The sequence below is a fragment of the Rhodanobacter thiooxydans genome (assembly GCF_021545845.1).
Lineage (GTDB): Bacteria > Pseudomonadota > Gammaproteobacteria > Xanthomonadales > Rhodanobacteraceae > Rhodanobacter.
This window is the reverse complement of record NZ_CP088923.1, coordinates 342069-453681: the sequence shown is the minus strand read 5'-3', so window position 1 is coordinate 453681 and position 111613 is coordinate 342069. Positions and strand designations below refer to the sequence as shown.

Below are 111613 nucleotides of genomic sequence, written 5' to 3'. Positions count from 1 at the left end.
GGCTCGGCAGCCTGCTGGTGGCGGGCCTGGTCGTTGGTGCGCTCGTGGGGCGGGCGACCGCGCCGGTCGCCGTGGACCATCGTCAGCAAAACGCCCTGCTGGCGCAGATCGACGCTCTGAAGCAGCAGGTGGCGAACCTGCAGCGCGCGGCCCAGGTCAACGATGTCGCCACCCGCTCGCTGCGCGGCACCCTGGCACAACGCGAGGAGGAGCTGAACGGGCTGCGCGCCGACCTCGGATTCTATTCACGCCTGGTGGGCGGTGACGCCCAGCGGCAGGGTCTGAAGCTGCAGGAAGTGAAGTTGCAGCCGATCGTGGGCTCGCGCGGCTGGAACGTCAGCCTCAGCCTGACCCAGAACGCGAAGCGCGGCGAGGAGATTTCCGGCAACGTGCTGCTCAGCGTGGAAGGCCTGCGCGGCAACCAGGTCACCCGGCTGGAGTGGCCGGTGCTGGGCGATGCCGCACAGAAGGATGGCCTGCCATTCCGCTTCGCCTATTTCCAGCAGTTGCACGGCACCATCGTGCTGCCGGCGGATTTCCACCCGACGCGACTGCGCATCAGCCTTCAACCTGCCGGAGGCGAGCCGGTCAACCGTGCCGTCGCCTGGGGCGCCGCCCTGAGCGGAAACATCACCAACACCGAAGGGGACCGCGATGCTCAACCGTAGACGCAGCGATCGCAACGATCGCAAACAGAGCAACGAAACCAGCCTGATCGCCCGCGGCACGGTGATCCGCGGCGACCTGCGCTTCAGTGGCGCCTTGCACCTGGACGGTCGCATCGAGGGCAGCGTGCTGGGCGAAGGCGACGATGCCGTATTCACGCTCAGCGAGCACGGCCAGGTGCACGGCGAGATCCACGTGCCGCAAGCGGTGATCAACGGCCACGTCACCGGCGACGTCAACGTAAGCGTGCGGCTGGAGCTGGCGCCGCAGGCGCACATCGACGGCGACCTGCGCTATCACACGCTGGAAATGGCCGCCGGCGCGCAGGTCAACGGGCGCATCTCGCGTCAGGCCGGGGAGGCTCCACGCGAATTGCCAGCGCCGGACGCCACCCTGGATGAGGCTGTGTCGGCCTGACGCGGTATGCTTGACTACAGCTCCGTTCGCCCCCACCCAGATGCCCATGGAAACTTTCACCGCTATTCCCGATTACCGCAGCAGCGGTGCCCCGCTGGTGTTCACCGCCGCCGCCGCGCACAAGGTGCATGAGCTGATTGCCGAGGAAGGCAACCCGGCGCTGAAGCTGCGCGTGTACATCTCCGGCGGCGGCTGCTCGGGCTTCCAGTATGGCTTCACCTTCGACGAGGCCCAGGCCGAGGACGACCTGGCGATCGAGCGCGACGGCGTGACCTTGCTGTGCGACCCGCTCTCGCTGCAGTACCTCGGCGGCGCGCAGATCGACTACGCCGAGAACCTCAGCGGCGCGCAGTTCGTGATCAGCAACCCGAACGCCAAGACCACCTGCGGCTGCGGCTCCTCGTTCTCGGCCTGAGGGCGGTGCCGATGGACCGGGCCGCCCAGCCTCCACTGAACACTTTCTCCGGGCTCAGCCTGGTGCTCGACCGCGTCGCCGAGTTGCGCGACGAATCGGCATGGATCGTCGAACAGGCGCGCTCGCCGCAGGCACGCTACCTGCTGCTGGACGGTGCCGGCGAGGCCTTTCTGCACCGCGACCGCGACGCGCTGCGCTGGCTCGATGCGAACGAACGCGAGCAATGGCTCGGCGACCTGCGCGCCAGCCTGCTCGGTATGGCGTACGAACGCCCGCACTTCCTGCTGGTGGCGGACGACCCTGCCCGCATGGGCGAGCTGGAGCACGCGCTCGACGCCCGCCGCATGAGCCTGCGCGGCGCCGGCCTGCAGCTGGCGGCCGACGAGGCCAGCCTGTTCGCCTATGCCAAGGGCCTGTCGCACTGGCAACGCGAGACGCGCTTCTGCACCCACTGCGGCGCGCCGCTGCTGCTGGTCGCCGCCGGCCACCGCGCGCAATGCACCAATGCGGAGTGCGCGCGGCTGCACTTTCCGCGCACCGACGCCGCCGTGATCATGCTGGTCGAGCACGACGGTGCCTGCCTGCTCGGCCGCCAGGCCGGCTGGCCGCCGGGGCGCTACTCCACGCTGGCCGGCTTCGTCGAACCGGGCGAGGCACTGGAGGACGCGGTGCGCCGCGAGGTGGCCGAGGAGGCCGGAGTGATCGTCGACCAGGTGCGCTACCACTCCTCGCAGCCGTGGCCGATGCCCGCCTCGCTGATGGTCGGCTTCATCGCCACCGCCGTGTCACGGCAGATCCGCATGCGCGACCATGAACTGGAAGACGCGCGCTGGTTCACCCCGGCGCAGATCGTCGACGGCATCGCCGACGGCAGCTTCCTGCCGTCGACGCGCTTGTCGGTGTCCTACCAGCTGCTCGCGCACTGGCTGCGGCAGCGGGCCGGACTGGAGCTGGACGCGCTGACCGCCGCCACGCCAGGCTGATCCAGCGGCGCGAACTTCACGTCGATCCACCGGTCTTTGCCGTATCCGCCGCCAGGGATCGGCCATGCCGCACGGAAGCACACTGCCCCATACCGGTGACCCATCGCGTGCGCGCCGCTGGCGGGCCGCATGGCGCCACGGAGCGATTCTCGGCGGCGTCGCCGAGCTGCATCTGTTCACCCTGGCGCTGCTGCTGCGCCCGGCGCCGCCGTATTGGCCGACCACTACCCTCCTGCGCGGCGATGCAACTCCACTTGCTCGCGCGGCCCGGCAAGCGGCGAGCCGCGAGCCCGCGTTCGCCATCACCCAGGCATTCCCGGTCGGCACAGGCGGCAAACCCCGCACGCACGTTGCCTGCAGACGTCGCACCACGCCCGCACGCGGCAATGCTCGCCGTTGCGCCAGCCGTTGCGCCAGCCATCGCGCCGAACCGTCCCGGCGACTACCCCACCACCCTCGCCGGCGCGGGCGCGATGCGGTGGGTGCCACGTGTGCGCCTGCCGGGTTCGGACGCGCCATCACGTACCGGCATCCCGCTGCGCACCGCACCGAGCCTGCGGCAGCTGGTGCAAGCGATGACCACCGCCAGCCGCTGCAAGTACGAACGCATGAAGATGGAGCGCAGCGCCAACCAGTTCGTCACGCGCCAGCTGGTGGAACGTGCGCTCGACGCTGACGGTTGCGGCCCGCGGGGGGAGCATGATGCCATCGACCCCACCATCGACGCGATCTCCCGCCGCGCGACCCGCGACGATTGACGTCGCTGCGCGACACCGGGCCGGCACTTGGCGATCGCGGGCGGGCTCTTACAATGGCAGCCACTGTCCGCGAGCCCTTTCATCATGGCCATCCGTCTGCTGGTTGCCCTCGTCGCCCTCGGCCTGTTGCACGTGATGCCGCAACTGGCACGCTGGCGCGGCGATGGCCTGTTTCGCCGCTGGGTGGCGCAACTGGCGGATACCAGCGGCGGTGGCCGCGTGGCGCTGGCCCTGCTGTTGCCGCTGGTGCTGTGCGCGTTGCTGGAGTGGCTGCTTGGGCATTCGCCGCTGGGCGCACTGCTGCCGTTGCTGTTTGCGCTGGTGGTGCTGCTGTACTGCCTCGGTCCGCGCGAGTTCGAGGCCGACCTGGAGGCGATCCTGGATGCCCCGGACGGCGCCAGCCGCGAAACCGCGGCGCAGGCGCTGGCTGATGGCGGTCAGCCGATTGCCTGGAACGCACCGGCGCTGGGCGAAGCGATCGCCTATGCCGCGCTGCGCCGACGCTTTGCCGTGCTGTTGTGGTTCTTCCTGCTCGGCCCGACCGGCGCGCTGGCGTACCGACTGGCGCAGACGCTGGGCCGCGACGACACGCTGCGGCTTGACGCGGACAGCCGCCGCGCTGCCGGCTACGTGGCCAACGCGCTGGACTGGCTGCCCGCGCAGCTGCTGACTTTCACCCTGGCCGTGGTCGGCCACTGGGAGGCGGTGATCGGCGCCTGGCGACGCTGGCATAACCAGGCCGCCTCGACCGGCTGGTACGCGACCGGCCCGGGCTTCCTGGGCGCCGCGGCGCAGGCCGACGTGCTGATCGACATCGAGGCCGGCGACGGTTACGCCGAAGAGCACAGCGATCCGCTGGCCGAATTGCGACGCCTGCGCAGCGCCCTGCTGCGCGCGCTGCTGGCGTGGCTCAGCGTGGTGGCGCTGGTGGTGGTCGGCGGCTGGATCGGCTGAGTCGGCCGGTCAGGCCCGTTCTCCGCGCAACTCGCGCACCCGCGCCTCCAGCGTCGCCGCCGAGACCTGCGCCGGCGCTTGCGGTGCGTCCACCACCAGTTCCACCCGCGCCCGGAACCGGCGCGGCAGGCGCGCGCGATGAAGCATCGAATCGCGCCGACTCCACACGCTGCCCCACAGGCCGCGCAGCGCCATCGGCACCACCGGTACCGGCCGCCGCGCCAGGATCTTTTCCACGCCGGGCCGGAACGGCGCGATCTCGCCATCGGTGGTCAGGCCGCCTTCCGGGAAGATGCACACCACCTCGCCGGCGGCCAGCGCGGCGTCGATCGCGTCGTAGGCTTGCTGCAGCACCGCCGGATCTTCCTTGTGCCCGGCGATCGGGATCGCCCTGGCGGTGCGGAACACGAAGCTGAGCAGCGGGATGTTGAAGATCTTGTAGTACATCACGAAGCGCACTGGCCGGCGCAGCTTCGCCATCAGCAGCAGCGGGTCCATGTAGCTGACGTGGTTGCAGACCAGCAGTGCCGACCCTTCCTCGGGAATCTGTTCGGCACCGTCGGCGCGCACCCGGTACAGCGTGTTCACCAGCACCCAGGTGATGAAACGCATCACGAACTCGGGCACCAGGGTGAAGATGTACCAGGCCACCAGCACATTGAGCAGAGCGGCAGCCAGGAAGATCTGCGGCGCATCCAGCCCCAGCGCGCCCAGCCCCAGGCCGAAGCCGGCGGCCAGCACGATCAGCAGCGCGTTCAGGATGTTGGTGCCGGCGATGATCCGCGACAGCTTCTCGCGCGGCGCTCGCGCCTGCACGTAGGCGAACAGCGGCACCACGTAGAGGCCGGCGAACACACCGATCAGGGTGAGGTCGAGCATGACGCGCCAGCTGCCCGCCGCCTGCAGCAAGGCCAGCCAATCCAGCCCGCGCACCGGCGCAACGCCGTGCCGCGCGAGGTACAGGTCCATCCCGAACGCGGTCAGCCCGAACGCGCCCAGTGGCACCAGGCCGATCTCCACCCGCCGACCCGACAGTTTCTCGCACAGCAGCGCACCGACGCCGGTGCCGATCGAAAACAGGGTGAGCACCAAGGTATTGACCGAACCATCGCCACCCAGCGTCTCGCGCGTGTAGATCGGCAGCTGCGCGATCAGCACCGTGCCGAAGAACCAGAACCACGAGATGCCCAGCACCGCGTTGAACACCGGGCGATCGGCGCGGGTGATCGCCAGCACCCGCGCGGTCTCGCTGAACGGGTTCCAGTTGAACTTCAGTTCCGGCGCAGTGGCCGGCGCCAGCGGGATGCGGCGAGAGGCCAGATAGCCAGCCACCGCCACCGCGATGGTCGCGCCGGCCGCCAGCAGCGGCCCCACGCCAGCCACCAGCATCAACGAATTGCCGGCGATCATGCCGACCAGCATCGCCATCTGCGTACCCATCTCCACCAGCCCGTTGCCGCCGACCAGTTCGGCCGGCTTCAGCGCCTGCGGCAGGATCGCGTACTTGATCGGTCCGAACATGGCCGAGTGCATGCCCATCATGAACAACACGATCAGCAGCAGCATGGCGTGGTGGGTATAGAAGCCGTACGCAGCCAGCGCCATCGCGCCGATCTCGAACAACTTCACGTAACGGATGATCCGGCTCTTCTCGTACTTCTCGGCCAATTGCCCGGCGGTGGCGGAGAACAGGAAGAACGGGATGATGAACAGCGCCGGCGCCAGGTTGGTGTACAGCGATACCGTGCGATCACCCAACCCCATCTGGAACGCCACCAGCATCACCAGCGCATTGCGGAACGCATTGTCGTTGAACGCCCCCAGCGCCTGGGTCCAGAAAAACGGCGCGAAGCGGCGCTTGCCCAGCAATGCGAATTGGCTCATGCGATGGCCTGGGTTGGTATCGTCACGCCCACCGTGGAGCGTGCGAGGGGATCCGGCAAGTATTGCCGCGTATGACTTGCGGACACAACCAGACACAAAAAAACGCCACCCATCAAGGGTGGCGTTTCTTCAAGGCAAGTTCAGAGCATCAGAGCAGCATGCTCATCCCTTTGTACGTATTGCTTAGTAGTCATACGTCATGGAGAGACGCACGTAACGCGGCTCCTGGAAGTAGGTGCCGATACCATAGGTGTTCGAGACCGTGCCCACATTGGTCTGCGACCGCGGGACCGTATTGGTTACCCGACGCTGATTGAGCACGTTGAAGGCGTTGAGCGAGAAGCCCAGCTTGTGGTCGGCGAACGCCGGACGATAAGTCACCGCCAGATCGACCTTCTCCGTCCACGGCGTATTACCCGCAGCTCCCGGACCGCTGGCCTTGCCGAAGCAGAAGTGGTAATCACCACCGTAGCCGATCGGATCGGTCTGGTTCGGACCGAAATAACCCAGGCAGTTCTTCGGCGTACCCGACTGGATCCGCGCTGCAGCGGAGACCAGCCATTCCGGCGTGATCTGGTAGCTGCCGCGGATCTTCAACTGGTGCCGACGGTTGTTCGCCATCAGGCCACCGCTGGCAATCATCAGCTCAGCTGCATCCCAGTCTTCCGTCTTGGACACGTCATCCTGGCCCAGATCGGAACGCACCTGACCCTCGGTGTTGCCCCAGCTGCGCGAGAACGTGTAGTCCACACGCGCCTGCCACTTGCCGTTGAACGGATGTTCCAGGTACATGTCGAGCGCGTAGTACTTGCGCTTGGCACCCTGGTTGAAGCCCCAGTCAGCCTGCGACATCTGGACGCTCTTGTAGCCGCCGTTCGAGTCGTTGAGCAGGAAGTTGTTGGTGCGGCCCGGGTTGAAGATGTAGCAGCTGTGGATGTCGAGCGTGGAGGTGTTGACGCCCTGCGCGATCAGCTTGCTTTCGATCTTGCCACCGTCGCAGATGTCATCGATCGCGGACTGCAGCTCGCGGTAGGTTGCCTTCGCGCCATAGGCCCAATCCGAGCCCAGCGTCTTGTCGAAACCGAGAATGGCTTCATCCTGGTACTGCGACTTCAGATCGGTCGGGGCGAAGGTCTTGTTGTCCGGTGCGATACCGTATTCGCCATTGGCAGACACCGGGCCCGGACCCAGTGCGGTCAGGCCGGTCGGGGCGCCAGTCACCGGGTCGATACCGGTGTAGGTGGAATACTCACGCGTGTAAGTGGAGGCAGAGGCGCCACGAATGGCCACACTGTTGGGCAACGCGAGGAAGTAGCGACCAAGATTGCCGTAAACCTTGAACGAGGAGTCCCCGAACACGTCCCAGCTGGCGCCCAGACGCGGTGCCCACTGGTTCTTCTGATCGACGTACGGCTTGGCTGCGCTGTTGTAGTTGGTGAAGTGGTCGTTGCGCACGCCCAGGCTGAGCATCACGTTGTCGCTGATCTGCCAGCGATCTTCCAGATAGAACGCCTTCTGCTTGACCGACATGCTGGTGGTGGTCTTGAAGATGTACTTCTGGACGTAGTAGCCATTGCCGCCCGGAGCACCGACGCCGAGGGTTGGGTTGATCGCCCTGGTGGGCTTGCCGGTCTTGCTGTAGATCCAGATATAACCCGGACCACCCATGTCCCGGCCCTGGTTGTGGGCGAAGTAAGACTGGTTGTCGATACCAAGGGCAAGGTGGTGATCACCCAACTGGTATTCCAAGTCGGCGCGCAGGCCGCGCGTCTTGCTGCCCGCATCCGGGGTGGTGGTCGCGTAACTCGTAACACCGTTGCGGATCGGGGTACCGCCGGTGATGGCCGGATTCTGGTTGGTCACGCCCGAGAGGAACGGCAGTGTGGCGCTGAGCCCCGGGATGACGGTGTAGTTCTCGGTCTTGCTCTTGCCGTAAGTCACCGACAGCGTCAGGTCATCGGTGATGTAACCGGTGTACTTGGCGATATCGTACCTGTTGGCATCCTTGGTCGAGGTCGGATGGCCCGTGATCCCGGCGCTGTGCATGCCCGTGGCATAGCTGTAGCTATACAGGTCGCCGCTGTAGGACGTGTTGCTCTTGATGTGGGTGTATTCCAGGATGTTGCTGTCGTTGATGTTCCAGTCGAACTTGGTGTACAGCTTGGGCAGGCTGTATTTGTACTTGTTGACCGCTGGCGCGCCAGCGTCGGAGGTCGAGGTGCTCGTACCCTGCTGCTTTTCGGACTCGGCCGACACGAACATGTACAGGCGATCGCGGATCAGCGGACCACCGGCATAGACCGAATAGGTGGTATCCCAGCTGGTATTGTTCTTGCGGTTGCGGTAGATCGTGCCCGGCAGGTTCGGGTTGTTATAGACATAGCCCGACGGCAGCTGGTTGTTCGGGTAGTAGATGCTTTCCGGATCATTGGCCAGCGACTTGGGCGACCAAGTCACCTGCGCACCGAAATGCCACTCGTTGGTACCGCGCTTGCCGACCTGGCTGATCACGCCGCCGTCCGAACGACCATACATGGCGCTGTAGCCACCGGTGTAGGTTTCCTGCTGGTCGATCGAGCCATACGGCAGGCCAACGCCACCCAGAGCCTTCAACGGATCGGTCGTGTTGAAGCCGTTGATGTAGTACGCATTTTCGGTGACGCCGGCACCGCCGAACGAAACCGTCCGACCAAAGGCACCGTTACCGGCGACCGCGCCCGGAGCCAGCAGGGCGATCGACTCGGCGGTGCGGCCGAGCGGCAGCTTGGCCAGTTCCTGGGCGGTGATGACCGTGCGCGAATCAACCGAGGAGACATCGATCACGGGAAGCGCATTGGCCTGAACCGTCACCGCGCCCAGGTTCTGAGCGTTTTCCGCACTTGCAAAGGACACCGCCGTACCAGCGCCAACCACAAGGTTGACATTGTCACGCGAGTCGACCGCCACGCCGTCCTTCTTGAGGGTGACCGTGTAGGTGCCGAGCGGAAGATTCGTGATGCGGTAGCGTCCGCTGCTGTCAACAGCAACCTCGCGGGTAATACCGGTGGAGCCACTTACCGTGACGGTCTCACCGGATGCAGCTGGCGCCTGGCCGAAGATGCTGCCGGTGGTCGCCTGACCGAAGGCCAGACCGCTGAAGCCCAAGCCCAGCGCCAGAGCGAGTGCAGTGCGCTGCAGTTGCCCCGTCTTGGAATTTCTACGCAAATTCATCAGTAGTGACTCCCCATGGTTTGGCCCGAGTCATCCGGGCACAAGAAACTTTTTGTGTGTTCGTGGCATCCAAAGGCGGCATCCAGGAAACTATGCAAGCCCGTGCCGACACACATGATTTAGACTAGGTTTCCTACGCAGACGGCTCACGTAAGTTGTTGCGACGTTAGTTCAAGAAAACGCGTGGGTCAACACTTCCCTAACATTCTGTTTCGGTGTTCTTCGCTTGACTTGCGGCATAAACTTACGCTAGCCCTCACCCACGGCGGTACTTCCTATGGACATGCAAACCCCCATGGCTCCGCAAACCGCAGAAACCTTCGCCGAACGCATCAAGTTGCTGATCCAGCGTGTGGGAAGCGCCACCGAGATCGCCCGAATGTGCGGCTTCTCGGAAGGCGTGGTACGCAGCTGGCGCGATGGCAACACCGATCCGTCGCGCGCACGATGCGTGACACTGGCCAAGACGCTGGGCATCTCGCTGGTCTGGCTGGTGGCCGGGGAGGGCACGCTGCAGGTGGACCCCACGCCCACCGGCATGGATGAGCAGTACAGCTCGGAAGAAGCTACACCGCACCGCCACCACGCCCATCCGGCCCCGGTGCACCGCCACCTGGCTGCCGCCACCACGGTGGATGCACAGCGGCTGGATACTGCCGTACGCATGCTGCAGTCGGAACTGAGCCTGGCCGACAGCCGCCTTTCGTTGTCCGACAACACCGACCTGCTCAGCCAGCTCTACGAAATGCTCGGCCCCGGCGGCTCCCACGTGGACCCGCTGGCCATGGTGACTTTCAACCAGCGTCTCGCCGAGCGGATCCGCCAGCAACGCAATACGGCCTGACCGGTCCAACGCCCGGTGGCGACAATGAAAGCGTGGCAGCCCGTGCGGGGTTGCCACGTTTTCTTGTGCCGGTAGTCAAAGCAGGGCGATGTCGGCGACGGCTCCGAACTGGGCTTTCAACTGGCCCAGCAGGGCCAGCCGGTTGGCCCGCACGGCCGGATCGGCGGCGTTCACCAGCACGCTGTCGAAGAAGGCATCCACCACGGCCTGCAGTTGTGACAGCCGCGCCAGCACCGCGGTGTAATCGCCGGCGACCAGCGCGGCGGCATTGTCCTGCCGAGCCGAGACCAGTGCGTCGGCCAGGTCGCGCTCCGCATCCGCCTCGAAATGCGTCGGGTCGACGGTTCGCCCGACCGGAGGCGCGTCGGCCTCCTCGGCCTGCTTGCGCAGGATGTTGGCGACCCGCTTGTTGGCCGCCGCCAGGCTGGTGGCTTCCGGACGGCGGCCGAATTCGGCCACTGCGCGCAGACGGCGGTCGAAATCGGCCAGGCTGACCGGCTGCACCGCCAGCACCGCCTCGAACTGGGCGTTGTCGAAACCCTGCTCGGCGTAGTATCCGCGTAGGCGGTCGAACACGAAGTCATACAGCTCGTCGGTCAGGATCGCGCGGCGCTGGCCTGCGTTCAAGGCCGGCGGCTTGCCGTCCTTGCCCGGCTTCAGTCCCGCGGCCAGTGCCGTATCCGGCAGCAGCTCGAGCGCTTCGATGAAGCTGGCGCGCAAGTCCAGTTCCAGACCGCCCTCGATCAGGGTCCGCGCCAGGCCCAGCGCGGCACGGCGCAGGGCGAACGGGTCCTTGTTGCCGCCGGGCTTCATGCCGACGGCGAAGATGCCGGCCAGGGTGTCGAGCCGTTCGGCCACGGCCAGTACCTGGCCGAGCCGGTCGGCGGCGATCGCGTCGCCGCCGAAGCGCGGCTGGTAGTAGCTGTCCAACGCCTCGGCCACTGCCGCCATCTCGCCGTCGTGGCTGGCGTAGTAGCGGCCCATCACGCCCTGCAATTCGGGAAACTCGCCCACCATGCGGGTCAGCAGGTCGCACTTGCTCAGGCTCGCCGCGCGGGTGGCGGCAGCGGCATCGACGCGGACCCGGTTCGCGGCCACCCGCGCCAGTTCGGCGACGCGCACGCTCTTGTCCCACAGACTGCCTAGCGCCTGCTGGTAAGTGACGCCCTTGAGCTGCTCCTGATAACTCGCCAGCGGCGTCTTCAGGTCTTCATCCCAGAAGAACTTGGCGTCGGCGAAGCGCGGCCGGATCACCCGCTCGTAACCCTTGCGGATCTCGGCCGGGTTCCGGCTCTCGATATTGGCGATGCCGATGAAATGCTCGGTCAGCTTGCCCTCGGCGTCGAACACCGGCACGAACTTCTGGTTCGCCACCATGGTGGTCACCAGCGCTTCCGGCGGCACGCCGAGGAACTCGCGCTCGAACGTGCAGGCGATCGCCACCGGCCACTCGGTGAGGTTGGCCAGCTCGTCGAGCAGCGCCTCGTCGAACCGCGGCACGCCGCCGGTGACCGCCGCGGCCAGGCCGATCTGCTCGCGGATGCGCTGGCGTCGCTCGCGCGGATCGGCCAGCACGTTGCAGGCGCGCATCGCATCCAGCCAGCCGTCGGCGTCGGCCAGGTGCACCGGTTGCGGGTGCATGAAGCGGTGGCCGCGCGACTTGCGGCCGCTGGTCAGGCCCAGCACGCTGCCGTCGATGATGTCGGCGCCGTGCAGGATCACCAGCCAGTGCGCCGGGCGCACGAAGCTGTAGTCGTGGTCGGCCCAGCGCATCGGCCGCGGGATCGGCAGCGTCTTCAGCGCCTCGTCGACGATTTCCGGTAGCAGCGCCGCCACCGGCTGGCCCGGCTTGACCGCGCGCCAGACATACCAGCCGCCCTTGTCGGTCTCCAGCTTCTCCAGCTGTTCGACGCTGACGCCGCAGGACTGCGCGAAGCCGAGCAGCGCCTTCGACGGTCGGCCCTCGGCATCGAGCGCGGCGTTCAGCGCCGGCCCTCGCCGCTCCAGCGACTGCGGCGGCTGCGCAGCGGCCACGGCCGGGATGTAGGCGGCCAGACGACGCGGCGAGGCGTAAGCCTGGGCCAGGTCGAGTCCGGCCTCGATACCGCGTTTGGCCAGGCCGTCGCAGATGCCGCGCAGGAAGGCCGCGGACAGCTCGTCCAGTGCCTTCGGCGGTAGTTCCTCGGTGCCCAGTTCGACTAGCAGTGACTTGGCGGCGCTCATGCGGCCCGCTCCCTGAAAACGTTCCTCAACCCCGGGAAACCGAGCTTCTCGCGCTGCGCCACATAGGTCTCGGCCACGCTGCGCGACAGCGTACGCACGCGCAGGATGTAGCGCTGACGCTCGGTGACGCTGATCGCGCGGCGCGCGTCGAGCAGGTTGAAGGTATGGCTGGCCTTCATCACCTGCTCGTACGCCGGCAGCGGCAGATTCGCCGCGACCAACTGGTTGGCCGTGGCCTCGCACACGTCGAACCAGTGCAGCAGCTCGGGCACGTTGGCATGCTCGAAGTTGTAGGTGCTCTGCTCCACCTCGTTCTGGTGGTACACGTCGCCGTAGGTGACGGTGCCGTACGGGCCTTCGGTCCAGACCAGGTCGTAGACGTTGTCCACGTTCTGCAGGTACATCGCCAGGCGCTCCAGGCCATAGGTGATCTCGCCGGTCACCGGGCGGCACTCGAGGCCGCCGGCCTGCTGGAAGTAGGTGAACTGGGTGACTTCCATGCCGTTCAACCAGACCTCCCAGCCGAGACCCCAAGCGCCGAGCGTGGGCGACTCCCAGTTGTCCTCGACGAAACGCAGGTCGTGCACCAGCGGATCGAGGCCCAATTCCTTCAGCGAATCGATGTAGAGATCGAGGATGTTCTCGGGATTGGGCTTCATCACCACCTGGTACTGGTAGTAATGCTGCAGGCGGTTCGGGTTCTCGCCGTAGCGACCGTCGGTGGGCCGGCGCGAGGGCTGCACGTAGGCGGCGGCCCAGGGCTCGGGGCCGAGCGCGCGCAGGAAGGTGGCGGGGTGGAAGGTGCCGGCGCCGACCTCGGTGTCGAGCGGCTGCAGCAGCACACAGCCCTGCGCCGCCCAGTAGCGGTTGAGGGTCTGGATCACATCCTGGAAGGTGCGTGCGGACATGGTTTTCCGTGACCTTGGGTAAAGCGCGTTAGTATAGCTGCAGCGTGCTTTTCCGCCGGATTCCGGCTGGAATGCGCATTGAAGGGACACACCCGGATGGCCGCTTCACCGCAAATCGCATCCCTGCTCGGCCGCCGCGGCCGGCTCGGGCTGGATGAACTGCTGGCCACGCTGGTGGTCGATGGTTATCTGCTGGCCGACGACGCCAAGCAGGTGCGCATGGGCGTCCCAGCCGGCCGCAGTACGGTCGAACTGCACCCGCTAGTGCTGATCGCGAACGCGAGGCTGGCGAACCAGCACGATCCGGGCCGGCCACTGAGCCTGGAAGGCCTGACCGAGTGGCTGGCCGGCCACGCCGGGTTGCCGTATCTGAAGATCGATCCGATGAAGATCAACGTGGCCGCCGCAACCCAGGTGGTGAGCCATGCTTACGCGAAGCGCCACCGCATCCTGCCAATCGCGGCTGCCCCGGGCGAGGTGACGTTCGCCACCTGCGAGCCGTTCGAGGCCGGCTGGGCGCCCGACCTGGCGCAGATGCTGCGGCGGGACGTCAAGCGCGTGGTGGCCAGCCCGATCGACATCAACCGCTACCTGCAGGAGTTCTACGGCGTCCAGCGCTCGATCCAGCTGGCGCAGGACGCCAAGAGCGGCGGCGACACGTCTTCTGCCATCCTCAACTTCGAGCAGCTGGTCGAACTGGGCAAGAGCGGCGAGGTAGGCGCCGACGATCGCCACGTGGTGCACATCGTCGACTGGCTGCTGCAGTACGCATTCGAGCAGCGCGCCTCGGACATCCACCTGGAGCCACGCCGCGAGACCGGGCACATCCGCTTCCGCATCGACGGCGCCATGCAGAAGGTGTTCGAACTGCCCTCGCCGGTGATGACGGCGGTGACCGCGCGCATCAAGATCCTCGCCCGCATGGACGTGGCCGAGAAACGTCGCCCGCAGGACGGCCGCATCAAGACCCGCTCCTCCGGCGGGCGCGAGGTGGAACTGCGCATCTCCAACATGCCCACCGCGTTCGGCGAGAAGGTGGTGATGCGTATCTTCGACCCCGACCTGGTGGTGAAGGATTTCGCCCAGCTCGGCTTCTCCGCCAACGAAGCCGCCCACTGGCGCGGCATGGTCGAGCGCCCGCACGGCATCGTGCTGGTTACCGGGCCCACCGGCTCAGGCAAGACCACCACGCTGTACTCCACGCTGAAGCACCTGGCCACGCCGGAGCTCAACGTGTGCACGGTGGAAGACCCGATCGAGATGGTCTCACCGGAGTTCAACCAGATGCAGGTGCACGCAGCGATCGAGCTGGATTTCGCCGCCGGCGTGCGCACGTTGCTGCGGCAGGACCCGGACATCATCATGATCGGCGAGATCCGCGACCTGGAAACCGCGCAGGTGGCGGTGCAAGCCTCGCTCACCGGCCACCTGGTGCTGTCGACGCTGCATACCAACGATGCCCCGAGTGCGGTCACCCGCCTGCTCGACCTTGGCGTGCCGCACTACCTGATCCAGTCCACCCTGACCGGCGTGGTGGCGCAGCGGCTGGTGCGCACGCTGTGCCCGCACTGCAAGCAGGTGGCCAGGCAGGATCCGCAGGCCTGGACCGTGCTCACCCATGGCTGGGACGTGCCGGTGCCACCGCAGGTATTCCAGCCGGTCGGCTGTCTGGAGTGCCGCCATACCGGCTTTCTCGGACGCACCGGCATCTACGAGATGCTGAAGCTCTCGCCACGCCTGCGCGGCATGGTTTCGGCCCAGCTCGACCTCGGCCGGTTCGGGCAGGCAGCGCTGTCCGAAGGCATGCGCCCGCTGCGCATCTCGGCTGCCGACCAGGTCGCCGCCGGACTGACCACCGCACAGGAAGTCCTCACCGTGCTTCCACCGATCGACGCGCTCGACGATGCACAGCCGTAAAGACGTCCCGATGCCGCCATTGACCCTCCGCATGAAACCCGTCCTGATCATCCGCACCGGCCGTGCGCCGGAACCCATCCGCGCCCGCCATGGCGATTTCCCGCACTGGTTCCGCCTCGGTGCCGGGCTGCATCCGCAGCAGCTGCGGATCGTCGACGTCGCGGTCGGTGAAGCGCTGCCGCCGCCCCACGAAGTGGCCGGCGCCATCATCACCGGTTCGGCCGCCATGGTCACCGCGCGCGAGTCGTGGAGCGAGCACACGGCCGGGTGGATCCGCGATGCGATGGATGCGGAGCTGCCGCTTTTCGGCGTCTGCTACGGCCACCAGCTGATGGCTCATGCGCTGGGCGGGCGCGTCGACTACCTGCCGGGCGGGCGCGAGATCGGCACCCAGACGATTGCGCTGACGGCCCTCGCCGCACACGACCCGCTAGCGCCCGCACTGTCAGCCAGTTTTCGCGCGCACACCACCCACGAGCAAAGCGTGATCGAACCGCCGGCGGAGGCCACGGTACTGGCCCGCTCGGCGCGGGATCCGCACCAGCTGCTGCGCTACGGGCCGCATGCAGTCAGCGCACAGTTCCACCCGGAGTTCAACGCCGAGGTGATGCGCGCCTACATCCGGCGCAAGCATGCCGACCTGCAGCGCGAAGGCGCGAACCCGCAGGAGATCTTCGGCGCGGTTGCCGCCACGCCCACCGCCCGCCGGCTGCTGCGCCACTTCTCGCGCGACCACCGCTGGACCACTATCGCGGGCTGAGCTTCAACCGCTCAGGCGCCGGGCAATCGCATCGCGAGAAAACAGCGCGAACACCACGCCGAACAGAAAGCCGCTGATGTGTGCCCACCACACATAGGCGCCGTAGCTCGGCCCTGCATAACTGAACAGCAACTGCAGCAGTACCCACAGCCCGATCAGCAGGAAGGCCGGCACCCGCACGAATTCCAGGTAAAGCCCCAGCGGCAGCACCAGGCCGAGCCGTGCACGCGGAAACAACGCCACGTACGTACCGACCACCGCCGATACCGCGCCGCTGCAGCCGATGATGGGCAGGCGCACGCCCGTCAGGGACAACGCGCCGATCAGGTTCGCCACGACCCCGCCGACCACAAACAGCAGCAGGAACCGCAACGACCCCAGCGCGCGCTCGCCCGGCAGGCCAAAAATCACCAGGAACAGCAGGTTGCTCAGCAGATGCAGCCAGGTCACGTGGATGAACAGCGCCGTGAACAGACGCAGCAGGGCCGGATCAGTCAGCTGCGGCAACAGCGCCTCATGCGGATCGAAAATATTCGCCGGCACCGTGCCCCATTCCAGCAACAGGGAAACCCGCTGCGTGACCGGTATCAGCGCCAGGCCCACGAAGCAGGCCACGCAGACCGTCACCACCAACAGGGTTGCCCAGTGCCATCGGGGTCGGCGACGCGTTTCGACGTGGACAAACAAGGGCCGCTCCCCAGGCATGCGCCGGATCGCGGCGTTCCGACATCATAGGCGATAAGGGAATGCGCCCATGGTCGGCAATCAAGACACGGTGAAGCTGAGGCGTCGAAGGTTCACCGCCCGCCCAAAAAGCGAAGGCCACCCCGGAGGGGGAGGCCTTCCAGGAAAAAGCCCCAGGCAGCGAGCTGTTGCAGGTGGCGAGCGGCGGTGTCACTGCACCAAAGAAAAACCCCCACCGTTGCCGGTGAGGGTGTTTCAGGATAAAGCCCCTGGCGGTGACCTACTCTTGCATGGCCAAGCCACACTACCATCGGCGCATGCGCGTTTCACTTCTGAGTTCGGGATGGGATCAGGTGGGACCACGCCGCTATGGCCGCCAGGGAAGGGGTGGGAGCAGCGCTGACGCGCCGGCTCCGCATTCTTGAAGAGTCCGCCATGGATGGCGGGGTGTTGACTCTTCTTTCGTGAGAGGGATCTCACGTGAGATAAATCGTAAACGAGTGACAAGCGTCGAGGTGAATGCGAATCAGGCTTTGCCAAGACCCACGAAGCTACTTGGGGTTATATGGTCAAGCCGCACGGCTCATTAGTATCAGTTAGCTGAACGCATTGCTGCGCTTCCACATCTGACCTATCAACCACCTGGTCTTGATGGTGCCTTGAGGAGAGTCAAGCTCTCGGGAGATCTCATCTTGGGGCGTGCTTCCCGCTTAGATGCTTTCAGCGGTTATCACTTCCGTTCATAGCTACCGGGCAATGCCTCTGGCGAGACAACCCGAACACCAGCGGAACGTCCACTCCGGTCCTCTCGTACTAGGAGCAGCCCCCCTCAAATCTCCAACGCCCACGACAGATAGGGACCGAACTGTCTCACGACGTTCTGAACCCAGCTCGCGTACCACTTTAAATGGCGAACAGCCATACCCTTGGGACCGGCTACAGCCCCAGGATGTGATGAGCCGACATCGAGGTGCCAAACACCGCCGTCGATATGAACTCTTGGGCGGTATCAGCCTGTTATCCCCGGAGTACCTTTTATCCGTTGAGCGATGGCCCTTCCATACAGAACCACCGGATCACTAAGACCTACTTTCGTACCTGCTTGATCCGTCGATCTCGCAGTCAAGCACGCTTATGCCTTTGCACACAGTACGCGATGTCCGACCGCGCTGAGCGTACCTTCGTGCTCCTCCGTTACTCTTTGGGAGGAGACCGCCCCAGTCAAACTACCCACCATACACGGTCCCTGACCCGGATTACGGGCCGAGGTTAGAACGTCAAGCACTTCAGGGTGGTATTTCAAGGATGGCTCCATGCAAACTGGCGTCTGCACTTCAAAGCCTCCCACCTATCCTACACAGAAGAACTCAACGTTCAGTGTAAAGCTATAGTAAAGGTTCACGGGGTCTTTCCGTCTTGCCGCGGGAACGCTGCATCTTCACAGCGAATTCAATTTCACTGAGTCTCGGGTGGAGACAGCGCCGCTGTCGTTACGCCATTCGTGCAGGTCGGAACTTACCCGACAAGGAATTTCGCTACCTTAGGACCGTTATAGTTACGGCCGCCGTTTACTGGGGCTTCGATCAAGAGCTTCGCCTTGCGGCTGACCCCATCAATTAACCTTCCAGCACCGGGCAGGCGTCACACCCTATACGTCCACTTTCGTGTTTGCAGAGTGCTGTGTTTTTGATAAACAGTCGCAGCGGCCAGGTTACTGCGACCCTTCAACGCTCAGTCACGCACGTGACCACGTCGAAGGGCGCACCTTCTCCCGAAGTTACGGTGCCATTTTGCCTAGTTCCTTCACCCGAGTTCTCTCAAGCGCCTTGGGATTCTCACCCTGCCTACCAGTGTCGGTTTACGGTACGGTTTTTCTACAGCTGAAGCTTAGTGGCTTTTCCTGGAAGCGTAGTATCGGTCACTTCGTCCAATAGGACTCGTCTCGGTGCTCGGCATAAAGGATCCCGGATTTGCCAAAGATCCATGCCTACCGCCTTTCCCCGGGACAACCAACGCCCGGTAGACCTAACTTTCTCCGTCCCCACATCGCACTGTAGAAAAGTGCTGGAATATTAACCAGCTTCCCATCGACTACGCATTTCTGCCTCGCCTTAGGGGCCGACTCACCCTGCGCCGATGAACGTTGCGCGAGGAAACCTTGGGCTTTCGGCGTGGGGGCTTTTCACCCCCATTATCGTTACTCATGTCAGCATTCGCACTTCCGATACCTCCAGCAGACTTTACAATCCACCTTCACAGGCTTACGGAACGCTCCTCTACCGCGTGCACTTGCGTGCACACCCCGAGCTTCGGTGCATAGCTTAGCCCCGTTAAATCTTCCGCGCAGACCGACTCGACCAGTGAGCTATTACGCTTTCTTTAAAGGATGGCTGCTTCTAAGCCAACTTCCTGGCTGTCTATGCCTTTCCACATCGTTTTCCACTTAGCTATGACTTTGGGACCTTAGCTGCGGGTCTGGGTTGTTTCCCTTTTCACGACGGACGTTAGCACCCGCCGTGTGTCTCCCGGATAGTCTGTCCTGGTATTCGGAGTTTGCCATGGTTTGGTAAGTCGCGATGACCCCCTAGCCATAACAGTGCTCTACCCCCAGGAAGATTCGTCCGAGGCGCTACCTAAATAGCTTTCGAGGAGAACCAGCTATCTCCGAGTTTGTTTAGCCTTTCACTCCTATCCTCAGCTCATCCCCATCTATTGCAACAGATGTGGGTTCGGTCCTCCAGTGCGTGTTACCGCACCTTCAACCTGGCCAAGGATAGATCACTCGGTTTCGGGTCTACTGCCAGAGACTATGCGCCCTATTCAGACTCGATTTCTCTTCGCCTCCCCTATACGGTTAAGCTTGCCACTGACAGTAAGTCGCTGACCCATTATACAAAAGGTACGCAGTTACCCTTGCGGGCTTCCACTGCTTGTACGTATACGGTTTCAGGGTCTATTTCACTCCCCTCTCCGGGGTTCTTTTCGCCTTTCCCTCACGGTACTAGTTCGCTATCGGTCAGTCAGGAGTATTTAGCCTTGGAGGATGGTCCCCCCATGTTCAGACAAGGTTTCACGTGCCCCGCCTTACTCAATTTCACGCACGGTGCCCTTTCGCTTACCGGGCTATCACCGTCTATGGCCAGCCTTTCCAGGCTGTTCAACTAAAACACCGTGCGCTTTTGGGCTAGTCCCCGTTCGCTCGTCGCTACTGAGGGAATCTCGGTTGATTTCTTTTCCTCCGGGTACTTAGATATTTCAGTTCCCCGGGTTCGCCCCGTACACCTATGAATTCAGTGCACGGTACCGCTTGCGCGGTGGGTTTCCCCATTCGGACATTGCCGGATCAAAGCTTGTTGCCAGCTCCCCGACACTTTTCGCAGGCTGCCACGTCCTTCATCGCCTCTGACTGCCAAGGCATCCACCGTATACGCTTAGTCGCTTGACCATATAACCCCAAGTCGCCTCGGGGCATGCACCCTCCTCAGGTGCAGCCAAGTTACTTCGTTTTCGTGCCTTAACACTTGCCTCGGTTCGGTTCGAACCAAGACGCTTGTCACTCGTTTACTTGTTTTCAAAGAACATCACGCCGGCCTCGATGCCGGATGATTTCAAAATCTTTGGTGTGCTGATACTTCACGCAGCGCTTGATGGTGGAGCCAGTCGGGATCGAACCGACGACCCCCTGCTTGCAAAGCAGGTGCTCTCCCAGCTGAGCTATGGCCCCTTGAGGAGTCCGCCCACGGAAGGGCGGCCTTGATCTGCCCTTCGCGGATGACTCCGCGTGAGGTAATGGTGGGTCTGGGTGGACTCGAACCACCGGCCTCACCCTTATCAGGGGTGCGCTCTAACCACCTGAGCTACAGACCCAGAGATTGAGCCCCAGAGCCTGCACCAGCCTGTTTCGAACTTGGGTTCGGAGCGGCTTTGTTGAAGAGTCCGGCCATGCATGGCCGGTCTTGATGTTCGCTCTTCGCAAAAGGGACTTTGCGTAAAGTACAGGTGTCTTGTGTGGACGTCTTGCGTGAAGAATCACGCCGTCGTTTCTTGAAAGGAGGTGATCCAGCCGCACCTTCCGATACGGCTACCTTGTTACGACTTCACCCCAGTCATGGACCACTCCGTGGGCGTCGTCCCCCTTGCGGTTAGACTAACGCCTTCTGGAGCAACCCACTCCCATGGTGTGACGGGCGGTGTGTACAAGGCCCGGGAACGTATTCACCGCGGCATAGCTGATCCGCGATTACTAGCGATTCCGACTTCATGGAGTCGAGTTGCAGACTCCAATCCGGACTGGGATCGGCTTTCTGGGATTGGCTCCACCTCGCGGTATCGCAACCCTCTGTACCGACCATTGTAGTACGTGTGTAGCCCTGGCCGTAAGGGCCATGAGGACTTGACGTCATCCCCACCTTCCTCCGGTTTGTCACCGGCAGTCTCCTTAGAGTTCCCACCTTTACGTGCTGGCAACTAAGGACAAGGGTTGCGCTCGTTGCGGGACTTAACCCAACATCTCACGACACGAGCTGACGACAGCCATGCAGCACCTGTGTTCCGATTCCCGAAGGCACTCCCGCATCTCTGCAGGATTCCGGACATGTCAAGGCCAGGTAAGGTTCTTCGCGTTGCATCGAATTAAACCACATACTCCACCGCTTGTGCGGGCCCCCGTCAATTCCTTTGAGTTTCAGTCTTGCGACCGTACTCCCCAGGCGGCGAACTTAACGCGTTAGCTTCGACACTGATCTCCGAGTTGAGACCAACATCCAGTTCGCATCGTTTAGGGCGTGGACTACCAGGGTATCTAATCCTGTTTGCTCCCCACGCTTTCGTGCTTCAGCGTCAGTGTTGTCCCAGATGGCCGCCTTCGCCACTGATGTTCCTCCCGATCTCTACGCATTTCACCGCTACACCGGGAATTCCACCATCCTCTGACACACTCTAGCTGCCCAGTATCCATCGCCATTCCCAGGTTGAGCCCGGGGATTTCACGACAGACTTAAACAACCGCCTACGCACCCTTTACGCCCAGTAATTCCGATTAACGCTTGCACCCTTCGTATTACCGCGGCTGCTGGCACGAAGTTAGCCGGTGCTTATTCCTCAGGTACCGTCAGCCCCATAGGGTATTAACCCGTGGTATTTCGCTCCTGATAAAAGTGCTTTACAACCCGAAGGCCTTCTTCACACACGCGGCATTGCTGGATCAGGCTTGCGCCCATTGTCCAATATTCCCCACTGCTGCCTCCCGTAGGAGTCTGGGCCGTGTCTCAGTCCCAGTGTGGCTGATCATCCTCTCAGACCAGCTAGCGATCGTCGCCTTGGTGGGCCGTTACCCCGCCAACTAGCTAATCGCACATCGGTTCGTCCTGCCGCGCGAGGCCCGAAGGTCCCCCGCTTTCTCCCGTAGGACGTATGCGGTATTAGTCCCGGTTTCCCGAGGTTATCCCCCACGTCAGGGTAGATCCCGATGCTTTACTCACCCGTCCGCCACTCGCCACCCGGTATTGCTACCTGTGCTGCCGTTCGACTTGCATGTGTTAGGCATGCCGCCAGCGTTCAATCTGAGCCAGGATCAAACTCTTCACTTAAGTTATCGATGGCTTAATGCCATCTATCTTTCTGAAGCGTTCTTCCCAACCGAAAAAACTCATTACTGACTTTCTTTGGTGGGACGCTTGCATTGCTTGGACAGGTCGCAACCCATCAGCACAAGACGTCCACACAATTCACCTGCGCACACTGTCAAAGATCTTCTCGCCAACCACCACTTCGGTGATCGCCCCGGAACCTTTCGTTCCGGGTGAGCCGCCCATTCTACATCGCTTTTTGCGACCGTCAACACCCGCAGCAAGGAAATTTTTAGCGTGGGGTGTCGCGGAGACCTTCGCGAAAGGGCGCCTCGTCGAAGGGGCGTGAATCATAGCGCCGAGCTGGGCGTCTGGGAAGGGGGCGCATGCACTTTTCTCCGGAAAGCAACGCTCGCGCGCAGCGCTACACTGCCCGTCGCGCCTTCCCGCCCGCGACGAGCAGCTGCAATGAAACGATGGGTTGCCCCGATGTTTTTCCTGCTGGCCGGTTGCTCCGGCCCTGCTCCCACGCCATCCAAGGCATCGGCGCTCGAGCTGCATGGGCAGCATTTTCCGGTGGAGCTCGCCACCGACGACGCCAGCCGCCAGCATGGCCTGATGATGCGCACCGCGCTGGCGCCCGACCACGGCATGCTGTTCGTGTTTCCCCACACCGGGCCGCAGGCGTTCTGGATGAAGAACACCCTGATCCCGCTGGACATCCTGTACTTCGATGCGGAGCGTCGGCTGGTCTCGATGCAAGTGGACGTGCCGCCATGCAAGGCCGACCCTTGCCCGACCTACCCCAGCGACGCGCCGGCAATCTACGTGCTGGAGCTGTCTGCCGGCACGGCGCGACGTATCGGTGCGCAGCCGGGGGATGTGTTGAAGATCGAGGGCGATATCGGGCCGATACGCTGAACAACCGCACCAGGTACGTCGAGCATGCCGGTGCGATAGGGGATCAGGTCCTCGGGACGCAGGTTTTCCAGTACACCCCAGTCGTCTTCGAACGGAATGAACTGTCGCATGGGATGTTCCTGAGTACGGCGCGCCGCTTGACCGGCGCAGGAACATCAAAGCAGCCGGCCCGGCCAATGCACTGACGGAATCGGGCCGTTTGCGGGCAGGGATCGGCGTTCAGTCGATCACGATCATCTCGAAATCGTCCTTGGTCGTACCGCAATCCGGGCAGGTCCAGGTGTAGGGCACATCCTCCCAGCGCGTACCGGCGGGAATGCCTTCATCGGGCACGCCCATGGCTTCGTCGTAGATGTAGCCGCAGACAACGCACATCCATTTGCGCAAGGCGGTTTCGGTGGAGCTCTGGCTCATGATCGGGTTTCTTCGGATCGCTAGGGAATGGAGCATTCTCGCAACTCGCCCGACAATACGAAAGCGCGACAATGATGCCGCTACCTTCCCCACCCACCTACGAGGCGACGATTTGAAGAAGACGCCAATACTCTCCGCCGACCGCGGCCTGTACGCCATCACCGACGGGCCGCGCGACGACCTGCTCGCCGTCGTCGCCCAGGCGTTGGCCGGCGGCGCAAGGCTGCTGCAGTACCGCGACCTGAGCGACGACGCGGCGCGGCGCCACGCCGAAGCGACGGCACTCATGCAGCTGTGCCGCACTCATCACGTACCGCTGATCATCGACCACGACATCGCACTGGCCCAAGCCGTCGGCGCCGACGGCGTGCACCTGGGCAAGGACGACGACGATCCCGCTGCCGTGCGTGCCGTGCTGGGCGAGCATGCGATCGTCGGCGTGTCGTGCTACGGCTCGTTGCCGCGCGCACAGGCTGCCGCACGCGCCGGCGCCAGCTACGTGTCGTTCGGCGCGTTCTTTCCCTCACCGACCAAGCCGCTGGCAGCGCGCGTCCCGATCGACCTGCTGAGGCAAAGCGCCGCGTTGGGCGTGCCGCGGGTGGCGATCGGCGGGATCACGCCGGACAATGGCGCCTCACTGGTCGAAGCCGGCGCCGATTACCTGGCGGCCATCACCGCCGTGTTCGCCGCTCCCGACGTGCGCGCCGCCGCGCAGCACTTCGCCGACCTGTACCCCTCCGATCGAGAACCCTCACGATGAACAACCACGAACTCTTCCAGCGCGCCCAGAAGCTGATGCCCGGCGGCGTGAACTCGCCGGTGCGCGCGTTCAAGTCGGTCGGTGGCGAACCGTTCTTCACCGCGCGGGCAGACGGCGCGTATCTGTGGGATGTGGAAGGCACCCGCTATATCGACTACGTCGGCTCATGGGGGCCGATGATCGTCGGCCACAACCATCCGGCGGTGCGCGAGGCGGTAGAGCGCGCGGTGCGAAACGGCCTCTCGTTCGGTACGCCCTGCCCGGCTGAAGTGACCATGGCCGAGACCATCACCCGATTGATTCCCTCGGTCGAGATGCTGCGCATGGTGAACTCCGGCACCGAGGCCACCATGTCGGCGATCCGCCTTGCCCGCGGCGCTACCGGCCGCAGCAAGATCGTGAAGTTCGAGGGCTGCTACCACGGCCACGGCGACAGCTTCCTGGTCAAGGCCGGCTCCGGCGCGCTCACCTTCGGTGTGCCGACTTCGCCCGGTGTGCCCAAGGCGAACGCCGACCTCACGCTCACCCTGCCCTACAACGACCTCGATGCCGCCAAGGTGCTGTTCGCCGCGCAAGGCGAGGAGATCGCCGCGCTCATCATCGAGCCAGTGGCCGGCAACATGAACTGCATCCCGCCGATGGACGGCTATTTGCAAGGCCTGCGCGAACTGTGCACGCGGCACGGCGCGCTGCTGATCTTCGACGAGGTGATGACCGGCTTCCGCGTGGCGCTCGGCGGCGCGCAGGCGCATTACGGGGTGACGCCGGACATCACCACGTTCGGCAAGATCATCGGCGGTGGCATGCCGGTGGGTGCCTACGGCGGTCGCCGCGATTTGATGGAACAGATCGCCCCGAGCGGCCCGATCTACCAGGCCGGCACGCTTTCCGGCAACCCAGTGGCGATGGCGGCGGGCCTGGCGATGCTGGAGCTGATCCAGGCGCCCGGCTTCCACGACCAACTGGCCGCCCGCACCCGCCTGCTCTGCGACGGCCTGCAGTCGGTGATGGATGCCGCCGGGGTGGCGTTCTCCACCAACCGCGTGGGGGGCATGTTCGGGCTGTTCTTCACGGCACAGAAGGTCAGCAGCTATGCGCAGGCCACGGCGGCGGACACCGCGCTGTTCAACCGCTTCTTCCACGGCATGTTGGCGCGCGGCGTGTACCTCGCCCCCAGTGCCTTCGAGGCGGGCTTCCTCTCCAGCGCCCATTCCGACCAGGACATCGCCGACACCTTGCAGGCGGCGCGCGAGGCCGCGAGCGCAGCCAAGGCGGGCTGACCCGGAAAAAAATCACGCAATGACAAGCTTTACACATGAACATGTTTACTATTTGTCGCCGTCGTTCAGGATGACGGGGTCGCCATCCGACGACCTATCACCGGAACAAACATCATGAAATCCCTTGCCATTGCCTGTGCCCTTGCCATGGGTCTGAGCCTCCCCCTCACTACGCTCGCGCAGCCGGCCATGCCCGGCATGCAGGCCGCCCCGCAAGCCGCCGCCGCACCCGCCGCACCGAAGCTGCACGCCGCGCTGCGCGGCCTGTGGCACGGCCATCTGGTCGCCACGCGCGACTACGCGACGGCCGTGAAAGCCGGCAACAAGGCGGCTGAAGCCAAGACCGCCGACGCCGTGGTGGCGAACGCCAAGCAGATTTCCGACGCGGTGGCCGGCTTCTACGGCGCCGACGCCGGCAAGGGCTTGCTCACCTTGCTCGCCGGTCACTGGGGCGGCGTGAAGGCACTCACCGACGCGACCCACGCCGGCGACAAGGCCGCTGCCGACAAGGCCATGCAGGCTCTCGCCACGAACGCCGGCGAGATCGCCAAATTCCTGCACGGCGCCAATCCGAACCACTGGCCCGAAGCCACCGTCGACGGCCTGCTGCTGCAACATGCCGCCGACCACCAGTCGCTGGTGGGCGCGATCATGGCCGGCGACCAAGCCACCAGCGCGAAGGACTGGACGATGATGGAAGAACACATGAACACCATCGCCGATGCGCTGTCCGGCGGCATCGCCGCGCAGTTCCCGCAAAAGGCCCAGTAAGTCCGTGGGCGCCCTGCGCCAGCTCGGCCAGACCCAGCAGAAGCTGCTGCGGACACTGCTGGCCGCGCCGCAGGGCGCCAGTGTGGAGGCGCTGTGCCTGGCGCTGCACGTGACCCACAACGCCGTGCGGCAGCACCTCTCCGCGCTGATCGTCACGGGTCACGTCGAACGCGGCACGGCGCGCCCCACCGGCGGCCGGCCGCAGGCACGCTACCTGCTGACGCAGGCGGGCCGCGAACTCTTTCCGCGCCATTACGGCCTGATCGCCGGCAGCATCCTCGAACACCTGTACGCCAGCGCCGGCAAGGCCGGCGTGCAGGCCTTGCTGGCGAGCATGGGCGAGGAACTCGGCCACGCGGCGGCCAGCCGCATCAAGGGCGAAAGCGACGCCGCGATCGCCGCGCGCCTGGCCGAACAGTTGGACACGCTGGGCTATGAAGCCGCCACCGTGAAGCGCGACGGCGAAACCCAGGTGGAGGCCTACAACTGCGTGTTCCACGACCTCGCCAAGACCCACCCCGACGTCTGCCGCTTCGACCTCGCCTTCATGGAAGCCGCCACCGGACGGCATATCCAGCACATGGAATGCCTGGTACGCGGCGGGCAGGCCTGCCGCTTTCGCCTCGGCAAGCCGCGCCCCGGCTGATTACCACGCGCCGGTGTTCGGCATCGAGGCCCACGGCTCGGTCGGCGGCAGGTGACCGTCCTGCAGCAGCTCCACCGAAATCAGGTCGGGCGAGCGCACGAAGGCCATGTGGCCGTCGCGCGGCGGGCGGTGGATGGTGTAGCCCATGTCCATCAGGCGCTGGCAGGTGGCGTAGATGTCCTCCACGCGGAACGCCAGGTGGCCGAAGTTGCGCGCGCTGCCGTAGTCCTCGGTGGAGCCCCAGTTCCAGGTGAGCTCGACCTCGGCCTCGGAGCTGTCCGGCGCGGCGAGGAACACCAGGGTGAACTTGCCCTGGGCATTTTCCATGCGGCGCACCTCGCGCAGGCCCAGGCCCTCGCAGTAGAAACGCAGCGAGGCGTCGATGTCGCGCACGCGCACCATGGTGTGCAGGTATTTCATCGGAACTCTCCTGACCGGCCAGCCTCAGCCTGCCGCAAAATCGCTCAACGCCGCGTGCAGGCGCCCGAGGCCGTCGGCGAGTTCCTCGTCGGTGATGGTCAGCGGCGGCACGAAGCGCAGCACGTCCGGCCCCGCCTGCAGCAGCAGCAGGCCGTGCGCGGCGGCGTGGTCGAGGATCGCGCCGGCCTTGCCCCGATGTGCCTCGGCCAGCGCCGCCCCGATCATCAGGCCGCGGCCGCGCACCTCGTCGAACAACTGCAGCTCGTGGTTGATACGCGCCAGCCCCGCGCGCAGGTCGTTCGCCTGGCGCTCCACGTTCATCAGCACCGCCGACGAGGACAGCTTGGCCAGCGCGACGCGCGCCACCGCGGCGGCCATCGGGTTGCCGCCGAAGGTGGTGCCGTGGGCGCCGTACTGCATCACCTCGGCCACCTTGGGTCCGGCCAGCATCGCGCCGATCGGGAAACCGCCGCCGAGCGCCTTGGCCAGGGTCACGATGTCCGGTGCGACATTGTCGTGCGCATGCGCGAACAGCGTGCCGGTGCGGCCCATGCCGCACTGGATCTCGTCCAGCACCAGCAAGGCGCCGTGTGCGTCGCACAGCTCGCGCACGCGCTTGAGGAAACCCGGCGCGGCCGGCACCACGCCGCCCTCGCCCTGCACCGGCTCCAGCATCACCGCGGCGATGTCGCCGGCGGCGAACGCCGCCTCCAGCGCCGCGGCATCGTTGAAGTCGAGGTAGCGGAAACCCGCCGGCAGCGGCTCGTAGCCCTGCTGGTACTTCGGCTGCGCGGTGGCGGTGACGGTGGCCAGCGTGCGGCCGTGGAACGAGCCATTGAAGGTGACGATGACGCGCCGCTCCGGCGCGCGCCCCTGCGCGGCCGCCCACTTACGCACCAGCTTGATCGCCGCCTCGTTCGCCTCGGCGCCGGAATTGCACAGGAACACACGTTCAGCGAAACCGCTCGCCTGCACCAGCTCCTCGGCCAGGCGCAGCGGCGGCTCGGTGTAGAACACGTTGCTGCTGTGCCACAGCTTGTGCGCCTGCGCGGTCAGCGCGGCGAGCAGGTCCGGATCCTGGTGGCCGAGCGCGTTCACCGCGATCCCGGCACCGAAATCCACGTAGTCGCGCCCCTCGGTGTCCCACACCCGCGCGCCCTTGCCGTGGTCGAGCACCAGCTCGCGCGGCTTGTACACCGGCAGCCAGTAGCGTTTGCCAAGCGAGATCAGGGCTTCGGTGGTGGCATCGGGGCGGGTCATGGGTGTTCCGGCGTGCGAGAAGGGGAAGGGTTGCGCATGCTAGCGCCCGGCTCGGGCCTTGGCACGGCCGACTTCAGTCGAGGAAGAGATCCGGCAGCAGGGCGGCGCCCGGCTGCACGGCATAGCCGTCGAAATCGCTCACGCCGGCCTCGCGCAGGATCTCTTCGTCGATCGCGAAATGGCCGGTGTAGCTGCGCGCCGGGCGGGTCAGGATGGCGTGGGCGGCGTCGGCCACGATCTCCGGCTTACGGCAATGCTCGGCCTTCACCCCGTCGATCATGCCGATCGCCGCGGTGGCGATCACCGTGCGCGGCCACAGCGCGTTCACCGCGATGCCCAGCGGGGCGAACTCCGGACTCATGCCCAGCACGCACAGGCTCATGCCCATCTTGGCGATGGTGTAGGCGGTGTGCGGCGCGAACCATTTCGGGTCGAGGCTGGGCGGCGGCGACAGCATCAGCACATGCGGATTGGCCGCTTTCTTCAGGTACGGCAGGCAGGCCTGGGTGACCAGGAAGGTGCCGCGCGTATTGACCTGCTGCATCAGGTCGAAGCGCTTCATCGGCGTGCCTTCGGTGCCGGCCAGCCAGATCGCGCTGGCATTGTTGACCACGATGTCGATGCCGCCGAAACGCTCGGCCGCCTGCGCGGCGGCGGCCACCACCTGGGCCTCCTCGCGGATGTCCACCTGCAGCGCCAGCGCCTTGCCGCCGGCCGCCTCGACCTCCGCCGCCGCGGTGTGGATGGTGCCGGGCAGCTTCGGGTTCGGCACGCCGCTCTTGGCCGCGATCACGATGTTGGCGCCGTCGCGCGCGGCGCGCAGCGCGATCGCCAGGCCGATGCCACGCGAGGCACCGCTGATGAACAGGGTCTTGCCGGCAAGGTCGGTCATGCGCGTTGCTCCGTCGAATAAAGTGTTCAGTGTAGAACCCGCCGGACTCACGGCTTCTGAAAGCGCGGCAGGATGTCGCGCAGTTCGGCCAGCCGTTGCACCGGATCAGGCAGTTCGAGCATGCGCTGCTGTTCGCCGGCGTCCAGCGGCAGCAGCTCGGCCAGCCGGAAGCCCAGCCAGCTGGCGTCGTCGTAGGCGCTGCGCGGCGCATCGCGCCACTGCGGCGCCATCGTCTCGATCAACCGCTCCAGGATGGTCTGCAGCAGGGCGAACTCGACCGGCACCGGCTGCTCCGGCTCGTCCGGCCAGACCTCCACGTCGCCGCGCAGCAGGCCGTCGACGCGTGCCCGGCTGCGTACCGCACGAAAACGCGGACCGCCCTCGGCGACGATGCCGAGCAGGCCATCGTCGCCACGGTGGAAATCGCTGATCCGCGCGATGGTGCCGATCGCCGCCGGCAGCGCCGGCTCGCCCACTTCCTTGCCCTCGAGGATCAGGCAGACGCCGAAACCAGTGCCATGCCGCGTGCATTCGCGCACCAGATCTAGATAGCGCGGCTCGAAGATGCGCAGCTGCAGCTGGCTGCCGGGAAACAGCACCGAGGCCAGCGGAAACAGCGGCATCTCGACGAGCAGCGACTGGGATTGGGCGACCATCCAGCGAGTGTACCCAGAGCCGGCGCTCCGGTCTGCGGCAGCCGGCTCAGGCCTGCCGCAGGCTTTCCACGAAACGGCGCGGCGCCGCCTCGAAACCGCCGTTGGACATGAAGATCACCTGGTCGCCCGCCCGTGCCTGCGCGCGCAGCGCGGCAATCAGTGCATCGACCGTCGGCGCCGTGGCGCCGCGCCCGCCCAACGCCGCGGTGACCCGGCCGGCGTCCCACGACAGCTCGGGGCGATGCAGGAACACCACCGCATCGGCGTCGGCCAGCGACGGCGCCAGCGCCTCGGCGTGCGCGCCCTGGCGCATCGAGTTGGAACGTGGCTCCAGCGCCACCAGGATGCGCGCGCTGCCCACCTTGGCGCGCAGCCCGGCCAGCGTAGTGGCGATCGCGGTGGGGTGATGGGCGAAGTCGTCGTACACGCGCACGCCGTTCACCTCGCCGACCAGTTCCATCCGCCGCTTCACGCTCTCAAAGCTGGCGAAGGCCGGCAGCAGCACTTGCGGATCGGCGCCTGCGACGGCGGCGGCCGCCAGTGCGGCCAGCGCATTCATCACGCTGTGCTGGCCGAGCAGCGACCAACGCACCTCACCCACACCTTCGCCGTGGTGCGTCACCCTGAACGCGCTGCCGTCGGCCTCGATCAGTTCCGCCTGCCAGTCACCGGTGCCGATGCCGAAGCTTTCCACCGGCGTCCAGCAGCCCATCGCCAGCACCTCGGCCAGGCGCTCGTCGTGCGCGTTGACGATCAGCCGGCCGTTGCCCGGTACGGTGCGCACCAGGTGGTGGAACTGGCGCTGGATCGCCGCCACGTCGGGGAAGATGTCCGCGTGGTCGTATTCGAGGTTGTTGAGGATCGCGATGCGCGGGCGGTAGTGCACGAATTTCGAACGCTTGTCGAAGAACGCGGTGTCGTATTCGTCCGCTTCAATGACAAAAGGCGCCGCCATCGGCGGCACGACACTCCCTTCCCCCTCCGGGGGAAGGTGGCGCGCAGCGCCGGATGAGGGTCCGGGGCCTGCGTATGCCTGCCTGCCCCCCAACCGCGCAGAAACGCCGAAATTCCCCGGCACGCCACCGACCAGAAAGCCCGGCGCCATCCCCGCGCTCTCCAGCAAATGCGCCAGCAGGCTGGTGGTGGTGGTCTTGCCGTGGGTGCCGGCCACGGCCAGCACGTCGCGGTCGGCCAGCACCGTCTCGCCCAGCCACTGCGGGCCGGAGATGTAGCGCAGACGCGCATCGAGCATGTACTCGACGGCCGGGTTGCCGCGGCTCATCGCGTTGCCGACCACGACGAGATCAGGGGCCGGCTGCAGGTGCCTGGCGGTGTAGCCGCTCATCAGGCCGATGCCGAGCGCCTCCAGCTGGGTGCTCATCGGCGGATAGACGTTGGCGTCGGAACCTTCGACCGCGTGGCCCAGCTCGCGCGCGAGTGCGGCGACCCCGCCCATGAAGGTGCCGCAGATGCCGAGGATGTGCAGACGCATGACGAGCGATTCCCTTGCAGGGAGCAGGAAGCGGGCTCAGCCGTTCGCAGCGGCGGCTTCGTTCTGCAGCGCGTGCTCGATCCGCGCGGTGACCTCGTCCAGTTCGCCGACGCCGTCCACCACCTGCAGCTTGCCGCGGCTGGCGTAGAAATCCGCCACCGGCGCGGTCTGCTCGGCGTAGATGGCGAGGCGTTTGCGCACGGTATCCGGGTTGTCGTCGGCGCGGCCTTCGGCCTTGAAGCGGATTTCGCAGCGCCCGATGATCACCTCGTTCGGCACCTCCAGCTTCACCACCGCATCCAGCGGCTGACCAAGCTTGGCCAGCAGGTGGTCGAGCGCGTCGGCCTGGGCCAGGTTGCGCGGATAGCCATCGAGGATGAAGCCGGTTTTCGCGTCAGCCTGGGCCAGGCGCTCTTCCAGCATGCCGAGCAGGATGTCGTCGGAAACCAGCTGGCCGGCGTCCATCACCGCCTTGGCCTTGAGTCCCATCGCGGTGCCGGCGGCGACCGCGGCGCGCAGCATGTCGCCGGTCGAGATATGCGGAACGCCCAGCGCCGTCTTCAGTCGGGTCGCCTGCGTACCTTTGCCCGAGCCGGGCGCACCAAGTAGGACGAGTCGCATAATGCTCCACAAGTTCGGCAGGCCGCCGCATGTTGCAGCCGCCTGCCCGATGCACGGAATTGCCCGTCAAATTAGCCGCTGCACCGAGTGCCGTCAAACAGCGACCTTCGTCGTATTCGGCCAAGTACCTGTTGCAGAAAAGATTTGCCGGCGACCGTGGCCAACCACCCCGCTGCCTGACCGAGGATCCCATGAGCCCGAACCGCCGTTCACCCGCCATCGCCGGCAACCTGCTGTACGCCCAGTCCGGCGGTGTCACCGCCGTGATCAACGCCACCGCCGCCGGTGTGATCGAAGCCGCCCGCGGCAAGGGCGTGAAGGTCTACGCCGCGCGCAACGGCATCCTCGGCGCGCTGCGCGAGGAGCTGATCGACACCTCGAAGGAATCGGCCGCCGCGATCGCCGCGCTACGCCACACGCCCGGCGGCGCGTTCGGCTCGTGCCGCTACAAGCTGAAGTCGCTGGACGAGAACCGCGCCGAGTACGAGCGGCTGATCGAGGTGTTCCGTGCGCACGACATCCGCTGGTTCCTCTACAACGGCGGCAACGATTCGGCCGATACCGCGCTGAAACTGTCGCAGATCGGCAAGGCACTGGGCTACGACATCCGCTGCATCGGCGTGCCGAAGACGGTGGACAATGACCTCGCCGTCACCGACTGCTGCCCCGGTTTCGGCTCGGTGGCGAAGTACACCGCGATTTCCACGCTGGAGGCCAGCCTGGACGTGGCCTCGATGGCCGAGACCTCGACCAAGGTGTTCATCCTGGAAGTGATGGGCCGCCACGCCGGCTGGATCGCCGCCGCCGCCGGCCTCGCTGGCGAAGGTGCGGACGCGCCGCCACACATCATCCTGTTCCCCGAGAATGCGTTCGACGAGGCCGCATTCCTGGCGAAAGTGAAAACCACCGTCGAGCGCGTCGGCTGGTGCACCGTGGTCGCTTCCGAAGGCGTGCGCAACACAGCCGGCCAGTTCCTCGCCGAGGCCGGCACCCGTGACGCGTTCGGCCACGCCCAGCTCGGCGGCGTGGCGCCAGTGCTGGCGGCACTGGTGAAGGAAAAGCTCGGCTACAAGTACCACTGGGCGTTGCCCGACTACCTGCAGCGCTCCGCGCGGCACGCCGCCTCAAAGGTCGACGCGGAGCAGGCCTATGCGGTGGGCCGTGCCGCGGTCGGCTACGCACTGGCCGGGATGAACGCGGTGATGCCGGTGATCGTGCGCACGTCCGACGCGCCGTACCGCTGGAAGATCGAACCGGCACCGCTGGCGAAGATCGCCAACCGCGAAAAGAAGATGCCGAAGAACTTCATCAGCCGCGACGGTTTCGACATCACCGCCGCCGCCCGCCGTTACCTCGCCCCGCTGATCTGCGGCGAAGCGCCGCTGCCGTACGGCAAGGACGGGCTGCCGCGCTACGTGCGGCTGAAGAACGTGGCGGTGGCGAACAGGCTGGCGGCATTCCGGCGCTGAGGCCGCCTTGCTGGTGAGGGCCACCTGGAACCGGGCCGCGGGATCGGGTTTCGTTCAGCCGCAATTTCCTACGATCCACCCTGCCCGGGTCGATCGCCGCGCTGTTGCGGCCACGACCTGCCACGGGAGGAGACCCGAGATGAAACTCGTCCACCGCCTGCTCATCGCCCTCGCCTTGCTCACCACCGGCAGCCTCGCGCTGGCCGCCCCGGGGCCCGGCCCGGATGATCATGGCCGGCATGGCCATGACCGTGGCTACGACCGTCATCACGACGGCCGCCGCTGGCATGACGACCGTCGCCACGGCGACTGGCGCCGCGACCATCGCCGCCATGACGACCGTCGCTACGGTTACGACCATCGCGACTACCACTACGCCGGCCCGCGCTATTACCCGGCGCACCCCCATCGCTGGGAACGCGGCCACCGCTACTATGGCCCGAGCTACGTGGTGCGCGACTACCGCCATTACCGCCTGCACCCGCCGCCGCGCGGCTACCACTGGGTGCGCGCGAACAACGACTACCTGCTGGTCGCGATCGCCACCGGCATCATCCTGGACTACGCGCTGCGGTAAATCCGCGCCGAGGCAAGCGTTCCGGGGGCTGAGCATCCGCGCATGGCCCTTTTCTTTGGCGGACGGCCCTGCGCCGCACAACGGCCTGCGCCGCCGCGTCTGCCTTATACTCCCTGCGACCGCCCGTTCCGGACGGCCACTTACAACCCATGGGGAGGCTCCGATGCTGCAGCAGTATGGCTGGTGGATCGTCGTTGCGTGTGCGGTGGTGGCGGTTCTGTATGGCGCGCTGTCCGCGCGCTGGATCCTGGCGAAATCGCCGGGCAACGAACGGATGCAGGAGATCGCCGCGGCCATCCAGGAAGGCGCGCGCGCCTACCTCAACCGCCAGTACACCACCATCGGCCTGGTCGGCGTGGTGTTGCTGCTGCTGATCGGTTTCTTCCTCACCTGGCCGACCGCGATCGGCTTCCTGCTCGGCGCGGTGCTGTCCGGCGCGGCCGGCTACATCGGCATGAACGTCTCGGTGCGCGCCAACGTGCGCACCGCCGAGGCGGCGCGCAGCGGCCTCGGCGCGGCGATGGACGTGGCGTTCCGCGGCGGCGCGATCACCGGCATGCTGGTGGTCGGCCTGGCCCTGCTCGGCGTGGCCGGCTACTGGCTGGTGCTCGGCCACTTCGGCGTCACCGGCGAAGCCGCCCTGCACGCGCTGGTCGGCTTGGCCTTCGGCAGCTCGCTGATCTCGATCTTCGCGCGCCTGGGCGGCGGCATCTTCACCAAGGGCGCCGACGTCGGCGCCGACCTGGTCGGCAAGGTCGAGGCCGGTATTCCCGAGGACGACCCGCGCAACCCGGCGGTGATCGCCGACAACGTGGGTGACAACGTCGGCGACTGCGCGGGCATGGCCGCCGACCTGTTCGAGACCTACGCGGTGACGGTGATCGCCACCATGCTGCTGGCCGGGCTGAGCTTCGCCGACAACCTGGCGGCGGTGATGTATCCGCTGGTGCTTGGCGGCGTGTCGATCATCGCCTCGATCATCGCCACCTTCTTCGTCAGGGTGAAGGCCGGCGGCTCGATCATGGGCGCGCTGTACAAGGGCGTGATCGTGTCGGCGGTGCTCTCCGCGGTCGCGTTCTGGTTCGTCACCGGCAACCTGCTGCCGCAGGGCCTGACCGCCGCCGACGGCAGCGTGGTTTCCAGCCATGCGCTGTTCTACTGCGCGCTGATCGGGCTGGTGCTGACCGGCCTGATCGTGTGGATCACCGAGTACTACACCGGCACCCAGTACGGCCCGGTGCAGCACATCGCGGCGGCCTCCACCACTGGCCACGGCACCAACATCATCGCCGGCCTCGGCGTGTCGATGAAGTCGACCGCGATGCCAGTGATCGTGATCTGCGCGGCGATCTGGGGCGCCTACAGTCTGGGTGGCCTGTACGGCATCGCGATCGCCGCCACCGCCATGCTGTCGATGGCTGGCATGATCGTGGCGCTGGACGCCTATGGCCCGATCACCGACAACGCCGGCGGCATCGCCGAGATGGCCGACCTGCCGCCGGAAGTGCGCGGCGTCACCGACCCGCTCGACGCGGTCGGCAATACCACCAAGGCGGTAACCAAGGGCTACGCGATCGGTTCGGCCGCGCTGGCTGCACTGGTGCTGTTCGCCGACTACACGCACAACCTCGACGTCGCCGCGCAGGCCAAGGCGGCGGCCGCGGGCAGCACGTACACCCCGCTGACTTTCGACCTGTCCGACCACATGGTGATCATCGGCCTGCTGATCGGCGGCCTGATCCCCTACCTGTTCGGCGCAATGGCGATGGAGGCGGTGGGCCGCGCCGCCGGCGCGGTGGTGGAGGAAGTGCGCCGCCAGTTCCGCGACATCGCCGGCATCATGCAGGGCACCGGCAAGCCGGAATACTCGCGCGCGGTGGACATGCTGACCCGTTCGGCGATCCGCGAGATGATCGTGCCGTCGCTGCTGCCGGTCGCCGTGCCGATCGTGGTCGGCCTGCTGCTCGGACCGAAGGCGCTCGGCGGCGTGCTGATCGGCACCATCGTCACCGGCCTGTTCGTGGCGATCTCGATGACCACCGGCGGCGGCGCCTGGGACAATGCGAAGAAGTACATCGAGGACGGCCACCACGGCGGCAAGGGCTCCGAGGCGCACAAGGCTGCGGTCACCGGCGACACCGTGGGCGACCCGTACAAGGACACTGCCGGCCCTGCGGTAAACCCGCTGATCAAGATCATCAACATCGTGGCGCTGCTGATGATTCCGCTGCTGTAAGCCGCGCCACCGTCTCTCGCAGAAATCCCGCCGCGTGGCGGGATTTCTGTTTCCGGCTCGCGCGCCTGACTTTAGTCACGGGCGGCGGCCGGCCAAGCCCGGCTACGCTCGGCGGGGCAGGCCGCGCCCACCGCGACCACCTCCAACCGCACACCTGGGGATACACGATGAAAGCAGTCTGGCTGACGCTGGCGCTCGGCGTCACACTGGCGGGCATGAACGATAGCCACGCCCGCGACACCACCCCCGCTCCCGCCGCCAACGCGGCCAGCGACGACCCGTTCCTGTGGCTGGAGGACATCCACGGCGAGCGCGCACTGGACTGGGTGAAGCAGCAGAACGCGACCACCGCGAAGCAGTTCGTCGACAACGCCGAGTTCGCCCATACCCGCGACGGCATTCTCGAGGTGCTCGACTCGGAAGCGCGCATCCCCTACGTCAACCGCATGGGCGACCACCTGTACAACTTCTGGCGCGACAAGGCGCATCCGCGCGGCATCTGGCGGCGCACCACGCTGGCCGAGTACCGCAAGGCCGTGCCGGTGTGGGAAGTGCTGCTGGACGTCGACGCGTTGAACCAGGCCGAAGGCAAGCGCTGGGTGTTCAAGGGCGTGCGATGCCTGAAGCCGGCGTACGAGCGCTGCCTGGTCTCGCTGTCGCCGGACGGCGGCGACGCCGTGGCCGTGCGCGAGTTCAGCATCCCGCACAAGGCGTTCGTGAAGGACGGCTTCGTCTTGCCGGTGGCGAAGAGCGAGGTCGACTGGATCGACGAAGACACCCTCTACATTGGCACCGACTTCGGCCCCGGCTCGATGACCGAGTCGAGCTATCCGCGCATCGCCAAGGAGTGGAAGCGCGGCACGCCGCTGGCCGCGGCCACCACCGTGTACGAGGGCAAGCCGAGCGACCTGGCGGTCAGCGCCCACCACGACCGCACGCCGGGCTACGAGCGCGACTTCGTTTCCGTCGCCCGGGATTTCTACCACAGCGACCTGTACCAGCGCCTCGGCGACAAGCTGGCCCGCGTCGAAGTGCCGGCCGACGCGGAAGCCGACGCCCATCGCGACTGGCTGCTGGTGCGCACCCGCTCGCCGTGGACGGTGGACGGCAGCAGCTACCCTGCCGGCGCGCTGCTGGCGGCGCCATTCGACGGCTTCATGGCCGGCAAGCGCCACTTCACCGTGCTGTTCAAACCCGACGTGCACACCTCGCTGGACTCGTATGCCTGGACCAGGAACCACCTGATCCTCAACCTGATGGACGACGTCAAGAGCCGGCTGGAGGTGCTGACTCCGCCGCGGATGGCCACTCCCGACGGCGACTGGAAGCGCATGGCGATGGCGGGCGCGCCGGCGCTGAGCACGATCAGCGTGATCGACACCGACCCCGACCACAGCGACGAGTACTGGCTCGACGTCACTGGCTTCCTGGCCCCTTCGTCGCTGCAGCGCGGCGTGCTGGACGACGCGGCGGTCGAGACGATCAAGCAGGCGCCGGCGTTCTTCGACGCCACGAAGTTCGCGGTCAGCCAGCACTTCGTGACATCGAAGGACGGCACCCGCGTGCCGTACTTCGAGATCGCCCCGAAAGGTATCGAGCTCGACGGCAGCAACCGTACCCTGCTGTATGGCTACGGCGGCTTCGAGGTCTCGCTGCAGCCGTACTACAGCGGCAGCGTCGGCCGCGCCTGGCTGGAACGCGGCGGCGTCTACGTGATCGCGAACATCCGCGGCGGCGGCGAGTACGGCCCGCAGTGGCACCAGGCTGCGCTGAAGGCGAACCGCCCACGCGCGTACGAGGATTTCGCCGCGGTAGCCGAAGACTTGGTGAAGCGCGGCGTGACCTCGGCGCAGCACCTCGGCGCCGAAGGCGGCAGCAACGGCGGCCTGCTGATGGGCAACATGCTGACCATGTACCCGCAGCTGTTCGGCGCGATCGCCTGCGAGGTGCCGCTGCTGGACATGAAGCGCTACATCCACCTGTCCGCCGGCGCTTCGTGGATGGCCGAATACGGCAACCCGGACACGTCCGACTGGAGTTTCATCAAGACCTTCTCGCCGTACCAGAACGTGCAGAAGGACGGCCACTACCCGCCGGTGCTGTTCTACACCGCCACCAGCGACGACCGCGTCGGCCCGGTGCAGGCGCGCAAGATGGCCGCGCGGATGCAGGCGCAAGGCCACCGGAACGTGTGGTTCTACGAGAACCTCGAAGGCGGCCACGGCGCCGGTGCGGACAACCGGCAATCCGCCCACATGCACGCGATGGCCTACGACTTCCTGTGGGACCAGCTGAAGTAATCCCGACCCCATGCACCCACGCACCACCATCAGCCACGAACTGCGCGAATGGATCCTCGCCACCACACGCGCCGGCCACGGCACGGCGGCGGTGCTGCAGTTGATGAAGGAGCACGGCTACGATCCGCGGCAGAGCCGCGGCATCGTCGCCGAAGTGCTGAAGCTGCCGCTGGCGACGCTGCTCGCCGGCACGACCAGGGGATCGCTGCAGGGGCTGCGCGCAAAACACCCCGAGGCGCCCGAGGTCCGCGCCGGCGATCGCACGATCGGCGTCTCGCTCAGCGTCGACGCGCCGGTGCTGCGCGTGCTGGAGAACCTCCTCGACGAGAACGAATGCGACGAGCTGATCGCGCTGGCGCAGCCGCGCCTGCAGCGCGCGCTCACCGTCGACAGCGCCGGCCGCCAGCAGGTGGACCGGCGGCGCACCAGCGAGGGCATGTTCTTCACCCTGGACGAAGTGCCGCCGGTCGGCCGCATCGAGCAGCGCCTGGCCGCCCTCACCGGCGTGCCGGCGAGCCACGGCGAGGGACTGCAGATCCTGCACTACCTGCCCGGTCAGGAGTACGAGCCGCACTTCGACTGGTTCGACCCGGAGCAACCCGGCTACGAGGCGATCACCGCCGCAGGCGGGCAGCGCATCGCCAGCGTGGTGATGTACCTGAACACGCCCTTGCGGGGCGGCGGCACGGCGTTCCCCGAGCTCGGCCTCACCGTCACCGCACGACGCGGCGCCGCGGTGTATTTCGCCTACGAGGGCGGCGACCGCAGCTCGCTGCACGCCGGCCTGCCGGTGCTCGAGGGCGAGAAGTGGATCGCCACCAAATGGCTGCGCGAGCGGCCGTACCGGAAGCCGACGAAGGCCTGAACGCCGGCGCAGCGAAGCCCGCCACTGCTGCATCGCAGCAGCGTTTGGCGTATTCTTGCGGACCCTCTTTTCCCCTTCCTCGCCAAGGACAGTCCATGGGTCTGCACCTCGTCTCCGCCGGCCGCAACGTGCCGGAAGAAATCAACGTCATCATCGAGATCCCCAAGGACGCCGAGCCGGTCAAGTACGAGGTGGAGAAGGAGTCGGGTGCGATCTTCGTGGACCGCATCCTGTCCACCCCGATGCGCTACCCGTGCAACTACGGCTACGTGCCGCGCACCCTGGGCGGCGACGGCGATCCGCTGGACGCGGTGGTGATCCTGCCGCTGCCGCTGGCGGTCGGCTCGGTGATCCGCTGCCGCCCGGTCGGCATGCTGAAGATGAGCGACGAGGCCGGCAGCGACGAGAAGCTGGTGGTGATCCCCTCGCCGAAGGTGTTCCCGGGCTACGCGCACATCAACGACATGAAGGGCGTCTCGCCGCACTGGCTGGAACGCATCGGCCACTTCTTCGAGCACTACAAGGATCTGGAGAAGGGCAAGTGGGTAAAGGTGGACGGCTGGGTCGGCGCCAACGAGGCGAAGGCCGAGATCCTCGCCGGCTTCCAGCGCTACCAGGACGCCATCAGCGGCTGAGCCTGCCGCCAACCAGAAGTATCCATGCACAAACCCCGCCCCGGCGGGGTTTGTCGCTCATGCACTCAGCCGCGCCTGAGCAGTTCGCGCAGGTCGATCAGCGCCGCGTTCGCGCGTGACACGTAGTTCGCCATCACCAGCGAGTGGTTGGCGAAGAAGCCGAACGGCGAACCGTTCAGCACCATCGGGCTGTGCAGCGGGCGCTGCGCCTCCTCCAGCTCGCGGATCACCTGCTCCAGGCTGACGTCGGCGTGCTTGGAGCGCAGGATCGGGCCGAAGTCCTGGCGGAACGCCTTGAGCTGTTCCAGCAGCGTCCAGGTGTAGCCGCGCGCCTCGTAGAAGTTGTCGTCGATCTTCGTCCATGGCGTCTTCACCAGCCGGCCGCCGCCGGGCGCGGCCACCGTGCCGGCGGCCGCAGGCTGGTCGGCGCCGGCCACCTCGCCGATGCGGATCTGGCCCACGCTGGCTGATAGCCGCTGCGACAGCGAACCGAGCCGCGCCGAGGCCAGCTGCAGGTAGTCGGCCAAATTGTCGGCGCGGGCATAGAAATGCGCGCCGCTGGTTTCGCTGTCGCCGAGCCGGGCCAGATAGCCTTCCAGATGCTTGATCGCCTTGCGGTACTGGCTCTCCGAACTGGGCAGCAGCCAGCGGTCGTTCGGGCTGTTGAGCAGCGGGTCGGCCTCGGCCAGGTCCTTGTCCTCGGTCGACTGCGTCTGCGAGCGGCTGAAGTCGTTGCGCAGCGCGCGCACCAGGTCGCGCGAGGCGGTCAGCGAACCGAATTCCCAGTTGGGGATGTTGTCCAGCAGCACGCCCGGCGGCAGCTTGTCGTTGCTGAGGTAGCCGCCGCGCTTGTCCAGCAGCGTACGCACCGAGGCGATCAGGGTGGCGGTGGTGGTCGCGCCGGTGCTGACCGGCCGCTTCAGCTCCTGCAGCTGCGCCTGGGTCGCCGCCGCCGGATCGAACAGCGCCGGCTCGGTGTCCCACCACCACATCAGCGCCGCCACGCCCAGCACCAGCAGCGCGAGCAATGCCAGGATGGCGCGGCGGATGCCGTGACGCGAGGAGTTCGAAATATCCGGGGTCTGCATCGCGCGGCTCCTGCGGGGAATGGGCCAAGCTTACAGGCTCGGCTCGGCGCCGCGTGACCAGCGCCGAGCCGGTACCGTCCCGTCACGCCGCCGGGGCGTACGATCGGGGATCAGGCCGCCTGCCCGCCTCCCTGCGGAAGGAAGCAAAGGGCGGCCTTCGAGTCATCCATGGAGTTGTCCCATGAAAGCCGTCGCACTCACCCGCTACCTGCCAATCGACGACCCGCAATCGTTGTTCGACGTCGAGCTGCCGCCGCCGACGCCCGGCGAGCATGACCTGCTGGTGCACGTGGAGGCGATCTCGGTGAATCCGGTCGACACCAAGATCCGTTCACCCAAGCCGCAGATCGAGACGCAGCCGAAGGTGCTCGGCTACGACGCCGCCGGGGTGGTAGAGGCGACCGGCGACGCGGTCGACGGTTTCCGGCCGGGCGACCGCGTGTACTACGCCGGCGACGTCACCCGCCCGGGCAGCAACGCGCAGTTCCAGCTGGTCGACGCGCGGCTGGTCGGGCATGCGCCGCGCTCGCTGGACCTGGCCGAGGCGGCGGCGCTGCCGCTGACCGCGCTGACCGCGTGGGAGCTATTGTTTCAGCGCATGCCGTTCGACAGCGAGGATGGCGGCGAAGGCAAGTCACTGCTGATCATCGGCGGCGCCGGCGGCGTGGGCTCGATCGCCATCCAGCTGGCGCGGCGCGCGGGCTTCACGGTGATCGCCACCGCCTCGCGCAGCGAAACCACCGACTGGTGCCGCACGATGGGTGCGCACCACGTGGCCAATCATCGCCATCCGCTGGCACTGCAGTTGGAGGCCCTGGGTTTCAACCAGGTCGACGCCGTGCTCAACCTCGCCGACACCGACCACTACTGGGACGCGGTCGGCCAGCTGCTGGCGCCGCAAGGCCACGTCGGCCTGATCGTGGAGCCGGCCGGCGCGCTGAGGGTCGGCGATCCGTACAAGGCCAAGTGCATCGGCATCCACTGGGAGTTCATGTTCGCGCGGGCGCGCTTTGGCACCGCCGACATGGCCGAACAGGGCCGCATCCTCGAACGGATCGCCGCGCTGGTCGACTCCGGCGAACTGCGCAGCACGCGCAGCGCGCTGCTGGCACCGATCAACGCGGCGAACCTGCGCGAGGCGCACCGCCAGCTGGAGTCCGGCCGCACGCTCGGCAAGCTGGTGCTGGCCGGCTGGTGAGACGGTGCCGGCGAGCGGTCAGCCGCGTTTGCCCGCCGCCTTCCTGGCCGGCGAGGGCTTGGCCGGCTCGCCCTTCTTGCCGAGCTGCTCCAGCAGCGTGTTCATGTCCTCGGCGTGCTCTTCCTCCATCGCCAGGATGCCTTCCAGCACGCGGCGGGTGGTCGGGTCGTCGGTGCCGATGTAGGCGATCACCTCGCGGTAGCTGTCGATCGCGATGCGCTCGGCGATCAGGTCCTCCTTGATCATGTCGACGATATCCTCGCCCTCCACGTAGTCGGCATGGCTGCGGCTGAGCAGGCCGTCCGGCGACAGGTTCGGCTTGCCGTCGAGCTGGGTGATGCGCTCGGCGATCAGGTCGGCGTGGCCCTGCTCCTCGTTCGCGTGCTGCAGGAACTCGGCCTTGATCGCCTGCGAGTGGATGCCCGAAGCCATGTAGTAGTGGTACTTGTAGCGCAGCACGCAGACGATCTCGGTGGCCAGCGCATGGTTGAGCAACTTGACCACCGTTCCGCGATCGGCGCGGTAACCCGCCGTTATCGCGCCCTTGTCGATATCCTGGCGCGCACGCTTGCGGATGTTCTCGATGTCGCTGACGAACGGCTTGGTCTTGGCCATGGCTTGCTCCTGCGGGCACGGATGGGCAGCGGCGAGCGTGCCGATGCCGTCGGAAGTCCGACCAGCCTAGGAACGCGCATGAAAAAGCCAGGTGAAGAGGACTTCACCTGGCTCGTTTCGCCAACGCTGCTTCAACGCGGCTGGTAGGCGCGCAGGAACATCGCGACGCCGGCCCGCGCGGTGCTCTCGATTTCCTCGGCGTAGCTCTCGGCACAGTCGGTGCAGCCGAACATCTGGCGCATCATAAGGTTGCCCTTGATCAGGCTGAGGAACTGCCCGCTGGCGCGCACCACGTCGTCAATGTCGAGCTGGCCGGCGTCGATCGCCTGCTGCAGCAGCCGTTCCATCAGGCCATGCGTACGCGCCGCGCCCTCTTCCCAGATCAGCTTGCCGTAGCGCGGGTTGCCTTGGCGGCAATCGCTGAGGATGGCGCGGAAGGTGCCGACGGTCTCGGCGTTGCAGTCGAGATGGGCGTGAGTCAGCGCCACCCGCAGCAGGGTGTCGTGGATGTCGGCAGCTGGATCGAAGAAGTAGGTCTCTTCCGGCAGCAAGTCCTGGATGCGCGAGCGGATCACCTCGCGGAACAGGTTGTCCTTGTCACCGAAATGGCTGTACACGGTGAGCTTGGACACGCCCGCGTCCGCGGCGATCGCGTCCATACTGGTGCCGGCAAACGCGTTGCGGATGAACAGGGCCTTCGCCGCCGACAGGATCGCCGCACGCTTCTCCATGTCCTTCGGGCGGCCGGGGCCCTGGGATTTGACCTGCGCGCTGTTCATGCCACTACCTTCACACCTTCACAAAGAAATAGCCAAGCTTTATTATACGCAACGGTTCAATTATTTCCAGAACGACGCCAACGCCGTCAGTGTCCACCGCCTGTGCGCCGGACACCATGACGAACGTCAACGCGCGGCGGTGACTTCCGGCACTTCGTGGCCCCGCAGGCAACCGTCAGGCTTGCCAGCACCCCGGAGTGTCGGAGTGTCGTTGTCGAGGCAGGCGCCAGCGCTTATCCTTCTTGGTCTTTTTCGCTCCCCACGGGACATGGCAGATGGTAATGAATATCGAACAGGCGCGGGTGAACATGGTGGAAAACCAGGTACGCCCGTGGGAAGTACTGGACGGCCGCGTGCTGGAGGTGCTCGGCCGCGTGCGCCGCGAGGACTTCGTTGCCGCCCAGCATCGCCAGCTGGCGTTCGCCGATCTGTGCCTGCCGCTGGGCCACGGCGAGGTGATGATGAAGCCGGTGGTGGAAGGCCGCGTGCTGCAGGCGCTGGAGCTGGCACCCACCGACCGCGTGCTGGAGATCGGCACCGGCTCGGGCTTCCTCACCGCCTGCCTGGCCGGCCTTGGCGGGCAGGTGACCAGTGTCGACATCCACGCCGATTTCACCGCCGCCGCCACGCAGCGCCTGCAGGCCGCCGGCGTCACTAATGCGATACTGGCCACCGGCGAGGCGGTGCGCGAGTGGCAGCCCGACGGCCTGTTCGACGCGCTGGTGGTGACCGGCGCGGTACACGCGGTGCCGTCGCGCTGGCTGGACTGGCTCAAGCCCGGTGCGCGCGCGCTGGTGATTCGCGGCCTGTCGCCGGTGCAGCAGGCCGCCTTGCTCACCCACGAAGGCGCCGGTCGCTACCGCGAAGAAACCCTGTTCGAAACCGACCTGCCCTACCTGACCCACGCCGAACCACCACCGCGGTTCGTGTTCTGATTCCGCCCCCGCACCGATCCTCACGAGGCACCCCATGCGTTTGAAGCTGCTTACCCTTGCCCTGGCCCTGGCTGCCGTCTCGCTGCCCGGTCACAGCGAGGATCTGCTCGATGCTTATCGCGATGCGCGCGCCAACGATCCGGTGTTGTCGCAGGCCGACGCCACCCGCCTGGCCACCGCCGAGGGGGTGGACCAGGCGCGCGCGCTGCTGCTGCCGCAGATCGGCGCCAGCATGAGCCTCAATCAGATCAACGGCGGCAACCAGATCGGCCACAGCCGCACGCGCTCGATCAACGGCACGCTCAGCCAGACCGTGCTCGACTTCAGCAAGTACGCCAACCTCAAGGCCGCGCACTCGGCCTCCGATGCGCAGGACGAGCTGTACCAGGCCGCGGCGCAGGAGCTCTACGGGCGCGTGGCCGCGGCTTACTTCGGCGTGCTCACCAGCGAGGACGAGCTGACCTTCGCCAAGGCCAACGAGGATGCCTTCCGCCAGCAGTACGAGCAGTCCGACCAGCGCTTCAAGGTTGGCCTCTCGGCGATCACCGACGTGTACCAGGCCAAGGCCTACTACGAGGCGGCCAAGTCGCAGACCATTGCCACGCAGAATACACTCAACGACGCCCGCGAGGCGCTCACCCAGGTCACCGGCAAGCCGACCGGTGAACTGAAGAAGCTGCGCGACGACCTGCCGATGCAGCCGCCGACACCGGCTGACCAGGACAGCTGGGTCAAGCAGGCGCTGGAGACCAACCCCAACCTGCTCACCCAGAAGTACAACGTGCAGACGGCGCAGCACAACATCAGTGCCGCGCGCGCCGGCCACCTGCCGACGATCACCGCCGGTGTCAGCTACGGCAAGGGTGCCGGCTGGTCGGACAGCAACGCCGGCGCACGCTACCGCGACCCCTCCTCGACCACCATCGGCCTGACCTTGAACGTGCCGATCTTCTCCGGCGGCTTCACCCAGTCGCGCGTACGCCAGTCGATCTACCAGCGCGACGCCGCCACCGACGCGCTGGAAGCGCAGCGCCGCCAGGTAGTGCGCGACACGCTCAATTACTACCGCTCGGTGATCGCCGGCATCGCCCAGGTGGAATCGGCCAAGGCCTCGGTGGAGTCGGGCCGCAAGGCGCTGGAGGCGACCCGTGCCGGCTTCGAGGTGGGCACCCAGACGATGACCAACGTGCTGTTGGCGATCCAGGTCCTGACCTCCTCGGAGAGCAGCTACTCGCAGGCCCGCCACCAGTTCATCCTGAACAAGCTGCTGCTCAGGCAGACCGCCGGCACCGCCGAGCTGAAGGATATCGAGGAGATCAACGCGCTGTTGCAGTAAACCACCGCGCGTTGCACGCAAGCGCGACCGGGCCCACGCCCGGTCGTGCCGTTTTCCGAGCGGTCACTCCTGCAGCAGGGCGTCGATCAGCCGCATGACCCGCTGCACCGCGCCGCGTTCGCGCTCGAACACGCGCTGCGCGGCTTGCCCCATGCGCGCGCGCGCGACCGCATCGAGCAACAGCTTCAGCGCGGCCGGCCCCAGCCGTGCGGCATCTGCCACGCGCTCGGCGCCGCCCTCCTCGATCAGGCTGCGGGTGATCTCCTCGAAGTTGAAGGTGTGCGGCCCCACCAGCACCGGCACCGACAGCGCCGCCGGCTCCAGCAGGTTGTGGCCGCCGATCGGCACCAGGCTGCCGCCGACGAAGGCCAGGTCGGAGGCCGCGAAGAACGGCATCAGCTGCCCCATGGCGTCGATCACGAACACCTGGTGCGCAGTGGACGGCACCCCGTCGAGGCTGCGCGTGGCGACCGTGAAGCCGAGACTGCGCACCGTGTGTTCGACCAGCTTGAAACGCTCCGGATGGCGCGGCGCCAGCAGCAGCAGCGCGTCGGGCAGACGCTTCAGCACCTGCAGGTGTGCCTCCAGCACCGCCTGCTCCTCGCCCTCGTGGGTGCTGGCCGCGATCCACACCGGCCGCCGCGGCCCCCAGTGTCCGCGCATCGTGGCGCCTTCGGCCACCGCGCCGTCGGGGATCGGCATGTCGAACTTCATGTTGCCGGTGACCAGCACCTGCTCCGGGGCGGCCCCGAGCAGGCGGTAGCGGGCCGCATCGGTGCGCGACTGCGCAGCGATCAGCCGCACGCAGCGCAGCGCCGAGCGCAGCAGCCCGCGCAACGGCTTGTAGCCACGCAGCGAGCGCTCCGACAGTCGCGCATTGACGATCATCAGCGGAATGCCGCGCCGGTGGCAGGCGAAGTACAGGTTCGGCCAGATCTCGGTTTCCACGATCAGCGCCAGCCGCGGCCGGATCTTCTTCAGGAAGCGGCCCACCGAGTACGGCAGGTCGTACGGCAGGTAGACGTGGAACACGCTGTTGCCGAACAACTGCTGCACGCGTGCGGTACCGGTCGGGGTAACCGTGGTGATCACCAGCGGCGCGTTCGGGTAGTCGCGCCGCAGCGCCTTGATCAGCGGCTCAGCCGCGTTCACCTCGCCCACCGACACCGCATGCACCCACAGGCTGCCGCGGAAACCGGGCGGGTCGAAAAAGCCGAAGCGCTCCGGCCAGCGCCAGTGGTACGGCCGCGAACGCACGCCACGCGCCAGCAGCCGCAGCACCAGCAGCGGCGTCGCCAGATACATCGCGAGGGTATAGAGGTAACGCAACGTCGGGGCCCGTCAGTCCAGCGCGGCAGTATACGAGAGCGCGCGCCGCCCCCGCCGGGCACGCGGCATGCCGTCGCGGCGCGGTGCCGGCTGGCGGCCTCCTCTACAATGCGCACGATGCCCGGCATGCCACGCCCCCGCTTCACCCGCTCGCTGCTCGCGCCGCGCCACTGGCCGGCGTGGCTGGGCGCGGGCGTGATCTGGCTGATCGCGCGGCTGCCGCAGCGCGCGCTGATGTGGCTGGGCCGGCGGCTCGGCGCGCTGGTGCGGCTGGTTCCTTCCGAGCGCCGGCGCATCGCCGCGGCGAACATCGCGCTGTGCTTTCCCGAACTCGACGCTGCCGCGCGTGCCGCGCTGGTCGACGCGAACCTGCGCGACATCGGCCTGATGCTGGTGGAGTTCGCGCTGGGCTGGATGGGCAGCGAGCGGCGCATGGCCGCCATCCCGACCCGTATCGAGGGGCTGCAACACCTCGAGGCGGCGCGCGCGCAGGGCAAGGGCGTGCTGCTGGTCGGCGGGCACTTCTCGCACCTGGAGCTGTGCGCGCGACTGGTCTCGCGGCGCATCCGCATCGCCGGCATGTACCGCCGGATGGATTCGGCCGTATTCGAGTGGGTCGTGCTGCGCGCGCGACTGGACTACGCCGACGCGATGTTCGAGAAAGACGACCTCCGCGGCACCGTGAAGTACCTGCGCGGCGGCGGCACGCTGTGGTACGCGCCGGACCAGGACATGCGCAGCAAGGACACCGTGTTCGTGCCGTTCTTCGGCGTGCCGGCGGCCACCATCACCGCCACCCATCACCTGGCGCGCATGTCCGGCGCGCTGGTGATCCCGTTCTTCCACCGCCGCCTGCCGGATGGCGGGGGCTACGCGCTGCGCCTCGGCGCGCCACTGGACGGCTTCCCCGGCGCCGACGCAGCAGCCGACACCGCCCGCGTCAACGCCTGCATCGAGCAGATGGTGCGCGCAGCGCCCGAGCAGTACCTGTGGGTGCACAAGCGCTTCAAGACCCGCCCGCCCGGGGCGCCCGCGATCTACTGATCCGTAAGCCGGGTGAAAGCCTGGCCCGCCGAGAATTGCGCCAATTCCGGGACCCGGGTCGACTCCGCCGACCCGCCTCGCATGCGAGTGGCGACTTTGCGCAACCACCCTGATCCGCACAGGCCGCCGGCCCTTCCAGGCTGGCGGTGCGAACGGACCGGCGGGTTCGCGCAGCGGTGCGCCGCTTCCCCAGCGCCGCACCGGCACAGGAGTTGGAAAGTGAACGACGCCGCTGCGCAGGGCACACCGCCCCTGCCCATCCTGATGTATCACAACATCGCGCGCGCGCCGCCCGACCTGCGCGTGTACCGCAGCCTGTTCGTGAGCCCGGCGGCGTTCGCGCGGCAGATGTGGCTGTTGCGCCGGCTCGGTTACCGCGGACTGTCGATGTCGGCCGCGATGCCCTACCTGCGCGGCGAGCGCAGCGGCCGCGTCGCCGTGATCACGCTGGACGACGGCTACGTGGACAACCTGGACGCCGCCCTGCCCATCCTGCAGCGCCACGGCTTCAGCGCCACCTGCTACGTCGTCAGCGGCAGCATCGGCCGCTACAACCAGTGGGACGCCGAACGGCTGGGCGTGCGCAAGCCGCTGATGTCGGCGGAGCAGCTCCGCGACTGGCACCGCGGCGGCATGGAGATTGGCGCGCACAGCCGCAGCCACCCTCGCCTGACGCAATGCAGTGACGCCCAGCTGCACGACGAGATCCACGGCAGCAAGGCCACGCTGGAGGATCGCCTCGGCACCCCGGTCAGCCAGTTCTGCTACCCGTACGGCGACGCCGACGACCGCGTGGCCGGCGTGGCGCGCGAGGCCGGCTTCGATGCCGCCACCACCACCCGGCGCGGCCGCGCCATTGCCGGCATGGACCTGTGGCAGCTGCCGCGGGTGCAGGTGGCGCGCCACCACCTGCTGCCGCAATTCGCCCTGCGCGTGCTGTCGCGCTACGAGGATCGCCGCGCGTGAAGCTGCTCTTCGTCGGCACCAATCCCGAGAACACCGGCGCCGCCAGCCACTTCGTCGCCCTGGCGCAGGCGATGGCCGTGGCCGGTCATCAGGTCGGCGCAGTGGTCTACCCCAACGGACTGATCTGGCAGGGGCTGGCCGGCTCGGATGTCCGCCTGAGCAAGGCGAAGTTCCGCAACGCGTTCGACCTGCGCGGCTATCTCGCCGTCATCAGGGCGGCGCGGCAGCTGAAACCGGACTGGCTGGTGGGCAATTTCGGCAAGGAGTACTGGCCGCTGATCCTGATCGGGCGGCTGCTGCGCATTCCGGTGGCGCTGTTCCGGCATCGCACGCCGCCGATGAAGCGCCTTTCCGGCTGGCTGATCCCGCGCCTCGCGCAACGCTTCCTCGCCGTCTCCGAGCATGCGCGCCAGGCCTATCTGGACCGGGGCGTCCCCGGCCATCTGGTGCGGGTGCTCTACAACCCGGTCAACACGGAACTGTGCCGGCCCGACCCGCAGCGGCGCCGTGAGATCCTGCGCGCGCTTGGCCTGGACGAGCAGGCGATCGTACTCGGCTACAGCGGCCGCATGCATGGCGGCAAGGGCATCTTCCCGCTGTTCGAGGCGGCCAGCGCGGCAATGGCGCAGCAGCCGCGGCTGCATTGCCTGTGGCTGGGCGACGGCCCGGATGCCGCGGCGCTGCGCGAACGCGCCGCAGCGGACCCTACCGCGGACCGGCACCACTTCCTGGGCTGGATCCCCGACGTGCTGCCGTATTACAGCGCGATGTCGATGCTGGCCTTCCCGTCGGTCGCCACGGAAACCTTCGGGCGCGTCTCGGTCGAGGCGCAAGCCGCCGGCGTCCCGGTGCTGGGCAGCGACATCGGCGGGATACCCGAGACGCTGCAGGCCGGCGTGACCGGCCTGCTGCTGCCGCCGGGCGACGTGGCGGCGTGGCGCGAGGCAATCCTGAAGCTGTGCGATCCGGCGCTGCTGGCGTCGATGGGCACCGCCGCGCGCGACTACGTGGAGCAGCACTTCAGCATGCTGGTGATCGCCGACCGCTTCCTGCAGATCCTGAGCGGCGACTGAGCCCGCCGGATCAGTCCCGCGGCCGTCGTCGCTCGTACAGCTTGGCGTACTTCAGGAACGCGTAGAACGCATGGATGCGCGCCGCGATGAAGCCGGCCCAACCGGAGCGCCAGTGCCCGCGCAGTACGTAGTAGCGCAGGAACGCCACCGTCGGATACGCCACCATGCGCAGCCGCAGCCAGCCGACCCGGCGTTTGGCCAGGTCGGCCTGCTGCAGGCTGGAGTAGCGGTTCGCCTTGGCCACGCGGCCGGCGACGTCGGGCTCGCCGTGGTGGTCGATGACCACGTCGAGCACGCCCACCGGGCCGTCCACCTGCACTTCCTCGTGCACTTCATGGTCGCTCATGCGCGCACGCTGCCGGTCGAACAGGCGCACGTAGTGGTTGAGTCGGCCGCGCCGCGACTGCCAGCGCCAGAACTGCCACTCGCGCCGCCACAACTGGTAGCCCGCGCAGTCCGGCGCGAGCAGCGCCCGCTGCAGGGGCGCCGTGGCGTCCGCCTCGAGCGATTCGTCGGAATCCAGCAGCAACACCCAACGGTGGCTGGCCAGGTCGATCGCCGCCTGCTTCTGTGCGCTGTAGCCGGCGAACGGCTGCGCGTGGAGGCGCGCGCCGTAGTGCGCGGCGATCGCCGCGGTGGCGTCGGTCGAGCCCGAGTCCAGCACCACGATCTCGTCGGCCCAGGCCACCCCGCGCAGGCAGGCGTCGAGCGTGCCGGCGCTGTTGAAGGTGGTCACCACCACCGACAGCGCTTCACGCCCCATCGCGCGCCTCCAAGGAGCGTGCTTCTTTGAGGAGTCCGGCACGGATGCCGGGCTCTTCTTTGCCGGCAGGGATGCCGGTTACAAATAAACTGGCGCACCACAGCCCGAGCAGCCAGGCGAACAGCAGGCCCCACCAGGCCGAGTAGAACGCCAGGTGGGTGTTCAGCGGGAACAGCATCACCCCCAGCGCCAGCGTGACGGGGAACGCCCGCGCTCGCGCCGCGGCGCCGACCCGGCGCCATGCGCGCCACGCCAGCGCGACCGCGGCCAGCCACAGCGCGAGGCCGAGCGTGCCGGTCTCGGTGAGGATCTCCAGCACCAGCTGATGCGCGTGGCAGGCACCTTCGCCCACGCCGCAGGCCTCGCCGGTGGCCACGAAGTGATCGTTCGCCGGCGCGTACTGCGGATACGCGTAGCGGAAGCCGCGCACACCGACGCCGTTGATCGGGTGCGCCGCGAACATCTTGATGCTGGCGTGCCAGATGTCGAGCCGGCCGCTGAGCGCGGTATCGAGCGACTGGTCGGTGCCGTGCAGCACCAGCAAGGTGCGCTCCATGCGGTCATGGAACCGCGTCGAGGTTTTCCAGGCGATGCCGCCGGCCAGCGCCAGCAGCACCGCCGCAACCGCGCAGAAACCGGCAAAGCGCCATGGCGAGCGCGCCTCGCGCCAGGCGAAACCCAGCGCCACCAGCGCATAGCTCAACCAGGCGGCACGCGAACCGGCCAGCAGCACCGGCCCCAGTATCAGGGCGAACGCCAGCAGCAGGCCCGGCAACCCCCAGCGCCGCCGCGCCGCCCACAGCGCGAACGGCGACAGCACCGCAAGCGTCGGCCCCAGCTTGAGATTGTCGGCGCCGAAGATGCCGGAAACGCGCTCGGCCTCGGCGTGCCCGCCCAGGCTCCACCCGGTCAGCGCCTGCAGCCACGCATCGGCGCACCACAACGCCAGCACCCAGGCCACCGCCACGTAGAGCGCCAGCAACTTCTCCTCGCGGCGAATCGCGAAGCAGGCGTACAGGCCCAGCGGCGCGTAGCGCAGCAGCGCAACCACGGTGCCCCAGCTCTTGCCCGGCCGGATCGCATCGACGGCGGAGAACAGCGCCGCCCCCGTGTAGGCGGCCAGCAACCACAGCAGCAGTTGCGCGCCGGGGTGCTCGCGCAGCGCCTGCGGGTTTCGCGCAAACAGCATGATCACGCCGAGCAGGCACAGCAACGTGCCCAGCTCCGAACTGCGCCCGAACGGCAGCAAGGCGACCACCAGCCAGAATGGCAGCAGCGGGGAACGCAGCGCGGCCTTGAACGAGGTGGTGAAGGAATGCATGCGCGAACCGCAGCGAAAGTGGTCACGCATTGTAGGCGAGCGCGAACGTTCGCGGACCCGGAGGCAGGCTCTAGCCGCCGGTCACTTCGTCATAAAGCGCCAGCGTGGCCTGCTGCATGTCGACCAAGCGGTAGCTTTGCAGCGGCGAGATCGGCGGCGCCACCCGCAGCAATTCGGCGGCCCGCTCGACCAGCCGCTCACGGTCGCCCGGCGGCACGCGGCCGGCCGGGTACAGTTCGGCCAGCAACTCGCCCACGCCGCCGTGCGCGTAGCCCAGCACCGGACGGCACAACGACAGCGCCTCGATCACCGTGCGCCCGAACGACTCGGGCCGGTTCGACAGCTGCAGCACCAGCGCCGAGATCGCGTAGATGTCGCGCACGTCGTCGCGCGACGGCGTCAGCACCACCTGTGAGGCCACTCCCCGCACGCGGATCAGCTCGCGCAGTTCGGCCACATAGGCCTCGCGGCCGGGCTCGACCACTCCCAGCAGCAGCAGCCGCGCCTCGATGCCGCGGCGCTTGAGGTCGGCCAGCAGCTCGACCGCATCATGGTGGCCCTTCAGCCGCGTGCCGCGCCCGGGCAGGGTCAGCAGCGGCGCGCCGGCCAGTGCTGGAAACTCGGCGAAGAAGGCTTTCTGCCAGGCGTCATCCGGCCGGTGTCCGTAGGTAAACGTCAGCGGATCGATGCCGCGCGGGATCACCCGCACCTTGCCCGGCTCCAGCCAGCGGTAATGGCTCAGCACGTAGTCGCGCAGGGTCTGCGAGACCGCGATCACGCGTTCGCCGCGCAGCAGGATCGCGCTGTAGCGCCCAGGCGAGTTGAGCCCGTGCACGGTGGTGACGAAATGCGGCCGCGGCGTCATTCCCTTCAGCGCCCACCAGCCCATCCAGGCCGGCAGCCGCGAACGGGCATGCACGATGTCGGGCTTCAGCTCACGCAGCGCCCGCCGCAACGCACCGAGCCGGCCCAGCGTGCCCAGCGACTTGCGCCCCAGGTCCAGCGTGATGTGCTCGCTGCCTTCGGCCTGCAACTGCGCGACCAGCCGCCCGCCGGCCGAGATCACCACCGAGCGGTGGCCGGCCTGCACCAGGCCGCGGGCGATTTCCAGCGCCGAACGCTCCGCGCCGCCGGAATGCAGCGCAGGGATCAGCTGGACCACGGTCAGCAGCTTGACGGGCACGACCATGCTGGACATGAGCTCTGGGCTGGAGGCTTTCATCCTCTGGAGACAAGCAAGAACAATGCCGCCAGCGAGCTGAACGCTGCCGGAGAATCAGTCGCGCAGCACGTAATGCGCGCCACAGTAGGCGCAGACGGTCTCGCCGCCGTCGTCGACGATCGGCAGGTACACCCGCGGATGGGAATTCCACAGCGCCATGCCGGGCATCGGGCAGGACAACGGCAGGTCGGCGCGCGTCACTTCGTAACGATTTTCGGCATTTGCCGGCACCAGCGGCACCGCCGCGGAAAGGGGGGACGACATCGGCGGACTCCGGACTGGACATCAAGCTGCAAATGGTAGCAGGGCTGCAGCCCCCTGTCGGGGGCAGCACACGGAACACCGGGGAGCGGCATGGGCATCGCCGGCATGCTGCTGCACTACGTGCTGGCGCTGGTGCCGGTCTACGTGGTGGCGTTGATCGTCAACGCGCTGGCGCCGACCTTCGGCGGCGAGAAGGACATGAACCAGGCGCTGAAGGCGGTGGCCTACGCATGGACCGCCAGCCGGGTTGCCGGCAGCGGCGTGATCGGGCCCTGGCTGGGCCTGCCGATCGTGCTGATCGGCGGTGTCTACAGCATCTACCTGCTGTATCTGGGCCTGCCGCACACCATCAAGTGCCCACCGGAGAAAGCCGGCGGCTACGCCGCGGTCAGCGTGATCAGCGCGACCGTGCTGGGCTGGATCGTCGGCTTGGTCGTTGCCGGCGTGATCGGCACTGCCGCGCTGACCGGCGCGGCGGTCGGCGGCATGCATGTCACCGGCAGCAGCGGCGCCGGGGGCTTTATGTCGCTGGCCTCCGCGATGGCGCCGGAAGAGGAGAAGCAGACCGAGCACGGCTACGAGAAGACCTACGGCGCCAATGGCAACCTGGTCCACGAGGAATGGGACACCCAGTCGAAGTACGGTGAGTAAAGCATGGTGGTCGGCAAGCGCTTCACGGTGAAGGCGAACGGCTACGTCGACGGCATCGAGCAGCTGAAGCAGGCGGTGGTCGGCATCGACCTGACCAAGCTGGAATCGCTCAAGGACGTCGGTGTGAGGGCGAACTGAGCCAGCGCATCCACACAAAAAAAACCGCGCCGGGATGGCGCGGTTTTTTTGTGGGCGACGGCGACTTACTTGGCCGCGGCCTGCTTCGGCACCGAGGCCTCGGTGGTGATGCGGATGGTCAGCTCGTCGCCGACGTTCGGCACATAGCCGGCGACACCGAACTCCGAGCGCTTGATGCTGGCGGTGGCGTCGAAGCCGACCGAGGGCGCCTTGGTCATCGGGTGCGGGCCGATCTTGTTCAGTGTCGCGGCGAGCACCACCGGCTTGGTCACGCCGTGCACGGTGAGGTTGCCGCTGACCTTGAACTTGTTGGCGCCGAGCGCCTGCACGGCGGTGCTCTTGAAGGTCACCACCGGATACTGGGCGGCGTCGAGGAAGTCCGCCTTCTTCAGGTGCTCGTCCAGCGCCGGCACATGGGTGTCGAGCAGGTCGAGCGGCAGCTTCACCTCCACGCTGGAGTTGGCCGGGTGCTGCTCGTCGAACACCAGGGTGCCCTCGCCCAGGCCGAGGTTGGCGGTGGGGTTGGAGTAGCCGAAGTGGTTCCAGCTGAACAGCACCATCGTGTGGGCAGGGTCGAGCTTGTAGGTGACCGGGGCGGCCTGGACCGACACGGCGGCGCCGAGCAGGCCGGCGAGAGCGAGATACTTCAATGCGCGCATGGAAAGACTCCTTGGAAAATAGGGGACGGAAAAACGGGGGTGGGACGCGGGCTTCAGGCTATCGTGCAGGCTTCGTCGAACGTCAGGCGGGGACTGCGCGGAAACAGGTTGCGGCTGGCGTCGCCGTAACCGATGCTGATCAGGAAATTCGACTTGACCGTGGTGCCGGCGAAGAACGCCGCATCCACGCCGGCGTTGTCGAAGCCGGACATCGGGCCGCAGTCCAGCCCGACCGCACGCGCCGCCAACAGCAGGTAGGCACCCTGCAAGGTGGCGTTGCGGAACGCGGTGCTGTCGATCAGCGGCTGGTTGCCGACGAACCAGCTTTTCGCGTCGGCATGCGGGAACAGCTTCGGCAACTGCTCGTAGAACGCGTAGTCGGTGGCCACGATCGCGGTGACCGGCGCCTCCATGGTCTTGGCGCGGTTGCCATCGGACAGGAACGGCTCCAGCTTCGCCTTCGCCGCCTTCGACTTCACGAAGACCACCCGCATCGGCGAGCAGTTCGCGCTGGTCGGACCGAACTTGGCCAAATCGAAGACCTGCTGCAGCTGTTCGTCGCTCACTTCTTTCGGCAGCCACGCGTTGAAGGTGCGGGCATTGCGGAACAACTGGTCCAGACTGGCCTCGGAAAGCAACTCGCTCATCGGTATCCTCGGTGGAAGACGTGTCGGCAATGATGCCATTGTGCAAGTGTATAGGCGCTTGCAAGCGAACGGCCCACCCACTGAGGGAACATACCGTGTTCATTCGGGAAACAATGTCGCGGCGCCTGCACGCATGTTGAAACTGCGCGGCGAATGCTGGGTGATCACCGACAGCGCCGCCGGCAACCAGCGCCAGGCGCTGGCGTTGGCCGAATACCTGCAACTGCCGCTGCGCCACCTGGTGCTGCAGCCGCGGGCACCGTGGGCGTGGCTGGCGCCGCGGCTGACCCTGGGTGGCCGGCTCGCCCTGCCCGCCCGCCAGCGGCGACTGTTCGCGCCACCGTGGCCGGCCGTGGCGATCGGCTGCGGTCGCGCCGCCGCGCTGTGCACCCGCCTGCTGCGCCGGCTGGCCGATGGCCGCTGCTACACGGTGCAGATCCTGGACCCGCGCATCGACCCCGCGCACTGGGACGCAGTGATCGCACCCCGCCATGACCAGCTCGACGGCCCCAACGTGCTGCAGCCGCTGGGCTCGCTGAACCCGGTCGACGAGGAGTGGCTGGCCGACGGCCGCGACGCCTGCCCCCGCTTTGCCGAGTTGCCGTCGCCGCGCGTGGGCGTGCTGCTCGGCGGTCCGCGCCGCGGCATCGCGCTGGACGCCGACTACGCCCGCCAGCTGGCCGCACACCTGCTCGAACGCCAGCGCCACGGAGGCGGCAGCCTGCTGGTGCTGGGTTCGCGCCGCACCCCACCGGCGCTGGTCGAGGTGTTTCGCCGTGCCTTGCGCGACGTGCCCGGCCTGCTCTGGGCCGGCCCCGACGACGGCCGCAATCCCTACCCCGGCGTGCTCGGCTGGGCCGACCGGCTGGTGGTCACGCCCGATTCGGTGAACATGCTCTCGGAGGCCTGCGCCGTCGGCTGCCCGGTCGAGACCCTGGTCACCGCGCCGCTGCCGGCGAAGCTTGCGCGCTTCCACCAATCGCTGCGCGAAGCTGGCCGGCTGCGTGGCCTCGACGACGACGCGCCGGCGCGGCCACCGTCACCGCTGCGCGAAACGGTCGCGATCGCCGCTGCGCTGCGGGAGCGGATGGCACGGCAACAGGCGGCACAACTGGCGGATTGAGCAAGGTCCGGACCAATCCCGGCAGCGCGCCCGCGATTCAGCCAAACGCAAAACCCAGCGCATCGGTGACCCCGCGCACGCTGCCGCACAGCTGCTCCAACGCCGCCTCGCGCGGCGCGATGCGCGGGCGCAGGTCGAGCGTGCAGGCCAGCGCGCGACGCAGCAGCTCGGCGTGGGCCGCGGCGAGGGTCGCCGCCTGCCGATCGTCGAGCAGCCCGGCGACGCGGCAGGCTTCGATCAGTCCGGCATTCGCGGTGACGCCGAGCAGGCCCGGCTGTTCGGCCGCGTGCGCCAGCACCAGCCCCTGCAGCGCGAACTCGATGTCGAGCAGGCCACCGTGGCCCTGCTTGAGGTCGAACTGGCGCTCGTCGGAGCGGTCGCGCTCGGCGCGCCAGCGTTGGCGCATGCTGCCGACCTCGGCCAGCACGGTGCCGCGCTCGCGCGGCACCGCCAGGATCGCGCGGCGGACCCTGGCCAGCTCGGCGTTCAGCGCCCCATCGCCGGCCACCGGACGCGCGCGCAGCAGCGCCTGGTGTTCCCAGGTCCACGCGCGACTCTGTTGGTAGGCCACGAAGGCGTCCAGGCTGCCGACCAGCAGGCCCTTGGAGCCGTCCGGGCGCAGGCGGGTATCGACTTCGTACAGGCGACCGCCGCGGGTCAGCACGGTGAGCCAGTTCATCACCCGCTGGGCCAGGCGCTGGTACCAGCGCGAGCCCTCGATCGGCCGCGCGCCGTCGCTCAATGCCTGCGCGCGGCGACCGTCGTAGACGAACACCAGGTCGAGGTCGGAAGCAAAGCCGAGCTCCTCGCCGCCGAGACTGCCGTAGCCCAGCACGGAGAAGCCGGAACCCGGCTGCATGTCGGCTCCCGGCAGGCGGCCGTGCTGGGCGACCAGCTCGCGCGCGGCCAGCGCCAGCACCGCGCCCACCACCGACTCGGCCAGCGCGGCCAGCCGGCGCGCGGTGGCTACCGCGTCGGCGCGGCCGTCGTTGAAGGCCAGGCCGAGACGGAACGCGGTGGAGGCCTTGAACTCGTTGATCCGCTCCAGCTCCGCCTCGGCCTCGCGCTCCTCCAGCGTGCCCAGCACGCGGGCGATCTCGGCCGTGATGTCGGCGCGCTTGAGCGGCAACTGGTCGATACGCGGGTCGAGCACGTCGTCCAGCAGCAGCGGCTGCGCGATGACGCGCTCGGCGAGGAAGGCGCTGTCGGCGAACAGCCGCACCAGCCGCCGCCGCGCCGCCGGCTGCTCCTCCAGCAGCGCGAGGTAGGACGAGCGCCGCGCCACCGCCTGCATCAGCCGGCACAGCCGCAGCAGGCTGGCCACCGGCGCGCGGGTGGCGCGCGCGGCGTCGAACAGCTGCGGCATCAGGTGGTCGAGCCGTTCGCGCGAGCGCGGCGACATCGCGCGCACCGCCGCGGCCTGCGGCAATTTCAGCAGCGCATCCGCCAGTTCGTCGCCGGGCGCGAAACCGGAAGCCTCCAGCGTGGCGGCATCCAGCGATTCGTCGCAGGCGCGCTGCCACAGCAGCTTGTCGGCCGCCGGCACGCGGGCGGCGCGGCCACCCTGCGGCATCAGCACGGCGGCGAATTCCTCGCTGACATTGGCGCGCTGCCTGGCCAGCGCGGCGTGCAGGCTGTCCCAGTCGGGGTAGTCGAGGCCGCGCGCGATGCGCTCGCGGCTGAGCGCGTCGGCGGGGACGTCGTGGGTCTGCGCGTCGCGCAGCATCTGTACGCGGTTCTCGACCCGGCGCAGCAGCACGTACGCCTCGCGCAGCATGCGCGCGCGCGCCGCGCCGATGTGGCCGCGCGCCTCGCACGCGGTCAGCGCGCCGAGCAGGCCGCGCACGCGCAGGCTGGGTTCGCGGCCGCCGCGGATCAGCTGGGTCAGCTGCACGATGAACTCGATCTCGCGGATGCCGCCGGCGCCGAGCTTGAGGTTGTCGGCGAGGTCCTTGCGCGCCACCTCCGCGTCGATCAGCGCCTTCATCTCGCGCAGCCCCGCGAATGCGGTGTAGTCGAGGTACCTGCGGTACACGAACGGACGCAGCAGTTCCTGCAGCTGCTTGCCGGCGGCGAGGTCGCCGGCCACCGGGCGCGCCTTGATCCAGGCGTAACGCTCCCAGTCGCGGCCCTCGCTCTGGTAGTACTGCTCCATCGCGGCGAACGACAGCGCCAGCCGCCCGGCGTTGCCGAACGGGCGCAGGCGCAGGTCGACCCGCGCGCAGATGCCGTCCATGGTGGGCTCGTTCAGCAGGCGCACCAGCTGGCGGCCGAGCCGCACGAAGTACTCGCTGTTGTCCAGCGGACGCGCACCGTCGCTGTGGCCGCCCTGCGGGTAGGCAAATACCAGGTCGATGTCGGAGGAGAAGTTCAGCTCGCTGCCGCCGAGCTTGCCGAAACCGATCACCAGCAACCGCTGCCGCACACCGTCGTGGTCGCGGCTGTGGCCGTAGCGCGCGGCCAGCGCGTGCTCGGACCAGCCCAGCGCCCGTTCGAGCAGCGCTTCGTACAGCACGCTGGTGGCGGACAGCGTTTCCGGCAGCTCGTCCAGCGCGTTGACGTCGCGGAACACCAGCCGCAGCGCCTCGGCATGGCGGAAGCGGCGCAGCGCGGTCATGCAGGCGGCTTCGTCCGCCGGCAGCTTCAACGCGTCGAGGCGCGCGCCGGCGTCGCTGCCCGAGCGCAGCCGCTCCAGCCCGGCCGGCGCCAGCAGCTGCGGCTGGCGGCACCACACCTCGAAGGCAAAGTCGCTGGCCAGCAGGGTGCGGCGGATGCGCTCGGCCACGCCGGCGTCGTCGTGCAGCGGTACGCCGGCGGCACGGCAACGAGCGGCCAGCTCGGCATAGCGGTCGTCGATCAGCGCCTGCAGCGCGGCGGATTCCGGATGGGTCATCCGGCCATTGTGCCGCATGGGGGGTGGTTGCCGAAGCCGGCCGGCCACCCGTGAGGCCAGCTTGAACAAGCCGCATGCAAGCCCGAAACTCGCCGGCCACGCCTATCCGCGGTTCATCTCGATGTCATTACATTGACAAGTCCAAACCATGACAGTAGCCACGGAACTGCCATGCCCCTGAATTCCGCCAATCCGTCCGCACGCTGGCGCGTCATCGTCCTCCGCGCCGCGCTACTGCTGCTGCTGGTGCTGGCCTTCGTGCTGCTGACCGGGCTGCTGGACGGTGGCGTCGGGGTAGCCCCGTTGCGCCTGTTCGACCAGGCCCGGGTCCCGCTGGCCAACGCCTGGCCGGGTCTGCTGCTGGCCGGCATACTGCTGGCGATCAGCCGGCGCGCGCTGCTGTCGTTCGCGCTGGCGTTCCTGCTGCAGGGGCTGCTGTACGCGGTGAACGTGCTGAAGGTGGCGAACCTCGGCACGCCGCTGCTGCCGGACGATTTCCGCATCGTCGGCCAGCTGCACAAGGGCGGCATGCACATCCTCTCCGGCTACCTGCCGCACAGCCCGTGGCCGTACCTGGGCCTGCTCACCGCGGTGGCCTTGGTTGTCGCGGCGTGGCGGCTTGAACCGCCGCTGTTCCCGCGCCGCACCCGCGGCGCGCGGCTGCTCGGCGGCGGCGTGCTGGCGCTGGCACTGGCCAGCATCCTGCTCGGCCTGCCCGCCTGGGCCAAGGTCTACAACGGCAGGACGCTGTGGCTCGAACCGTGGTCGGCGATCTCCACCACCGCCCATTCCGGCCTGGTCAGCACGCTGATGCTGTTCCATCTCGAATACAACAAGGGCGAGCGCAAGCCCGACCGCGCCGCGGCGGCCAGGCTGATCGAGCAATCCACGCCGGCCCTGCTGCAGTCGATGCAGGCGTCGGCGGCCGGCAGCGAACTGCCCGACATCGTGGTGGTGCAGAGCGAGTCGTTCTTCGACCCGAGCATCATGCGCGGCTACGAACGCAGCAACTTCACGCCAAACCTGCGCCGGCTCGCCGCGCGCGGCACCAGCGGCAAGCTGCACGTGCCTACCTTCGGCGGCGGCACCATCCGCACCGAGTTCGAGGTGCTCACCGGCTTGTCGCTGCGCTACTTCGACAACCTGCAGTTCCCCTACCTGCAGATGAGCCACAAGGCACTGCCGGGGCTGGTGCGCACGCTGAACCGGCATGGCTACCGCACGACCGCGCTGCACGGCAACGATCCGGCGTTCTGGAACCGCACCACTGCCTTCAAGGCGATCGGCTTCGACCGCTTCGTGTCGCAGTCCTCGTTCCCGCCCACCGCGACGAACGACGGCCAGTACATGGCCGACAGCGCGATGACCGACGAGATCATGGTCCAGCTGAAGGACGACGGGCCGCCGCAGTTCATTTTCGCCATCAGCATCGAGGCACACGGCCCGTACGACGTCGAGCCCGCCCAGGTTGCCGAGCGCGACGCGATTCCGGTGCCCGAGGGCATCTCGGGTCAGGACAAGCTGGAACTGCAAACCTACCTCTACCACCTGAAGCACGCCGACGCCGAACTCGGCCGGCTGGCAAAACTGCTGGCCGGGCGTCAGCGGCCCAGCGTGCTGCTGTTCTACGGCGACCACCTGCCCGCGCTCAGCAACAGTTACCAGACCACCGGCTTCGTCGACGGCGGCGACATGCTGGGCCAGGCCGGGGTGTGGCTGTTGGTCGATCCGAAGCGCCCGGGCAAGCGCAGCAGCGTCGAAACCGCTTCGTGGCTGCTGCCCGGCAAGCTGCTGGCCCACGTCGGCATCCACGACGACCCGTACTTCGCGCTGACCGAACTGGTCGGCCCGCAGCTGGCCGCGCTCACCGAAGCCCCCGGCGCGCCGCCGCTGCCCGCGGGCGACGCGCAGCAGCAACTCGACCAGGCCATGGCCAGTATCGACCAGCTGCGCATGAAGGACAAACTGGACAACCTGCTGCCGCAGCCGGCGGCGACGGCGACCGGCGTGCTTGCCCATCGCGACGCCGCGCAGAGGCCGTCGTCCGCCACCATCCAGTGACGCGAGGGATTCGGCGCCGGCGTCGGGATCGCCGTTCAGCGAACTGTCCGGCGGCTGAAGGCGGCGACCCCACGTTCAGACGACAGTTCGCCAGCGACGCCTAGGTTCGACCTGCCCGCAGAGCGGCGCGCAGGGGCGTGCTCGGCGGCCTTTCCCCTATCGTGGAGGCTCATCCCATGCGCAAGACCATGCTTTCCGTGCTCGTCATCGGTGCCAGCGTATTCACCGCATCCGCTTTCGCCCAAGCCCACCTGGGCGGCGGCACCCGGGCCGATGCCGGTATCCGTGCCGGCGTCGCCGCACCCGGCGCCATCCACGCCGCCGATCAGGCCACCACCCAGACGGAACGGACCCTGCATCGCAGCAGTTCCCACGTAAAACAGCATGCCCGCAAGACCGTCGACAAGACCCGCTCGGACATCGACGACCACGCCGGCACCGACGCGGATGCCAACGACACGATCGAAGCGGGCGCCGGCGACGCGCATGCCGGCGCCAACGCCGACGCGGGCGAAGGCCTCGATACCGCCGCCAATGCCGGCAAGGCTGGCGAGATGGGCCGGGGCGTGGGCGGCGAGGTGCGCGACGACGCACATGCGGCGATCCAGTCCACCGACCGCGCGGCCGGCTCGATCGGTGACGCCGTGCGGGGCGTCAACGCCAGCGGCAACGCCCACGTCAGCGGCAATGCCCACGCCCACGGGCACTGAGCCTTCGGCGAATGCGGCAACGCCAAGCCTCGGGAGGCAACTCCCGGGGCTTTTACTTTGCTGCCGACACTGGACGCGAAGGCTTTCCGCCCCTCCGCGAGACCTGTCTGCGATGCGCAGGCGTACCAATCAATCGTCGGGGCGGCGGTTGTGCCAATGGTCGATACCTGTAGCAAAGTACGCGGCATCCAAGCTCATCGCCAGGGAAGCTGCCATACCCGGCGCGGCAACGGTCTCGTCGAATGCATTTCCAAGCACCGGCTCGAAGCTCACGCCCTGCCGCCTGAGCCGGCGCGGGAACCCGCCGCATTTCATCGACTCGTCCCTGTCCGTTCGCCGGCAGCACGACAACATTTTTGATGCATGCAACAACATGCCACTACGGCGAGGCCGCAACGCGGCCAAAGAAAAACCCCGCCGTAGCGGGGTTTTTCGTGTTGCCTTGGATTTCCGGTGCGTTGAGCGGCAGCCCTGCCGCTCGAACGCGCCGAGTTGATCCGTCGCCGCGCAACGGCGGGGGATACTCAGAAATCCATGCCGCCCATGCCGCCCATGCCGCCGCCCATGCCGCCGGCGCCGTGGTTGTGCTCTTCCTTCTTCGGCAGTTCGGCGACGATCGCCTCGGTGGTGATCGCCAGGCCGGCGACCGACGCGGCGTGCTGCAGCGCCGTGCGGGTCACCTTGGTCGGATCCAGGATGCCCATCTCGACCATATCGCCGAACTCGCCGCTGGCGGCGTTGTAGCCGTAGTTGCCCTTGCCTTCCTTCACCTTGTTCAGCACCACGCTCGGCTCTTCGCCGGCGTTGGCGACGATCGCGCGCAGCGGCGCTTCCAGCGCGCGGCGGGTGATCGCGATGCCCAGGTTCTGGTCGGTGTTGTCGCCCTTGAGGCCTTCGACTGCCTTCAGCGCACGGATCAGCGCAACGCCGCCGCCGGGCACCACACCCTCTTCCACGGCTGCACGAGTCGCATGCAGGGCGTCTTCGACGCGGGCCTTCTTTTCCTTCATCTCGACTTCCGTCGCGGCACCGACCTTGATCACGGCCACGCCACCGGCCAGCTTGGCCACGCGTTCCTGCAGCTTCTCACGGTCGTAGTCGGAGGAGGTCTCCTCGATCTGCGCCTTGATCTGCTTGATGCGCGACTGGATCTTCTCCGCCTCGCCGGCACCATCGATGATGGTGGTGTTTTCCTTGGTGATCACGATGCGCTTGGCGCGGCCCAGATCGCCGATGGTGGTCTTCTCCAGCGACAGGCCCACTTCTTCGGACACGACCTGGCCGTTGGTGAGGATGGCGATATCTTCCAGGATCGCCTTGCGACGGTCACCGAAGCCCGGCGCCTTGACGGCGGCGACCTTGACGATGCCGCGGATGGTGTTGACCACCAGCGTGGCCAGTGCCTCGCCCTCGACTTCCTCGGCCACGATCAGCAGCGGCTTGCCGGCCTTGGCGACGGCTTCCAGCACGGGCAGCAGCTCGCGCACGTTGGAGATCTTCTTGTCGTGGATCAGGATGTACGGGTCGTCCAGCTCGACCTGCTGGCTCTGCTGGTTGTTGATGAAGTACGGCGACAGGTAGCCGCGGTCGAACTGCATGCCCTCGACCACGTCCAGCTCGTTGTCCAGGCCCGAGCCCTCCTCGACGGTGATCACGCCTTCCTTGCCGACCTTCTTCATCGCGGTGGCGATGATGTCGCCGATGTTGGTGTCGGAGTTGGCCGAGATGGTGCCGACCTGGGCGATTTCCTTGTCGTTCGCGGTCGGGTTGGAGAGCTTCTTCAGCTCGCCGACGGCGGCCGCGACGGCCTTGTCGATGCCGCGCTTCAGGTCCATCGGGTTCATGCCCGCGGCGACGGCCTTGAGGCCTTCCTGGATGAACGCCTGCGCCAGCACGGTGGCGGTGGTAGTGCCGTCACCGGCGACGTCGGAGGTCTTGGAGGCGGCTTCCTTGACGATCTGCGCGCCGAGGTTCTCGTACTTGTCGGCCAGCTCGATCTCCTTGGCGACGGACACGCCGTCCTTGGTGATCGTGGGTGCGCCGAAGCTCTTCTCGAGCACGACGTTGCGGCCCTTCGGGCCGAGCGTGACCTTGACGGCATTGGCGAGCGTGTTCACGCCCTTGAGCATGCGCGAGCGGGCGTCTTCGCCGAAACGGACTTCTTTGGCTGCCATAACTTGACTCCGGGATTTGGGATTCGGGATTTGGGATTCGGAAAAGCGGATGTGGCGAGAACGGGACGGGACGGCGATGATCGGGACGAAGCGCGATGCGCCTGCGAATCCCGAATCCCCAATCCCGGCTCTTAGCCCTCGATCACCGCCACGATGTCGTCTTCCTTCAGGAAGACCAGCTCTTCGCCGTCGATCTTGATTTCCTGGCCGGCGTACTTGCCGAACAGCACCACGTCGCCGGCCTTCAGCGACATCGGGCGCACCTTGCCGTCGCTCATGATCAGGCCGGTGCCGGCGGCGACGACCTTGCCGCGGGTCGGCTTCTCGGTGGCGCTGTCGGGGATGACGATGCCTCCGGCGGAGACGCGCTCTTCTTCGAGACGCTTGACGATGACGCGATCGTGCAGGGGACGCAGTGTGCTCATGGATGACTCCAGCTGACTTGGATGGTGGACGGACAAGGCTTTCAAGACCCGGGCCGGCGGTCTTGCTAGCACTCGAAGTGAACGAGTGCCAATTTTACGGGTATGCGACCCCGCTGCAAGAGCTTGGCGAACCGGGGATGCAGCAGCTAATTGGGCGGACCGGGCTCCGTTTCAAGGGCTGGCCGCCAAATCGCCCATGGCCACGCACGGCCGGCGCGACCCGGGTACGCTTCAGGCATGACCGACCCCGCCACCGTCCTGCTCTGCTATTGCAGCTGTCCCGACGCCGCCAGCGCCCAGGCGATCGCCGAAGCCCTGGTCGGCGAGCGGCTGGCCGCCTGCGTCAACCGCCTGCCCGGCGTCCACTCCACCTACCGCTGGCAGGGCGCGGTGAGCCAGGACCGCGAGGAACTGCTGCTGATCAAGACCACTGCCGTCCGCTTCGACGCGCTGAAAAGCCGCCTGCTCCAACTGCACCCGTACGAGCTGCCCGAGCTGGTCGCGGTACCGGTGGAGCGCGGCCACGCGGCCTACCTGGACTGGGTGCGCGAGGCGACCGGCGAGGCAGCGCAAGACTGCTGACAATCCTTGTCAGCGGCAGGGCGTTAAATTGCATCTTCGCCACCCCGCTGCCGCCTCCCCAAGATGAAGAAGATCGACTACGCTGTGCTGCTGTCGCTGGGCGCCCTGTGGGGCGGCTCGTTCCTGTTCATGCGCATGGGTGCCGGCGCCTTCGGCGCGCTGCCGCTGGCCGGGCTGCGCGCGATCGGCGCCGCGCTGTGCTTCCTGCCGCTGCTGGTCTCGCGTGCGCGGTTGGCCGAATGGCGGGCGCACTGGTGGCCGATCGCGGTGGTCGGGCTGACCAACTCGGCGCTGCCGTTCGTGCTGTTCACCTTCGCCACGCGCAGCCTGCCGGCGGGCGTGGCCTCGATCATCGACGGCATGACGCCGATGTTCGCCGCGCTGATCGGCTGGCTGTGGCTGGGCCAGCGACTGGATGTATGGCGCGGCGCCGGGCTGGCGATCGGCTTTGCCGGCGTGGTCTGGCTGGCTGAGGGCAGCCTCGCGCTGGGGCCGGGCGCGGGCGTGGCGCTGCTGGCCTGCGTCGCCGCCACCGTGCTGTACGGCTTTGCGGTGCATTACACCCACCTGCGTCTGGGCCGGGTGACGCCGCTGGTGGTGACGGTCGGCAGCCACATGGTGGCCGCGCTGCTGCTGTTGCCGACCACGCTGCTGGCGTGGCCGGCGCAGCCACCGCCGCTGCAGGCCTGGCTGGCCGCCGCGGGGCTGGCCGTGCTGTGCACGGCGCTGGCCTACGTGCTGTTCTTCTGGGTGCTGGCGCGGGTCGGCGCGACGCGGATCATGGTGATCCCGTACCTGATCCCGGCGTTCGGCGTGCTGTGGGGTGCGCTGCTGCTGGGCGAGCCGGTGAGCGCGCGCCTGCTCGGCGGCTGCGCGGTGATCCTGCTCGGCACCGCGCTCACCACCGGGCTGGTGCGCACACGGCGCGCCGCGCCAGCGCTGGCCCCCGAGGAGGCATAAGGCCGTAAGGAACGGAAGCGCGATCGGCATGGTCCATAATGGCTGTCCTGCCGTTGTGCCACTGGAATCGCGATGCGCCTGATCTCCGGCCGCCTGGCCGCCCGCCTGCCCGCACTGGCCCTGCTGCTGCTCGGCCTGCTGTGCACCGCGCCCGCGCCGGCGCAGGACACGGAAAGCCTGCTGCCGGTGACCGAGGCCTACAAGCTCAGCGCCGACACCAGCACCCCGGGCGTGCTGAAGCTGCACTGGACCATCGCACCGGACTACTACCTCTACCGCGGCCGCATGAAGTTCAAGGGCGGCGACGGCGTCACGCTCGGCGAGGCGCAGCTGCCGGACGGCAGGAAGGACCACGACGAGTATCTCGGCGACGTGGAAACCTACCGCCACGGCGTCGACGCCAGCATCCCGTACACGGTCGCCGCCGGCACCACGCGACTCACCCTGAGCGTGCAATACCAGGGCTGCCACGAGGTCGACCCGAAGATCTGCTATCCGCCGCATACCGAGAAGCTGGACCTGCCGCTGCCGGCCAACGCCGGCGTGGCGGCGACGCCGGCGGCCGGCAATGCATTGGGTGCGGCACTCAGCCGGCTGGGCAGCAGCACCGGTACGACCGCGGTGGGCGCACCGCTGCCGACCGAGCAGGCGTTCCACTTCGAGGCGCTGGCGCAGGGTCCCAAACACCTGTTGCTGCGCTGGACGATGCCGAAGGGCTACTACCTGTACCGCGACCAGACCGCGCTGAAGCTCGCCGACGCCGCTGGTCTCACGCTGACGCCCGCGTGGCCGCCCGGCGTCGCGCATCGCGATGAACATTACGGCGAGGTCATCGTCTACTTCGACCAGGTCGAACTGCCGGTGACGGTGGAGGGCGACCTGGCCGGCCGCACGCATCTCGCGCTGCAGGCGAGTTTCCAGGGCTGCCAGGACGGCGGCCTGTGCTATCCGCTGATGACGCGCACGGTGGACATCGAGCTGAACAGCGGTGCGGCAACGGCCGGCACACCGGCGCCGGAGCTGCCACCGGCCGATCTTGTCGGCGGCCCATTGCAGGTCAGCCTACTCGCCGCCCTGCTGCTGGCGCTGGGCGGCGGCCTGGTGCTGAACCTGATGCCGTGTGTGCTGCCGGTGCTGTCGATCAAGGCGGTCAGCGTGCTGGAAAGCGGCGAGAACCGCGCCACCGCGCGCCGCCATGCGCTGTTCTACACCGCCGGCGTGCTGTGCAGCTTTGCCGCGCTTGGGCTGGGCATCCTCGCCCTGCGCGCCGCGGGTCATGCGCTGGGCTGGGGCTCGCAGTTGCAGCAGCCGCTGCTGGTGGGCGTGCTGGCCTGCGTGATGCTGGCGGTAGGCCTGTCGATGTCCGGCGTGGTGCAGTTCGGCGCCTCGCTGGGCAACACCGGCGCGTCGCTGGCATCGCGTTCCGGGCCGGCCGGTGACTTCTTCACTGGCGTGCTGGCGGTGGTGGTGGCCAGCCCGTGCACCGCGCCGTTCATGGGCAGCGCGCTGGCCTATGCGTTCGCCGCGCCGATGCTGTCGGCGCTGCTGGTGTTCATTGTGCTGGGCGTGGGGTTGGCGCTGCCGTTCCTGGCGGTCGGCTTCGTGCCCGCGCTGGCGCGCCTGCTGCCGAAGCCGGGGCGCTGGATGGAAACGCTGAAGCAGGTGCTGGCGTTCCCGATGTTCCTCACCGCCGCCTGGCTGGTCTGGGTGCTGGCGAACCAGCGCGGCGCCGACGCGGTCGGCCTGGTGCTGGTGGCGATGGTGCTGCTGGCGATGACGCTGTGGTGGTTCGAGCGCAGCCGCTCGCGCGGCGCGGCCAGCAAGGTCGCGGTGGTAATGCTGGCGCTCGCCACCCTGGCGCCGCTGTACCTGCTGGCCCACGTGCCACCGCCGTCGGCGGCCGCCACGGCCGAGCAGGGCGTGGTCGCCTACAGCCCGCAGAAACTTACCGAATTGCGCGCCGCCGGCACCCCGGTGTTCGTCGACATCACCGCCGACTGGTGCGTCACCTGCAAGGCGAACGAGCACGCGGTGCTGAACACGCAGGCGTTCCGCAACCTGCTCAGGCGCACCGACACGGTCTACATGAAGGGCGACTGGACCGACGTCAACCCGGCCATCAGCGCCTTCCTGCAGGAATACCACTCGCCCGGTGTGCCGCTGTACGTGGTGTTCCCGAAAAACCTCGGACCGGGCCGACAGCTGCCCACCGTGCTGACCTACTCGATGGTCGAGCAGGCGCTGACCGAAGCGACGCGCTGATGCTGAGCCGCAGCAACTGGCTGATCATCGGCCTGGCGGTGCTGGCCGCCGCGCTGGGCGGCTACGCGCAACGCCACCAGCGGCAAGTCGATTCGCCGCCGCCAAGCCTGCTCGGCCAGCCGCTGCCGCCGCTGGTGCTGCCCGACCTGGATGGCAAGCCGCACCGGCTGGACGATTACCGCGGCCGCCGGGTGCTGCTGAATTTCTGGGCCAGCTGGTGCGCGCCATGCCTGCAGGAGATGCCGGCGTTGGCCGAGGCCCAGGCCAAGTTCGGCGAACAGGGGGCGATCGTGGTTGGAATTGCAATGGATGAGCCTGCGCACGTTCGCGCCTTTTTGGCCGCACATGCGGTGGATTACCCCATCCTGATCGGCGATCTTGGCCCACCCAGCACCTCATTGAAACTCGGCAATACGCGTCAGGTGTTGCCTTATAGCGTGCTGATCGACGCCGATGGGCGCATTTTGGCCACGCATGCCGGCCCGCTCCCGCCCGCGCAGCTGGTGCGGTGGCTGGCGCCGGCGCAGGTCGGGCACTGACATACGCCCACGCACGGAAATCCAACGCTTCTCCGCCAAACATCGCCGATCTGCAGCGAACTGGACAACATCCTAGACTGCGTGCACACTGCGCCCGGTTCCGGATCCCCCGGACGCTGGCCGGAACACCACCGTGGCGAAAATCCTGGTCCTGCACGGACCCAACCTCAACCTACTGGGCGCGCGCGAGCCGCACATCTACGGCCACGAGACCCTGGCCGAGATCAACCAGCAGCTGGCCGAGCGGGCGCGCGCGGCCGGGCACGAGCTGGTCTGGTTCCAGTCCAACGCCGAGCATGAGCTGGTCGGGCGCATCCACCAGGGCCGTGACGACGGCACCGCGATGGTCCTGTGCAACGCCGGCGCGTTCACCCACACCAGCATCGCGCTGCGCGACGCGTTCGCCGCCGTGGCGATTCCGTTCATCGAGCTGCACCTGTCGAACGTGTTCGCCCGCGAGCCGTTTCGCCACCAGTCCTATCTGTCCGACATCGCGCTCGGCCTGATCTGCGGCTTCGGCGCCGACAGCTACCGGCTGGCGCTGGACGTCGCGCTGCAGCGGCTGCAGGCCGGCCGCGTTCCCTGATGCCGCGGCCACGCGGCCACCCCATTCAACTCCCAGCCACCGCGGCGGTGGCCTGACTGACCAAAGGCTGATCCGATGGATTTGCGCAAAATCAAGAAGCTGATCGACTTGCTCGAGGAATCCAACCTCGCCGAGCTGGAAATCAAGGAAGGCGAGGAAGTCGTGCGCCTGTCGCGCGTGCCGAAGAACGCCGCACCGGTCGCCGCCGCGCCAGTGGCCCCGGTCGCCGTGGCCGCCGCACCGGTCGCTGCCGCACCGGCGGTCGCCGTCGAGGCGCCCGCCGTGGATGCGCTGCCGGCAGGCCATGTGGTGAAGGCACCGATGGTCGGCACCTTCTACGCCTCGGCCACCCCGGGCACGCCCGCCTTCGTCAAGGTCGGCCAGCAGGTCAAGGCCGGCGAGACGCTGGGCATCATCGAGGCGATGAAGATGTTCAACCAGATCGAGGCCGACGTGGCCGGCACCGTGCAGGCGATCCTGGTCGAGAACGGCCAGCCGGTGGAATTCGACGAACCCATGTTCGTGATTGGCTGAGCGGCCGGGATTCGGGAATGGGGATTCGGGATTCGGCAAAGCGGCCACACCACCAGCTTGAAGTGTGGCGCGATGCCATGGACCTTGTCGAAGCCATTTATCGAATCAGTGCCGGTTTCCCGGACTCCGAACGTTTTACGCTCACTTCGCAACTGCGGCGTGCCGCGATCAGCATCCCGTCGAACATTGCGGAGGGTGCGGCCCGCCGATCCACACCTGAGTATCTGCGGTTCCTGTCCATGGCTCGCGGCTCCTTGTCCGAACTGGACACGCAACTGCAAATCGCCGAACGACTCGCCTATGTCTCCGGCGCAAATGACGTAACCGAGCTGACCGATCGAGTGTTTGCCAAACTCAACGCGCTTATCCGATCCATCGAAGCCAAGAGAGGTGACTGATGCAAAGCCGGCTCTCGCTCCTACGAATCCCGAATCCCGAATCCCGAATCCCATGCTAGAAAAAGTCGTCATCGCCAACCGCGGCGAAATCGCGCTGCGTGTATTGCGCGCCTGCCACAGCCTTGGCATCAAGACCGTGGCGGTGCATTCCACCGTGGATCGCAATCTGAAGCACGTCGGCCTCGCCGACGAGTCGATCTGCATCGGCCCCGGGCCGTCGGTCGACAGCTACCTCAACATCCCACGGATCATCGCCGCGGCGGAGATCACCGACGCCCAGGCGATCCACCCCGGCTACGGCTTCCTCGCCGAGCGCGCCGACTTCGCTGAGCAGGTGGAGCAGTCCGGCTTCGTCTTCATCGGCCCGACCGCCGAAGTGATCCGCCTGATGGGCGACAAGGTCGAGGCGATCCGCACGATGAAGTCGGCCGGCGTGCCCTGCGTGCCGGGTTCCGGCGGCCCGCTCGGCGAGGACGTCGACGAGAACATGCGAATCGCCCGCGAGATCGGCTACCCGGTGATCATCAAGGCCGCCGGCGGCGGTGGCGGCCGCGGCATGCGCGTGGTGCGCACCGAGGCGCACCTGGGCAACTCCATCGTGATGACCAAGCAGGAAGCCAAGGCGGCATTCGGCAACGACCAGGTGTACATGGAGAAATTCCTGGAGAATCCGCGCCACGTGGAGGTCCAGGTGCTCGCCGACGGCCAGGGCCACGCCATCCACCTGGGCGAGCGCGACTGCTCGATGCAGCGCCGCCACCAGAAGGTGGTGGAGGAAGCGCCGGCGCCGGGCATCACGCCCGAGCAGCGCGCGACGATCGGCAAGGTCTGCGTGGACGCCTGCCTGCGCATCGGCTACCGCGGCGCCGGCACGTTCGAGTTCCTGTTCGAGAACGGCCGCTTTTACTTCATCGAGATGAACACCCGCATCCAGGTCGAGCACCCGGTGACCGAGTTCATCACCGGCGTGGACCTGGTGCGCGAGCAGCTGTTGATCGCCGGCGGCGAGAAGCTGTCGATTCGCCAGGAGGACGTGAAGATCACCGGCCACGCGATCGAGTGCCGCATCAACGCCGAGGATCCGGACACGTTCATGCCCAGCCCAGGCACGGTGAAACGCTTCGAGGCACCCGGCGGCCCCGGCGTGCGCGTGGACACCCACCTGTACGACGGCTACAAGATCCCGCCGAACTACGACTCGATGATCGGCAAGCTGATCGTGCACGGCCCCGACCGCGAGACCGCCATCGCGCGCATGCGCCTGGCGCTGGCCGAGACGGTGATCGAAGGCGTCAAGTGCAATATCCCGCTGCAGCAGCGGATCATGGCCGACGCCGGCTTCCAGCACGGCGGCCAGAACATCCACTACCTCGAGAAGCGGATGGCCGAGCAGAAGGATAAAGGCGCCACCGCCGCCTGACCTCACGTAGGAGCGCACCCGGTGCGCGATGCCTTTCCGTCACGTGACGAAGAGCATCGCGCACCACTGAAGGAAGTCCCTTGTGGACAGGGTGCGCTCCCACCGCTACCGAACATGCCCATGCCTTTCCTCGAACTCTCCCTGATCGTCCGCATCGAACAGCAGCCCCGCGCGGAAGAAGCGCTGGAAGACCTCGGCGCGTTGTCGGTCACGCTACGCGACGCCGATGCCGAGACGCCGGACGAGCAGGCGATCTTCGAGCCGGGCGTGGGCGAGCTGCCGCTGTGGCCCACGATCACGCTCAACGCACTGTTCGACGAACGTGCCGACCGCCGCGGCCTCGCCGCCGCGCTGAGCGAACTGCTGCCCTGGCTCGAACCCGGCCAGCTGGACTTCACCGAGGTCGCCGACCAGGATTGGGAACGCGCCTGGATGGACCAGTTCAAGCCGATGTCGTTCGGCCGGCGGCTGTGGATCTATCCGTGGAACATCGAGCCGCCGATGGATGAGGATGCCTCCGGCACCTCCGCTCGCGTCGTGATACGCCTCGACCCCGGCCTCGCCTTCGGCAGCGGCACCCATCCAACCACCGCGCTGTGCCTGGAATGGCTGGACGGCCTCGACCTCGGCGGCAAGACCATCACCGACTACGGCTGCGGCTCGGGCATCCTGGCCATCGCCGCGCTGAAGCTGGGCGCCGCCAGCGCGACCGGCATCGACAACGACCCGCAGGCACTCACCGCCTCGCGCGACAATGCTGAACGCAACGGTGTGGCCGACCGTCTCGCGCTGTACCTGCCGGAAGATTTCGACACCGAGGCGGCCGACGTCTTCATCGCCAACATCCTGGCCGGCCCGCTCGGCGAACTGGCCCCCAGCTTCGCCGCCGCCGCGAAGCCCGGCGCGCCGTTCGCCATCTCCGGCATCCTTGCCGGCCAGCAGGACGAGCTGCTGCAGCGCTACGCCGAATGGTTCGACGAGCTGCGCGTGGACACCCGCGAGGACTGGGTGCGCATCAGCGGCCGGCGCCGCCGCTGAGCATCTGGCCGAGGTCGCCGGCATGGCCGTCCATAGCGTCGGGCATGCACTGAAGCCGCCGCGACCACCCTGCTAAGCTTGCCGGGTATCGATCCGCAACGGTCCGCATGTATACCCAGTGTCCCGAATGTCTGTCCGTGTTTTCGCTTGACGCGCAGACGCTGGCGCAGGCGCACGGCCACGTCGTGTGCGGGCATTGTGAAGCCGGCTTCGACAGCCTCGCCACGCTCGCCGAGCAGCTGCCGCCGGAGCCGTTTGTCGAGCTGTCGCTGAACCAGCCCGCGCTGGAACCGCCGCAACTGGACCTGGTGGTCTATCGACCGCGTCCCGAACCGCCGGCGGTAGTCGTTGCCAATGCGGCGGTCGCCGCGGCCACGCCGCGGCCGGCGATCGATGATTTTTCGCAACTGGTGTTCGCACCGCGTTTCGCCCGCGAGCCGCGTGTGCCACCGCACGGACGGGCGGCCCGACGCAGCCGGCGGCACCTGTACTCGTCCGGCGAGCGGCACTGGCCGTGGATGGTGGCTTGCCTGTTGCTCACGCTGTTGCTCGCCGCGCAGCTGGCCTGGGCCAAGCGCGACGAGCTGATCCGCCAACCCGTCGTGGGCCACTGGCTGCGCGGCGGTTGCGCCATGCTCGGCTGCGAACTGCCGCTGGTCGCCGCGCCGCGGCAGCTGCACCTGCTGGCCAGCAACGTGCAAGCCCATCCCAGCGTCGCCGGTGCGCTGATGATCAGCGCCAGCGTGCGCAACGATGCCGCCTTCGCCCAGCCCTGGCCGGTGCTGACGATCGCCCTGTCCGACGCACAGGGTCGGCGCATCGCCATGCGTCGGCTGCAGCCGGCGGATTACCTGGATGACGCCACCATCCAGCGCCATGGCCTGGCGCCTGGCGGCAGCGCCGTGCTGCTGCTGGAGGTGGAGGATCCGGGCGACAAGGCGGTGGCATTCGAGATCGGTTTCGAATAATGACGTTCGCGGTACTTAAAATTGTCGGCCCGCGCGGGTAGACTCGACCGCTCGCGCCGACATGTCTGACGACATGCCACAGACGCCGCGACACGCAAGAGCAGCCATAACCATAAGCAGCGACCGATGCAGTCGCCACTTCGCACGCGAGGGAAAATGTCCGTGAATGCTGTAAGACTGCCTGCTGCCGAGGCCGCAAAACAGGCCTCGTTGCAGGGCACGGGTTCGCCTGGCGCCAGCCTCCAAGGGCAGAGCGCGCTGAGCGAATGCGTCACCCGCATGGTGCGCCGCTACCTTGCCGACATCGGCGACACCGAATGCGCCGAGGGCCTGCATGCGCTGGTGCTGCACGAGGTCGAGGTGCCGCTGCTGCGCGAGGTGCTGGCATTCCACGATGGCAACCAGAGCCGCGCCGCCAGCGCGCTCGGCATCAACCGCGCCACCTTGCGCAAGAAGCTGGCTGCACACGGCTTGCTCTGAGAGCCCGGATTCGGGAGACGGGATTCGGGATTTGCAAAAGCCGGCTCCCAAGCGCTTCGCCATCTGCGTACTGCGCACTCATCCCACCCCGATTGTCCAGCTCCCCCTCCGCGCCCGAATCCCGTCTCCCAAATCCCGAATCCCGGAGTAATCCATGTCCGCCCCCCAGCTCGTCCCGGTCCGTCGCGCCCTGCTCAGTGTTTCCGACAAGAGCGGGCTGATCGAGCTGGGCCGGCGGCTGGCCGCGAAGGGCATCGAGCTGCTTTCCACCGGTGGCAGCGCGAAGGCGCTGCGCGAAGCGGGCATCGCGGTCACCGAAGTCAGTGACATCACCGGTTTTCCGGAGATCATGGACGGCCGCGTGAAGACGCTGCACCCGAAGGTGCATGGCGGTCTGCTCGGCCGCCGCGGCACCGACGACCAGGTGATGGCCGAGCTGGGCATCGCGCCGATCGACCTGCTGGTGCTCAATCTCTACCCGTTCGAGAGCACCGTGGCGAAGCCCGATTGCACGCTGGAGCAGGCGATCGAGAACATCGACATCGGCGGCCCGGCGATGCTGCGCTCGGCGGCGAAGAACTGGAACGACGTGGGCGTGCTGACCGCGCCTGAGCAGTACGAGAGCGCGCTGGCCGAGATCGAAAGCCAGGGCGGTCTCACCCGCGCCACCCGCTTCAGGCTCGCGGTGGCGGCGTTCAACAACGTGTCCAGCTACGACGGCGCGATCAGCGACTACCTGTCCGGGCTGGAGCTCAACGACACGCAGGACGCGATCGCCGGCCATGCCGCCTTCCCGGGTCAGGTCAACGGCCGCTTCGTGAAGCTGATGGACCTGCGCTACGGCGAGAACCCGCACCAGCAGGCTGCGTTCTACCGCGACCTGTATCCGGTGCCGGGCACGCTGGCCACCTTCCGTCAGCTGCAGGGCAAGGAGCTGTCGTTCAACAACATCGCCGACGCCGACGCGGCGTGGGAATGCGTGCGCAGCTTCGTCAAGCCGGCCTGCGTGATCGTCAAGCACGCCAACCCGTGCGGCGTGGCGGTGAGCCTGGACGGCATCGGCAAGGCGTATGACCTGGCCTTCCAGACCGACCCCACCTCCGCCTTCGGCGGCATCATCGCGTTCAACCGCGAAGTCGACGGCGCCACCGCGAAGGCCATCGTCGAGCGCCAGTTCGTCGAGGTGGTGCTGGCGCCGGCCTATGCGGATGACGCGCTGAAGGCCTTCCACAAGAAGGGCAACGTGCGCGTGCTGGTGATCCCGACGCCTGCTGGCGGCGACTTGCGTGCCGCACACCCCGGCATGAATTCCAAGCGGGTCGGTTCCGGTCTGCTGATCCAGAGTGCCGACACCGGCATGATCAGCGCGGCGGACCTGAAGGTGGTGACCCGCAAGGCGCCCACCGAAGCGCAGATCCACGACCTCATCTTCGCCTGGAAGGTGGCCAAGTTCGTCAAGTCCAACGCCATCGTCTATGCGAAGGAGCGCCAGACCATCGGCATCGGCGCCGGCCAGATGAGCCGCGTCTACAGCGCGAAGATCGCCGGCATCAAGGCCGCCGACGAAAAGCTCGAAGTGCGCGGCTCGGTGATGGCGAGCGATGCGTTCTTCCCGTTCCGCGATGGCATCGACGCCGCCGCCGCCGCGGGCATCAGCGCGGTGATCCAGCCCGGCGGCTCGATGCGCGACGCCGAGGTGATCGCCGCCGCCGACGAGCACGGCATGGCGATGGTGTTCACCGGCATGCGCCACTTCCGCCACTGAGGTCGAGGGCCCCATGTAGGCGCACCCTGTGCGCGATGCTTTTCGTCACGTGACGCAAAAGCATCGCGCACGACCGAAGGAAGTCCCCTGTGGACAGGGCGCGCTCCTACACGTCCCGTAGAAGTCGCGCGTGCCAGCATCGGATCCAGTCCGGGGACATGGCCATGCGTTACGAACTGTATTACTGGACCGGCATCCAGGGCCGCGGCGAGTTCGTGCGGCTGGCGCTGGAAGACGCCGGCGCCAGCTACGTCGACGTGGCCCGCGAGCAGGGCGACGACGCCATCGTGCGCTACCTCGACGGCGTGCACGAGGGTGCGCTGCCGTTCGCGCCGCCGTTCCTCAAGGCTGGCCGCCTGCTGATCGCGCAAACCGCGAACATCCTGCAATACCTCGGCCCGCCGCTCGGCTTGGTGCCGGAAAGCGAGGGTCGGCGGCTGTACGCCCACCAGCTGCAGCTGACCATCGCCGACCTGGTCGCCGAGGTGCACGACTCGCACCACCCGATCGCCAGCAGCTTGTACTACGAGGACCAGCGCGTGGAGGCGCTCCGCCGCGCGGCCGACCTGCGCGCAACGCGGCTGCCGAAATACCTCGATTACTTCGAGCAGGTGCTGGAACGCGGCGGCGGCCAGCATGCCCTGCACGGACACTCCTACGTCGACCTTTCGTTGTTCCAGCTGATCAGCGGGCTGGAGTATGCGTACCCGCGCACCATGCAGCAGCTCGGGCACCGGCTGCCGTTGTTGCTAGCGCTGAAGCAGCGGGTGGCCGAGCGGTCGCGCGTCGCGGCCTATCTGGCCTCACCGCGGCGGCTGCCGTTCAACGAGAACGGCATCTTTCGCCACTATCCGGAACTGGACGAGCCGGCGTAGACCCGCGGTGCACCTCTCAGTGGCCGCTGTCGGCCGGCGGCGCCTCGCTGGCATTCTCGGCTGGCGGCCGGCTCTTGCCCCACTCCAGCACCTTGTACATCACCGGCCCCACCGGCTTCATGCCGTGCTCGTCGACCAGCCGGCCCTGCGGATCAACCATGTAGGTCTGCTGGATGCCGTTCTTCGGGGTGACCACCACCATGTAGACGCGGCCGTTGCGGCTGTATTCCTGGATGCTGTTGTCGCCTTCCTGGCGGATCCGCACTTCCGGCGGCGCCTGCTCGCGGCCGCTCTGCGCGCTGCCTTCGTCGCGCATTGCGGGCAGCGCCTGCGGCTTCAGATCCAGCGACTGGCCGGACGCGGACGGCGCGACGTGGGTCGAGCGATGCCTGACCGCCGGCTTGGCCGGGGGTTCCACCGCCTTCACGCCCGGGTCGTTGATCCCCGGGGGTGGCGGCACGCTCGCCGATGGGGCCGACTGCGCCAGTACGCTCGACGTGAACAGGACGCTGGCGGCAACCAGCAAGGCAGCGGTTTTCATGACGGCAACCTCGTTTGGGGACAGCAGCATAACAGTCCGTCGGCGGCCGCTCGTGAAGCGCGACGTTTCGCCGTGCATGCGAGAATGGGCGGGGTATGCTGACTCACGCGAAGCACACCATGCCCAAACTCATCCTGATCGACGGCTCGTCCTACCTGTACCGCGCGTTCCACGCGCTGCCGCCGCTCTCCAATGCGCGCGGCGAGCCCACCGGCGCGCTGTTCGGCGTGGTCAACATGCTGCGTGCCACCTTGAAGGCGAACCCCGACTACCTGGCCTTCGTCAGCGATGCGCCCGGCCCCACCTTCCGCGACGCGCTGTATGACCGCTACAAGGCGAACCGCCCGCCGATGCCGGAGGAGCTGCGCTCCCAGGTCGAGCCGATGCTGGCGACCGTGGGCGCGCTGGGCTTCCCGATCCTGCGCGTGGACGGCGTGGAGGGCGATGACGTGATCGGCACGCTGGCGCTGCAGGCGCAGGCGCTCGGCATCGAGGTGGAGGTTTCCACCAGCGACAAGGACATGGCGCAGCTGGTCGGCCCGCGCGTCACCCTGGTCAACACCATGACCGGCACCACGACGGATCGCGCCGGCGTGCTGGCCAAGTTCGGCGTGCAGCCGGAGCAGATCATCGACTTCCTCGCCCTCACCGGCGACGCCATCGACAACATCCCCGGCGTGCCCAAGTGCGGCCCGAAGACCGCCGCCAAGTGGCTGGCCGAATACGCCACGCTGGACGGCGTGATCGCCAATGCCGACCGCATCGGCGGCAAGATCGGCGAGAGCCTGCGCGCCACGCTGCCGCAGCTGCCGCTGTCGCGCCAGCTGGCGACGATCAAGACCGACGTGGCGCTGGAGTTCGGCCCCACCGACCTGACCCGGCGCGAGGCCGACACCACGCTGCTGCGCGAGCTGTACACGCGCTACGAATTCAAGGCGGCGCTGAAGGAGCTGGACGGGCCGACGGATGCTGCTCTCCCCTCTCCCCTTGGGAGAGGGGCCGTGGGTGAGGGTGCGACCGGAGCGCACGGCTCAGCCGAACCCTCGCCCCAACCCCTCTCCCGAGGGGAGAGGGGCTTCGAATTCTCGGCGAAAGGCGACTACGAACTCGTCACCACCCAGGCACAGCTCGACGCTTGGCTGGAAAAACTCCGCAGCGCCGAACTGATCGCGTTCGACACCGAAACCACCAGCATCGACGCGATGCGCGCGGACATCGTCGGCCTCAGCCTCGCGGTGGAGCCGGGCAAGGCCTGCTACATCCCGCTCGACCACGACTATCCCGGCGTGCCGAAGCAGCTCGATCGCGACAGCGTGCTCGCCGCCTTGAAGCCCGTCTTCGAGGATCCGGCGCGGCCCAAACTGGGCCAGCACGCGAAGTACGACATCAACATCCTGTCGCACTACGGCATCGCCGTGCAGGGGCTCAGGCACGACTCGATGCTGGAGTCCTACGTGTGGAACACCACCGCCACGCGCCACGACATGGACTCGCTGGCGAAGAAGTACCTCGGCTACGACACGGTGAAGTACGAGGAAGTCGCCGGCAAGGGCGCGAAGCAGATTTCGTTCTCGCAGGTGGACCTGGACACCGCCTGCCGCTACGCCGCGGAGGACGCCGACGTCACCCTGCGCCTGCACCATGCGCTGTGGCCGAAGCTGGTGAGCGTGCCGTCGCTGCGCCGCGTGTACGAGGAGATCGAGATCCCGCTGGTGCCGGTGCTGGCCGAGATGGAACGCCGCGGCGTGCTGATCGACGGCGACGAGCTGCGCCGGCAGAGCCAGCAGCTGGGCAAGCGCATGCTGGAACTGCAGCAGCAGTCGTACGCGCTGGCCGGGCGCGAGTTCAACCTCGATTCGCCGAAGCAGCTGCAGGCCGTGCTGTTCGACGAACTGCACCTCGAAGCGAAACTGAAGACGCCGACCGGCCAGCCGTCCACCAACGAAGAGGCGCTTGAGGCGATCGCCGACACCCACGAACTGCCGCGGCTGATCCTTGACTATCGCGGTCTGGCCAAGCTGCGCAGCACGTACACGGACAAGCTGTCCAGCATCGTCAACCCGCGCACCGGGCGCGTGCACACCAGCTACCACCAGGGCTCGGTGGCGACCGGGCGGATTTCCTCGTCCGATCCGAACCTGCAGAACATCCCGGTACGCACCGAGGAAGGCCGACGCATCCGCCAGGCCTTCATCGCGCCGCCGGGCTGGCGGGTGATGGCGGCGGACTACTCGCAGATCGAGCTGCGCATCATGGCGCACCTGTCCGGCGACGAGGGCCTGCTCAAGGCGTTCCGCGAGGGCGGCGACGTGCACCGCGCCACCGCCGCCGAGGTGTTCGGGCTGAAGCCCGAGGAGGTCAGCGCCAACCAGCGCCGCGCCGCCAAGGCGATCAACTTCGGCTTGATGTACGGCATGAGCGCGTTCGGCCTGGCGCGCCAGCTCGGCGTGGACCGTGGCGAAGCCAGCGACTACATGGCGCGTTATTTTTCCCGCTACCCCGGCGTGCGCGCGTTCATGGACGCCACCCGCGAACAGGCCCATCGCGACGGCTACGTGGAGACGATCTTCGGCCGCCGCCTGTACCTGGAGAACCTCACCTCGCGCAACGCCGGCCTGCGCCAGGGCGCCGAGCGCGCCGCGGTGAACGCGCCGATGCAGGGCAGCGCGGCGGACATCATCAAACGCGCGATGATCGGCGTGGCGGCGTGGCTGGCCGATCGCGACGACGCCCACATGCTGATGCAGGTGCACGACGAGCTGGTGTTCGAGGTACAGGCGGAGGCCGTCGACGCCGTCCGCGCCGCGGTGAACGAACGGATGTCCGGCGCGGCGCAACTGGCGGTGCCGCTACTGGTCGACGTCGGCGTGGGTGCGAACTGGGACGAAGCGCATTGACGCCGCCGATCGCGGTTTCACATGCGCAACAAGGACTTGACGGTTAACGTTTCATGAGGATGAACCGCCTTTAAATTTCTTCGGAAACCCTGCAACTTTTTCGGCAAACCGCGCACTAACTCCACGGATGCACGCAACGGCATCCACGGCGAGCCCACCTCCCTGGGCAGCCACAGACGCAAACCTCTCCCCTAGGTCTTTGCGCCTGCCTCGCCCCGGAGGCTCCCCCTAGCCTCCGGGGCTTTTTTTGCGCGGTATTTGTGCGTTCGTCCATGAACGCCAAGTTCAAGAAGCGGCCATCCATGACCGCACTCTGCGATGTGCGCTCATCCCTGAGTGCAGAACAAGATCAAAAGGCGGCCATCCAGGCCTCACTCTTCGGAATGAGCCGTTCCATCCCCAGCGTTTTGTCCAGGCCCTGTGCACTTCATCTGTGCGAGCCGCCCCGGCATACTCGAAGCTCGTTCCCCCGCCGGAAGAACCCATGCGCTTCGCACTGATCGTCGTCGGTCTGGTCCTGCTGGTCGCGGGCTTGTGGGTGGTGTTCGGCCACGCCAGCTACCAGACCACCGACACGCTGCTGCAGATCGGCTCGGCGAAGGTCACCGCCACCCACGACAAGGGCGTGCCGCAATGGATCGGCATCGCCAGCATCGTGGTCGGCGCGCTGCTGGCGCTGGGCGGCTTCCTGCAGAAGCGCTGAGCCAGGCCCCGTTTCGCCGTGAGGAAAAACGCCGCCTGCGCGGCGGTTTTTGTCGGTGCCCACTACAATGGGTGCGATGGATGTCTCGTACCTGATCGACCCGCTCAACGCCGCCCAGCGCGAAGCTGTGTGCGCCCCGCCCGGCCATTACCTGGTGCTGGCCGGCGCCGGCTCCGGCAAGACCCGCGTGCTGACCCACCGCATCGGCTGGTTGACCCAGGCCGAGCGGGTGCCGCCGTGGGCGATCCTCGCCGTCACCTTCACCAACAAGGCCGCCGGCGAGATGCGCGCGCGGCTGGAAGCGCTGATTCCGGGCGGCACCCAGGGCCTCACCGTGGGCACCTTCCACGGCATCGCGCACCGGCTGCTGCGCCGGCACTGGCGCGAGGCGGGCCTGCCCGAAGCGTTCCAGATCCTCGACGCCGACGACCAGCTGCGGCTGGTCAAGCGCGTCATCGCCGGGCTGGGCCTGGACGATGCGAAGTTCCCGCCGCGCCAGGCCTGCTGGCAGATCAACAACTGGAAGGACGAGGGCAAGCGGCCCGATGCGATCGAGCACCGCGAGCATCCGGTCACGCAGACCTTCGTGCGCATCTACCAGGCCTACGAGGACGCCTGCCGCCGCGCCGGCCTGGTCGACTTCGCCGAACTGCTGCTGCGCGCGCACGAGCTGTGGCTGAAGAACCCGGCCGTGCTTGCGCACTACCAGCAGCGCTGGCGCTATCTGCTGGTCGACGAGTTCCAGGACACCAACACGCTGCAGTACGCGTGGATCCGCGTGCTGGCGGGAAACACCGGCCAGGTGTTCGTGGTTGGCGACGACGACCAGGCGATCTACGGCTGGCGCGGCGCCAAGGTGGAGAACGTGCAGCAGTTCCTGCGCGACTTCCCCGGCGCGCGCACGATCAAGCTGGAACAGAACTACCGCTCCACCTCGACCATCCTGAAGGCCGCCAACAGCGTGATCCAGCGCAACGGCAGCCGCCTCGGCAAGCAGCTGTGGACCGCGGGCGAGGATGGTCAGCGCATCGCACTGTATGCGGCCTACAACGAACAGGACGAGGCGCGCTTCGTGGTCGAGCGCATCCGCGAATATATCGACGAGCAGGGTTCAGCGAAGGACTGCGCGATCCTGTACCGCTCGAACGCGCAGTCGCGCAACTTCGAGGAGCAGCTGGCCCAGCGCAACATCGGCTACCGCGTCTACGGCGGGCAGCGCTTCTTCGAGCGCGCCGAGGTCAAGGATGCGCTGGCCTATCTTCGCCTCACCGCCAACCGCCACGACGACGCCGCGTTCGAGCGCGCGGTGAACACCCCACCGCGCGGCATCGGCGAGCGCACGCTGGACGCGCTGCGCCGCCGCGCCCGCGCGGAGGACACCTCGCTGTGGGAAGCCGCGCTGGCCGAGCTGGCCGGCGGCAACGAACTGGCCGGCCGCGCGAAGAATGCGGTGAAAGGGTTCCTGGCCTTGATCGACCAGATGGCACACGCCTTCAGGCCCCTCTCCCTCCGGCGACCCTCAGGGAGTCCCCTTGCGGGTGAGAGGGGTTGGGGTGAGGGTACGGGATCGCCGGAAGGCTCCGCTCCGCCCGTACCCTCACCCCCAGCCCCTCTCCCAGAGGGAGAGGGGAGCCAAGGCCTCACCCTGGCCGAACAGATCGACCACGCGATCACCCACACCGGCCTGCGCGACTTCTACGAGAAGGATTCACGCGGCAACGCCGAGTCGCGGGTGGAGAACCTGGACGAGCTGGTCAACGTGGCCAGCCGCTTCGAGCGCACTGCCGAGGACATCGACGCCGGCCTGAGCGAACTCTCCGCGTTCCTCTCGCACGCCACGCTGGAAGCGGGCGAGAACCAGGGCGAAGCCTGGGACGACTGCGTGCAGCTGATGACGCTGCACTCGGCCAAGGGTCTGGAGTTTCCGCTGGTGTTCCTGGTCGGCATGGAGGAAGGCCTGTTCCCCAGCCAGCGCTCCACCGAGGACGAGGGCCGGCTGGAGGAAGAACGCCGGCTCGCCTACGTCGGCATCACCCGCGCCCGCGAGAGGCTGGTGGTCACCCACGCCGAATCGCGTCGCATGCACGGCACCGAGATGCTGGCGCGGCCGTCGCGCTTCCTCGGCGAAATGCCCGCCGAACTGATCGACGAGGTGCGCCCACGCGTGCACGTCACCCGCCCGCTGTACGCCGGCCGCCCGCACGAGATCGCACCGTCGCTGGAGGAAGCGCTGCCGGTGAAACTCGGCCAGCGCGTCAGCCATCCCAGCTTCGGCGAGGGCGTGGTGATCAGCGCCGAAGGCAGCGGCGCGCACACCCGCCTGCAGGTGAACTTCGAAGGCGCTGGCAGCAAGTGGCTGGTGGCGGCCTACGCCAACCTCACGCCGCTGTAGCCGTCAACCGTGCTTCGCCGCGAGTTGCTTCAGCACGCGCGTGACGGCATCGGCCACGGCTTGCGGCTGGTCCATCTCGATGTCGTGCGAGGTATCGGCCACCTTGCGCAGTTCGCCGCGGGTCGAACTCGCCACGATGCGCTGCTGGGTTGCGTCACGCGCCGCCTCCAGCGACTTGCGCATGCCCGCCGGCGCGTCGGCATAGGTGCCCGCGGCCTGCAGCACCACCAGTGGGGTATCGCCGTGCGATTCGTCCGCCGGCACCGGCGGCGCGAACACCGACACGTTCTGCGCCAGCTCCGAACGCAAGGTATGCCAGAACGCCTGCTGCAGCTTGCGCGCGTGCTTGGCTGCCGCCACGGCCGGGCTTTCCCATGGCGCCGGCCCGCCGATGCACTGCGCCAGCGCCGGCGACGGTGCGGCCAACTGGCCATGTTCGGCGCCCTGCTCGCAGCTGGCGATGAACGCATCGCGCTGCCGGTTCAGCGCCGCATCGTCCTTCATCCACTGCGCCGGCAGGAAACGGCCCAGGTCTTGGGCAGACGGATCGACCAGCACCATGCCGGCGACGTCGCCGGCATGCTCGCTGGTGTAGCGGCGCACGATGTTGCTGCCCAGCGAATGCCCCACCAGCACCAGCGGCACATGCAGGTCGGCCGCGCGAATCAGCGCATACAGGTCGGCCACGTCGGCCTCGAGCCCGCGCGGCAGCGGGCCCGCGTCGCTGAAACCGTAGCCCGCGCGGTCGTAGGAACACACACGCGCCTGCCTCGCCAGCAGCGGCTGCACGCGGAACCAGCTCTGCGAGTCGGCGTGCGAGCCGGACTCCAGCAGCACCGTCACCGGCCCGCTGCCGCTGCAGCGCAGGTTGAGGCTGCGCCCGTGGCCGATGGCGACGCGTTGGTCCGGCTTCGCGTAACTATCCGGCGTCGTCGCGGGCGCTGGCGATCCAGCCATGGCGGAAGTGGCGATCAGCAGGCCGATGCAAGCCATACCCAGAAGTCCGACGTGTCCGTGTTCCATGCGTTGCTCCGGTCAGGGTCTGGCATGGGACCGGCATGGCGGATGGAAGTTCGCGGTCCGGAACACTTGCCCGCGGCCGCAACGACTCGTGCCAACCGGCTTGATTCGTGCCAACCGCGGATTTAGCTTGACCCAGCACCGTCCAGGGAAATTCCGATAACCTGCTCCCGCCACCCGGGTCGGACGACGGAACGATGATGAGACCTATACATCGCACCCTGATCGTGCTGGCCTGTACCGCCGCCGCGGTGTGTGCTGCCGAACCGGCAAAGGACGTTGCCCGGGTCGAAACCGGCTTCGTGGCCGCCACCGACGGCATAGCCTGGCTTTACACCACCGATGGCCATCTTGCCGCGACGGCCACGGTCCAGCTGCAATATCCCACCGCTGGCGGTGCCGTGCAGTGCTGCCTGCACCTGCAAGGCGACGCACTGGAGGCGCCAGGCGCATCGACCGAGCCGGTCACCGACGCGCTGTTCGGCAATCCGGTATTCCGCTATCGGCTGAAACGGGCGCCGGCCGCGTTGAAAGGCGACCCGTTCATCGGGGCTGCGGTGATCGGCGCGGCAACGGTGAGTGCCGACCCGGCATCTGCCGGAACGATTCTTCACATCGGAACGGCATCGGCAGGCAACACGCCTCGCGTACAAACCTGCCTGGGCAGTGAGGGCAGCAACCTGTTCCTGATCGCCGATGGCAAGCTGAAGTCGCAGCTTTACTACGCCTTCGGCTACGACGTCGCCGCAACCTGTGATCCGAAGCTGTTCGACCTGCCAGCGGCCCGGTAGGCATCCGATGGCCCAGCCCTGCCATGTCGCCGCCAGGATCTACTCGCGCAACCGCGGCACCCCATGCATGTCGCGCTCCTCGATCGCAATCGGCTGCGTATCGGGCTGACCGGGGTTGGCGGTTTGCGCCAGCGGAGCAACCGCATCGCCACGGCCAAACGCCAGTGCGTTGCGATAGCAGCGTTGCGCCTGCTCCGTATCGCCCTGGCCTGCGAACGCGTCGCCCAGGGCTTCCCAGGCGGCACTGCCTGGCGACAGCGCCAGCGAGCGCTGCAGGTATTGCCGCGCCTTGCCCCATAGCTTCAGCCGCACGCACATGCGGCCGAGCGTGAGCAGCAGGTTGGCGTCGTTCGGGTGCGCGTCGAGCCAGCCTTCGGCGCGGCGCAGGCGCGCCTCGACGTCGTCGCCGGCCAGGCTGCCGTAGGTTTCGATCAACAGCGGCGACCACTCGCGGCGCAGCGCGGATTCCACTTCGTCCATCGCCGGCAGGGTCAGCCCGAACGCGGCGGCGCGGCGGGCGTAGGCGTCGATCACCGCGGGCACCCGGCGCTGGGTTTTCGGCAGCTGCGTCCACAACGCGTTGAGGTCGGCGCCGTCCGCCGCGGCCTGCAGGGTGGCGACCAGCACCTGCGCTTCCAGCGCGGCATAGGCGCGGTGGCCGAGCGCGCCGCTCTTCTGTAGCGGCGCCAGCGCTTCGCGCGCGCGCCGCAGGTCGCCGCTGGCCAGCGCCGCGTGCGCCAGTTCGCGCCAGCCGCCCGGCGTCAGCGTGCCCTTGTCCGCTTCAGGCGCAAGCAACGCCAGCGCCTCGGCCGGCTTGCCTTCGCGGCGCAGCAGGCGGGCGCGCAGCACGCGGGCCGCCTGCGGTGCGGACTGCGCCGCCTGGTCCAGCGCTTCCAGCGCGCGGCCGTGTTCGCCGCGGCGCAGGGCGGCCTCGGCGGCGGCGAGCAGGGCCGGGCCGCGCAGGCTGTCCAGCCGCGAAGCGCGGTTGAGGTCGCGCTCGGCGTCGCCATGGCGGCCTTCCATCAACGCGATCAGGCCGGCGCCGAGGCGCTGCTGGCTGAGCCGTCGTTGGCGCCGCGAGAACGCGCCGAACGGCCAGCGCAGCAACCGCCACAATACGCTGACTAGCGCCCACGCCAGCAGCAGCATGCCCACCGCTGCCACCACCGTGGTCTCCACCCGCCAGCCGCGCAGGCGCAGCAGCACGTAGCCAGGATCCTCCGCCACCCAGTGCCAGCCGAAGGCGGCCAGCGCGGCGGCGAGCACCAGCAGGCCGATCGCGTACCAGGGTCTCATGGCCGGGCCCCGCCCGCCGCCGCGGAACTGCTGCGCGCGGGGCTGAGCGCATGCACCGCGCGCAGATTGCGCAGTTCGCTCAATGCGGCGCCCAACTGCACTGGCGCGTTTGCCGGCAACTGGCCGGCGAGCCGCTTCAAGGTCTCGCGGGCCTGCTGCACCGCCGGCGCCCTGGCGTCGAACTGGCTGGCCAGCGCGCCATCCACCCGCTGCAGTGCGGCCGCATAGCCCTTGCTTTCGTATGCCAGCAAGGCGGCCTGCGCCTGGGCCAGGTCGAGCGCGGCCAGTTCGCGCGCGAAGCGCGCATCGGCGACCGCCAGCGGCGCGCCATCGTCGCGTTGCACGCTGACTACGCTGGCGAGCGCGCGGCGGATGCGCGACCAGGTATCGGTGGCCTCGGTCGGGGTGCTGTCGAGCGGCTTCAGCGGCAGCGTGGCGAGTGCGTCGCGCAAGGCCACCAGCTGCTGCAGCGCGCTGGCCTGGCTGGCCGGCTGGCTCTTCACCAGCGCCTCGCGCTCGGCGTTGACGCTCTGGCGCAGGCCGCCGAAGGCACCGTCGTTGACCGCGGCCAGGGTCTGGTCGGCCAGCGCATACGCGGCGGCCGCGCCCTGCGCGTCATGGAACAGCGTGTAACGTTCGCCGGCCATGCGCAGCAGCGATTCGGCCTCGTCCAGCAGCACGCCGTCGCCGCCGCTCAGGCTCTTCTCGGCCAGCTTGGCCACCGCATCCTCGAGATGGCGCGTGCGCTCGGCCTGACCGAGCAGCTCCTCGCGCAGCGAACGGTTGACCCGGGCCGCGTCATCCAGCCGCTGGTTCAGGCTGCTGCGCTGGTCACCGAGGGTGGTCAGCGTGGTTTCCAGCGTGGCCACGCGCGGCTGCAGGCTGGCGATACTCTGGTTGTCAGCGGCGCTGCGCTGCTCTTGCTGCCATTGGCGCCAGCCGACGTAGCCGGAGACGCCCACCGCGAGCAGCGCCAGCAGCACCGCGAGTGCCAGGCTGCCGCCACGGCGCGGACGCGGGGCGGATCGCGCCGGGCGCGAGGCGCGCATGGGTGGATCGATCGGCGCGGCGCCGGTCGCAGCGGAATCGGGACGGGCGCCCTCGGGCGCGATGGACTCGTTCGGCTGGTCTACGTTGCTCATGCGCGCATGCTAGCAGCCCATACGGACGCGTTCGTAGCACCGGCGTGAAAGGCTCAGTGCTTGTGAAGAAAACCACATCCTGTGGTTTTCTTCGATCGCGAGTCCGGCACATGTGTGCATGCCATCCATGGCATGCCCCCCCTGTGGGCCAGCCTGCGGCTGTTCAAATCCGCTCCCGGCGGATTTGTCCGGACTCGCTCACGCGAATCAGGCACTGGCGTGCCCGATCCGCGCCCGGCCATGCATGGCCGGGCTTCGAGGTTGAAAAACTCAACCGCTCAGCCCGTGCGGGCGGCCGCGTCGAGCAGGTCGGCCGAAAGCGCCGAGGCGGCCGGCACGATGCGCGCGAACCCGGCCACACGCGCCGCCACCGCCAGCCGCTCGCTGCTGACCACCGCGGTCGCCGCACACAGCCGCGCCCACGCCGCCGCCGGCAGCCCCTGCTGCAGGTGATGCAGCGCCTCGGCGCTGGACAGCAGCACCCGCGCCGAAGCCGGCAAGCGCAGCAACGCCTCGATGTGACGCCGGTCCAGCCGCGGCGGCACCCGCCGGTAGACATGCACCTCCTGCAACTGCGCGCCACGGGCGGCGAGCTGTTCGCGCAGCACGCCGCGACCGCCGGGCGCACCGACCAGCGCCACCCGGCGACCGCGCAGTTCCCGCAACTCGGGATGTTCAAGCAGGCCTTCGCTGTCCTGCCGCTGCGGCGCCAGCGGCGTGGCGATGCCGTGCCGGCGCAGGGCCCGCGCGGTGCCCTGGCCTACCGCCAACACCGCGGCCGTGGTTCGCAGCGGCAACAAGGCGGCGGCGTGGCGCACCGCGGCCGGGCTGGTGAAGACGATCAGCTCCGCCGCCAGCGCCGCGCGCAGGCCACGGCGCGCGTCCACAGCATCCGCCACGCTGCGCAGGGCCAGGCCCGGCAGCAGCAGCGGCACGCCACCGAGTGCACGCACCCGGCGCGCCAGTGCCGACGCGGTGCCGGCCGGGCGGGTGATCACCACGCTGCGGCCGCGCAGATCCGGCTTGTCCCGGGGGTGTTGTCGTGCGGTCACTGTCATGGCCCCAGTGTAGCGGCCGCCCTACACTGGCGGGCTCCCCTCCGCAGGAACCCCGACCACGTGAGCAGCACCGACGACGCCACCTTGCACGCGCAACAGCTGATCCGCTTCATCCGCGACGAAATCCCGCTGGCCCGCGCGATGGACCTGCAACTGGCCGGTTGCGACGACGGGCACCTGGCCCTGCACGCGCCGCTGCCGCCGAACGTCAACGACAAGGGTTGCGCGTTCGGCGGCAGCCTGGTCAGCCTGATGACCCTGAGCGGCTGGGCGCTGGTGGAACTGGCGCTGCGCCGGCGCGAACTGGACTGCGACGTGTTCGTCGCCGAATCGACCGTGCGCTACCTGACGCCGCTGTGGCGGGACTTCCGCAGCGAGGCACGGCTCGCCGCCGAGGCCGACTGGGCCACCTTCTTCAGTACGATCGAGGCACGCGGCAAGGCGCGCATCGGCGTCGACTGCGTGGTGCCCGACGAGGTCGGCGCGCCCGCCTGTACCCTGGGCGCGCGCTTCGTCGCCAAACGCCGCGGCTGAAGTCGCTCGCCGCCACTTGGTGCAGAATGGCCGGATATCCATCGGGGGAGGAGCCATCCATGCGTCGCATCCTGAGCATTCTCGTCGTGCTGCCCGTGCTGCTGCTGGCCAGCTGCGCCACCAAGACCCGCAGCGACGCGCTGACCACCACGCTGAAGGCCTACGGCAGCACCTTGCGCTGGGGCGACTTCCGCAGCGCCGCGCAGTTCATCGACCCGGCGATGCGCACCGCCCATCCGCTGACCCCGCTGCAGCTGGCGCGCTACCAGCAGGTGCGGGTGAGCGAGTACGACGACGGCGCCGGCCCGGTGCCGAGCGGCGACTTCGACGTGCAGCAGACCGTGCTGATCAACCTGGTCAACATCCACACCCAGTCCGAGCGCAGCGTGGTCGATCACCAGCGCTGGCACTACGACGAGAAGGCCAAGCGCTGGTGGCTGACCAGCGGCCTGCCGGACATCACCCAGGACTGAGCCGCGCGCCCCGCGACATATCCGTATAATTGCCGGTTTACCCGAACTGGTGCGGCCACGGCACCTGTGGACTGACGATGAACGATTTCCTGCACAAGCTGCCCGAATTTGTCGGCAACCATGCCGCCTTGTCCGCCCTGTTCGTGATCCTGCTGCTGGCGCTGATCGTCATGCAGGTCAGTACGCTGTTCAGCAAGATCAAGGAGCTCAGCCCGGCCGGGCTGACCCAGCTGATGAACCGCGAAAGCCCGCTGCTGATCGACCTGTCGGCAATCGCCGAGTTCGAGAAGATGCACGTGCCCGGCGCCCGCCACGTGGCAATGAGCCAGTTCGACCCCGAGCACAAGGACCTGGCCAAGGCGAAGGAACTGCCGGTGGTGGTGATGGACAAGGATGGCCGCGGCAATTCGCTGAAGGCCTCGCAGCGGCTGGCCAAGGCCGGCTTCGGCAAGGTCTACACGCTGGGCGGCGGCGTGCTGGCCTGGCACGCGGCGCAGCTGCCGGTAGCCAAGGGCAACCGGTAGATACCGTCTCGTTCCGCGTTATGCAAGCGAGCATCCAGGTGATGCGTGCGCAGAGGCAACGAGGCGGTGTCTGGGGTAGTCAGGATCAAACAGCGAGTTGGTATGGATGACGCCCCAGACTAGGTGCAGGAGCTTCCGCATGGCGGCACACACGGTCACGATGGGGAGCTTCCCGCGTGCGAGCAACCGTTCGCAGAAGGCACGAACCACGGGGTTGTGGTTCTTGGCGCAGATGGCGGGAAAGTAGAGTTTGGCGCGCAAGCCGGGGGCACCGGTTTTGGAGATCCGGACCTGTCCCTTGAGCGTGCCCGACTCGCGCCGTGCCGGGTTGAGGCCGGCGAAGGCGACCAGCTTGCCCGGCGCGTCGAAGCGTCGCAGGTCGCCCAGTGCGGCGAGCAGGGAGGCCGACGTGGTCTTGGCGATGCCGGGGATGGACGTCATCAACGCCGCGTCGTAGCGCAGCTGGGGATCCTTGTCGATGTGATTGTTGATGCGCTGCTCCAGCGCCTTGATCTGCTTGCGCAGTTCCTTGAGCGACGCTTCCACCGAGTCGCGTACGGCGTCATTGGCGACGTCGAGTCGGTTCGCTTCCATCCGCTCCATGCCCTTGAGATCGTCCAGCCGTTCGACCAGCGCGCGCAAGGTGCGCTGGGCCGCTGTCGGCGGCATCCACGGCGCCATCGGATGGGTGCCGGCCTGCTGACTGGTGGCGAACTGCGCAATGAGCTTGGCGTCTGTGCGGTCGGTCTTGGTTCGCGTCAGCTGGCTCTTGCCGAAGTACTTTACTTGCGCCGGATTGGCCACGTAGACCGTCTTGCCTTGCTGTACCAGGAAGATGGCCAGTGCCTCGTGATAGATCCCCGTCGCTTCCATGCACACCGCCGCTTCCGGCGCGTGCTTGTCCAACCAGGTCATCAACTCCTGGAAGCCTTCTTCACGATTGGCCACCTTGGCGCGTGTCTGGAATTTGCCCGGCTTGGCCAGACCAACGGCCACATCAAACGTGGCCTTGGCCACATCCACTCCCACAACGTTTGTCATCGCCTTACCTCGCATGGTTTGTTCCGATCACCATGCTCATCCGGCTGATCCTTAGGTGTGCAGGCTCACGCCAGTGGCGGGCCGAGGGTACCGTTCAAACTTCTGGATGAGCGAAATCGGAACCGGGGTGTGCATCTACGTCACGGGCTCGAAGCCAAAGGAGCGCATCGGCATCACCCGGTTCCCCCGATGATCAGTCGGGAATGCTCGACCCTGACAGGTCGGACATCAAGACCTAAGGAGCGCGCTGGCGCGCGATGCTTTTGCTTCTGCTTTTGCGAATCCCGAATCCCGAATCCCGAATCCCGAATCCCGGCTCCCGGCTCCAAGAGCATCGCCCGCGAGCGGGCTCCTACGGCAACGGCAGGTCGTGGATGCCGGCGCGGCCGGCGATGATCTGCGCCAGCACGTCCGGCGCGTACTCGAACGAGTCGTAGTACAGCCGATCCTCCGGCAGCCCCGCGGCGAGGAACAGCGGGTGCGCGGCGTCGATCATCGCCGGCGGGCCGCTCATGTACAGGTCGTGGCCGGAGAGGCCGGGCTGATCGGCCAGCACCGCCTCGTGCACCAGCCCCATGCGCAGGCCATCGGCCAGTTCGGGGTGGGAGACCACGGCGTGGAACGTCAGGTTCGGCACCTCGCGCGCCCACCGCTCGGCCAGCGCTCGCAGGTACAGGTCGGCCGCGCTGCGCGCGCCCCAGTACAGCCGCATCGGCCGGCGCGTGCCCAGTGCAATGAAGTGTTCGACGATCGCCTTGACCGGGGCGAAGCCGGTGCCGCCGGCCATGAAGATCATCGGCCGCTCGGAATCCTCGCGCGGCACGAAGGTGCCCAGCGGCCCCTCCACGCGCAGGCGGTCGCCGACCTCGAGCACGTCGTTGACCCACGAGGTGAAGCCGCCACCGGCGACGTGGCGCACATGCAGCTCGATCGAACCGTCCCGCTGCGGGCCGTTGGCGATCGAGAACGGCCGGCGCCGGCCGTCCTCCAGCAGCACGTCCAGGTACTGGCCGGGCAGCCGCCGCAGCCGGCGCTCGCCGCGATCCGGCAGCAGGCGCAGGCCGATCACGTCCGCCACCAGCCGCCACTTGGCGGCCACCACCACGCCGAGCTGGCGCCGCGCGATGTCCTCCACCGAGGCCACCTCGCGCGCTTCCAGCAGCAGGTCGCCGCACGGCACCGCCTGGCACGGCAGCACCGCGTGATGGGCCAGCGCACCGGCATCCAGCGCCAGCGGCGGGTTGCGCGGGTATTCGCAGCGCCCTTCCAGCAGGGTCGCCTTGCAGCTGCCGCAAACGCCGGCGCGGCACGAATACGGCAACGCCACGCCCGCGCGCTGCGCCGCTTCCAGCACGGTTTCGCCGGGGGCCACCGGAAAGCGGCGGCCGGAAGATTTGAGGGTGACGATGGGCACTGGGTGCATTGTCGCGACGATCACAGCGGACAACAATGCGGGTTCGCTTTACAGGAATCAACGATGAGCCTCTGGAAACAATCCACCGACCTCGCCCGCCTCAACGGCTGGTGCGCCAACACCCTGATGGAGACGCTGGGCATCCGTATCACCGCGGTCGGCGACGACTGGCTGGCCGGCAGCATGCCGGTCGACCGGCGCACCCACCAGCCGTACGGCCTGCTGCACGGCGGCGCCTCGGTGGCACTGGCCGAGACGCTGGGCAGCACCGCGGCCATGCTTACGCTCGATCCCGAGAAGGAACGGGCGGTGGGCCTGGACATCAACGCCAACCACGTGCGCGGCGTGCGCGAGGGCAGCGTCACCGGCACCGCGAAGGCGCTGCACATCGGCCGCACCACCCAGGTGTGGGAGATCCGCATCGAGAGCGAGGAGGGCGCGCTGGTGTGCATCGCGCGCCTCACCATGGCGGTGATCCCGGCACGCGGCATGGGCGTGCGTTGATCGTGACGTTCCCGCGAGCACCCGCCCCTCACCTCAATCCTCTCCCCTGCGTGGGGAGAGGAGGCGAACGAAAGAGGCGCGGTACCCGATGACAGCCGGCACGCCGTACGCCAGCCTCACTCCCGACCTCGTGCTCGACGCGGTGGGCGCCTGCGGCTTGTGGCCGGATGGCCGTCTGCTCGCGCTGAACAGCTATGAGAACCGGGTGTGGCAGGTGGGCCTGGAACACGATGGATTGGAGCCGGCCGCGCCGGTGATCGCGAAGTTCTACCGGCCCGGCCGCTGGAGCGACGCGGCGATCATCGAGGAACACGCGTTCACGCAGGAACTGGCCGAGGCCGAACTGCCGGTGGTGGCGCCGCTGGCCTTCGGCGGCCGCACCCTGCTGCATCACGGCGGCTTCCGCTACGCGCTGACGCCGCGCCGCGGCGGCCGCGCGCCTGAGCTGGAGGCGACCGATCAACTGCAGTGGCTGGGCCGGCTGATCGCACGTCTGCATCTGGTCGGCGCGCGAGCGCCGTTCGCGCATCGCGGCCGGCTCGACCGCGACACGATGGTGCAGCAGCCGATGCATGCGGTGCTCGCCTCGTCGCTGCTGCCCGCCGCCCTGCAGGGGAACTACCGTGCCGCCGCGACGCGGCTGGATGCGGCGATCGCCGCACGCCTGGAAGCGGTCGGCCCGGTACGCCAGCTGCGCCTGCACGGCGACTGCCACCCCGGCAACCTGCTGTGGACCGATGCCGGCCCGCACTTCGTCGATTTCGACGACGCCCGCAGCGGCCCCGCCGTGCAGGACCTGTGGATGCTCGCCAACGACGAGCGCGCGATGGACGCCGTACTCGAGGGCTACCGCCAGTTCCGCCCGTTCGACCACGCCGAGCTGGCGCTGGTGCCGGCGCTGCGCGCGATGCGCCAGCTGCACTACGCCGGCTGGATCGCCGCGCGCTGGCACGACCCGGCGTTCCCCGCCGCGTTCCCGTTCGCCGCCGAATCGCGCTGGTGGGAACAGCACGTCGCCGACCTGCACGAGCTGGCCGACGGACTCGAATAGCTCCACAACCAGGTAGGAGCCCGCTTGCGGGCGATGCTCTGCTTTTGCGAATCCCGAATCCCGAATCCCGAATCCCAGCTCCAAGAGCCTCGCCCGCAAGCGGACTCCTACCGCGGCTCCTACCGCAAGAACTTCCTTCCGCGCACGCAAGCAGGCATGCTTGGACGGATACCCGCGAGCCGAGCATCCCATGAAGCGATCCAAGACCGCCGCCCTGCTGCTGATGAGCACGGCCCCGCTGTTGCTGACCGCCTGCGACCGCAGCGAAAGCGCGTCGCGCGAAGGCCTGTACACCTCGGTCGAGGCCTGCGTGGCGCAGACCAACGACCGCGATACCTGCCAGCAGGCGTTCGCCAAGGCACAGCGGGATGCGACCACCAATGCGCCGCGCTTCGCCAACCGCGAGGCGTGCGAGGCCAGCTACGGCAAGGAGCAGTGCGCCGAACGCAGCGATGGCGCCAACCATTCGTTCTTCGGCCCGCTGATGACCGGTTTCTTCCTGTCGCAGATGATGCGCAACGGCATGGCCGCGAACGGCTTCAACAGCGCGCCGGCGTTCCGCGACAGCAACGGCGGCTGGCAGCGCCCCGCCGCCGGCGCCGGTACGGGCGGCGTCTATCGCGGCGGGGCCGGCACCGCGATGGTGCCGGTCAACGCCACGCCGAACCGCGCGGTCACGGTCAGCCGTTCCGGCTTCGGCAGCTCCGGCAGCAGCCGCGGCATCGGCGGCTGATGCGCCGCGTCGCCACCGCCGCGCGCCCCGACTGGCGCGCGAAGGCCGCCGAGTGCGGCTTCGGCTTCCACACCATCGACGATGCGCCGTACTGGGACGAGTCGGCGTACTACGCCTTCACCCTGCGCGAAATCGAGGACGACCTCGAAGCGCCCAGCGAAGAACTGCACGCGATGGCGCTGGACATGGTCGAGCGCATCGTGGGCAGCGAGCGGCACATGCAGCAGTTGGCGATCCCCGAGCCGTACCGCGACTGGATCGCCGAGAGCTGGCGCAGGCGCGACCCCTACCTGTACGGCCGCCTGGACTTCGCCTACGACGGCACCGGCCCGGCCAAGCTCTACGAGCTGAACTACGACACACCCACCTCTCTGTTCGAGGCCGCGTTCTTCCAATGGCAATGGCTGGAGGACCAGCTCGCGCGCGGCCAGCTGCCGGCCGGCAGCGACCAGTTCAACTCCATCTACGAGTCGCTGGTGGAGGCGTTCGGCACCATTGCGCGCCGGATCGCGCGACCGTTCCACTTGGCCGCCGTGCGCGATTCGGCGGAAGACCAGGGCACCGTGGCCTACCTGCGTGATTGCGCGCTGCAGGCCGGCATCGACTGCGGGCTGCTGGCGATCGAGGACATCGGCATCTCCGCCGACGGCCGCTTCACCGACCTCGACGACCAGGTGATCGGCTGCCTGTTCAAGCTGTACCCGCTGGAGGATCTGTTCCGCGAGTCGTTCGGCGCGTACCTGCCGCGCGCCGGCCTGCAGCTGATCGAACCGCCGTGGAAGGCGCTGCTGAGCAACAAGGGCATCCTGCCGCTGCTGTGGGAAGCGCACCCGGGCCACCCGAACTTGCTGCCGGCGATGTTCGACGATGGCGGCGAGCTGCCGCGCGGCTGGGTGCGCAAGCCGCTGCACTCGCGCGAGGGCGCCAATATCGCAATGCGCCTGGACGATGGACGCCAACTCGCCACCGGCGGCCCCTACGACGGTCCATGCATCCGCCAGGTCTGCCACCCGCTGCCGACCTTCGACGGCCACCACCCGCTGCTCGGCAGTTGGGTAGTCGGCGACCGCGCCTGCGGCATCGGCATCCGCGAGGACAGCACGCTGATCACCCAGGACAGCGCGCGCTTCGTGCCGCACGCGATCGTCGAGGAAGCGCGCGGCGTGCTGATCGCCTGATACTAATTTGCGTTCAATGATATAGAAGTTATCCACTTGAAGCCGGTCAAAGACTGGGTTTGGTCGTGATCGACTTCCAGTGCGCGCAATCCGCCGGCTAGGGTCGTTTCGACGGCATCGAGGTTCTTGAAGACCTCGTTGCCGAAGTCTTGCTCGCGCAAGGCCTTCCAGAGATGCTCGGCTGGGTTGAGCTCGGGGCTATAGGGGGGAAGGAACACCAGGCGCATGGAGTCGGGAACGACCAGGGCGTTTGCCTGATGCCAGCCGGCTTGATCCATGACCATGAGAATGAACTCGCCAGGATGGCGACCGGCCACTTCGGCCAGGAACAGGGACATGGCCTCGGCATTGACCCACGGCAAGATGAGACTGTCGAGGACGCCGTCGTGAGGACTCACGGCGGCGAAGGCGTAGATGTATTGACGTTCCAGCCGCGCCCCCACGACAGGACGTGTCGGTGAGGGCGCCCAACATCGCCGTGGCGAGCCGAGCAGGCCAAACCGCCCCTCGTCCTGGAACATCAAGCGAACCGGGCGACCGCACCTAGCCTGACGCGCGACCTCGGCGCGAACGCAGCGCCGCAGTTTTTTTATATGCCGCTTGGGCCGAAACGTCTGCCTTCGGGTGGCGGGGCCGTGGAATCACCTTGCGCCAACCATGCCGCTCCAACAGGCGATAGATTGTCGACAGCGCCACCGGTTTGCCGACCCGTGCCGCATATGCCTGCCGGATGTCCAAGGCACGCAACATCCCACCCATCTCGGCCTGTCGCACAAACGGCTCCAGCAGTGCCTTCTCCTCTTCCTCGCTCAAGTACTGATGATGGCGGCCGCCACGCTCGTTCAGCGCGAAGATCGCCTCACCTTCCTTGGCCCAGCGCGAATGGATCGTATGGACGGTCGACGCCGACCATCCCAGGATCTGGGCAATCTCCTGCGCCGAGCTCCCCAGTGTGGCCCGTAGCAGCACGCACTGGATTCGCTGGTACTCGCGATGCGATCCGGCTTGCTTCAGTCGCTCCGCCAGTCGCTTCACCGTGGCCTTGTCGTTGCCGATCAGTGTCTTCACTTGCCATCTCCCTTCCAGGCGATGGCAAGAGTATATCTAGTTTATTGAACGCAAGTTGGTATGAGAGCCCGCGCGCCGACAGCTCCTGGCGCGGGGTTTCCGGAGACTTCGGACAGGCTCTAAGCTTGCGTCTTTTTCCGCACAAGGCCCCGCATGCGCACCGTCCTGTTCCGTCTGATCGGCGTCCTCGAAATCGCCGGCGGCTTCTACGGTGTGGCCGCGATGTTGCGCCGGTTGCTGCCGTTCGGTGCGCATGACAGCCTGGTCGCCCTGCTCGGCCTGGCGCTGTACGGCTTCGTGCTGGCCGCAGGCATCCAGCTGGTGGCCGGCAGCGAACACGGCGTGCGCATGTCGCGCTGGGCACAGCTGCTGCAGCTGCCGCTGATCGCTACGCCGCTCTTCAGCTACGGCCTGCACTGCGGCGCCTTCGTCAACGTGTTCGCCACCCTGCAGGCCGCGCCGCGGCTGGACCTGGACTGGCACTTCGGCACGCAGGGTTTCGTGCTCGCCGCGGCCGGCCCGGCGGTGTCGCGCCTCGGCATCAACCTGCTGGCGCTGCTCTCCTGGCTGGTGCTGCGCCTGCGCTGACGCTCCTGCTCCCTCCCCTGCGACGCAGGGGAGGGCCGGGGTGGGGTGCCTTTGATCTTCCCTGCCAGCCCGAGCAACCCCTCCCAGCCTCCCCTGCAGGCAGGGGAGGAACCCGGGCAGCGGTTATCATGCGCGGATGAATACGCCCGCCGCGCTCCCCGTCATCCGCCTGAAGTCCGACCGCGCTCCCGGCCACCCGTGGGTGTGGTCGGCGCAGCTGCACAAGCCGGAGGCGGAGCTGCCGCCGGGCAGCGTGGTCGAGGTGCACGACGCGAAAGGCCGCTTCGTGGGTCGCGCGCTCTGGAACGGCCACGCGCGCATCGCGTTGCGCCTGCTCGACACGCATGCGGATGCGGTGATCGACGCTGACTGGATCGCCGCGCGGATCGCCCGCGCAGTGCAGCTGCGCCGCGACTGGCTGCAGCTCGATGCCGTCAGCGACGCCTGGCGCGTGGTGCACAGCGAGGGCGACGGACTCTCCGGGCTGATCGTGGACCGCTACGCCGACGTCCTCGTCATCGAATACTTCGCTGCCGGCATGTGGCGTTTCCGCGAGGCGATTCACACCGCCTTGCTCACGCATTTCCCCGGCGCGCAGCTGTACTGGTTTGCCGAGTCGCACGTGCAGAAGCAGGAGTCGTTCGACTGCCGCAGCCCCGAGGTGCCGGCGCCATTCGAGGTGCACGAACATGGGCTGCGCTTCCACGCCGCGCCGGGCCTGGGCCACAAGACCGGCTTCTTCGCCGACCAGCGCGACAACCGCAAGCGCTTCGCGGAACTGGCGAAAGACCGTCGCGTGCTCGACCTGTGCTGCAATGCCGGCGGCTTCGCCGTGCACGCGATGGCGGCCGGCGCGCGCGAGGCGGTCGGCGTGGATCTGGATGCGAGCATCCTGGAAGTAGCCCGCGCTAACGCCGCCGCCAACAACGTCGCGGCGACGTTCGAGCAGGCCGACATCTTCGACTGGGTGCGCGCCGCGGTGACGCGCGGCGAGCGCTACGACGCGGTGGTGCTCGACCCGGCCAAGCTCACCCGCGACCGCAGCAAGGTGATGGACGCGCTGAAGAAATACTTCGCGATGAACCGCATGGTGCTGGACATCATCCCGCCTGGCGGCCTGCTGCTGACCTGCTCGTGCACCGGCCTGGTCGGCGAGGCCGAGTTCCTGGAGATGCTGCGCCGGGTGGCGCTCAACGCCGGCCGCGAGATCCAGGTGCTGGAAGTGCGCGGCCCCGGCGCCGACCACCCGTTCCGCACCGACGTGCCGGAAGGCCGCTACCTGAAGGCGGCGTTCTGCCGGGTGGAGTGAGGTAGCGCGACCGGGGTAGGTTGGGGTGAGCGCAGCGAACCCCAACATGCTCGCGCCGTGACGTTGGGGGTCGCTGCGCTCACCCCAACCTACGCGGCTGCGAAAACCAAAGCCGGCGGGCCGTGCCCGCCCTACGCGGCTGCAGGTGGGGCAAAACCGCCGTTTTTTTTGTAGGAACGCGCCTGCGCGCGATACTCTTTCGCTACCTGACGAAGAGCATCGCGCACAGGGTGCGCTCCTACAGCAACGTGGTGTGGGTCAGGGTTTTTGCGGCAGCCGCCCGCGCAGCGAAGCGGCGTCGAACGGGCCGGCCTGCGCGACCAGCTCGCGCGCGGCACCCACCTGGTCCCACGTGTTCCACAGCAACACGCCGCGCACGCGGCCACCGTCCAGGTAATACACCACGCCCTCGCGGTTCGGCTCGCGCCAGTCCTCGACCACCTCAAGGCGCGTGTCGAGCAGGCCGACCGCCTCGTAGCCGAGGTCGAACAGGTCCGAATAGAAGAACGGCAATACGGTATATTCCCCGGCCACGCCGGCCATCGCGCGGCCGGCATGGCGGCCCATGCTGACCGCCGCGTCCTCGTGCTCCACGCGCAGGCGCCGGCCCAACGCCGGATTGTGGAAATTGGCCACGTCGCCGGCGGCCCAGATGTCCGCATCGCTGCTGCGCAGCTGCGCGTCGACCACGATGCCGTTGTCGACGGCTAGCCCGGCCTGTTCGGCCAGCGCGGTGTTCGGCGTCACGCCGAGGCCGGCCACCGCCGCCTCCACGCGCAGCAGGCTGCCGTCGGACAGCGTCAGCTCGACGCCACCATCGGTGGGGTTGCTGCCCTCCACGCGCACGCCGCTGCGCACGTCCACGCCGCGATCGCGGTAGTACGCGTCGAGATAGCGCGCCAGGCCCTCGGGATAGCGCCCCGCGCCGATCGTCCCGCCGGGAAACAGCAGGCTCACCTTGCAGCCGAGGGCGCACAGCGATGCGGCCAGTTCGCAGCCGATGAAGCCGCCGCCGATCACCGCGATGAAGGCGCCAGGCTTGGCGTAGCGCCGCAAGGCCTGGTAATCGTCCAGCGTGCGGAAATGGATGATCCGCTCGCCGCCCTCGAACGGCAGCCGGCGCGGGGTGGCGCCAGTGGCCAGCAGCAGGCGGCGGTAGCGGTAGCTGTCGCCGTGGTCGTCGCGCGCGGTACGCGCGACCCGGTCCAGCGACTCGATGCGCCGCCCCATATGCAGCACAGCGCCGCTGGCCGCGGTAGCCAGGTCGATGTCGGCCACCGACTTGTCGCCCTTCCACAGCGACTTGGACAACGGCGGACGCTGGTACGGCGCCTGCGCCTCGGCGCCGACCATGCCGACGTTCGCCGCGGCATCGACCTCGCGGATCGCCTTGGCAGCCGCATCGGCGGTCATGCCGCCGCCGATGATCAGGTAATCGTGGATGTGTTCCATGTCTGTCTCCCGGGCCGATGGATCGACCCATGATGCACCGCTGCAGCAATGGTGACGTGAAATGGGCACAGCCGGTGAGACGGCTGGACGTACACTGGATGCATCGACCCGGGAAAACGTTCCACCCTTCGCATCGAGCCGGTGCGGGCGATCCTCCCGTATCGCTTGCGCCAGTTCAGGCAAGCTCGGCACCGGCGACGCAGCGGCTGATACGCCAGCGCGTAAACTGGCAGCTTGCCATCCACGGAACACGTCATGTCTGCCACCGAACTGCTGCTGACCGCTCTTGTCGCTGTCGTACTCGTGGTCATCGCCCTGCAGGTAACCGTGCTGGTGCGCGGGCGCGATGCCGAAAAGACGCGCAGCGACGCCGAGAGCAGGTTGCGCGAAACCTCGTCGCAACTGGCGTACGCGCAGGCCCAAGCGGAGCGGGCCGTGACCATGGAGCGTGAACTCAGGGCCGCGCAGGAGGATCTTTCGGCAAGACGCGCCGAACTGGCCAGCATGTCCAGCCAGCACGGCGCGGCCGCACGCAGCCTGGCGGCAGCCAATGAGCAGATCGCCTTGTTGACTGCCACCAGCAGGGCCTTTGCCGAGGAGAAAAGCGCCCTCCTCGAATCGCAGGCGCGGCTCGAACAGGAAGTGAAATCCGCTCGGCAGCGCGAAATCGATACAAGCAAGCTGCTGACCGACGCGAAGGAAGAGATGGCCAAGGAGTTCAAGCTGATGGCCAGCACGCTGCTGGAGGAAAAGGGTGCCCGGCTCAACGAGCAGCAGAAGGCCACGCTGTCCAACCTGCTTGGCCCCTTCAGCAAGACGCTCGACGACTTCAAGGGCAAGGTGGAGGCGACCCGCGAGGCTGACCTTACCGCGCGCGAGGGGTTGATCGCGCAGATCCGCCACCTCACCGAGTTGAACCAGGACATCGGCGCAAAAGCGCAGTCACTGACCAATGCGCTGCGAGGCGAGAGCAAGACGCGAGGCATGTGGGGCGAAGCGGTGTTGCAGCGCATCCTCGAACTAGCCGGACTACGCGAGGGAATCGAGTTCCGCACGCAGGCAAGCCATCACACCGAGGAGGTCGACGGCCGGCTCATTCCCGATGTGGTGCTCGACCTTCCGCGGGAACGCGCCATCGTCATCGACGCAAAAGTGTCGCTGATCGCCTACGAACGCTTCGTCTCCTCGGCCGACGACGACGCGCGGGCCATGGCGCTGGATGATCATTCCGCATCGATCAAACGGCACATCAAGGATCTGTCCAGCAAGAATTATCCCTCGCTGTACAACCTCAAGAGCGTGGACTTCACGCTGCTCTTCGTACCGATCGAAAGCGCGCTGATGGCGGCGAGCGAAGCCGATCCGGGCCTGGCGCAATACGCGCTGGAGCGCCACGTGGCACTGGTGTCACCGAATACACTGTTCACGGTACTGCGTACCATCGAGTACATCTGGCGTGTCGACAAGACCACGCGCAGCATGGAGGAAATCGTCAAGCGTGGTGGCCTGATGTATGACGCCGCGGTGCGCTTCAGCGAGCACGTCGTTTCCATTGGCGATGCACTCGCCAAAGCGACGGTGGCGACGCAGGCGGCGGAAAAGGCCCTGGTCAATCCAAGAAGCGGCCTGGTTCGACAGGCCGAACAACTGCGTGACCTCGGCATCAAGCCCAAGCGGTCGATGCCGAAAAAGCTGTCATCCGCAGGCGACGATTTGGAACCCGTGGAAAATTCTTCCGAAAGTGGAATCGACAGTACCGACCTCACCCGCGAAGACGATGCCTGAGCGGGATACCGCGATCCGATGCGCGCACCTGGCGCGAACGCTAAACTGCACCATCCGCACGCCAGAGGTATCTGCATGAGCAACCAGCCCCCGAACGATGTCAGCCAGGAGCAGGCCGAGGAGGCCGTGCGCACGCTGCTGCGCTGGGCCGGCGACGATCCCGCTCGCGAGGGCCTGCTGGACACGCCCAAGCGGGTGGTGAAGGCGTACCGCGACTGGTTCTCCGGCTACGAGTCCGACCCGGGCGACTACCTGCGCCGCACCTTCAGCGAGGTGGACGGCTACGACGAGATGGTGGTGCTGCGCGACATCCAGTTCGAGAGCCACTGCGAGCACCACATGGCGCCGATCATCGGCCGTGCCCACGTCGGCTACCTGCCGACCAACCGGGTGGTCGGCATCAGCAAGCTGGCGCGCGTGGTGGACGGCTTCGCGCGCCGCTTCCAGGTGCAGGAGACGCTCACCGCGCAGATCGCCCAGTGCATCCAGGAGACCCTGCAGCCGGCCGGCGTGGCGGTGGTGGTCGACGCCAGCCACGAATGCATGACCACCCGCGGCGTGCACAAGCGCGGCGTGTCGATGGTGACCAGCCAGATGCTCGGCACCTTCCGCGAGGACGCGCGCACCCGCGCCGAGTTCCTGCAGTTCATCGGCATCCACGGCGGCCACCGCTGAACGTGCGGCTGGCTGCCGCGCTGGCACTGCTGGCGGCGGCGACCGCGCTGGCGCAGGACACGCGTTCGGAGTACCTGCAGGCGTTCGACCGCGACGGCGACGGCCGGGTCAGCGAGGCCGAGTACCTGGCGTACATGGGCCGCGGCTTCCAGGCGATGGACCGCAACGGCGACGGCATCCTCGAAACCGACGAATTGCCCGGTGGCCGCGGCCAGCCGATCACGCTCACGGAATACCAGGACAACCTGCGCCGGCAGTTCCACAAGCTCGACCGCAACCACGATGGCTACCTCGACGCGAAGGAACTGACCGCGCCACCGCGCTGAAGCCGATCTCCATGCAGGAGCCCGCTGGCGGGCGATGCTCTTGCTTTTGCGAATCCCGAATCCCGAATCCCGGTCCCAAGAGCATCGCCCGCCAGCGGGCTCCTACGATTTCAAGAGACTCAGGCCGAGATCGCCAGCTTCTCCGAACGGTACAGCTGGGCGGTCGCCAGCAGCGCGATCAGCGCCGCCGCCAGACTGCCGGCCAGACACAGGCCGATCTGCGCGGCGCTGACGCCGTCGCCGCGCAGCAGCTGCATGATGCCGAGGTTCTGGCCCAAGAGCGGCACCGCGTACATCCACGCCTGCGCCTTGATCGGCATGAACGACAGCAGCAGGCTGGGAATGATCGGCACCAGCATCAACAGCGAGATGTAGGTCTGCGCCTCGCGGTAACTCTTGGCGAACGCCGCCACCATCGACTGCAGCGCGGCCAGCAGCAGCACCAGCGGCAGCATCAGCAGCAGCGCGTACGTCGCGAAGTGCAGGCCCAGGTCCAGCTCCATGCCGATCTTCTCCGCCGGAATGAACTGCCCCACCACGGCGAACGCCAGCAGGGTGATCAGCAGGCTGGCGGTGGAGAACGCGCAGATCGCCGCCAGCTTGCCGCACAGGATCTTCCAGCGCGCCACCGGGTTGGCGAACAACGGCTCCAGCGATTGCCGCTCGCGCTCGCCGGCGGTGAGGTCGATCGCCAGGTACATGCCGCCCATGAAGATGGTGATCACGAAGAAATACGGCAGCATCGCGAACATCAGCACGGCGCGCGACTGCGGCGTGGCCTGGTCGCGCCTGGCCACCTGCAGCGGCCACGCGGTGCTTGGTGACAGCCCGCGCGCCACCAGCCGCATCGCGCCCTGCTGGCGCGCGTAGCCTTCCACCAGCTGGGTGACCCGCTCCACCGAGCTGTTCGCGTCGCGCTGCGAGGAGTCGTAGAACAGCTCCACCTGCACCGGCTCGCCCTGGCGCCAGGCCTTGCCGTAGCCGGGGGCGACGCGCAGCACCACGTCGGCGTCCTGCTTGCGCACCGCCGGCGCGGGGTCGGCCACCGGCGCGGCGGCCAGCACGCCGCCCGCCTTCAGTGCGTTCATCAGGTTCGGTGCGTACTCGGCGCCGATCACCGGCACCGGCAGCGGCTGCTCCGCCTTGTCCAGCTCGCGGTTCAAGGTGAGGTTGATCAGCATCACGAACAGCAGCGGGCCCAGCAGCGGGCCGGTGAGGAAGGCGCTCATCAAGGTGCGGCGATCGCGCAGGTTTTCCTTCACCTCTTTCAGGAACACGGTGAGGAAGGCGCTGCTGGGCCGGGTTTTCGATGGGGTCGTGCTCATGCCGCCAGTCCCTCATCGGTGCCGATGATCTTCACGAAGGCGTCCTCCAGGTTGGATTCGCCGGTCTGCGCGCGCAGCGCGTCGGGCGATTCGTCGGCTACCACGCGGCCGTGCGCGATCACCACGATGCGGTCGCACAGCGCGGCGACCTCCTGCATGATGTGGCTGGAGAACAGCACGCAGCGGCCCTCGTCCTTCAGCCGCCGCATGAACTGGCGCAGCGCGCGGGTGGCCATCACGTCGAGGCCGTTGGTCGGCTCGTCGAGGATCACGTTGCGCGGGTCGTGTACCAGCGCACGGGCGATCGCGGTCTTCACCCGCTGGCCCTGCGAGAAACCCTCGGTGCGGCGGTCGGCGATGTCGACCATCTCCAGCGCCTTCACCAGCGCCTCGCGCCGGCTAGCCAGCAGATCCTCCGGCAGGCCGTGCAGGCGGCCGAAGTAGTCGATGTTCTCGCGCGCGGTCAGTCGCTTGTACAGGCCACGCGCATCCGGCAGCACACCGAGCTGGCGGCGCACGCCGAGCGGGTCGGCCGCCGCGTCGATGCCGTCCACCAGCACCTGGCCGCGATCGGGCGTCATCAGCGTGTAGAGCATGCGCAAGGTGGTCGTCTTGCCCGCGCCGTTGGGACCGAGCAGGCCGGTGATCTCGCCGTCGCGGGCGGTGAAGCTGACGCCGTCGACGGCTTTCACCGCGCCGAACGCCTTGTGCAAATCCCTTACCTCGATCATGGCGCGGCTCCTTAAGGGGTTGAACCGTTGAAGTCGATGAAGATCGGCGTGGGCTGCAGGCGGTCCAGGCAGCTCGCGTCCAGCGTCTTCGGCTCGGGCTGCTCGACGAAATGCTGGATCAGCTGCGGCGTGCAGCCGGTCGCCATCACGCTGTGCGCCTGGCCCTTGAGCACTAGCACGCGCGCGTTGGGCAGGCCCTTCGCCACCTCGTCGGCGTAGCGCGGCGGGGTCACCGGGTCATACTGCCCGGCCAGCAGCAGCACCGGCTTGGCCGTCTTCAGCGGAGCGTGAAAATCGACCGGGCGCGTGCCCTTGGGCCAGACCGAGCAGACCGCCTTCAGCGCATCGACCATGCGCGTGCCCAGCATGGTCTGCGCGTCCTGCGGGCGCGCCGTGAGCAGGTCCGCATCCTCGGCGCAGATCACCGAATACTGCATGCCGCTGCCCATCAGCTCGGACAGCTCGCCGGAAAGCAGTTTGGCCTGGCCGAGCAACGGGCCGACGTCGCCGCGTGCGGCGGCGTCGATCGACAGCGGCAGCAGCGCGGCGGTGGCCGGCGTATAGGCGAACATGCGCACCACGCTGGCCAGCGCATCCTCGTCCAGCATCCGCTTCACCGTCTGGTAGTTCTGCGGGTCGCGGAAGCTGACCTGGTGCGGGTTGGCGCGCAGCGCGTCGCGCAACTGGTACAGGGTCTGGTCCGGGTCGCCGAACTTCGCCTTGCACGCCGGCTCCGCAGTGCAGCGGACGAATTGCGCCTTCAGCGCGTCGTCCAGGTTGCGCGCGAAATCCTCGCCCAGCGCCAGTTCGTTCGGCACCGCGCTGTCCAGCACCACGCTGCGCACCGCATCCGGGAAGCGCCGCAGGTACTGCTGCGCCATCCGCGTGCCGTAGGACACACCGACCAGGTCGAGCGGCGGTGCGCCGAGCGCCTTGCGCACGTCCTCCAGATCCTGCGCCGCGATGGTGGTGGTGTAGTAGCGCGGATCGGCGTGACCGGCCAGCTGCTTCAGGCACGCGGCGGCGGCCGCGCGCAGCTTGTCGGCATCGAACGTGCTGTCGTCCGCCGGAGTGGTGGCCTCGGCGGTTGCCTTGCAGTCGAGCGCATTCGAGCCGCCGGTGCCGCGCTGGTCCAGCAGCAGCACGTGACGATGCGCCAGCAGCGGCTTCAGCACCGACGCCACGGTGCCGGCCGAATCGGTCGCCGCCTGGCCGGGGCCACCGGCGAGGAAGGCCAGCATGTCCGGGCTGGCCACCTGCGCACGCGAGCGCAGCACGGCCAGCTTCAGCTTGATCGTGCGGATGTGCGGATCGTCGCGGTTCTCCGGCACCGGAAAATCGGCACACCACGCCGCCGTGCTGAGCCCGCTATTCGGCTGCGCCAGCTCGCAGGCGGACAGGGTGACGGCGCCGAGCTTCCATGTCGCCGGTTTGGCCGGAGCCACTTTCACGGCAGGCGCTGGTGAGGCGATGGCCGCGGGCGGCAGGCCCTTGTCCTGCCCGCGGCGATGGCCGCTGTGGTTGGCGGCAAAGATCGCCACCGCGATGGCGACCACCGCCCCCATGCGTGCTCCGGACTTCTTGTTCACGTGCTGCTCCCTGGATCGAAAATCGATTCAATTGGACGGCCAAACAGTTTCGCAAGCTTGAACGCCAGTGGCAGGCTGGGGTCGTAGCGGCCGGTCTCGATCGCATTGACGGTCTGCCGCGACACGTCCAGCCGCTTGGCCAGGTCGGCCTGCGACCAGCCATGTTCGCCGCGCAGTTCGCGCACGTGGTTATGCATGGCGGCGGTAGCGCCGGGCGACCACCAGCTTGGCCAGGCCGAACGTCGCGAACAGGCACGGCATCACCCAGATCGCCACCGTTCCGCCGCGCACCTGCCAGCCCACATCTGCCAACAGCAGCAGGCCGAAGCTGAAAAAGCCGAAGCCGGTCGCCATGGCAGCTATCGCAAACGATTCCAGGTCGATGCGCCGCTCCAGTTCGTCCTGATCGCGCACCACCCGCACCATCGCGCGGATCGCCAGCACGATCGGCAGCAGCGGCAGCAACGCCAGCCCCACTCGCCAGGGCAGGCTGGCAAGCTTCGGCAGCAGCAGCCCCGACAGCACGATCAGCACCACATAGGCCAGCATGGCCGGGAAGAACTCGCGCAGATAGCGTTTATGGACGGCGCGCATCGGAAGCTCCAGTAGTGGTGATGGACAGCGACTCAGGCGTCATGGGATGGCACGGTCGAGGAGCGACGGCGACGCCAACGCAGGATGCCCTGCACCAGCACGAACAGCACCGCCGCGGCCGCCATACCCACGAATATCCCGTGGTCGAAGCCGTCCCGGCGACGCCAGGCGAGCCACCCCACCAGGGCGGTCAGCCCGGCAACCAGCAGCAGGCGCCAGCGCAGCGGTATGCCGGCGTCATCGCCGGCGCAGCTCGCCTCGCTGCCGTAATGGCGCGCTAGCAGCGCCAGCGCGACCTTGAACGGCGCACTGGCCGTGCCGCGCACCAGCGGCCACGCCACTGGCAGCACGGCGACATACAGCACCATCGCCAGCGCCACCCGGCGCCGGTAACGCCTTTCCGTAAAACGCGGCATACCCCATCCCCTCCTGCGTTTCGCCTGGCGGCCGACGCCGTACACACCTGGCACCCCGCCGGTCATGTCAAGCAACCTTGACAAGTGCAGGATAGGCAGGCTTCCCGAGCCAGGTCAAGGTCACTTTACAGAAGGGTTTTCAAATTCCCGGTTCAAGGTCGCCACGCATAAAAATGGCATGATGACGGCGCGATGAATAAGTGACATAGTTCGCAGTTTGAAGTGCCGATTTTTGTCAGGGAAAGCTGACAAATTATGCGAAAAGCCTTGCCCAGCTTCAAATACGCCACTCCGGCGAGCGGCTTGGCTGGTTTGAGTAACCGTTTACGTGCAGATTCTGGCACACCGCTTGCTTTGAGCAGTCAGCCGCCTTAGAAGCCAAGGCCGGCATTCGATGTCCGGGGGGACTCCCGAAACCGCAACACACGTCGGACGGATCTCCAGCCAGCTGGTCCGGCGCTACCCGCTGCCGCCCATGCAGAACCATCACCCGTACGCACTTACAGGAACGATCGACCCATGAACAAGACCCTGCTTTGCACCGCCCTGGTTGCCGCCGTCGCCGCCACCGCCCTTGCTCCGACTGCCCAGGCGGCCAGCAGCGGCACCATCAATTTCACCGGCAAGGTGTTGGCCGACACCTGCGTCATCCAGATCAACAACAGCACGAGCAACGTGGTCGCCCTGCCGACCGTCATGACCGCCGCGTTTGGTGCGGCCGCGGGCAACGTGGCCGGCGCCACCAACTTCACCGTCGACCTGAGCAACTGCGACACGAATACCGCGAACGCCAACATGGCGTTCACCGCCGGCCCCAGCATCGACACCACCAGCGGCAACCTGAAGAACGCCACCGCCGGTGGCTCGAACGTGCAGATCCAGCTGCTGAACAGCACCAGCGCGGTCATCAACACGTCGACCCAGGCCAACGCCCCGGTCATCGCGGTCAGGGGCGGCACCGGCTTCACCACGCTCACGGCTCAGTACGTCTCGACCGCCACGGCCACCACGGCGGGCCTGGTCACCTCGTCGGTCGGTTTCACGCTGACCTATCTGTAAGCAGGCATTGACGCGCTGCAGCCAGGGGGGACGTGGCTGCAGCGCTCCTGCTGTCGATCGCCGCGATGCATTGATCCGCACGGACACCCTGATGAAAAGCCTGCTCTGCGCCCTCGGTGCAGCCTTGCTGGTGCTTGGCGCCAGCACCGGCTCCGCCCACGCCAGCGTGGTGATTGCCGGTACGCGCGTGGTGTTTCCGGCGGCCAACGGCGAGGTCACCGTGCGCCTGAGCAATGCCGGCAACCAGCCGGCCCTGATCGAGGCGTGGATCGACGGCGGCAATCCCGATTCCACCCCCGACAGCGCCAAGGTGCCGTTCCTGATCACGCCGCCGCTGGCGCGCATGAACGCGGGCAAGGGCCAGAGCCTGCGCATCGTCTACACCGGCCAGCCGCTGCCCACCGATCGCGAGTCGCTGTTCTGGCTGAACGTGCTGGAGATTCCGCCCAAGCCCACGGCGAAGCCGGGCGAAGAGCAGAACACGCTGCAGTTCGCCGTGCGTTCGCGGCTCAAGCTCTTTTTCCGCCCGGCCAACCTGGCCGGCGAGCCTGCCACCGCGGCCCAACAGATCACCTGGGGCGTGGTCACGGACGGCAATGGCTACGCACTGGAGGCCCGCAACCCCACGCCGTACCACATCACTTTCAGCAAGCTGTCGCTGAGTGTCGGCGGCGCGACGTATGCGCCGGCCAACGGCATGGTGGCGCCACGGTCGTCGCTGCGCCTGCCGGTCAAGCGGCTGGACCGCGCGCCGGCGGCGGGCAGCACGGTCGACTACACCGTCATCAATGACTTCGGTGCCGCCGCGTCCTACCAGGGCACCATCACGCCGTGAGCCGGCCGCGCGCCAGCGCCCCGGTGGCGGCCCGCCGCCAGCTGCTGTCCACGCTGATCGGCCTGGCCTTGTGCGGCTGGGGTAGCCACGCCGTGGCCGCAACGACTGCCGCCGGCCCGAACGCCGACGCCAGCACACCGGCCGTCGACGCCATGGACGCCAGCTTCGACCGCAGCATGCTTTCCGGTGCGGGGCAGAACACCACCGACCTGTCCCGCTTCGAGCGCGGCAACTTCGTGCCAGCCGGCACCTACAGCGTCGACCTCTACCTCAACGACCGTCCGGTCGGCCGCAGCGACGTGCGTTTCGCCGCGGCATCGGCTGATGCCAGCGCCACCCCCTG

At 67.7% G+C, this 111613-nt stretch carries 105 protein-coding genes, 2 tRNA genes and 3 rRNA genes (2 of these 110 only partly in view); 63 read left to right on the top strand and 47 right to left on the bottom strand.

Features of this window, described 5'->3' with window-relative positions:
* The 6 genes from LRK53_RS01945 to LRK53_RS01920 all read left to right on the top strand — a co-directional run.
* Nucleotides 1–668, top strand: the 3' portion of a protein-coding gene (locus LRK53_RS01945) for a DUF6776 family protein (protein WP_027491111.1). 88 nt of this gene lie to the left of the window's left edge; 668 of the gene's 756 nt are visible here — the last part of the coding sequence; the start codon falls outside the window, past its left edge; it ends in the stop codon at nt 666–668.
* Nucleotides 655–1083, top strand: a complete 429-nt coding sequence (locus tag LRK53_RS01940; protein ID WP_027491110.1) for a bactofilin family protein — start codon at nt 655–657, stop codon at nt 1081–1083. Before LRK53_RS01945 ends, LRK53_RS01940 begins: the two co-directional genes overlap by 14 nt.
* Before the next feature lie 40 nt (nt 1084–1123).
* Nucleotides 1124–1498, top strand: a complete 375-nt coding sequence (gene erpA, locus LRK53_RS01935; protein WP_037088727.1) for an iron-sulfur cluster insertion protein ErpA — start codon at nt 1124–1126, stop codon at nt 1496–1498.
* Between the two features lie 11 nt (nt 1499–1509).
* Complete coding sequence (nudC, locus tag LRK53_RS01930; RefSeq protein WP_027491108.1) at nt 1510–2481, top strand: NAD(+) diphosphatase; 972 nt, start codon at nt 1510–1512, stop codon at nt 2479–2481.
* A 386-nt stretch (nt 2482–2867) separates the two neighbouring features.
* Nucleotides 2868–3239 (top strand): hypothetical protein, encoded by a 372-nt coding sequence (locus tag LRK53_RS01925; protein ID WP_051257454.1) that lies wholly within the window; start codon nt 2868–2870, stop codon nt 3237–3239.
* Between the two features lie 84 nt (nt 3240–3323).
* Entirely contained in the window at nt 3324–4193 is an 870-nt protein-coding gene (locus LRK53_RS01920) for a regulatory signaling modulator protein AmpE (RefSeq protein ID WP_027491106.1), read from the top strand.
* Between the two features lie 9 nt (nt 4194–4202).
* Here LRK53_RS01920 and LRK53_RS01915 read toward each other — a convergent pair whose 3' ends face one another.
* Both LRK53_RS01915 and LRK53_RS01910 read right to left on the bottom strand, forming a co-directional pair.
* Complete coding sequence (locus tag LRK53_RS01915) at nt 4203–6077, bottom strand: MFS transporter (protein WP_027491105.1); 1875 nt, start codon at nt 6075–6077, stop codon at nt 4203–4205.
* 183 nt (nt 6078–6260) lie between these two features.
* Nucleotides 6261–9281 carry a TonB-dependent receptor domain-containing protein gene (locus LRK53_RS01910; protein ID WP_425504546.1) on the bottom strand — a complete coding sequence of 1007 codons (3021 nt, stop codon included), beginning with the start codon at nt 9279–9281 and terminating at the stop codon, nt 6261–6263.
* 301 nt (nt 9282–9582) lie between these two features.
* Here LRK53_RS01910 and LRK53_RS01905 point away from each other — a divergent pair, with 301 nt between their 5' ends.
* Nucleotides 9583–10131: a helix-turn-helix domain-containing protein gene (locus LRK53_RS01905; RefSeq protein ID WP_081666502.1), complete on the top strand. Its 549-nt coding sequence runs from the start codon at nt 9583–9585 to the stop codon at nt 10129–10131.
* Nucleotides 10132–10206: 75 nt separating this feature from the next.
* Here LRK53_RS01905 and glyS read toward each other — a convergent pair whose 3' ends face one another.
* Together glyS and glyQ are read right to left on the bottom strand one after the other, a co-directional pair.
* Nucleotides 10207–12354 carry a glycine--tRNA ligase subunit beta gene (glyS, locus tag LRK53_RS01900; RefSeq protein WP_027491102.1) on the bottom strand — a complete coding sequence of 716 codons (2148 nt, stop codon included), beginning with the start codon at nt 12352–12354 and terminating at the stop codon, nt 10207–10209.
* A complete protein-coding gene (glyQ, locus tag LRK53_RS01895; RefSeq protein WP_027491101.1) occupies nt 12351–13262 on the bottom strand; it encodes a glycine--tRNA ligase subunit alpha in 912 nt (303 codons plus the stop codon). The genes glyS and glyQ overlap by 4 nt, the downstream gene beginning before the upstream one ends.
* Before the next feature lie 96 nt (nt 13263–13358).
* On the opposite strand from glyQ, the gene LRK53_RS01890 reads away from it, so the two are divergent.
* Nucleotides 13359–15179 (top strand): GspE/PulE family protein, encoded by a 1821-nt coding sequence (locus LRK53_RS01890; RefSeq protein WP_027491100.1) that lies wholly within the window; start codon nt 13359–13361, stop codon nt 15177–15179.
* A gap of 31 nt (nt 15180–15210) precedes the next feature.
* Entirely contained in the window at nt 15211–15939 is a 729-nt protein-coding gene (locus tag LRK53_RS01885; RefSeq protein ID WP_027491099.1) for a glutamine amidotransferase, read from the top strand.
* Between the two features lie 3 nt (nt 15940–15942).
* On the opposite strand, the gene LRK53_RS01880 is transcribed toward LRK53_RS01885, so the two are convergent.
* From LRK53_RS01880 to LRK53_RS01855, 6 genes are all read right to left on the bottom strand, one after another.
* Nucleotides 15943–16626, bottom strand: coding sequence for a rhomboid family intramembrane serine protease (locus tag LRK53_RS01880; protein ID WP_027491098.1), 684 nt, complete (start codon nt 16624–16626; stop codon nt 15943–15945).
* 264 nt (nt 16627–16890) lie between these two features.
* Nucleotides 16891–17004, bottom strand: a 5S ribosomal RNA gene (rrf, locus tag LRK53_RS01875).
* 184 nt (nt 17005–17188) lie between these two features.
* Nucleotides 17189–20068 (bottom strand): 23S ribosomal RNA (locus LRK53_RS01870).
* Nucleotides 20069–20271: 203 nt separating this feature from the next.
* Nucleotides 20272–20347: transfer RNA gene (locus LRK53_RS01865), tRNA-Ala, on the bottom strand.
* A 66-nt stretch (nt 20348–20413) separates the two neighbouring features.
* A tRNA-Ile gene (locus LRK53_RS01860) sits at nt 20414–20490 on the bottom strand.
* Nucleotides 20491–20670: 180 nt separating this feature from the next.
* A 16S ribosomal RNA gene (locus LRK53_RS01855) occupies nt 20671–22211 on the bottom strand.
* Together the 16S, 23S and 5S rRNA genes with 2 tRNA genes alongside form the textbook arrangement of a ribosomal RNA operon.
* A gap of 447 nt (nt 22212–22658) precedes the next feature.
* Here LRK53_RS01855 and LRK53_RS01850 point away from each other — a divergent pair.
* A complete protein-coding gene (locus tag LRK53_RS01850; protein ID WP_425504527.1) occupies nt 22659–23111 on the top strand; it encodes a DUF192 domain-containing protein in 453 nt (150 codons plus the stop codon).
* A 219-nt stretch (nt 23112–23330) separates the two neighbouring features.
* Here LRK53_RS01850 and LRK53_RS01845 read toward each other — a convergent pair whose 3' ends face one another.
* On the bottom strand, nt 23331–23525 hold the full coding sequence (locus LRK53_RS01845) for a rubredoxin (protein WP_027491430.1): 195 nt from the start codon (nt 23523–23525) through the stop codon (nt 23331–23333).
* A 112-nt stretch (nt 23526–23637) separates the two neighbouring features.
* On the opposite strand from LRK53_RS01845, the gene thiE reads away from it, so the two are divergent.
* The 4 genes from thiE (at nt 23638) to LRK53_RS01825 (ending at nt 26982) form a co-directional block, all read left to right on the top strand.
* Nucleotides 23638–24285, top strand: a complete 648-nt coding sequence (thiE, locus tag LRK53_RS01840; RefSeq protein ID WP_027491429.1) for a thiamine phosphate synthase — start codon at nt 23638–23640, stop codon at nt 24283–24285.
* Nucleotides 24282–25565 carry a glutamate-1-semialdehyde 2,1-aminomutase gene (gene hemL / locus LRK53_RS01835; RefSeq protein ID WP_027491428.1) on the top strand — a complete coding sequence of 428 codons (1284 nt, stop codon included), beginning with the start codon at nt 24282–24284 and terminating at the stop codon, nt 25563–25565. Before thiE ends, hemL begins: the two co-directional genes overlap by 4 nt.
* Before the next feature lie 114 nt (nt 25566–25679).
* Entirely contained in the window at nt 25680–26336 is a 657-nt protein-coding gene (locus tag LRK53_RS01830) for a hypothetical protein (protein ID WP_185754555.1), read from the top strand.
* Nucleotides 26337–26340: 4 nt separating this feature from the next.
* Nucleotides 26341–26982 (top strand): helix-turn-helix transcriptional regulator, encoded by a 642-nt coding sequence (locus LRK53_RS01825; RefSeq protein ID WP_027491427.1) that lies wholly within the window; start codon nt 26341–26343, stop codon nt 26980–26982.
* Here LRK53_RS01825 and LRK53_RS01820 read toward each other — a convergent pair whose 3' ends face one another.
* From LRK53_RS01820 to LRK53_RS01795, 6 genes are all read right to left on the bottom strand, one after another.
* Complete coding sequence (locus LRK53_RS01820; protein ID WP_027491426.1) at nt 26983–27402, bottom strand: VOC family protein; 420 nt, start codon at nt 27400–27402, stop codon at nt 26983–26985.
* Nucleotides 27403–27426: 24 nt separating this feature from the next.
* The gene (locus tag LRK53_RS01815; protein WP_027491425.1) at nt 27427–28662 is read right to left on the bottom strand and encodes an acetylornithine/succinylornithine family transaminase; all 1236 of its coding nucleotides are present in this window, start codon (nt 28660–28662) and stop codon (nt 27427–27429) included.
* 73 nt (nt 28663–28735) lie between these two features.
* A complete protein-coding gene (locus tag LRK53_RS01810; protein ID WP_027491424.1) occupies nt 28736–29554 on the bottom strand; it encodes an SDR family oxidoreductase in 819 nt (272 codons plus the stop codon).
* A gap of 47 nt (nt 29555–29601) precedes the next feature.
* The gene (locus LRK53_RS01805) at nt 29602–30210 is read right to left on the bottom strand and encodes an LON peptidase substrate-binding domain-containing protein (RefSeq protein ID WP_027491423.1); all 609 of its coding nucleotides are present in this window, start codon (nt 30208–30210) and stop codon (nt 29602–29604) included.
* 46 nt (nt 30211–30256) lie between these two features.
* Nucleotides 30257–31702, bottom strand: a complete 1446-nt coding sequence (mpl, locus tag LRK53_RS01800) for a UDP-N-acetylmuramate:L-alanyl-gamma-D-glutamyl-meso-diaminopimelate ligase (protein WP_027491422.1) — start codon at nt 31700–31702, stop codon at nt 30257–30259.
* A 36-nt stretch (nt 31703–31738) separates the two neighbouring features.
* On the bottom strand, nt 31739–32323 hold the full coding sequence (locus LRK53_RS01795; protein WP_027491421.1) for an adenylate kinase: 585 nt from the start codon (nt 32321–32323) through the stop codon (nt 31739–31741).
* 191 nt (nt 32324–32514) lie between these two features.
* On the opposite strand from LRK53_RS01795, the gene LRK53_RS01790 reads away from it, so the two are divergent.
* The 6 genes from LRK53_RS01790 to ppa all read left to right on the top strand — a co-directional run bounded on the left by LRK53_RS01790 (nt 32515) and on the right by ppa (nt 40405).
* Nucleotides 32515–33792 (top strand): 6-phosphofructokinase, encoded by a 1278-nt coding sequence (locus tag LRK53_RS01790; RefSeq protein WP_027491420.1) that lies wholly within the window; start codon nt 32515–32517, stop codon nt 33790–33792.
* Between the two features lie 139 nt (nt 33793–33931).
* Nucleotides 33932–34369, top strand: a complete 438-nt coding sequence (locus tag LRK53_RS01785) for an RcnB family protein (RefSeq protein WP_027491419.1) — start codon at nt 33932–33934, stop codon at nt 34367–34369.
* A gap of 163 nt (nt 34370–34532) precedes the next feature.
* Nucleotides 34533–36605 (top strand): sodium-translocating pyrophosphatase, encoded by a 2073-nt coding sequence (locus LRK53_RS01780; RefSeq protein ID WP_027491418.1) that lies wholly within the window; start codon nt 34533–34535, stop codon nt 36603–36605.
* A 167-nt stretch (nt 36606–36772) separates the two neighbouring features.
* Nucleotides 36773–38905 carry a prolyl oligopeptidase family serine peptidase gene (locus LRK53_RS01775; RefSeq protein ID WP_027491417.1) on the top strand — a complete coding sequence of 711 codons (2133 nt, stop codon included), beginning with the start codon at nt 36773–36775 and terminating at the stop codon, nt 38903–38905.
* A gap of 10 nt (nt 38906–38915) precedes the next feature.
* A complete protein-coding gene (locus LRK53_RS01770; RefSeq protein ID WP_027491416.1) occupies nt 38916–39770 on the top strand; it encodes a 2OG-Fe(II) oxygenase in 855 nt (284 codons plus the stop codon).
* Between the two features lie 95 nt (nt 39771–39865).
* The gene (gene ppa / locus LRK53_RS01765; protein WP_027491415.1) at nt 39866–40405 is read left to right on the top strand and encodes an inorganic diphosphatase; all 540 of its coding nucleotides are present in this window, start codon (nt 39866–39868) and stop codon (nt 40403–40405) included.
* 65 nt (nt 40406–40470) lie between these two features.
* Here ppa and LRK53_RS01760 read toward each other — a convergent pair whose 3' ends face one another.
* Nucleotides 40471–41493, bottom strand: coding sequence for a DUF2333 family protein (locus LRK53_RS01760; RefSeq protein ID WP_037088817.1), 1023 nt, complete (start codon nt 41491–41493; stop codon nt 40471–40473).
* Between the two features lie 181 nt (nt 41494–41674).
* Between LRK53_RS01760 and LRK53_RS01755 the strand changes: the two genes are divergently transcribed.
* Complete coding sequence (locus LRK53_RS01755; protein ID WP_027491413.1) at nt 41675–42691, top strand: zinc-binding alcohol dehydrogenase family protein; 1017 nt, start codon at nt 41675–41677, stop codon at nt 42689–42691.
* Nucleotides 42692–42709: 18 nt separating this feature from the next.
* Here LRK53_RS01755 and LRK53_RS01750 read toward each other — a convergent pair whose 3' ends face one another.
* Both LRK53_RS01750 and LRK53_RS01745 read right to left on the bottom strand, forming a co-directional pair.
* Nucleotides 42710–43306, bottom strand: a complete 597-nt coding sequence (locus tag LRK53_RS01750) for a ferritin-like domain-containing protein (RefSeq protein WP_027491412.1) — start codon at nt 43304–43306, stop codon at nt 42710–42712.
* A 131-nt stretch (nt 43307–43437) separates the two neighbouring features.
* A complete protein-coding gene (locus tag LRK53_RS01745) occupies nt 43438–44085 on the bottom strand; it encodes a TetR/AcrR family transcriptional regulator (RefSeq protein ID WP_027491411.1) in 648 nt (215 codons plus the stop codon).
* Nucleotides 44086–44360: 275 nt separating this feature from the next.
* Between LRK53_RS01745 and LRK53_RS01740 the strand changes: the two genes are divergently transcribed.
* Nucleotides 44361–45020 carry a protein-L-isoaspartate O-methyltransferase family protein gene (locus tag LRK53_RS01740; RefSeq protein WP_008438148.1) on the top strand — a complete coding sequence of 220 codons (660 nt, stop codon included), beginning with the start codon at nt 44361–44363 and terminating at the stop codon, nt 45018–45020.
* 34 nt (nt 45021–45054) lie between these two features.
* Entirely contained in the window at nt 45055–46356 is a 1302-nt protein-coding gene (locus LRK53_RS01735; protein ID WP_027491410.1) for a TolC family outer membrane protein, read from the top strand.
* 63 nt (nt 46357–46419) lie between these two features.
* On the opposite strand, the gene waaA is transcribed toward LRK53_RS01735, so the two are convergent.
* The gene (gene waaA / locus LRK53_RS01730) at nt 46420–47685 is read right to left on the bottom strand and encodes a lipid IV(A) 3-deoxy-D-manno-octulosonic acid transferase (RefSeq protein WP_027491409.1); all 1266 of its coding nucleotides are present in this window, start codon (nt 47683–47685) and stop codon (nt 46420–46422) included.
* 126 nt (nt 47686–47811) lie between these two features.
* On the opposite strand from waaA, the gene lpxL reads away from it, so the two are divergent.
* The 3 genes from lpxL to LRK53_RS01715 all read left to right on the top strand — a co-directional run bounded on the left by lpxL (nt 47812) and on the right by LRK53_RS01715 (nt 50768).
* The gene (gene lpxL, locus LRK53_RS01725; RefSeq protein WP_235642464.1) at nt 47812–48729 is read left to right on the top strand and encodes an LpxL/LpxP family Kdo(2)-lipid IV(A) lauroyl/palmitoleoyl acyltransferase; all 918 of its coding nucleotides are present in this window, start codon (nt 47812–47814) and stop codon (nt 48727–48729) included.
* Nucleotides 48730–48993: 264 nt separating this feature from the next.
* Nucleotides 48994–49695, top strand: coding sequence for a polysaccharide deacetylase family protein (locus LRK53_RS01720; RefSeq protein WP_051257473.1), 702 nt, complete (start codon nt 48994–48996; stop codon nt 49693–49695).
* Entirely contained in the window at nt 49692–50768 is a 1077-nt protein-coding gene (locus tag LRK53_RS01715) for a glycosyltransferase family 4 protein (RefSeq protein WP_027491406.1), read from the top strand. The genes LRK53_RS01720 and LRK53_RS01715 overlap by 4 nt, the downstream gene beginning before the upstream one ends.
* Before the next feature lie 10 nt (nt 50769–50778).
* On the opposite strand, the gene LRK53_RS01710 is transcribed toward LRK53_RS01715, so the two are convergent.
* The 4 genes from LRK53_RS01710 to LRK53_RS01695 all read right to left on the bottom strand — a co-directional run bounded on the left by LRK53_RS01710 (nt 50779) and on the right by LRK53_RS01695 (nt 54338).
* Entirely contained in the window at nt 50779–51531 is a 753-nt protein-coding gene (locus LRK53_RS01710) for a glycosyltransferase family 2 protein (protein ID WP_027491405.1), read from the bottom strand.
* Nucleotides 51521–52852, bottom strand: a complete 1332-nt coding sequence (locus LRK53_RS01705) for an O-antigen ligase family protein (protein ID WP_027491404.1) — start codon at nt 52850–52852, stop codon at nt 51521–51523. The genes LRK53_RS01710 and LRK53_RS01705 overlap by 11 nt, the downstream gene beginning before the upstream one ends.
* A 70-nt stretch (nt 52853–52922) precedes the next feature.
* The gene (locus LRK53_RS01700; RefSeq protein WP_027491403.1) at nt 52923–54050 is read right to left on the bottom strand and encodes a glycosyltransferase; all 1128 of its coding nucleotides are present in this window, start codon (nt 54048–54050) and stop codon (nt 52923–52925) included.
* A 78-nt stretch (nt 54051–54128) separates the two neighbouring features.
* On the bottom strand, nt 54129–54338 hold the full coding sequence (locus LRK53_RS01695; protein ID WP_008438157.1) for a zinc-finger domain-containing protein: 210 nt from the start codon (nt 54336–54338) through the stop codon (nt 54129–54131).
* A 90-nt stretch (nt 54339–54428) separates the two neighbouring features.
* Here LRK53_RS01695 and LRK53_RS01690 point away from each other — a divergent pair, with 90 nt between their 5' ends.
* Both LRK53_RS01690 and LRK53_RS19190 read left to right on the top strand, forming a co-directional pair.
* A complete protein-coding gene (locus LRK53_RS01690; RefSeq protein WP_051257471.1) occupies nt 54429–54989 on the top strand; it encodes a Yip1 family protein in 561 nt (186 codons plus the stop codon).
* A 3-nt stretch (nt 54990–54992) separates the two neighbouring features.
* Complete coding sequence (locus tag LRK53_RS19190) at nt 54993–55127, top strand: hypothetical protein (protein WP_255324808.1); 135 nt, start codon at nt 54993–54995, stop codon at nt 55125–55127.
* Between the two features lie 65 nt (nt 55128–55192).
* On the opposite strand, the gene LRK53_RS01685 is transcribed toward LRK53_RS19190, so the two are convergent.
* Nucleotides 55193–55786: a YceI family protein gene (locus LRK53_RS01685; RefSeq protein WP_027491402.1), complete on the bottom strand. Its 594-nt coding sequence runs from the start codon at nt 55784–55786 to the stop codon at nt 55193–55195.
* Between the two features lie 53 nt (nt 55787–55839).
* The gene (locus LRK53_RS01680) at nt 55840–56433 is read right to left on the bottom strand and encodes a malonic semialdehyde reductase (RefSeq protein WP_027491401.1); all 594 of its coding nucleotides are present in this window, start codon (nt 56431–56433) and stop codon (nt 55840–55842) included.
* 133 nt (nt 56434–56566) lie between these two features.
* On the opposite strand from LRK53_RS01680, the gene LRK53_RS01675 reads away from it, so the two are divergent.
* Nucleotides 56567–57556, top strand: a complete 990-nt coding sequence (locus LRK53_RS01675) for a mitochondrial fission ELM1 family protein (RefSeq protein WP_027491400.1) — start codon at nt 56567–56569, stop codon at nt 57554–57556.
* A 37-nt stretch (nt 57557–57593) separates the two neighbouring features.
* On the opposite strand, the gene glnE is transcribed toward LRK53_RS01675, so the two are convergent.
* Nucleotides 57594–60449, bottom strand: coding sequence for a bifunctional [glutamate--ammonia ligase]-adenylyl-L-tyrosine phosphorylase/[glutamate--ammonia-ligase] adenylyltransferase (gene glnE, locus LRK53_RS01670; RefSeq protein WP_037088814.1), 2856 nt, complete (start codon nt 60447–60449; stop codon nt 57594–57596).
* A 171-nt stretch (nt 60450–60620) separates the two neighbouring features.
* Here glnE and LRK53_RS01665 point away from each other — a divergent pair, with 171 nt between their 5' ends.
* Nucleotides 60621–62510: an LTA synthase family protein gene (locus LRK53_RS01665; RefSeq protein WP_027491398.1), complete on the top strand. Its 1890-nt coding sequence runs from the start codon at nt 60621–60623 to the stop codon at nt 62508–62510.
* A gap of 176 nt (nt 62511–62686) precedes the next feature.
* Nucleotides 62687–63220 carry a hypothetical protein gene (locus tag LRK53_RS01660; protein WP_027491397.1) on the top strand — a complete coding sequence of 178 codons (534 nt, stop codon included), beginning with the start codon at nt 62687–62689 and terminating at the stop codon, nt 63218–63220.
* Nucleotides 63221–63349: 129 nt separating this feature from the next.
* On the opposite strand, the gene LRK53_RS01655 is transcribed toward LRK53_RS01660, so the two are convergent.
* From LRK53_RS01655 to LRK53_RS01645, 3 genes are all read right to left on the bottom strand, one after another.
* Entirely contained in the window at nt 63350–63493 is a 144-nt protein-coding gene (locus LRK53_RS01655) for a hypothetical protein (RefSeq protein ID WP_185754554.1), read from the bottom strand.
* Between the two features lie 251 nt (nt 63494–63744).
* Nucleotides 63745–65394, bottom strand: coding sequence for a chaperonin GroEL (gene groL / locus LRK53_RS01650; protein WP_027491395.1), 1650 nt, complete (start codon nt 65392–65394; stop codon nt 63745–63747).
* A gap of 131 nt (nt 65395–65525) precedes the next feature.
* A complete protein-coding gene (locus LRK53_RS01645) occupies nt 65526–65819 on the bottom strand; it encodes a co-chaperone GroES (RefSeq protein WP_007514157.1) in 294 nt (97 codons plus the stop codon).
* A 237-nt stretch (nt 65820–66056) separates the two neighbouring features.
* On the opposite strand from LRK53_RS01645, the gene cutA reads away from it, so the two are divergent.
* The 13 genes from cutA to LRK53_RS01580 all read left to right on the top strand — a co-directional run bounded on the left by cutA (nt 66057) and on the right by LRK53_RS01580 (nt 78226).
* Nucleotides 66057–66401 carry a divalent-cation tolerance protein CutA gene (gene cutA, locus LRK53_RS01640; RefSeq protein ID WP_027491394.1) on the top strand — a complete coding sequence of 115 codons (345 nt, stop codon included), beginning with the start codon at nt 66057–66059 and terminating at the stop codon, nt 66399–66401.
* A 63-nt stretch (nt 66402–66464) separates the two neighbouring features.
* Nucleotides 66465–67361 carry a DMT family transporter gene (locus tag LRK53_RS01635; RefSeq protein ID WP_027491393.1) on the top strand — a complete coding sequence of 299 codons (897 nt, stop codon included), beginning with the start codon at nt 66465–66467 and terminating at the stop codon, nt 67359–67361.
* A gap of 72 nt (nt 67362–67433) precedes the next feature.
* Entirely contained in the window at nt 67434–69623 is a 2190-nt protein-coding gene (locus LRK53_RS01630; RefSeq protein ID WP_027491392.1) for a protein-disulfide reductase DsbD family protein, read from the top strand.
* Complete coding sequence (locus LRK53_RS01625) at nt 69623–70162, top strand: TlpA family protein disulfide reductase (protein ID WP_027491391.1); 540 nt, start codon at nt 69623–69625, stop codon at nt 70160–70162. The genes LRK53_RS01630 and LRK53_RS01625 overlap by 1 nt, the downstream gene beginning before the upstream one ends.
* Before the next feature lie 133 nt (nt 70163–70295).
* Nucleotides 70296–70748, top strand: a complete 453-nt coding sequence (gene aroQ, locus LRK53_RS01620) for a type II 3-dehydroquinate dehydratase (RefSeq protein ID WP_027491390.1) — start codon at nt 70296–70298, stop codon at nt 70746–70748.
* Nucleotides 70749–70823: 75 nt separating this feature from the next.
* Nucleotides 70824–71282, top strand: coding sequence for an acetyl-CoA carboxylase biotin carboxyl carrier protein (gene accB / locus LRK53_RS01615; protein WP_027491389.1), 459 nt, complete (start codon nt 70824–70826; stop codon nt 71280–71282).
* Nucleotides 71283–71359: 77 nt separating this feature from the next.
* Complete coding sequence (locus tag LRK53_RS01610) at nt 71360–71680, top strand: four helix bundle protein (RefSeq protein WP_235642463.1); 321 nt, start codon at nt 71360–71362, stop codon at nt 71678–71680.
* 52 nt (nt 71681–71732) lie between these two features.
* Nucleotides 71733–73100: an acetyl-CoA carboxylase biotin carboxylase subunit gene (accC, locus tag LRK53_RS01605; protein ID WP_027491387.1), complete on the top strand. Its 1368-nt coding sequence runs from the start codon at nt 71733–71735 to the stop codon at nt 73098–73100.
* A 120-nt stretch (nt 73101–73220) separates the two neighbouring features.
* Nucleotides 73221–74138, top strand: coding sequence for a 50S ribosomal protein L11 methyltransferase (gene prmA / locus LRK53_RS01600; protein ID WP_027491386.1), 918 nt, complete (start codon nt 73221–73223; stop codon nt 74136–74138).
* Nucleotides 74139–74275: 137 nt separating this feature from the next.
* Complete coding sequence (locus tag LRK53_RS01595; RefSeq protein WP_235642462.1) at nt 74276–75106, top strand: DUF3426 domain-containing protein; 831 nt, start codon at nt 74276–74278, stop codon at nt 75104–75106.
* A gap of 156 nt (nt 75107–75262) precedes the next feature.
* Nucleotides 75263–75586, top strand: a complete 324-nt coding sequence (locus LRK53_RS01590; protein ID WP_037088809.1) for a helix-turn-helix domain-containing protein — start codon at nt 75263–75265, stop codon at nt 75584–75586.
* A 154-nt stretch (nt 75587–75740) separates the two neighbouring features.
* On the top strand, nt 75741–77351 hold the full coding sequence (gene purH / locus LRK53_RS01585) for a bifunctional phosphoribosylaminoimidazolecarboxamide formyltransferase/IMP cyclohydrolase (protein ID WP_027491383.1): 1611 nt from the start codon (nt 75741–75743) through the stop codon (nt 77349–77351).
* Between the two features lie 164 nt (nt 77352–77515).
* A complete protein-coding gene (locus LRK53_RS01580; protein ID WP_027491382.1) occupies nt 77516–78226 on the top strand; it encodes a glutathione S-transferase in 711 nt (236 codons plus the stop codon).
* Nucleotides 78227–78242: 16 nt separating this feature from the next.
* Here LRK53_RS01580 and LRK53_RS01575 read toward each other — a convergent pair whose 3' ends face one another.
* Nucleotides 78243–78767 carry a DUF2782 domain-containing protein gene (locus LRK53_RS01575; RefSeq protein WP_037088822.1) on the bottom strand — a complete coding sequence of 175 codons (525 nt, stop codon included), beginning with the start codon at nt 78765–78767 and terminating at the stop codon, nt 78243–78245.
* A gap of 119 nt (nt 78768–78886) precedes the next feature.
* Between LRK53_RS01575 and polA the strand changes: the two genes are divergently transcribed.
* The 3 genes from polA (at nt 78887) to LRK53_RS01560 (ending at nt 84759) form a co-directional block, all read left to right on the top strand.
* Nucleotides 78887–81664: a DNA polymerase I gene (polA, locus tag LRK53_RS01570; RefSeq protein WP_027491380.1), complete on the top strand. Its 2778-nt coding sequence runs from the start codon at nt 78887–78889 to the stop codon at nt 81662–81664.
* Between the two features lie 484 nt (nt 81665–82148).
* On the top strand, nt 82149–82367 hold the full coding sequence (locus LRK53_RS01565) for a hypothetical protein (RefSeq protein ID WP_027491379.1): 219 nt from the start codon (nt 82149–82151) through the stop codon (nt 82365–82367).
* Between the two features lie 76 nt (nt 82368–82443).
* The gene (locus LRK53_RS01560) at nt 82444–84759 is read left to right on the top strand and encodes a 3'-5' exonuclease (protein ID WP_235642461.1); all 2316 of its coding nucleotides are present in this window, start codon (nt 82444–82446) and stop codon (nt 84757–84759) included.
* 3 nt (nt 84760–84762) lie between these two features.
* On the opposite strand, the gene LRK53_RS01555 is transcribed toward LRK53_RS01560, so the two are convergent.
* A complete protein-coding gene (locus LRK53_RS01555; protein ID WP_027491585.1) occupies nt 84763–85782 on the bottom strand; it encodes an alpha/beta fold hydrolase in 1020 nt (339 codons plus the stop codon).
* A 224-nt stretch (nt 85783–86006) separates the two neighbouring features.
* On the opposite strand from LRK53_RS01555, the gene LRK53_RS01550 reads away from it, so the two are divergent.
* Nucleotides 86007–86570 carry a hypothetical protein gene (locus LRK53_RS01550; protein WP_027491586.1) on the top strand — a complete coding sequence of 188 codons (564 nt, stop codon included), beginning with the start codon at nt 86007–86009 and terminating at the stop codon, nt 86568–86570.
* 39 nt (nt 86571–86609) lie between these two features.
* Here the strand turns inward: LRK53_RS01550 and LRK53_RS01545 are convergent, their stop codons facing one another.
* The 3 genes from LRK53_RS01545 to LRK53_RS01535 all read right to left on the bottom strand — a co-directional run bounded on the left by LRK53_RS01545 (nt 86610) and on the right by LRK53_RS01535 (nt 90066).
* Nucleotides 86610–87866, bottom strand: coding sequence for a heme biosynthesis HemY N-terminal domain-containing protein (locus tag LRK53_RS01545; RefSeq protein ID WP_027491587.1), 1257 nt, complete (start codon nt 87864–87866; stop codon nt 86610–86612).
* Entirely contained in the window at nt 87863–89008 is a 1146-nt protein-coding gene (locus tag LRK53_RS01540) for a uroporphyrinogen-III C-methyltransferase (protein WP_027491588.1), read from the bottom strand. Before LRK53_RS01540 ends, LRK53_RS01545 begins: the two co-directional genes overlap by 4 nt.
* 278 nt (nt 89009–89286) lie before the next feature.
* A complete protein-coding gene (locus tag LRK53_RS01535; RefSeq protein WP_027491589.1) occupies nt 89287–90066 on the bottom strand; it encodes a uroporphyrinogen-III synthase in 780 nt (259 codons plus the stop codon).
* Nucleotides 90067–90126: 60 nt separating this feature from the next.
* Between LRK53_RS01535 and LRK53_RS01530 the strand changes: the two genes are divergently transcribed.
* The 3 genes from LRK53_RS01530 to LRK53_RS01520 all read left to right on the top strand — a co-directional run bounded on the left by LRK53_RS01530 (nt 90127) and on the right by LRK53_RS01520 (nt 91597).
* Nucleotides 90127–90600, top strand: coding sequence for a YiiD C-terminal domain-containing protein (locus LRK53_RS01530; protein WP_027491590.1), 474 nt, complete (start codon nt 90127–90129; stop codon nt 90598–90600).
* Nucleotides 90601–90659: 59 nt separating this feature from the next.
* On the top strand, nt 90660–91073 hold the full coding sequence (locus LRK53_RS01525) for a hypothetical protein (protein ID WP_027491591.1): 414 nt from the start codon (nt 90660–90662) through the stop codon (nt 91071–91073).
* A 77-nt stretch (nt 91074–91150) separates the two neighbouring features.
* Nucleotides 91151–91597, top strand: a complete 447-nt coding sequence (locus LRK53_RS01520) for a rhodanese-like domain-containing protein (protein ID WP_027491592.1) — start codon at nt 91151–91153, stop codon at nt 91595–91597.
* An 18-nt stretch (nt 91598–91615) separates the two neighbouring features.
* On the opposite strand, the gene LRK53_RS01515 is transcribed toward LRK53_RS01520, so the two are convergent.
* Nucleotides 91616–92638: an IS110 family RNA-guided transposase gene (locus LRK53_RS01515; RefSeq protein WP_081666535.1), complete on the bottom strand. Its 1023-nt coding sequence runs from the start codon at nt 92636–92638 to the stop codon at nt 91616–91618.
* 352 nt (nt 92639–92990) lie between these two features.
* On the bottom strand, nt 92991–94061 hold the full coding sequence (locus tag LRK53_RS01510) for a 2Fe-2S iron-sulfur cluster-binding protein (RefSeq protein WP_235642460.1): 1071 nt from the start codon (nt 94059–94061) through the stop codon (nt 92991–92993).
* A gap of 54 nt (nt 94062–94115) precedes the next feature.
* Between LRK53_RS01510 and LRK53_RS01505 the strand changes: the two genes are divergently transcribed.
* The 4 genes from LRK53_RS01505 (at nt 94116) to LRK53_RS01490 (ending at nt 97518) form a co-directional block, all read left to right on the top strand.
* Nucleotides 94116–94556, top strand: a complete 441-nt coding sequence (locus tag LRK53_RS01505; protein ID WP_235642459.1) for a hotdog fold thioesterase — start codon at nt 94116–94118, stop codon at nt 94554–94556.
* Between the two features lie 88 nt (nt 94557–94644).
* Entirely contained in the window at nt 94645–95607 is a 963-nt protein-coding gene (locus LRK53_RS01500) for a serine/threonine protein kinase (RefSeq protein ID WP_027493630.1), read from the top strand.
* Between the two features lie 190 nt (nt 95608–95797).
* Nucleotides 95798–96340, top strand: coding sequence for a DUF1190 domain-containing protein (locus tag LRK53_RS01495; protein WP_027493629.1), 543 nt, complete (start codon nt 95798–95800; stop codon nt 96338–96340).
* Nucleotides 96340–97518, top strand: coding sequence for a glutathionylspermidine synthase family protein (locus LRK53_RS01490; protein WP_027493628.1), 1179 nt, complete (start codon nt 96340–96342; stop codon nt 97516–97518). Before LRK53_RS01495 ends, LRK53_RS01490 begins: the two co-directional genes overlap by 1 nt.
* 2 nt (nt 97519–97520) lie before the next feature.
* Here the strand turns inward: LRK53_RS01490 and LRK53_RS01485 are convergent, their stop codons facing one another.
* Together LRK53_RS01485 and LRK53_RS01480 are read right to left on the bottom strand one after the other, a co-directional pair.
* Entirely contained in the window at nt 97521–98102 is a 582-nt protein-coding gene (locus LRK53_RS01485; RefSeq protein ID WP_235642640.1) for an IS630 family transposase, read from the bottom strand.
* A complete protein-coding gene (locus LRK53_RS01480) occupies nt 98062–98586 on the bottom strand; it encodes a winged helix-turn-helix domain-containing protein (RefSeq protein ID WP_235642338.1) in 525 nt (174 codons plus the stop codon). The genes LRK53_RS01485 and LRK53_RS01480 overlap by 41 nt, the downstream gene beginning before the upstream one ends.
* Before the next feature lie 153 nt (nt 98587–98739).
* Here LRK53_RS01480 and LRK53_RS01475 point away from each other — a divergent pair, with 153 nt between their 5' ends.
* A complete protein-coding gene (locus tag LRK53_RS01475; protein ID WP_027493494.1) occupies nt 98740–99174 on the top strand; it encodes a hypothetical protein in 435 nt (144 codons plus the stop codon).
* A gap of 136 nt (nt 99175–99310) precedes the next feature.
* Nucleotides 99311–100483, top strand: a complete 1173-nt coding sequence (locus LRK53_RS01470) for a class I SAM-dependent rRNA methyltransferase (RefSeq protein WP_027493493.1) — start codon at nt 99311–99313, stop codon at nt 100481–100483.
* Nucleotides 100484–100741: 258 nt separating this feature from the next.
* Here the strand turns inward: LRK53_RS01470 and LRK53_RS01465 are convergent, their stop codons facing one another.
* A complete protein-coding gene (locus LRK53_RS01465; RefSeq protein WP_027493492.1) occupies nt 100742–101935 on the bottom strand; it encodes an NAD(P)/FAD-dependent oxidoreductase in 1194 nt (397 codons plus the stop codon).
* A 255-nt stretch (nt 101936–102190) separates the two neighbouring features.
* Between LRK53_RS01465 and LRK53_RS01460 the strand changes: the two genes are divergently transcribed.
* The 3 genes from LRK53_RS01460 (at nt 102191) to LRK53_RS01450 (ending at nt 104721) form a co-directional block, all read left to right on the top strand.
* Nucleotides 102191–103720: a DNA recombination protein RmuC gene (locus LRK53_RS01460; protein ID WP_027493491.1), complete on the top strand. Its 1530-nt coding sequence runs from the start codon at nt 102191–102193 to the stop codon at nt 103718–103720.
* Between the two features lie 69 nt (nt 103721–103789).
* The gene (gene folE, locus LRK53_RS01455) at nt 103790–104395 is read left to right on the top strand and encodes a GTP cyclohydrolase I FolE (protein ID WP_185754684.1); all 606 of its coding nucleotides are present in this window, start codon (nt 103790–103792) and stop codon (nt 104393–104395) included.
* Nucleotides 104396–104397: 2 nt separating this feature from the next.
* Nucleotides 104398–104721 (top strand): EF-hand domain-containing protein, encoded by a 324-nt coding sequence (locus LRK53_RS01450; protein ID WP_027493489.1) that lies wholly within the window; start codon nt 104398–104400, stop codon nt 104719–104721.
* 119 nt (nt 104722–104840) lie between these two features.
* Here the strand turns inward: LRK53_RS01450 and LRK53_RS01445 are convergent, their stop codons facing one another.
* The 6 genes from LRK53_RS01445 to LRK53_RS01420 are packed head-to-tail and all read right to left on the bottom strand — an operon-like array spanning nt 104841 to nt 109376.
* The gene (locus LRK53_RS01445; RefSeq protein WP_235642458.1) at nt 104841–106046 is read right to left on the bottom strand and encodes an ABC transporter permease; all 1206 of its coding nucleotides are present in this window, start codon (nt 106044–106046) and stop codon (nt 104841–104843) included.
* Nucleotides 106043–106777: an ABC transporter ATP-binding protein gene (locus LRK53_RS01440; RefSeq protein WP_027493487.1), complete on the bottom strand. Its 735-nt coding sequence runs from the start codon at nt 106775–106777 to the stop codon at nt 106043–106045. The genes LRK53_RS01445 and LRK53_RS01440 overlap by 4 nt, the downstream gene beginning before the upstream one ends.
* An 11-nt stretch (nt 106778–106788) precedes the next feature.
* The gene (locus tag LRK53_RS01435) at nt 106789–108342 is read right to left on the bottom strand and encodes an alpha/beta hydrolase (RefSeq protein ID WP_027493486.1); all 1554 of its coding nucleotides are present in this window, start codon (nt 108340–108342) and stop codon (nt 106789–106791) included.
* Nucleotides 108343–108362: 20 nt separating this feature from the next.
* Nucleotides 108363–108563, bottom strand: a complete 201-nt coding sequence (locus tag LRK53_RS01430; protein ID WP_027493485.1) for a helix-turn-helix transcriptional regulator — start codon at nt 108561–108563, stop codon at nt 108363–108365.
* Nucleotides 108556–108960: a UbiA prenyltransferase family protein gene (locus tag LRK53_RS01425; protein WP_037090152.1), complete on the bottom strand. Its 405-nt coding sequence runs from the start codon at nt 108958–108960 to the stop codon at nt 108556–108558. The genes LRK53_RS01430 and LRK53_RS01425 overlap by 8 nt, the downstream gene beginning before the upstream one ends.
* 32 nt (nt 108961–108992) lie before the next feature.
* Nucleotides 108993–109376, bottom strand: a complete 384-nt coding sequence (locus LRK53_RS01420) for a hypothetical protein (RefSeq protein WP_027493484.1) — start codon at nt 109374–109376, stop codon at nt 108993–108995.
* 519 nt (nt 109377–109895) lie between these two features.
* Here LRK53_RS01420 and LRK53_RS01415 point away from each other — a divergent pair.
* The 3 genes from LRK53_RS01415 to LRK53_RS01405 all read left to right on the top strand — a co-directional run.
* A complete protein-coding gene (locus tag LRK53_RS01415; protein WP_027493483.1) occupies nt 109896–110435 on the top strand; it encodes a fimbrial protein in 540 nt (179 codons plus the stop codon).
* Nucleotides 110436–110526: 91 nt separating this feature from the next.
* A complete protein-coding gene (locus tag LRK53_RS01410; RefSeq protein WP_027493482.1) occupies nt 110527–111270 on the top strand; it encodes a fimbrial biogenesis chaperone in 744 nt (247 codons plus the stop codon).
* Nucleotides 111267–111613, top strand: partial view of a fimbria/pilus outer membrane usher protein gene (locus tag LRK53_RS01405; RefSeq protein WP_235642457.1) — the 5' end (the start) only. It continues 2419 nt past the right edge of the window; the window shows 347 of its 2766 coding nt (coding positions 1–347); it begins with the start codon at nt 111267–111269; its stop codon lies off the right edge, out of view. The genes LRK53_RS01410 and LRK53_RS01405 overlap by 4 nt, the downstream gene beginning before the upstream one ends.

Excerpts from the sequence above, each read along its gene's own strand:
- LRK53_RS01940 (WP_027491110.1), top strand. The coding sequence starts at position 655 with ATGCTCAACCGTAGACGCAGCGATCGCAACGATCGCAAACAGAGCAAC.
- erpA (WP_037088727.1), top strand. The coding sequence starts at position 1,124 with ATGCCCATGGAAACTTTCACCGCTATTCCCGATTACCGCAGCAGCGGT.
- nudC (WP_027491108.1), top strand. The coding sequence starts at position 1,510 with ATGGACCGGGCCGCCCAGCCTCCACTGAACACTTTCTCCGGGCTCAGC.
- LRK53_RS01925 (WP_051257454.1), top strand. The coding sequence starts at position 2,868 with ATGCTCGCCGTTGCGCCAGCCGTTGCGCCAGCCATCGCGCCGAACCGT.
- LRK53_RS01920 (WP_027491106.1), top strand. The coding sequence starts at position 3,324 with ATGGCCATCCGTCTGCTGGTTGCCCTCGTCGCCCTCGGCCTGTTGCAC.
- LRK53_RS01915 (WP_027491105.1), bottom strand. The coding sequence starts at position 6,077 with ATGAGCCAATTCGCATTGCTGGGCAAGCGCCGCTTCGCGCCGTTTTTC.
- LRK53_RS01905 (WP_081666502.1), top strand. The coding sequence starts at position 9,583 with ATGGCTCCGCAAACCGCAGAAACCTTCGCCGAACGCATCAAGTTGCTG.
- glyS (WP_027491102.1), bottom strand. The coding sequence starts at position 12,354 with ATGAGCGCCGCCAAGTCACTGCTAGTCGAACTGGGCACCGAGGAACTA.
- glyQ (WP_027491101.1), bottom strand. The coding sequence starts at position 13,262 with ATGTCCGCACGCACCTTCCAGGATGTGATCCAGACCCTCAACCGCTAC.
- LRK53_RS01890 (WP_027491100.1), top strand. The coding sequence starts at position 13,359 with ATGGCCGCTTCACCGCAAATCGCATCCCTGCTCGGCCGCCGCGGCCGG.
- LRK53_RS01885 (WP_027491099.1), top strand. The coding sequence starts at position 15,211 with ATGAAACCCGTCCTGATCATCCGCACCGGCCGTGCGCCGGAACCCATC.
- LRK53_RS01850 (WP_425504527.1), top strand. The coding sequence starts at position 22,659 with ATGAAACGATGGGTTGCCCCGATGTTTTTCCTGCTGGCCGGTTGCTCC.
- LRK53_RS01845 (WP_027491430.1), bottom strand. The coding sequence starts at position 23,525 with ATGAGCCAGAGCTCCACCGAAACCGCCTTGCGCAAATGGATGTGCGTT.
- hemL (WP_027491428.1), top strand. The coding sequence starts at position 24,282 with ATGAACAACCACGAACTCTTCCAGCGCGCCCAGAAGCTGATGCCCGGC.
- LRK53_RS01830 (WP_185754555.1), top strand. The coding sequence starts at position 25,680 with ATGAAATCCCTTGCCATTGCCTGTGCCCTTGCCATGGGTCTGAGCCTC.
- LRK53_RS01820 (WP_027491426.1), bottom strand. The coding sequence starts at position 27,402 with ATGAAATACCTGCACACCATGGTGCGCGTGCGCGACATCGACGCCTCG.
- LRK53_RS01815 (WP_027491425.1), bottom strand. The coding sequence starts at position 28,662 with ATGACCCGCCCCGATGCCACCACCGAAGCCCTGATCTCGCTTGGCAAA.
- LRK53_RS01810 (WP_027491424.1), bottom strand. The coding sequence starts at position 29,554 with ATGACCGACCTTGCCGGCAAGACCCTGTTCATCAGCGGTGCCTCGCGT.
- LRK53_RS01805 (WP_027491423.1), bottom strand. The coding sequence starts at position 30,210 with ATGGTCGCCCAATCCCAGTCGCTGCTCGTCGAGATGCCGCTGTTTCCG.
- mpl (WP_027491422.1), bottom strand. The coding sequence starts at position 31,702 with ATGCGTCTGCACATCCTCGGCATCTGCGGCACCTTCATGGGCGGGGTC.
- LRK53_RS01795 (WP_027491421.1), bottom strand. The coding sequence starts at position 32,323 with ATGCGACTCGTCCTACTTGGTGCGCCCGGCTCGGGCAAAGGTACGCAG.
- LRK53_RS01790 (WP_027491420.1), top strand. The coding sequence starts at position 32,515 with ATGAGCCCGAACCGCCGTTCACCCGCCATCGCCGGCAACCTGCTGTAC.
- LRK53_RS01785 (WP_027491419.1), top strand. The coding sequence starts at position 33,932 with ATGAAACTCGTCCACCGCCTGCTCATCGCCCTCGCCTTGCTCACCACC.
- LRK53_RS01780 (WP_027491418.1), top strand. The coding sequence starts at position 34,533 with ATGCTGCAGCAGTATGGCTGGTGGATCGTCGTTGCGTGTGCGGTGGTG.
- LRK53_RS01775 (WP_027491417.1), top strand. The coding sequence starts at position 36,773 with ATGAAAGCAGTCTGGCTGACGCTGGCGCTCGGCGTCACACTGGCGGGC.
- LRK53_RS01770 (WP_027491416.1), top strand. The coding sequence starts at position 38,916 with ATGCACCCACGCACCACCATCAGCCACGAACTGCGCGAATGGATCCTC.
- ppa (WP_027491415.1), top strand. The coding sequence starts at position 39,866 with ATGGGTCTGCACCTCGTCTCCGCCGGCCGCAACGTGCCGGAAGAAATC.
- LRK53_RS01760 (WP_037088817.1), bottom strand. The coding sequence starts at position 41,493 with ATGCAGACCCCGGATATTTCGAACTCCTCGCGTCACGGCATCCGCCGC.
- LRK53_RS01755 (WP_027491413.1), top strand. The coding sequence starts at position 41,675 with ATGAAAGCCGTCGCACTCACCCGCTACCTGCCAATCGACGACCCGCAA.
- LRK53_RS01750 (WP_027491412.1), bottom strand. The coding sequence starts at position 43,306 with ATGGCCAAGACCAAGCCGTTCGTCAGCGACATCGAGAACATCCGCAAG.
- LRK53_RS01745 (WP_027491411.1), bottom strand. The coding sequence starts at position 44,085 with ATGAACAGCGCGCAGGTCAAATCCCAGGGCCCCGGCCGCCCGAAGGAC.
- LRK53_RS01740 (WP_008438148.1), top strand. The coding sequence starts at position 44,361 with ATGGTAATGAATATCGAACAGGCGCGGGTGAACATGGTGGAAAACCAG.
- LRK53_RS01735 (WP_027491410.1), top strand. The coding sequence starts at position 45,055 with ATGCGTTTGAAGCTGCTTACCCTTGCCCTGGCCCTGGCTGCCGTCTCG.
- lpxL (WP_235642464.1), top strand. The coding sequence starts at position 47,812 with ATGCCACGCCCCCGCTTCACCCGCTCGCTGCTCGCGCCGCGCCACTGG.
- LRK53_RS01720 (WP_051257473.1), top strand. The coding sequence starts at position 48,994 with ATGTATCACAACATCGCGCGCGCGCCGCCCGACCTGCGCGTGTACCGC.
- LRK53_RS01710 (WP_027491405.1), bottom strand. The coding sequence starts at position 51,531 with ATGGGGCGTGAAGCGCTGTCGGTGGTGGTGACCACCTTCAACAGCGCC.
- LRK53_RS01705 (WP_027491404.1), bottom strand. The coding sequence starts at position 52,852 with ATGCATTCCTTCACCACCTCGTTCAAGGCCGCGCTGCGTTCCCCGCTG.
- LRK53_RS01700 (WP_027491403.1), bottom strand. The coding sequence starts at position 54,050 with ATGTCCAGCATGGTCGTGCCCGTCAAGCTGCTGACCGTGGTCCAGCTG.
- LRK53_RS01695 (WP_008438157.1), bottom strand. The coding sequence starts at position 54,338 with ATGTCGTCCCCCCTTTCCGCGGCGGTGCCGCTGGTGCCGGCAAATGCC.
- LRK53_RS01690 (WP_051257471.1), top strand. The coding sequence starts at position 54,429 with ATGGGCATCGCCGGCATGCTGCTGCACTACGTGCTGGCGCTGGTGCCG.
- LRK53_RS19190 (WP_255324808.1), top strand. The coding sequence starts at position 54,993 with ATGGTGGTCGGCAAGCGCTTCACGGTGAAGGCGAACGGCTACGTCGAC.
- LRK53_RS01685 (WP_027491402.1), bottom strand. The coding sequence starts at position 55,786 with ATGCGCGCATTGAAGTATCTCGCTCTCGCCGGCCTGCTCGGCGCCGCC.
- LRK53_RS01680 (WP_027491401.1), bottom strand. The coding sequence starts at position 56,433 with ATGAGCGAGTTGCTTTCCGAGGCCAGTCTGGACCAGTTGTTCCGCAAT.
- LRK53_RS01675 (WP_027491400.1), top strand. The coding sequence starts at position 56,567 with ATGTTGAAACTGCGCGGCGAATGCTGGGTGATCACCGACAGCGCCGCC.
- glnE (WP_037088814.1), bottom strand. The coding sequence starts at position 60,449 with ATGACCCATCCGGAATCCGCCGCGCTGCAGGCGCTGATCGACGACCGC.
- LRK53_RS01665 (WP_027491398.1), top strand. The coding sequence starts at position 60,621 with ATGCCCCTGAATTCCGCCAATCCGTCCGCACGCTGGCGCGTCATCGTC.
- LRK53_RS01660 (WP_027491397.1), top strand. The coding sequence starts at position 62,687 with ATGCGCAAGACCATGCTTTCCGTGCTCGTCATCGGTGCCAGCGTATTC.
- groL (WP_027491395.1), bottom strand. The coding sequence starts at position 65,394 with ATGGCAGCCAAAGAAGTCCGTTTCGGCGAAGACGCCCGCTCGCGCATG.
- LRK53_RS01645 (WP_007514157.1), bottom strand. The coding sequence starts at position 65,819 with ATGAGCACACTGCGTCCCCTGCACGATCGCGTCATCGTCAAGCGTCTC.
- cutA (WP_027491394.1), top strand. The coding sequence starts at position 66,057 with ATGACCGACCCCGCCACCGTCCTGCTCTGCTATTGCAGCTGTCCCGAC.
- LRK53_RS01635 (WP_027491393.1), top strand. The coding sequence starts at position 66,465 with ATGAAGAAGATCGACTACGCTGTGCTGCTGTCGCTGGGCGCCCTGTGG.
- LRK53_RS01630 (WP_027491392.1), top strand. The coding sequence starts at position 67,434 with ATGCGCCTGATCTCCGGCCGCCTGGCCGCCCGCCTGCCCGCACTGGCC.
- LRK53_RS01625 (WP_027491391.1), top strand. The coding sequence starts at position 69,623 with ATGCTGAGCCGCAGCAACTGGCTGATCATCGGCCTGGCGGTGCTGGCC.
- accB (WP_027491389.1), top strand. The coding sequence starts at position 70,824 with ATGGATTTGCGCAAAATCAAGAAGCTGATCGACTTGCTCGAGGAATCC.
- LRK53_RS01610 (WP_235642463.1), top strand. The coding sequence starts at position 71,360 with ATGGACCTTGTCGAAGCCATTTATCGAATCAGTGCCGGTTTCCCGGAC.
- accC (WP_027491387.1), top strand. The coding sequence starts at position 71,733 with ATGCTAGAAAAAGTCGTCATCGCCAACCGCGGCGAAATCGCGCTGCGT.
- prmA (WP_027491386.1), top strand. The coding sequence starts at position 73,221 with ATGCCTTTCCTCGAACTCTCCCTGATCGTCCGCATCGAACAGCAGCCC.
- LRK53_RS01590 (WP_037088809.1), top strand. The coding sequence starts at position 75,263 with ATGTCCGTGAATGCTGTAAGACTGCCTGCTGCCGAGGCCGCAAAACAG.
- purH (WP_027491383.1), top strand. The coding sequence starts at position 75,741 with ATGTCCGCCCCCCAGCTCGTCCCGGTCCGTCGCGCCCTGCTCAGTGTT.
- LRK53_RS01580 (WP_027491382.1), top strand. The coding sequence starts at position 77,516 with ATGCGTTACGAACTGTATTACTGGACCGGCATCCAGGGCCGCGGCGAG.
- LRK53_RS01575 (WP_037088822.1), bottom strand. The coding sequence starts at position 78,767 with ATGAAAACCGCTGCCTTGCTGGTTGCCGCCAGCGTCCTGTTCACGTCG.
- polA (WP_027491380.1), top strand. The coding sequence starts at position 78,887 with ATGCCCAAACTCATCCTGATCGACGGCTCGTCCTACCTGTACCGCGCG.
- LRK53_RS01565 (WP_027491379.1), top strand. The coding sequence starts at position 82,149 with ATGCGCTTCGCACTGATCGTCGTCGGTCTGGTCCTGCTGGTCGCGGGC.
- LRK53_RS01560 (WP_235642461.1), top strand. The coding sequence starts at position 82,444 with ATGGATGTCTCGTACCTGATCGACCCGCTCAACGCCGCCCAGCGCGAA.
- LRK53_RS01555 (WP_027491585.1), bottom strand. The coding sequence starts at position 85,782 with ATGGAACACGGACACGTCGGACTTCTGGGTATGGCTTGCATCGGCCTG.
- LRK53_RS01545 (WP_027491587.1), bottom strand. The coding sequence starts at position 87,866 with ATGAGACCCTGGTACGCGATCGGCCTGCTGGTGCTCGCCGCCGCGCTG.
- LRK53_RS01540 (WP_027491588.1), bottom strand. The coding sequence starts at position 89,008 with ATGAGCAACGTAGACCAGCCGAACGAGTCCATCGCGCCCGAGGGCGCC.
- LRK53_RS01535 (WP_027491589.1), bottom strand. The coding sequence starts at position 90,066 with ATGACAGTGACCGCACGACAACACCCCCGGGACAAGCCGGATCTGCGC.
- LRK53_RS01525 (WP_027491591.1), top strand. The coding sequence starts at position 90,660 with ATGCGTCGCATCCTGAGCATTCTCGTCGTGCTGCCCGTGCTGCTGCTG.
- LRK53_RS01520 (WP_027491592.1), top strand. The coding sequence starts at position 91,151 with ATGAACGATTTCCTGCACAAGCTGCCCGAATTTGTCGGCAACCATGCC.
- LRK53_RS01515 (WP_081666535.1), bottom strand. The coding sequence starts at position 92,638 with ATGACAAACGTTGTGGGAGTGGATGTGGCCAAGGCCACGTTTGATGTG.
- LRK53_RS01510 (WP_235642460.1), bottom strand. The coding sequence starts at position 94,061 with ATGCACCCAGTGCCCATCGTCACCCTCAAATCTTCCGGCCGCCGCTTT.
- LRK53_RS01505 (WP_235642459.1), top strand. The coding sequence starts at position 94,116 with ATGAGCCTCTGGAAACAATCCACCGACCTCGCCCGCCTCAACGGCTGG.
- LRK53_RS01500 (WP_027493630.1), top strand. The coding sequence starts at position 94,645 with ATGACAGCCGGCACGCCGTACGCCAGCCTCACTCCCGACCTCGTGCTC.
- LRK53_RS01495 (WP_027493629.1), top strand. The coding sequence starts at position 95,798 with ATGAAGCGATCCAAGACCGCCGCCCTGCTGCTGATGAGCACGGCCCCG.
- LRK53_RS01490 (WP_027493628.1), top strand. The coding sequence starts at position 96,340 with ATGCGCCGCGTCGCCACCGCCGCGCGCCCCGACTGGCGCGCGAAGGCC.
- LRK53_RS01475 (WP_027493494.1), top strand. The coding sequence starts at position 98,740 with ATGCGCACCGTCCTGTTCCGTCTGATCGGCGTCCTCGAAATCGCCGGC.
- LRK53_RS01470 (WP_027493493.1), top strand. The coding sequence starts at position 99,311 with ATGAATACGCCCGCCGCGCTCCCCGTCATCCGCCTGAAGTCCGACCGC.
- LRK53_RS01465 (WP_027493492.1), bottom strand. The coding sequence starts at position 101,935 with ATGGAACACATCCACGATTACCTGATCATCGGCGGCGGCATGACCGCC.
- LRK53_RS01460 (WP_027493491.1), top strand. The coding sequence starts at position 102,191 with ATGTCTGCCACCGAACTGCTGCTGACCGCTCTTGTCGCTGTCGTACTC.
- LRK53_RS01445 (WP_235642458.1), bottom strand. The coding sequence starts at position 106,046 with ATGAGCACGACCCCATCGAAAACCCGGCCCAGCAGCGCCTTCCTCACC.
- LRK53_RS01440 (WP_027493487.1), bottom strand. The coding sequence starts at position 106,777 with ATGATCGAGGTAAGGGATTTGCACAAGGCGTTCGGCGCGGTGAAAGCC.
- LRK53_RS01435 (WP_027493486.1), bottom strand. The coding sequence starts at position 108,342 with ATGGGGGCGGTGGTCGCCATCGCGGTGGCGATCTTTGCCGCCAACCAC.
- LRK53_RS01430 (WP_027493485.1), bottom strand. The coding sequence starts at position 108,563 with ATGCATAACCACGTGCGCGAACTGCGCGGCGAACATGGCTGGTCGCAG.
- LRK53_RS01425 (WP_037090152.1), bottom strand. The coding sequence starts at position 108,960 with ATGCGCGCCGTCCATAAACGCTATCTGCGCGAGTTCTTCCCGGCCATG.
- LRK53_RS01420 (WP_027493484.1), bottom strand. The coding sequence starts at position 109,376 with ATGCCGCGTTTTACGGAAAGGCGTTACCGGCGCCGGGTGGCGCTGGCG.
- LRK53_RS01415 (WP_027493483.1), top strand. The coding sequence starts at position 109,896 with ATGAACAAGACCCTGCTTTGCACCGCCCTGGTTGCCGCCGTCGCCGCC.
- LRK53_RS01410 (WP_027493482.1), top strand. The coding sequence starts at position 110,527 with ATGAAAAGCCTGCTCTGCGCCCTCGGTGCAGCCTTGCTGGTGCTTGGC.